The organism is Alcaligenes sp. RM2 (genome assembly GCF_052931795.1).
The window spans coordinates 1-115,343 of sequence record NZ_JBRFIO010000005.1; the positions used below are offsets into that span (position 1 = coordinate 1).

Annotated in this window: 100 protein-coding genes and 1 tRNA gene (1 of these 101 running past the window's edge); 50 read left to right on the forward strand and 51 right to left on the reverse strand. The window is 56.0% G+C overall.

Going from position 1 to position 115,343, the window contains the following annotated elements; all coding sequences use genetic code 11:
- Positions 1-77, forward strand: a 77-nt coding sequence (locus ACU6HM_RS15475; RefSeq protein WP_446764091.1) for an IS3 family transposase, incomplete at its 5' end; no start/stop codon positions are given.
- Positions 78-146: 69 nt separating this feature from the next.
- Here the strand turns inward: ACU6HM_RS15475 and ACU6HM_RS15480 are convergent.
- The 5 genes from ACU6HM_RS15480 to petA all read right to left on the reverse strand — a co-directional run bounded on the left by ACU6HM_RS15480 (position 147) and on the right by petA (position 4,271).
- Positions 147-572, reverse strand: coding sequence for a ClpXP protease specificity-enhancing factor (locus ACU6HM_RS15480; protein ID WP_009455465.1), 426 nt, complete (start codon positions 570-572; stop codon positions 147-149).
- Between the two features lie 6 nt (positions 573-578).
- The gene (locus ACU6HM_RS15485; RefSeq protein WP_009455466.1) at positions 579-1,187 is read right to left on the reverse strand and encodes a glutathione S-transferase N-terminal domain-containing protein; all 609 of its coding nucleotides are present in this window, start codon (positions 1,185-1,187) and stop codon (positions 579-581) included.
- Positions 1,188-1,313: 126 nt separating this feature from the next.
- Positions 1,314-2,168, reverse strand: a complete 855-nt coding sequence (locus ACU6HM_RS15490) for a cytochrome c1 (RefSeq protein ID WP_009455467.1) — start codon at positions 2,166-2,168, stop codon at positions 1,314-1,316.
- 19 nt (positions 2,169-2,187) lie between these two features.
- Complete coding sequence (locus tag ACU6HM_RS15495) at positions 2,188-3,576, reverse strand: cytochrome b (RefSeq protein WP_009455468.1); 1,389 nt, start codon at positions 3,574-3,576, stop codon at positions 2,188-2,190.
- Between the two features lie 50 nt (positions 3,577-3,626).
- Positions 3,627-4,271, reverse strand: a complete 645-nt coding sequence (petA, locus tag ACU6HM_RS15500; protein WP_009455469.1) for a ubiquinol-cytochrome c reductase iron-sulfur subunit — start codon at positions 4,269-4,271, stop codon at positions 3,627-3,629.
- Between the two features lie 126 nt (positions 4,272-4,397).
- On the opposite strand from petA, the gene mscL reads away from it, so the two are divergent.
- On the forward strand, positions 4,398-4,853 hold the full coding sequence (gene mscL / locus ACU6HM_RS15505; RefSeq protein WP_009455470.1) for a large conductance mechanosensitive channel protein MscL: 456 nt from the start codon (positions 4,398-4,400) through the stop codon (positions 4,851-4,853).
- 181 nt (positions 4,854-5,034) lie between these two features.
- Here mscL and ACU6HM_RS15510 read toward each other — a convergent pair whose 3' ends face one another.
- Entirely contained in the window at positions 5,035-5,811 is a 777-nt protein-coding gene (locus ACU6HM_RS15510) for a Nif3-like dinuclear metal center hexameric protein (protein WP_009455471.1), read from the reverse strand.
- Between the two features lie 25 nt (positions 5,812-5,836).
- Between ACU6HM_RS15510 and ACU6HM_RS15515 the strand changes: the two genes are divergently transcribed.
- Entirely contained in the window at positions 5,837-7,009 is a 1,173-nt protein-coding gene (locus ACU6HM_RS15515) for a S1C family serine protease (protein ID WP_009455472.1), read from the forward strand.
- Positions 7,010-7,288: 279 nt separating this feature from the next.
- Here ACU6HM_RS15515 and tatC read toward each other — a convergent pair whose 3' ends face one another.
- From tatC to ACU6HM_RS15630, 23 genes are all read right to left on the reverse strand, one after another.
- Positions 7,289-8,056: a twin-arginine translocase subunit TatC gene (tatC, locus tag ACU6HM_RS15520; RefSeq protein ID WP_009455473.1), complete on the reverse strand. Its 768-nt coding sequence runs from the start codon at positions 8,054-8,056 to the stop codon at positions 7,289-7,291.
- On the reverse strand, positions 8,053-8,547 hold the full coding sequence (tatB, locus tag ACU6HM_RS15525; RefSeq protein ID WP_247966298.1) for a Sec-independent protein translocase protein TatB: 495 nt from the start codon (positions 8,545-8,547) through the stop codon (positions 8,053-8,055). The genes tatC and tatB overlap by 4 nt, the downstream gene beginning before the upstream one ends.
- Before the next feature lie 22 nt (positions 8,548-8,569).
- The gene (tatA, locus tag ACU6HM_RS15530) at positions 8,570-8,803 is read right to left on the reverse strand and encodes a Sec-independent protein translocase subunit TatA (protein WP_021447245.1); all 234 of its coding nucleotides are present in this window, start codon (positions 8,801-8,803) and stop codon (positions 8,570-8,572) included.
- Between the two features lie 12 nt (positions 8,804-8,815).
- Positions 8,816-9,184: a histidine triad nucleotide-binding protein gene (locus ACU6HM_RS15535; protein WP_009455476.1), complete on the reverse strand. Its 369-nt coding sequence runs from the start codon at positions 9,182-9,184 to the stop codon at positions 8,816-8,818.
- Between the two features lie 83 nt (positions 9,185-9,267).
- Positions 9,268-9,621, reverse strand: a complete 354-nt coding sequence (locus ACU6HM_RS15540) for a phosphoribosyl-ATP diphosphatase (RefSeq protein WP_021447244.1) — start codon at positions 9,619-9,621, stop codon at positions 9,268-9,270.
- The gene (gene hisI / locus ACU6HM_RS15545) at positions 9,618-10,022 is read right to left on the reverse strand and encodes a phosphoribosyl-AMP cyclohydrolase (protein WP_009455478.1); all 405 of its coding nucleotides are present in this window, start codon (positions 10,020-10,022) and stop codon (positions 9,618-9,620) included. The genes ACU6HM_RS15540 and hisI overlap by 4 nt, the downstream gene beginning before the upstream one ends.
- Complete coding sequence (hisF, locus tag ACU6HM_RS15550) at positions 10,022-10,813, reverse strand: imidazole glycerol phosphate synthase subunit HisF (RefSeq protein WP_250756257.1); 792 nt, start codon at positions 10,811-10,813, stop codon at positions 10,022-10,024. Before hisF ends, hisI begins: the two co-directional genes overlap by 1 nt.
- The gene (gene hisA / locus ACU6HM_RS15555; protein ID WP_009455480.1) at positions 10,810-11,550 is read right to left on the reverse strand and encodes a 1-(5-phosphoribosyl)-5-[(5-phosphoribosylamino)methylideneamino]imidazole-4-carboxamide isomerase; all 741 of its coding nucleotides are present in this window, start codon (positions 11,548-11,550) and stop codon (positions 10,810-10,812) included. The genes hisF and hisA overlap by 4 nt, the downstream gene beginning before the upstream one ends.
- Before the next feature lie 77 nt (positions 11,551-11,627).
- The gene (gene hisH, locus ACU6HM_RS15560; RefSeq protein ID WP_254500219.1) at positions 11,628-12,275 is read right to left on the reverse strand and encodes an imidazole glycerol phosphate synthase subunit HisH; all 648 of its coding nucleotides are present in this window, start codon (positions 12,273-12,275) and stop codon (positions 11,628-11,630) included.
- Positions 12,276-12,295: 20 nt separating this feature from the next.
- Positions 12,296-12,883, reverse strand: coding sequence for an imidazoleglycerol-phosphate dehydratase HisB (gene hisB, locus ACU6HM_RS15565; protein WP_009455482.1), 588 nt, complete (start codon positions 12,881-12,883; stop codon positions 12,296-12,298).
- Between the two features lie 25 nt (positions 12,884-12,908).
- On the reverse strand, positions 12,909-14,213 hold the full coding sequence (gene hisD, locus ACU6HM_RS15570) for a histidinol dehydrogenase (RefSeq protein ID WP_009455483.1): 1,305 nt from the start codon (positions 14,211-14,213) through the stop codon (positions 12,909-12,911).
- A gap of 129 nt (positions 14,214-14,342) precedes the next feature.
- Positions 14,343-15,017 (reverse strand): ATP phosphoribosyltransferase, encoded by a 675-nt coding sequence (gene hisG / locus ACU6HM_RS15575; protein ID WP_009455485.1) that lies wholly within the window; start codon positions 15,015-15,017, stop codon positions 14,343-14,345.
- Entirely contained in the window at positions 15,017-16,276 is a 1,260-nt protein-coding gene (gene murA, locus ACU6HM_RS15580; RefSeq protein WP_009455486.1) for a UDP-N-acetylglucosamine 1-carboxyvinyltransferase, read from the reverse strand. The genes hisG and murA overlap by 1 nt, the downstream gene beginning before the upstream one ends.
- Positions 16,269-16,517, reverse strand: a complete 249-nt coding sequence (locus tag ACU6HM_RS15585; RefSeq protein ID WP_009455487.1) for a BolA family protein — start codon at positions 16,515-16,517, stop codon at positions 16,269-16,271. Before ACU6HM_RS15585 ends, murA begins: the two co-directional genes overlap by 8 nt.
- A 4-nt stretch (positions 16,518-16,521) precedes the next feature.
- Positions 16,522-17,280 (reverse strand): ABC transporter permease, encoded by a 759-nt coding sequence (locus ACU6HM_RS15590; RefSeq protein WP_254500295.1) that lies wholly within the window; start codon positions 17,278-17,280, stop codon positions 16,522-16,524.
- A 95-nt stretch (positions 17,281-17,375) separates the two neighbouring features.
- The gene (locus ACU6HM_RS15595) at positions 17,376-18,167 is read right to left on the reverse strand and encodes an ABC transporter ATP-binding protein (RefSeq protein WP_446764028.1); all 792 of its coding nucleotides are present in this window, start codon (positions 18,165-18,167) and stop codon (positions 17,376-17,378) included.
- Positions 18,168-18,353: 186 nt separating this feature from the next.
- Positions 18,354-19,025: an MlaC/ttg2D family ABC transporter substrate-binding protein gene (locus ACU6HM_RS15600; protein ID WP_009455492.1), complete on the reverse strand. Its 672-nt coding sequence runs from the start codon at positions 19,023-19,025 to the stop codon at positions 18,354-18,356.
- Positions 19,026-19,063: 38 nt separating this feature from the next.
- The gene (locus ACU6HM_RS15605) at positions 19,064-19,843 is read right to left on the reverse strand and encodes an MlaA family lipoprotein (protein ID WP_051359147.1); all 780 of its coding nucleotides are present in this window, start codon (positions 19,841-19,843) and stop codon (positions 19,064-19,066) included.
- Between the two features lie 40 nt (positions 19,844-19,883).
- On the reverse strand, positions 19,884-20,360 hold the full coding sequence (gene mlaD, locus ACU6HM_RS15610; RefSeq protein ID WP_009455494.1) for an outer membrane lipid asymmetry maintenance protein MlaD: 477 nt from the start codon (positions 20,358-20,360) through the stop codon (positions 19,884-19,886).
- 21 nt (positions 20,361-20,381) lie between these two features.
- A complete protein-coding gene (mlaE, locus tag ACU6HM_RS15615; protein WP_009455496.1) occupies positions 20,382-21,167 on the reverse strand; it encodes a lipid asymmetry maintenance ABC transporter permease subunit MlaE in 786 nt (261 codons plus the stop codon).
- The gene (locus ACU6HM_RS15620; protein WP_009455504.1) at positions 21,164-21,988 is read right to left on the reverse strand and encodes an ABC transporter ATP-binding protein; all 825 of its coding nucleotides are present in this window, start codon (positions 21,986-21,988) and stop codon (positions 21,164-21,166) included. The genes mlaE and ACU6HM_RS15620 overlap by 4 nt, the downstream gene beginning before the upstream one ends.
- Before the next feature lie 152 nt (positions 21,989-22,140).
- Positions 22,141-22,671: a chromate transporter gene (locus ACU6HM_RS15625; protein WP_021447240.1), complete on the reverse strand. Its 531-nt coding sequence runs from the start codon at positions 22,669-22,671 to the stop codon at positions 22,141-22,143.
- Positions 22,668-23,243 carry a chromate transporter gene (locus tag ACU6HM_RS15630; RefSeq protein WP_009455508.1) on the reverse strand — a complete coding sequence of 192 codons (576 nt, stop codon included), beginning with the start codon at positions 23,241-23,243 and terminating at the stop codon, positions 22,668-22,670. Before ACU6HM_RS15630 ends, ACU6HM_RS15625 begins: the two co-directional genes overlap by 4 nt.
- 645 nt (positions 23,244-23,888) lie before the next feature.
- Between ACU6HM_RS15630 and ACU6HM_RS15635 the strand changes: the two genes are divergently transcribed.
- From ACU6HM_RS15635 to tssG, 16 genes are all read left to right on the forward strand, one after another.
- Positions 23,889-26,321, forward strand: a complete 2,433-nt coding sequence (locus ACU6HM_RS15635; RefSeq protein WP_446764029.1) for a 3-hydroxyacyl-CoA dehydrogenase/enoyl-CoA hydratase family protein — start codon at positions 23,889-23,891, stop codon at positions 26,319-26,321.
- Positions 26,322-26,340: 19 nt separating this feature from the next.
- A complete protein-coding gene (locus ACU6HM_RS15640; protein WP_026483649.1) occupies positions 26,341-27,534 on the forward strand; it encodes an acetyl-CoA C-acyltransferase in 1,194 nt (397 codons plus the stop codon).
- 226 nt (positions 27,535-27,760) lie between these two features.
- The gene (locus ACU6HM_RS15645; protein WP_446764030.1) at positions 27,761-28,357 is read left to right on the forward strand and encodes a DUF3540 domain-containing protein; all 597 of its coding nucleotides are present in this window, start codon (positions 27,761-27,763) and stop codon (positions 28,355-28,357) included.
- Between the two features lie 2 nt (positions 28,358-28,359).
- Positions 28,360-30,711: a type VI secretion system Vgr family protein gene (locus tag ACU6HM_RS15650; protein WP_446764031.1), complete on the forward strand. Its 2,352-nt coding sequence runs from the start codon at positions 28,360-28,362 to the stop codon at positions 30,709-30,711.
- A 35-nt stretch (positions 30,712-30,746) separates the two neighbouring features.
- A complete protein-coding gene (locus ACU6HM_RS15655) occupies positions 30,747-31,214 on the forward strand; it encodes a hypothetical protein (protein ID WP_230940567.1) in 468 nt (155 codons plus the stop codon).
- A 119-nt stretch (positions 31,215-31,333) separates the two neighbouring features.
- Positions 31,334-33,856 carry a DUF2169 family type VI secretion system accessory protein gene (locus tag ACU6HM_RS15660; protein WP_446764032.1) on the forward strand — a complete coding sequence of 841 codons (2,523 nt, stop codon included), beginning with the start codon at positions 31,334-31,336 and terminating at the stop codon, positions 33,854-33,856.
- Positions 33,856-34,917 carry a pentapeptide repeat-containing protein gene (locus ACU6HM_RS15665; protein WP_369325964.1) on the forward strand — a complete coding sequence of 354 codons (1,062 nt, stop codon included), beginning with the start codon at positions 33,856-33,858 and terminating at the stop codon, positions 34,915-34,917. Before ACU6HM_RS15660 ends, ACU6HM_RS15665 begins: the two co-directional genes overlap by 1 nt.
- 9 nt (positions 34,918-34,926) lie before the next feature.
- Positions 34,927-35,736, forward strand: coding sequence for a DUF4150 domain-containing protein (locus ACU6HM_RS15670; protein WP_026483655.1), 810 nt, complete (start codon positions 34,927-34,929; stop codon positions 35,734-35,736).
- The gene (locus ACU6HM_RS15675; protein ID WP_009455524.1) at positions 35,733-36,185 is read left to right on the forward strand and encodes a DUF7832 domain-containing protein; all 453 of its coding nucleotides are present in this window, start codon (positions 35,733-35,735) and stop codon (positions 36,183-36,185) included. Before ACU6HM_RS15670 ends, ACU6HM_RS15675 begins: the two co-directional genes overlap by 4 nt.
- Positions 36,186-36,372: 187 nt before the next feature.
- A complete protein-coding gene (tssA, locus tag ACU6HM_RS15680; RefSeq protein WP_446764033.1) occupies positions 36,373-37,443 on the forward strand; it encodes a type VI secretion system protein TssA in 1,071 nt (356 codons plus the stop codon).
- A 27-nt stretch (positions 37,444-37,470) separates the two neighbouring features.
- Entirely contained in the window at positions 37,471-38,028 is a 558-nt protein-coding gene (tssB, locus tag ACU6HM_RS15685) for a type VI secretion system contractile sheath small subunit (RefSeq protein ID WP_086061191.1), read from the forward strand.
- Between the two features lie 12 nt (positions 38,029-38,040).
- Positions 38,041-39,534: a type VI secretion system contractile sheath large subunit gene (tssC, locus tag ACU6HM_RS15690; protein WP_009455530.1), complete on the forward strand. Its 1,494-nt coding sequence runs from the start codon at positions 38,041-38,043 to the stop codon at positions 39,532-39,534.
- A gap of 50 nt (positions 39,535-39,584) precedes the next feature.
- Entirely contained in the window at positions 39,585-40,067 is a 483-nt protein-coding gene (locus tag ACU6HM_RS15695) for an Hcp family type VI secretion system effector (protein WP_009455532.1), read from the forward strand.
- A 29-nt stretch (positions 40,068-40,096) separates the two neighbouring features.
- On the forward strand, positions 40,097-40,639 hold the full coding sequence (gene tssE / locus ACU6HM_RS15700) for a type VI secretion system baseplate subunit TssE (RefSeq protein ID WP_021447237.1): 543 nt from the start codon (positions 40,097-40,099) through the stop codon (positions 40,637-40,639).
- Complete coding sequence (tssF, locus tag ACU6HM_RS15705; RefSeq protein WP_446764034.1) at positions 40,636-42,522, forward strand: type VI secretion system baseplate subunit TssF; 1,887 nt, start codon at positions 40,636-40,638, stop codon at positions 42,520-42,522. The genes tssE and tssF overlap by 4 nt, the downstream gene beginning before the upstream one ends.
- Positions 42,519-43,562 carry a type VI secretion system baseplate subunit TssG gene (gene tssG, locus ACU6HM_RS15710; RefSeq protein WP_009455541.1) on the forward strand — a complete coding sequence of 348 codons (1,044 nt, stop codon included), beginning with the start codon at positions 42,519-42,521 and terminating at the stop codon, positions 43,560-43,562. Before tssF ends, tssG begins: the two co-directional genes overlap by 4 nt.
- A gap of 3 nt (positions 43,563-43,565) precedes the next feature.
- Here tssG and ACU6HM_RS15715 read toward each other — a convergent pair whose 3' ends face one another.
- Both ACU6HM_RS15715 and ACU6HM_RS15720 read right to left on the reverse strand, forming a co-directional pair.
- The gene (locus ACU6HM_RS15715) at positions 43,566-44,156 is read right to left on the reverse strand and encodes a hypothetical protein (protein ID WP_009455543.1); all 591 of its coding nucleotides are present in this window, start codon (positions 44,154-44,156) and stop codon (positions 43,566-43,568) included.
- Entirely contained in the window at positions 44,153-44,542 is a 390-nt protein-coding gene (locus tag ACU6HM_RS15720) for a TssQ family T6SS-associated lipoprotein (protein ID WP_026483661.1), read from the reverse strand. Before ACU6HM_RS15720 ends, ACU6HM_RS15715 begins: the two co-directional genes overlap by 4 nt.
- Before the next feature lie 186 nt (positions 44,543-44,728).
- Between ACU6HM_RS15720 and tssJ the strand changes: the two genes are divergently transcribed.
- Genes tssJ through ACU6HM_RS15750 form a run of 6 tightly spaced genes read left to right on the forward strand, consistent with a single transcriptional unit; the run spans position 44,729 to position 53,818 of the window.
- On the forward strand, positions 44,729-45,232 hold the full coding sequence (gene tssJ / locus ACU6HM_RS15725; protein WP_446764035.1) for a type VI secretion system lipoprotein TssJ: 504 nt from the start codon (positions 44,729-44,731) through the stop codon (positions 45,230-45,232).
- Positions 45,233-45,255: 23 nt separating this feature from the next.
- A complete protein-coding gene (tssK, locus tag ACU6HM_RS15730; RefSeq protein ID WP_446764036.1) occupies positions 45,256-46,578 on the forward strand; it encodes a type VI secretion system baseplate subunit TssK in 1,323 nt (440 codons plus the stop codon).
- Positions 46,579-46,592: 14 nt separating this feature from the next.
- Complete coding sequence (locus ACU6HM_RS15735; protein WP_446764037.1) at positions 46,593-47,849, forward strand: DotU family type VI secretion system protein; 1,257 nt, start codon at positions 46,593-46,595, stop codon at positions 47,847-47,849.
- Entirely contained in the window at positions 47,846-51,445 is a 3,600-nt protein-coding gene (tssM, locus tag ACU6HM_RS15740) for a type VI secretion system membrane subunit TssM (protein ID WP_021447236.1), read from the forward strand. Before ACU6HM_RS15735 ends, tssM begins: the two co-directional genes overlap by 4 nt.
- Before the next feature lies 1 nt (position 51,446).
- Positions 51,447-52,190 (forward strand): type VI secretion system-associated protein TagF, encoded by a 744-nt coding sequence (gene tagF / locus ACU6HM_RS15745; protein WP_250756243.1) that lies wholly within the window; start codon positions 51,447-51,449, stop codon positions 52,188-52,190.
- 8 nt (positions 52,191-52,198) lie between these two features.
- Entirely contained in the window at positions 52,199-53,818 is a 1,620-nt protein-coding gene (locus ACU6HM_RS15750; protein WP_446764038.1) for a PEGA domain-containing protein, read from the forward strand.
- Positions 53,819-53,899: 81 nt separating this feature from the next.
- Here ACU6HM_RS15750 and ACU6HM_RS15755 read toward each other — a convergent pair whose 3' ends face one another.
- Together ACU6HM_RS15755 and ACU6HM_RS15760 are read right to left on the reverse strand one after the other, a co-directional pair.
- Positions 53,900-54,814 (reverse strand): DMT family transporter, encoded by a 915-nt coding sequence (locus tag ACU6HM_RS15755; protein WP_009463539.1) that lies wholly within the window; start codon positions 54,812-54,814, stop codon positions 53,900-53,902.
- An 85-nt stretch (positions 54,815-54,899) separates the two neighbouring features.
- Entirely contained in the window at positions 54,900-56,291 is a 1,392-nt protein-coding gene (locus tag ACU6HM_RS15760) for an aminotransferase-like domain-containing protein (protein WP_446764039.1), read from the reverse strand.
- 128 nt (positions 56,292-56,419) lie between these two features.
- On the opposite strand from ACU6HM_RS15760, the gene ACU6HM_RS15765 reads away from it, so the two are divergent.
- Positions 56,420-57,283, forward strand: coding sequence for a DMT family transporter (locus ACU6HM_RS15765; protein ID WP_035270575.1), 864 nt, complete (start codon positions 56,420-56,422; stop codon positions 57,281-57,283).
- Between the two features lie 78 nt (positions 57,284-57,361).
- On the opposite strand, the gene ACU6HM_RS15770 is transcribed toward ACU6HM_RS15765, so the two are convergent.
- On the reverse strand, positions 57,362-58,852 hold the full coding sequence (locus ACU6HM_RS15770) for a nucleobase:cation symporter-2 family protein (RefSeq protein ID WP_446764040.1): 1,491 nt from the start codon (positions 58,850-58,852) through the stop codon (positions 57,362-57,364).
- Between the two features lie 1,002 nt (positions 58,853-59,854).
- On the opposite strand from ACU6HM_RS15770, the gene ACU6HM_RS15775 reads away from it, so the two are divergent.
- From ACU6HM_RS15775 to ACU6HM_RS15870, 20 genes are all read left to right on the forward strand, one after another.
- The gene (locus ACU6HM_RS15775) at positions 59,855-67,429 is read left to right on the forward strand and encodes an SDR family NAD(P)-dependent oxidoreductase (RefSeq protein ID WP_446764041.1); all 7,575 of its coding nucleotides are present in this window, start codon (positions 59,855-59,857) and stop codon (positions 67,427-67,429) included.
- Positions 67,422-68,762, forward strand: coding sequence for an aminotransferase class I/II-fold pyridoxal phosphate-dependent enzyme (locus ACU6HM_RS15780; protein WP_009463527.1), 1,341 nt, complete (start codon positions 67,422-67,424; stop codon positions 68,760-68,762). The genes ACU6HM_RS15775 and ACU6HM_RS15780 overlap by 8 nt, the downstream gene beginning before the upstream one ends.
- Before the next feature lie 2 nt (positions 68,763-68,764).
- Positions 68,765-69,964, forward strand: a complete 1,200-nt coding sequence (locus ACU6HM_RS15785; protein WP_240688315.1) for a polysaccharide biosynthesis/export family protein — start codon at positions 68,765-68,767, stop codon at positions 69,962-69,964.
- Positions 69,965-70,006: 42 nt separating this feature from the next.
- Positions 70,007-70,795, forward strand: a complete 789-nt coding sequence (locus ACU6HM_RS15790) for an ABC transporter permease (protein WP_446764042.1) — start codon at positions 70,007-70,009, stop codon at positions 70,793-70,795.
- Positions 70,792-71,454: an ABC transporter ATP-binding protein gene (locus ACU6HM_RS15795; protein ID WP_446764043.1), complete on the forward strand. Its 663-nt coding sequence runs from the start codon at positions 70,792-70,794 to the stop codon at positions 71,452-71,454. The genes ACU6HM_RS15790 and ACU6HM_RS15795 overlap by 4 nt, the downstream gene beginning before the upstream one ends.
- Entirely contained in the window at positions 71,451-72,641 is a 1,191-nt protein-coding gene (locus ACU6HM_RS15800) for a chain-length determining protein (protein WP_446764044.1), read from the forward strand. The genes ACU6HM_RS15795 and ACU6HM_RS15800 overlap by 4 nt, the downstream gene beginning before the upstream one ends.
- Positions 72,642-72,665: 24 nt before the next feature.
- Positions 72,666-73,904 (forward strand): hypothetical protein, encoded by a 1,239-nt coding sequence (locus ACU6HM_RS15805; protein ID WP_446764045.1) that lies wholly within the window; start codon positions 72,666-72,668, stop codon positions 73,902-73,904.
- Positions 73,905-74,068: 164 nt separating this feature from the next.
- Positions 74,069-75,190: a non-hydrolyzing UDP-N-acetylglucosamine 2-epimerase gene (wecB, locus tag ACU6HM_RS15810; RefSeq protein ID WP_446764046.1), complete on the forward strand. Its 1,122-nt coding sequence runs from the start codon at positions 74,069-74,071 to the stop codon at positions 75,188-75,190.
- A 14-nt stretch (positions 75,191-75,204) separates the two neighbouring features.
- Positions 75,205-76,467, forward strand: a complete 1,263-nt coding sequence (gene wecC, locus ACU6HM_RS15815; RefSeq protein ID WP_446764047.1) for a UDP-N-acetyl-D-mannosamine dehydrogenase — start codon at positions 75,205-75,207, stop codon at positions 76,465-76,467.
- Between the two features lie 94 nt (positions 76,468-76,561).
- Complete coding sequence (locus tag ACU6HM_RS15820) at positions 76,562-78,769, forward strand: CgeB family protein (protein ID WP_446764048.1); 2,208 nt, start codon at positions 76,562-76,564, stop codon at positions 78,767-78,769.
- 3 nt (positions 78,770-78,772) lie between these two features.
- Positions 78,773-80,908, forward strand: a complete 2,136-nt coding sequence (locus ACU6HM_RS15825; RefSeq protein WP_446764049.1) for a glycosyltransferase family protein — start codon at positions 78,773-78,775, stop codon at positions 80,906-80,908.
- 6 nt (positions 80,909-80,914) lie between these two features.
- Positions 80,915-82,381 (forward strand): heparinase II/III domain-containing protein, encoded by a 1,467-nt coding sequence (locus tag ACU6HM_RS15830; RefSeq protein ID WP_446764050.1) that lies wholly within the window; start codon positions 80,915-80,917, stop codon positions 82,379-82,381.
- A gap of 14 nt (positions 82,382-82,395) precedes the next feature.
- Positions 82,396-83,373, forward strand: coding sequence for a hypothetical protein (locus ACU6HM_RS15835; RefSeq protein WP_446764051.1), 978 nt, complete (start codon positions 82,396-82,398; stop codon positions 83,371-83,373).
- Positions 83,374-83,564: 191 nt separating this feature from the next.
- A complete protein-coding gene (locus ACU6HM_RS15840; protein ID WP_446764052.1) occupies positions 83,565-84,404 on the forward strand; it encodes a polysaccharide deacetylase in 840 nt (279 codons plus the stop codon).
- Positions 84,401-85,387 carry a polysaccharide deacetylase gene (locus tag ACU6HM_RS15845; RefSeq protein ID WP_446764053.1) on the forward strand — a complete coding sequence of 329 codons (987 nt, stop codon included), beginning with the start codon at positions 84,401-84,403 and terminating at the stop codon, positions 85,385-85,387. The genes ACU6HM_RS15840 and ACU6HM_RS15845 overlap by 4 nt, the downstream gene beginning before the upstream one ends.
- A 4-nt stretch (positions 85,388-85,391) precedes the next feature.
- A complete protein-coding gene (locus ACU6HM_RS15850; protein ID WP_446764054.1) occupies positions 85,392-86,708 on the forward strand; it encodes a glycosyltransferase family 4 protein in 1,317 nt (438 codons plus the stop codon).
- Positions 86,705-87,790 carry a CgeB family protein gene (locus tag ACU6HM_RS15855; RefSeq protein ID WP_021447224.1) on the forward strand — a complete coding sequence of 362 codons (1,086 nt, stop codon included), beginning with the start codon at positions 86,705-86,707 and terminating at the stop codon, positions 87,788-87,790. The genes ACU6HM_RS15850 and ACU6HM_RS15855 overlap by 4 nt, the downstream gene beginning before the upstream one ends.
- 15 nt (positions 87,791-87,805) lie before the next feature.
- On the forward strand, positions 87,806-89,284 hold the full coding sequence (locus ACU6HM_RS15860) for a glycosyltransferase (RefSeq protein ID WP_446764055.1): 1,479 nt from the start codon (positions 87,806-87,808) through the stop codon (positions 89,282-89,284).
- Positions 89,271-90,044 (forward strand): SDR family NAD(P)-dependent oxidoreductase, encoded by a 774-nt coding sequence (locus tag ACU6HM_RS15865; RefSeq protein WP_446764056.1) that lies wholly within the window; start codon positions 89,271-89,273, stop codon positions 90,042-90,044. The genes ACU6HM_RS15860 and ACU6HM_RS15865 overlap by 14 nt, the downstream gene beginning before the upstream one ends.
- Positions 90,034-91,581 carry an LTA synthase family protein gene (locus tag ACU6HM_RS15870; RefSeq protein ID WP_446764057.1) on the forward strand — a complete coding sequence of 516 codons (1,548 nt, stop codon included), beginning with the start codon at positions 90,034-90,036 and terminating at the stop codon, positions 91,579-91,581. Before ACU6HM_RS15865 ends, ACU6HM_RS15870 begins: the two co-directional genes overlap by 11 nt.
- A 20-nt stretch (positions 91,582-91,601) precedes the next feature.
- Here ACU6HM_RS15870 and ACU6HM_RS15875 read toward each other — a convergent pair whose 3' ends face one another.
- From ACU6HM_RS15875 to ACU6HM_RS15945, 15 genes are all read right to left on the reverse strand, one after another.
- Positions 91,602-91,982 carry a PIN domain-containing protein gene (locus ACU6HM_RS15875; protein WP_181900204.1) on the reverse strand — a complete coding sequence of 127 codons (381 nt, stop codon included), beginning with the start codon at positions 91,980-91,982 and terminating at the stop codon, positions 91,602-91,604.
- A 5-nt stretch (positions 91,983-91,987) separates the two neighbouring features.
- Complete coding sequence (locus ACU6HM_RS15880) at positions 91,988-92,299, reverse strand: antitoxin (protein WP_060185429.1); 312 nt, start codon at positions 92,297-92,299, stop codon at positions 91,988-91,990.
- Between the two features lie 118 nt (positions 92,300-92,417).
- Positions 92,418-93,989 (reverse strand): glucose-6-phosphate isomerase, encoded by a 1,572-nt coding sequence (pgi, locus tag ACU6HM_RS15885; RefSeq protein WP_446764058.1) that lies wholly within the window; start codon positions 93,987-93,989, stop codon positions 92,418-92,420.
- Positions 93,990-94,078: 89 nt separating this feature from the next.
- Positions 94,079-95,086 (reverse strand): FAD:protein FMN transferase, encoded by a 1,008-nt coding sequence (locus tag ACU6HM_RS15890; RefSeq protein ID WP_446764059.1) that lies wholly within the window; start codon positions 95,084-95,086, stop codon positions 94,079-94,081.
- A 32-nt stretch (positions 95,087-95,118) separates the two neighbouring features.
- The gene (locus ACU6HM_RS15895) at positions 95,119-95,634 is read right to left on the reverse strand and encodes a nitrous oxide reductase accessory protein NosL (RefSeq protein WP_009463487.1); all 516 of its coding nucleotides are present in this window, start codon (positions 95,632-95,634) and stop codon (positions 95,119-95,121) included.
- Positions 95,631-96,461: an ABC transporter permease gene (locus tag ACU6HM_RS15900; protein WP_088451903.1), complete on the reverse strand. Its 831-nt coding sequence runs from the start codon at positions 96,459-96,461 to the stop codon at positions 95,631-95,633. Before ACU6HM_RS15900 ends, ACU6HM_RS15895 begins: the two co-directional genes overlap by 4 nt.
- Positions 96,462-96,464: 3 nt before the next feature.
- Positions 96,465-97,376, reverse strand: a complete 912-nt coding sequence (locus ACU6HM_RS15905; protein WP_086061210.1) for an ABC transporter ATP-binding protein — start codon at positions 97,374-97,376, stop codon at positions 96,465-96,467.
- Entirely contained in the window at positions 97,360-98,700 is a 1,341-nt protein-coding gene (locus ACU6HM_RS15910; RefSeq protein ID WP_446764060.1) for a nitrous oxide reductase family maturation protein NosD, read from the reverse strand. The genes ACU6HM_RS15905 and ACU6HM_RS15910 overlap by 17 nt, the downstream gene beginning before the upstream one ends.
- A gap of 7 nt (positions 98,701-98,707) precedes the next feature.
- Positions 98,708-100,612, reverse strand: a complete 1,905-nt coding sequence (nosZ, locus tag ACU6HM_RS15915) for a TAT-dependent nitrous-oxide reductase (RefSeq protein ID WP_021447219.1) — start codon at positions 100,610-100,612, stop codon at positions 98,708-98,710.
- A gap of 62 nt (positions 100,613-100,674) precedes the next feature.
- A complete protein-coding gene (locus tag ACU6HM_RS15920) occupies positions 100,675-102,936 on the reverse strand; it encodes a 4Fe-4S binding protein (protein ID WP_446764061.1) in 2,262 nt (753 codons plus the stop codon).
- Positions 102,937-103,107: 171 nt separating this feature from the next.
- Positions 103,108-104,202, reverse strand: a complete 1,095-nt coding sequence (gene mnmH / locus ACU6HM_RS15925; RefSeq protein ID WP_250756220.1) for a tRNA 2-selenouridine(34) synthase MnmH — start codon at positions 104,200-104,202, stop codon at positions 103,108-103,110.
- Entirely contained in the window at positions 104,202-105,236 is a 1,035-nt protein-coding gene (selD, locus tag ACU6HM_RS15930) for a selenide, water dikinase SelD (RefSeq protein ID WP_035270166.1), read from the reverse strand. The genes mnmH and selD overlap by 1 nt, the downstream gene beginning before the upstream one ends.
- A gap of 69 nt (positions 105,237-105,305) precedes the next feature.
- On the reverse strand, positions 105,306-106,394 hold the full coding sequence (locus ACU6HM_RS15935) for a hypothetical protein (protein WP_250756219.1): 1,089 nt from the start codon (positions 106,392-106,394) through the stop codon (positions 105,306-105,308).
- Between the two features lie 175 nt (positions 106,395-106,569).
- Entirely contained in the window at positions 106,570-108,552 is a 1,983-nt protein-coding gene (locus ACU6HM_RS15940) for a ligand-gated channel protein (RefSeq protein ID WP_009463473.1), read from the reverse strand.
- A gap of 234 nt (positions 108,553-108,786) precedes the next feature.
- Positions 108,787-111,045, reverse strand: coding sequence for a FepA family TonB-dependent siderophore receptor (locus tag ACU6HM_RS15945; protein ID WP_446764062.1), 2,259 nt, complete (start codon positions 111,043-111,045; stop codon positions 108,787-108,789).
- Positions 111,046-111,404: 359 nt separating this feature from the next.
- On the opposite strand from ACU6HM_RS15945, the gene ACU6HM_RS15950 reads away from it, so the two are divergent.
- The 4 genes from ACU6HM_RS15950 (at position 111,405) to ACU6HM_RS15965 (ending at position 114,478) form a co-directional block, all read left to right on the forward strand.
- Positions 111,405-112,376: a Bug family tripartite tricarboxylate transporter substrate binding protein gene (locus ACU6HM_RS15950; RefSeq protein WP_446764063.1), complete on the forward strand. Its 972-nt coding sequence runs from the start codon at positions 111,405-111,407 to the stop codon at positions 112,374-112,376.
- Positions 112,377-112,386: 10 nt separating this feature from the next.
- Positions 112,387-112,998 (forward strand): glutathione S-transferase family protein, encoded by a 612-nt coding sequence (locus tag ACU6HM_RS15955; RefSeq protein ID WP_446764064.1) that lies wholly within the window; start codon positions 112,387-112,389, stop codon positions 112,996-112,998.
- A 30-nt stretch (positions 112,999-113,028) separates the two neighbouring features.
- Positions 113,029-113,811, forward strand: a complete 783-nt coding sequence (locus tag ACU6HM_RS15960; protein WP_045929518.1) for an aldolase — start codon at positions 113,029-113,031, stop codon at positions 113,809-113,811.
- 67 nt (positions 113,812-113,878) lie between these two features.
- Complete coding sequence (locus ACU6HM_RS15965) at positions 113,879-114,478, forward strand: helix-turn-helix domain-containing protein (RefSeq protein WP_009463463.1); 600 nt, start codon at positions 113,879-113,881, stop codon at positions 114,476-114,478.
- 53 nt (positions 114,479-114,531) lie between these two features.
- On the opposite strand, the gene ACU6HM_RS15970 is transcribed toward ACU6HM_RS15965, so the two are convergent.
- Positions 114,532-114,627: transfer RNA gene (locus tag ACU6HM_RS15970), tRNA-Sec, on the reverse strand.
- 87 nt (positions 114,628-114,714) lie between these two features.
- A protein-coding gene (gene selB / locus ACU6HM_RS15975) for a selenocysteine-specific translation elongation factor (RefSeq protein WP_009463461.1) crosses the window boundary here: on the reverse strand, positions 114,715-115,343 show its 3' portion. It continues 1,291 nt past the right edge of the window; the window shows 629 of its 1,920 coding nt (coding positions 1,292-1,920); its start codon lies beyond the right edge, outside the window; it ends in the stop codon at positions 114,715-114,717.

Below are 115,343 nucleotides of genomic sequence, written 5' to 3' on the forward strand. Positions count from 1 at the left end.
ACAACCACGACCGCATCAAGCTCAAACTAAAAGGCCTGAGCCCGGTGCAATACCGAACTCAGGCCTTCGAGCTCTAACTTCTGACCGTCCAACTTATGGGGGTCAGTTCAATGCGGGGCTCTATTTTTGTCTGCGTCGAACGCGCCTTATTTGACGATCTTCAGGTGCGAGACCTTGTCAGCGTCTTTCTTGGCAGCGGGAGCTTCCGGTGCAGCTTCAGGAGCGGCGTCCGGTGTGTCACCTTCTGCGTAAGGCTCGGACTCCACCACTTCAAAACCCATACCAGCGCCTGTTTCGCGTGCGTAGATGGCTGATACAGCTGCCACGGGTACGAAAATGTCTTCCGTGACGCCGCCAAAGCGGGCCTGGAATTCAATGTAGTCGTTGCCCAAGATCAGGCCATTGGTGGCCAGATGTCCGATATTCAGGGTGATTTGTCCATCCTGAATATGGCCGCGTGGAACAACCGTGTTGGCGTCTACCGTGACCACGATGTGTGGGGTGTATCCGTGGTCGGAACACCATTCATGTAGAGCGCGCAGCAGGTAAGGCTTGGTCGAGGTTTCTTGCATAGTGGATTAGCGACGCATGACTTTTTCGGAAGGAGTCAGTGCTTCAATGTAAGCAGGACGCGAGAACACGCGCTCGGCGTACTTTTGCACAGGAGCAGCGCTCTTGGGCAGTTCGATACCGTAGTGGTCCAGGCGCCAGAGCAGGGGAGCGATTGCCACGTCCAGCATGGAGAACTCTTCGCCCAGCATGTACTTGTTCTTCAGCAAGATGGGAGCCAGCTGCGATAAGTGGTTGCGGATTTGCTGACGGGCCAGTTCTTGTGCCTTGGCATCCGCGTTGCGGCGGTCTTCCAGGGCGGCCACGTGTACAAACAGTTCCTTTTCGAAGTTGTACAGGAACAGGCGTGTGCGGGCGCGCATGGTGGGGTCCGCAGGCATCAGCTGAGGATGCGGGAAACGCTCATCAATGTATTCATTGATGATGTTCGATTCGTACAAGATCAGGTCACGTTCTACCAGGATCGGCACCTGTCCGTAGGGGTTCATGACGGCGATATCTTCAGGCTTGTTGTACAAGTCGATGTCGCGGATCTCGAAATCCATGCCTTTTTCAAACAACACGAAACGGCAGCGCTGTGAGAATGGGCAAGTTGTTCCAGAGTAGAGCACCATCATGGTAGGAGATTCCAGTCGTAGAAATAAAAACAAGAGCCTCACGGCTCAGAATTTAAAACCCTGCAAGGGGTTTTAACAATAAAAAGCCGGGCAGGCTAGTTAGGCCTGCCCGTCTAGCATAGCGTTTTACTTGATGTCTTTCCAGAAAACGCTGTTCAGGCGCCATGCAACGGCAAAGAACAAGAGCAGGAACAGGATCACGCCCACGCCAATTTTCTTGCGCTCCAGCTGCACAGGCTCGGCCATCCAGTCCATGAAGTTGGCCAGGTCGGCCACGTCGCTGTCGTATTTGGCAGCAGCCTTGGCGTTAACAGGCTCAAGCTTGACGGTGTCAGTAGCGTGACCGGTGTAATCGGCCAATACTTCTTTCTTGACGTCGGAGAAACCGGCTGGATCGTAAGTAGCCGTGGTCTTGACCCATTCCTTGCTGCCATCGTCCTTGGCTTCCTGGGCCACGGTCGTGCGGTGCAAGGTGACGCCACCTTGGCGCTCCCACATGGCGTGAGGCATACCCACGCTTGGGAAGACCAGGTTATCCCAGCCGGTTGGGCGGGATGCGTCACGGTAGAAAGTGCGCAAGTAGGTGTAGATGTAGTCCGCGCCGCTAGGGCCCAGGTTGGTGGACTTGGCACGCGCAATCACGGACAGGTCCGGAGGAGCAGCGCCAAACCACTTCTTGCCCATTTCGGGGGTCATGGCGATCTTCATCAGATCACCCACCTTGTCCGAGGAGAACAGCAAGTTTTTCTTGATGTCCTCTTCGGTCAGGCCGATGTCTGTCAGCTTGTTGTAGCGCATGGAGTTGGCGCTATGACAGTTCAGACAGTAGTTCACAAACAGTTTTGCGCCATTTTGCAACGCCGCCATGTCATTCATGCGGTCGGGCGCGCGCTCCAGGGCATAGCCACCTTCGGCGGCACCAGCCACCGTGCAGGTAAGGGACAAGGCCAGAGCGCCAAGCAGTTTCTTAATCATGGTCATTCCGTTTCGTGTTGGGGGCCTAGTGAGGGCGGAAAGTCACGCGATCAGGTTCGGGTTTGAACGTACCCATGCGGCTCCATACTGGCATCAGCAGGAAGAAGGCCAGGTAGATCACCGTACCGATCTGGCTCAGCAGGTTGAACAAGTCGTTCGGAGCCTGTGTGCCCAGGTAACCCAAGATCAGGAAGTTGATGATGAAAATCGCGTACAGCACTTTGTGCCAGGTAGGACGGTAGCGAATCGACTTCACAGGCGATTTATCCAGCCAAGGCAGGAAGAACAGGATCACGACCGTACCACCCATGGCCACCACGCCCCAGAACTTGGCGTCGATAACACGCAGCAGCACAGCAACAGCGATCAGGACAGCGGGTACGACCAGGCGCCAGATACCGGGCAGCTTGCCTTTGACGAACAGCACCAGAGCACCCAGCACGGAAGCACCGGCCAGAACCCAGGTAAAGTCGGCAGTCGTGGCACGCAGCATGGAGTAGAACGGCGTGAAGTACCAGACAGGAGCAATGTGCGGAGGAGTCTTCAGTGCATCGGCAGGGCTGAAGTTGTTGAACTCCAGGAAGTAGCCGCCCATTTCAGGGGCAAAGAACACAATCGCGGCAAACACAATCAGGAAGCCCGCCACACCCAGGATGTCGTGCACGGTGTAGTAAGGGTGGAAGGGGATGCCATCCAAAGGACGACCTTGAGCGTCTTTGGGGCCTTTCTTTATTTCCACACCGTCGGGGTTGTTGGAACCCACTTCGTGCAGAGCGATCAGGTGAGCCACAACCAGACCCAGCAGGACCAGAGGCACCGCAATCACGTGCAGAGCAAAGAAGCGGTTCAGGGTGGCGTCGGACACCACGTAGTCACCACGGATGAAAATAGCCAGGTCAGGACCAATGAAAGGAATGGCCGAGAACAGGTTAACAATCACCTGGGCGCCCCAGTAGGACATCTGGCCCCATGGCAGCAGGTAGCCCATGAAGGCTTCAGCCATCAGACAGAGGAAAATGGCAACGCCAAAGATCCAGACCAGTTCACGTGGCTTGCGGTAAGAACCGTAGAACAAGCCGCGCAGCATGTGCAGGTACACCACCACGAAGAACATGGAAGCGCCTGTGGAGTGCATGTAGCGGATGATCCAGCCACCGGGCACTTCACGCATGATGTATTCAACCGACTCAAAGGCCAGCTTGGCATCTGGCTTGTAGTTCATGACCAGGAAAATACCAGTCACGATCTGGATAACCAGCACCAGCAGTGCCAGAGAGCCAAAGAAGTACCAGAAGTTGAAGTTCTTCGGCGCGTAATATTCTGACATGTGCTCTTTGTACATGGATGTCAGGGGGAAACGCCTGTCAATCCATCCCAAGAGTCCTGTCGTTTCGACGGTTTTCTCGCCAGCCATGAAACGGCTCCTTTATCTTTTTAAATAGTACGTATTGGGTTACAGCCGCCTTAGGCCTTGTTGTTTTCGTCTACGCCGATGGTAACCATCGTGCCGTCAGCCGAGAACTCGTAGGGCGGGATTTCCAGATTGTCTGGAGCAGGCTTGTTGCTGTAGACGCGGCCGGCCAGGTCGAACGTGGAGCCGTGGCAGGGGCACAGAAAGCCGCCTTCCCAACCACCGGGCAGACCAGCGCCAGCGCCAGCAGCCAGATGCGGGGTAGGGGAGCACCCCAGGTGGGTGCAGATACCGATACAGATAAAGATTTCAGGGCGACGCGAACGGTATTCGTTCTTGGCGTACGCAGGGGTGTAACCGGGGCGATCCGAGTCAGGGTCGGCCAGCTGGCTGTCCAGCTTGGGCAGTGCGTCCAGCTGCTCTTTGGTGCGGTGCAGAATCCAGACGGGTTTCCCGCGCCATTCCACGGTGCGCATCTGACCGGGGGCGATACTGGAAATATCGACCTCTACGGGAGCGCCGGCCGCTTTTGCTTTCTCGGAAGGAGCAAAGGAGCTGACAAAGGGAACAGCTGTCGCCACACCAGCGACACCACCTAATGCACAGGCGGTGGCGACCCAGGTGCGGCGCGAAGGATCGGGCGGAAGATTGAAATCAACCGCGCCTATGGCATCGGGCTGTGTCGTATTCTGACTCATTCTAGTATCCTTATTCCTGCCCGACTCGGGCAATACCACAATTTACGGATTTGGGCCTGGGTATATTATTCAACCGCACATTATACGCGTTACCCAGCGCAGCATAACTTGATCAAAGGTGAACATATGAACAAGGCTCGAGGTTTCCTGAACGAATTCCGGGAGTTCGCAGTTAAGGGCAACATGATGGACCTTGCGGTCGGTGTCATTATTGGCGCTGCTTTTGGCAAGATTATCGACTCGCTGGTAAAAGACATCGTCATGCCCGTCATCAGTTTCATCCTTGGCGGCGAAGTGGATTTTACCAACCAGTTCACGGTCTTGCGTACACCAGAGGGCTTTACCGGCCCAGAAACCCTGGAAGCTCTGAATGCGGCCGGTGCTGTTGTTTTGTCGTGGGGTAACTTCCTGACCATTTTCATCAACTTCATCTTGCTGGCCTTCGTGGTGTTTTGCATGGTCAAGATGATTAACCGTATGCGTGCCACCGTGGCCAAGGCTGAAGCTGCTGAGGCCGTACCCGAACCAACCCCTGAAGACGTCATCTTGCTGCGCGAGATCAGGGATTCGCTGAAAAAATAAAAGCCCGGACTTATCAAAGCTTTAAGGTGCCTTTCGGCACCTTTTTGTTTATGTAAACCCACCGGCAGGGTCAAGTTTGCCCGCGCCGGATGCCTGATTTTAGCCTTTCAGGGCCTGGGCTTGTCTAGCCTGTGGCGCTTTAAAGCTTGTTCAAGGTCATATGCGCGGGTTTTTGATGAAATCAGATCGGGTTATCCAGATCGATGAACTCCACTTCTATGCCAAACTGGCGAGCGATTTCTTCGCCCAAAGCCTTGGCCCCATAGCGTTCGGTTGCGTGATGGCCGGCTGCCATGAAGGCAATATTGTTTTCCTGCGCACTGTGAAATGTCTGTTCCGAAGCCTCGCCGCTGATGTAGAGATCGGCCTGCGCAGCGATGGCGCTATCAATAAAGCCCTGTGCCCCTCCTGTGCACCAAGCTATTCGGCGGATTTTCCGTTGTAAATCGCCAACAACCAGTGGCTGCCGTTGTAAATTATTGCAAACTGTCAGGCTGAATGTTTCCAGTGAAACTGGGGTTGGCAGTTCACCCAGCCAGACCAGTCCATCCGGACCACAGGTTTGTGCCACGCCGTCTGCGTCGCGCAGCACCTCGATGCCTAACTGGCGAGCCAACTGGGCGTTATTGCCCAGGACAGGGTGAGCGTCCAGGGGCAGGTGATAGCCCAGGAGGTTAAGCTGATGCGTCAGGACGCGTTCGATACGAGTTTTTCGGGCGCCTACAATGCACGGGTTTTCGTTTTTCCAGAACCAGCCGTGGTGCACCAAAATTGCGTCCGCCTGGCGGGCAATAGCGGCATCAATCAGTGCCAGCGAGGCCGTCACGCCGGTGACGAGTTTGCCAATATAGGGCTTGCCTTCGACCTGAAGCCCATTGGGACAATAGTCCTTGAAACGGGCGACATCCAAGGTGCTATTGAGCCAGCTGGCCAGTTCGGCTGTTGAAACCTGAGTCATGGAAATCCTTATCTGAAAGAGTGCTATGCGTCGATTGTGGCTAGTGTTTGCTCAAGCGGTGACAATTTGTCTGGCGGGCTTTTTTATTGTAGTGACGCTGCGACCGCAGTGGGTGGGCGCGCCCGAGGCTCCCGTCCGTTCTACGAATACGGTGGTTTTGCCTGCACCGGTTCCGCCCCTGGTCCCCGCGGCTGCTATGGAGCAGGATGGCCCGCTGTCGTATGCCTCGGCTGTCACTAGCGCCGCGCCGGCGGTCGTTAATGTGTACACCAGCAAGCATTTGGAAGGCAATTCCCCCTTGCTGGAAGATCCTGATCTGCAGCGCCTGTTTCGCGAACTGCCCGACTTGATGGGTCGCCGCTCCACAATCAACCTGGGTTCGGGCGTGATCGTACACGAGCAGGGTTATATCCTGACCAATTACCACGTGATTGAAGCGGCTGATGCCATCGAGGTGGCATTATCGGATGGACGTCAGGCCAAGGCGCGTCTGATTGGCTCGGACCCTGAAAGCGATCTGGCTGTGCTGAAAGTGGATCTGCCCAAGCTGGCTGTGATCCAGACCCAGGAACAGGATCAGTTGCAGGTGGGCGATGTGGTGCTGGCCATTGGCAATCCTTTCGGAGTGGGTCAGACCACGACGATGGGCATTGTCTCCGGCTTGGGACGCAATCGCCTGGGCATCAATATTTACGAAAACTTCATTCAGACCGATGCCGCCATTAATCCCGGCAACTCGGGTGGGGCCCTGGTGGATGCGGTTGGCCGTCTGGTGGGAATCAATACCGCTATTTATTCCGAAACGGGCGGTTCGCTGGGTATCGGTTTTGCCATTCCGTCCTCGACTGCGCTGGCCATCATGAACGAAATTATCCGTAATGGTGAAGTGACGCGCGGCTGGCTGGGCCTGGAGCCACAGGACATTACCCCGGACCTGATCAAGTCTTTCAAACTAAAGAGTGATGCAGGTGTGATTATTGCCAGTGTGCAACGTCACGGTCCGGCTGCCGAGGCGCATTTGCAGGTGGGCGATATTGTGTTGCGCTTGAATGGTCAGCAGGTGGCCGATTCAATTGGCCTGCTCAATCAGATTGGCCCAGTGCAACCCGGGCAGACCGTGACATTAAGCGTGTTGCGCGATGGCAAGGAGCTGGACGTTCCCGTCAAGGTCGGTATGCGACCTCAGGTGCGCAAATAGGGCCGGCAGCTTCTCCTCTTCGCTGGAGTTCACTGAAAGGGCGTAACGGTGCGTTCAAGGCCTTGCAGGCCGTACAGGCTCTTGGGTAGTGTGTGATGCTTGCGTGGTCAGGCGATTTGCATTTGGCTACGCTGTTTTGCAGATCGTAGTGGCGCGAAGGCTTGGCAAGGTATCTAAAAAAATGGCTCTCTGGGCTACTCCTTTTGGAGCAAGGCAAGAGAGCCATTTTTGGGTCTGCACGCCATGTGACGCGTACAAACAGGTGTTGCTTTGATCGTTTTACAGATCCAGCTCGCGGCCTTCGCTGTTTTCCGCTTCCCGTTTCTTGATCAGGCTGGCGGCCAGAATCCCTAATTCATAAAGCAGGCATAGCGGGGCGGCCAACAAGATCTGGCTGACCACATCGGGCGGAGTCACGATAGCGGCGATCACAAACGCGCCCACGATTACATAACCACGGATTTCGCGCAGCTTGGCTACCGTTACAACGCCTGTTTTCACCAGCAAAATCACGGCGATAGGCACTTCAAAGGTAATGCCAAAGGCCAGGAACATGGTCATGACAAAGCCCAGATAGGCTTCGATGTCCGGTGCTGGTGTAATCGATTGCGGGGCAAACGAGGCGATGAAGTGAAACACGGTGCGGAACACCACGAAATAACAAAACGCCATGCCGGCAATGAACAGCAAGGTGCTGGTCATGATCAGCGGCAGAGCCAGCTTCTTTTCGTGGTTGTACAAACCTGGCGCAATAAAGGCCCATGCTTGGTAGAGCACGATAGGCAAGGCCAATACGAACGATGCCATCAAGGTGACTTTGACCGGCACCATGAAAGGGGTAATCACCCCGGTGGCAATCATGCGCGTACCCTCGGGCAGAGAGCTCATCATGGGCTGGGCCAGCACATCATAAATGGCCGAAGCGCCAGGATACGTAAACAGCACGATAAAAATCCCGACCACGGCAATGACCGCGCGTAGCAGGCGTGTGCGCAGCTCGACCAGGTGGGAGATGAAGGTATCTTCTTGAGGCGCTTCGGTGCTCATGCCGTCGGTCCTTTAGAGGGTTGGGCGGGAGCATCCGTAGGACGGGGAGCGTCGTCACTGGCTGGCGCACTGGGCGCTGGCTGGGCGGCTGCATCCGTATCGGGCTGACTGGCAGCCGATTCTTTCGCGGGGATGGCGTCGGGGCTCGCCTTGACGTTCTCGGCGGTATCCGAGAAGGCCTTGCGTGCGGACTCCGACGCGTTTTGCAGGGTGTCGCGGGCTTCTGTCAGAGGCTGGCTGATGCTTTTGCCCGTGTCCTCGACCGAACTGCGCACCGAGCGCGCGGCGTCCTCCATCTGGTCTTTGAGCTTGTTCACCTCATCCAGATTGATTTCGCGTTGGATATCGGTCTTGACCTCGTTAACGTAGCGCTGCGCGCGGCCAAGCAAATGGCCGACGGTGCGCGCTACTTTAGGAAGACGTTCGGGACCGATGACGATCAGGGCAACCACTCCAATCAGGAGCAGTTCGCTAAAGCTGACATCAAACATTCAGACTCACACAAGAAGGGGATCAGGCGCGATCGGATTTTTCCTTGGCCTGCACGTCGATCGTTTGAGGATCGGCAGCGCGTTGGCTGACGGTTTCGGGTGTTTTTTCTTCTTCACCTACGTCTTTCATGCCTTCTTTGAAACCTTTGACTGCACCGCCCAGATCCGAGCCGATATTACGCAGTTTCTTGGTGCCGAAAACCAGGGCAACGATGACCAGAACGATCAGCCAGTGCCAAATGCTAAAGCTACCCATAATGTATCTCCCTTAAGCAGCCATGGCTGCGCGTTGTTGCCATGGGCGCTCACCGCCCAAGATGTGCATGTGTAAATGGTTGATTTCCTGCCCGCCATCCAAACCGTTGTTGATGACAATGCGGAAACCGCCTTCAGGGCCGGGGCGACAACCAGCCTGTGCGGCCAGGGAAGGTGCCAAAGCCATCATTTTACCCAACCATTCACTATCCTGGCCTGATACGTCCTGCATGGACACGACGTGTTTCTTGGGGATTACCAGGATATGGATAGGTGCAGCTGGGTTGATGTCGTGAAATGCCAGAAAGTCCTCGTCCTCGTACACTTTTTTGGACGGGATCTGATCGGCAGCAATTTTACAAAACAGACAGTTCTCGCTCATAGCAACCTCGGTAGCGAAGCACTTGCTGGGCAAGTGCCAAAAATCTAGGTATCAGGACAGTGTAGCGCGTCTAAATGACAGAATTACACCTGGTCCTTAGGGCGCGAAGCTTTTTCTTCCAGGCCTGATGTACCTTCGCGGCGCAGCAGTTCTGTCAGGACATCGCGGGGCTCCAGACCGTAGTAAGTCAGGGCCACCAGGCTATGAAACCACAGGTCTGCCGTTTCGTAGACGATGCGCTCGCGTTCTTCATCCTTGGCAGCCATGACCAGCTCGGTCGCTTCTTCCCCGATTTTCTTCAGGAATGCATCCGGTCCCTTGGCCAGCAGCTTGGCGGCGTAGGAAGAGGATGGGTCCCCGCCTTGTGCAGGCAGGCGGGACTTCAGGGTGCGGCCAAGATGATCAAGGATGGTCTCGACAGTAGGTTGTTCGCTCATCGGTAAATATGCTCCGGGTCTTTCAGGACGGGGTCAACCGCCACCCATTGTGCCTGATCGCTCTGGCCTTGCAGCTGGCGATAAAAGCAGCTTTCACGACCCGTATGACAGGCGATCTGGCCAACCTGCTCCACGCTAAGCAAAATAACGTCGCCATCACAGTCCAGGCGCAAGTCGCTGACGTGCTGCACGTGGCCGGACTCCTCGCCCTTGCGCCACAGGCGCTGGCGGGAACGCGACCAGTACACGGCGCGGCCGGTGCTGACGGTCTCTTGCAGGGACTCCTGGTTCATCCAGGCGACCATCAAGATTTTGCCCGTGGCCTGGTCCTGCGCAATCGCGGGGATCAAGCCTTGTTCATCAAAGCGGATTTCAGCCAGCCAGGCCGGTAAGTCAGCCATTAGCGTCGCACCTGAATACCTTGCGCAGCCATGAAATCCTTGGCTTCGGCAATAGTGTGTTGACCGTAGTGGAAGATGCTGGCGGCCAGTACGGCACTGGCGCCGCCCTTGATCACGCCATCGGCCAGGTCTTGCAGGCCGCCCACTCCACCAGAGGCGATAACGGGAATGGAGACCGCCTCGGACACGGCACGAGTCAGTTCCAGATCAAAGCCGGATTTGGTGCCGTCGCGGTCCATGCTGGTCAGCAGCAGTTCGCCGGCGCCGTATTCGGCCATGCGGGCTGCCCATTCCACCACGTCCAGGCCGGTTCCACGACGACCGCCGTGGGTAAAGACTTCCCAGCGTGGTGCTTCGTTTTCGGCGCTGACACGGCGTGCATCAATGGCGACGACCATGCATTGCTTGCCATGGTGATCGCTGGCGGCACGCACCAGGTCCGGGTTGCTGATGGCGGCGCTGTTAATGGACACTTTGTCCGCACCGGCATTGAGCAGGCGTTGGATGTCGGCTACTTCGCGCACACCACCGCCCACTGTCAGGGGGATGAAAATCTGGCTGGCCACCTGTTCGATGATGGGCAAGATCAGATCACGGTTGTCCGAGGTGGCCGTAATGTCCAGGAAGGTCAGTTCGTCGGCACCCTGGTCGTTGTACTTGCGGGCGATCTCGACCGGGTCTCCGGCATCGACCAGATCCACAAAGTTGATGCCTTTGACCACACGGCCAGCGGTCACGTCCAGACAAGGAATGATGCGGCAGGCTAATTCGTTGGTGACGTCCTGGCTCATGCCTGGTACTCGTCAGCGAAGGTTTGCGCCTCGGCAAAATTCAGGGTGCCTTCGTAAATGCTGCGACCCAAAATCACACCTTCGATGCCTTCGTGCTCTACGGCACACAGGTCTTCGATGTCTTTCAGGTTGGTAACACCGCCGGAGGCGATGACGGGAATCTTCACGTGCTGGGACAGCTTGACGGTGGCTTCGATGTTCACGCCAGTCAGCATGCCGTCGCGGCCAATATCGGTGTAGATAATGGACTCGCAGCCGTAGTCTTCAAATTTCTTGGCCAGATCCAGTACGTCGTGGCGGGTCAGCTTGCTCCAGCCGTCGGTGGCGATTTTGCCGTCACGGGCATCCAGGCCAACAATGATGTTGCCAGGAAAGGCGCTGCAGGCGTCTTGCAGGAAACCAGGGCTTTTGACAGCGGCAGTGCCAATAATGACATAGCTCATGCCAGCGTCCAGGTAGCGCTCGATGGTATCCAGGTCGCGGATACCACCGCCGATCTGTACGGGAATTTCACCGTCGATGGCAGCAATAATGGATTTGATGGCTTCGCTGTTCTTGGGCTTACCGGCAAAAGCGCCGTTCAGGTCCACCAGATGCAGGCGCCGGGCCCCTTGTTCCAGCCATTGTGTTGCTATTTTGGCCGGATCATCCGAGAAAATAGTGGCATCGTCCAGGTCACCCTGGCGAAGGCGCACACAACGCCCGTCTTTGAGGTCGATGGCGGGAATCAAAAGCATGGTCTTTAGCCGTAAAAAACGTAAGAAATACTGGGTCGGAAAAAGTCAGAACAACGCCGGGAAGCTTGCTTGAAAAATCATGGCTTCCAGTTGGCGAAATTCCGGAACAGTTGCAGGCCGTTGTCTGCGCTTTTCTCAGGATGGCATTGCAACGCAAAAATATTAGCGTTTGCTATCGCCGAGGTAAAGCGTTGGCCATAGTGCGTCGAACCACAAGTTTGATCTATATGCAGCGGATCGACAAAGTAGCTATGAACAAAGTAAAAGAACGCGCCATCCTCAATGCCAGCCCATAAGGGATGATCCTGAGTCTGGTGTACGCGGTTCCAGCCAATATGGGGCACTTTCAGCCCGGGGCCGGAGGCGTGGTCGCTGCTTTTGTAGTTCGGGCCCTCAAAACGGCGCACTTGGCCGGGAATCAGACCTAAACAGGGGACATTGCCTTCCTGACTGGAATCGAACAGCATTTGTTCGCCTACGCAAATGCCCAATAAGGGCTTGTTGCGGGCGGCTGTCAGCAAGGCATCACGCAAACCGGATTGGTCCAGGTGGGCCATGCAATCGGGCATGGCACCCTGGCCGGGTAAGACAACCCGGTCCGCATCCAGAATGGCTTGAGGGGTTTGAGCAAGAACGATGCGCGCATCAGCTGCGGCGGCATGCAGTGCTCGGGCAACCGAGAAGATGTTGCCCGAACCGTAATCGACAATAGCGATAGTGGTCACGATGTGTGTCCGAAGGACGTTTACAGAACCCCTTTGGTCGAAGGCACCACGCCTTCGCTACGTGGGTCCAGCTCCAGAGCCATACGCAATGCTCGGCCAAAGGCTTTGAACACGGTTTCGCACTGGTGGTGTGCGTTTTCGCCGCGCAGGTTATCGATGTGCATAGAAACCAGGGCGTGATTGACAAAACCCTGGAAAAACTCGCGTGCCAAGTCTACATCGAACTGGCCGATTCGTGCGCGGGTAAAGGGCACAAAATAAAACAGGCCGGGGCGACCGGAGAAGTCCACCACTACGCGCGACAGCGACTCGTCCAAGGGCACATAGGCATGGCCGTAGCGGCGCAGACCGGCTTTGCTGCCTACGGCCTTGGCAAAAGCCTGGCCCAGTGCAATGCCGATATCCTCGACAGTGTGGTGATCATCGATGTGGGTGTCGCCCTCACAGTGCACGTCCAGGTCAATCAGACCGTGGCGGGCGATCTGGTCCAGCATGTGGTCCAGAAAGGGCACGCCGCTGTTGAGCGAGTGACGGCCGGTGCCGTCCAGGTTAACGGCCACGCGGATGCGGGTTTCATTGGTATTGCGGGTAATCTCGGCGGTACGCATATCAGTGCCGGCGGCAAGGCCGGTATCAGGATTGGTTCAATCGGAATTGCGCGCTGGCAGCGTGGGCGTACAGGCCCTCGCCTTGTGCCAGCGTAGCGGCTATGGGTCCCAGTGTTTGGGCGCCTGATTCTGAAACCTGAATAATGCTGCTGCGTTTCTGGAAATCGTAGACGCCCAAAGGTGACGAGAAACGCGCAGTGCGTGCCGTCGGCAGGACATGGTTAGGCCCGGCACAGTAATCGCCCAGCGATTCGGAACTGTAAGGGCCCAGGAAAATGGCGCCAGCATGGCGGATTTTGCTCAACAAGTCCTGGGCGTTACGGGTAGAGACTTCCAGGTGTTCCGGTGCGATATGGTTGCTGATCTTACAGGCCTCGTCCAGATCGCGGACGTGGATCAGGGCACCGCGACCAGACAGGCTGCGACGGATGATGTCCGCGCGTGGCATGGTGGGGAGCAGACGTTCGATGGCCGCTTCAACCTGGTCCAGGAAGTCCGCATCGGGACACAGCAAGATGGCCTGGGCCAGCTCGTCGTGTTCCGCCTGGGAGAACAGGTCCATGGCCACCCAGTCAGCAGGAGCACTGCCGTCGCTGATGATCAGGATTTCGGACGGGCCGGCAATCATGTCGATGCCAACGACGCCAAAGACGCGGCGTTTGGCAGCGGCGACATAGGCGTTGCCGGGGCCGACAATCTTGTCTACCGGCGGGATGGTGTCCGTACCGTAAGCCAAAGCGCCTACAGCCTGCGCGCCACCAATAGTGAACACGCGATCGACACCGCCCAGGGCGGCAGCCGCCAGCACGATGGGGTTGCGCACGCCATCGGGTGTAGGCGTGACCATGATCAGCTCTGGAACACCCGCCACTTTGGCAGGAATGGCGTTCATCAGAACCGAGGAGGGGTAAGCGGCCTTGCCACCGGGGACATACAGTCCCACACGGTCCAAGGGGGTAACTTGCTGGCCCAGCACGGTGCCATCGGCTTCCGTGTAGGTCCAGGTTTCAGTGCGCTGATGCTCGTGGTAACGACGCACACGCTCGGCGGCCTGTTCCAGTGCCTTGCGCTGATCGGCAGGCAGGCTGTCCAGAGCCGCAAACAGTTCTTCTTTGGAGATTTCCAGTGCCGAGGCCTGTTCAACAGCCAGTCGGTCAAAGCGCTGGGTGTAATCCAGCAAGGCCGTGTCCCCCTCATGCTGGATACGATGCAGAATTTCGGCACAAGCGTGCTCGATAGACGCGTCTTCGGACGCTTCGTAAGCCAGTAGAGTGCGCAGTTCGGCATCGAACTGGGCGGATTGGGAGGTCAGGCGATGGATCAGTGACATGTCGCTATGGGAAAAAGCTAAGGTTCAAAGGCCAGTGTATAACATTTCGCTTAGGCAAAAGGCGGTCTGCGCCTTTTGCGCAAGCAGGATTGTCAGGCTGTTTATCCCCCGCCCGTGGCAGGGGAAGTTTTACTCGTCTACCGAAGCGCGAGAGAAAGCGTCGATCAGGGGTTGCAACTGGGCACCACGGTTCTTCATGGCAGCCTGATTGACGATCAAGCGCGAGGAAATGGGGGTGATGTCTTCCACTTCCACCAGCTTGTTGGCACGCAAGGTGCCGCCGCTGGAGACCAGGTCCACAATGGCGTCGGCCAGACCGACCAGCGGAGCCAGTTCCATGGAGCCATACAGCTTGATCAAGTCCACATATACGCCTTTGCTGGCGAAGTGCTCGCGGGCAGCGCGGGTGTATTTGGTGGCGATACGCAGGCGCGAACCTTGCTTGACGGCCGAATGGTAGTCAAAGCCTTCGGCCACGGCCACACACAGGCGGCAACGGGCAATGTTCAGGTCCACGGGCTGGTACAGGCCGCCGGGGTGCTGTTCCATGTGCTCGTACAGCACGTCCTTGCCGGCAATCCCGATATGGGCGGCACCGTATTGCACGTAAGTTGGCACGTCGGTGGCACGCACAATAATCAGACGCAGGTCCGGGTTATTGGTGGGCAGGATCAGTTTGCGCGACGTTTCGGGGCTTTCCAGCACCTTGATGCCTGCCTCTTCCAGCAAGGGCAGGGTTTCGTCAAAAATCCGGCCTTTGGACAAGGCCAGCGTCAGAGGTTGATTTAAACCGGCGGGACTCATTAGGTTTCCTTGCTGCTGATTCGCTCGATGTTGGCGCCTACGGCTTGAAGCTTGGCTTCCATGCGGTCGTAGCCACGGTCCAGATGGTAGATGCGTTCGACGGTAGTGTCACCCCGAGCCGCCAGGCCTGCAATGACCAGGCTGGCTGACGCACGCAGGTCGGTTGCCATGACGGTGGCGCCAGTCAGGTAAGGAACGCCGGTAACGACGGCCATATGGCCTTCGATATCGATCTGTGCACCCAGTCGGTTCAGTTCCTGTACGTGCATGTAGCGATTTTCAAAGATGGTTTCCACGACCGAGGCGGTGCCGTCGGCAATGGTGTTCAGTGCCATCAATTGAGCCTGCATGTCCGTGGGGAAGCCGGGGTATTCGCTGGTACGGAAGCTGACCGCCTTGGGGCGACCATTCATGCTGGCCTTGATCCAGTCCGAGCCGGTTTCAATCTGCAGTCCGGCTTCGCGCAGCTTGTCCAGCGTGGCGCCCATGGCGTCAGCATCGGTATTGCGCAAGGTCAGTTCGCCACCGGTAGCGGCAACGGCGCACAGGAACGTACCGGCTTCAATACGGTCGGGGCAGATGGTGTGTTTGGCACCGTGCAGGCGCTCGACACCGTCAATGACGATACGGTCGGTACCGTGGCCCTGGATCTTGGCACCCATTTTGATCAGCAGCTCGGCCAGATCAATAATTTCCGGTTCGCGGGCTGCGTTTTCCAGAATGGTTTGGCCTTCAGCCAGAACGGCGGCCATCATCAGGTTTTCGGTGCCGGTGACTGTCACCATATCCGTGCGCACCACGGCACCGCGCAAGCGTTTGGCGCGGGCATTCACAAAGCCGTGCTCGACATGGATTTCTGCACCCATGGCCGCCAGACCCTTGATGTGCTGATCCACAGGGCGTTGGCCAATGGCACAACCACCGGGCAGGCTGACGCGTGCCTCGCCAAAGCGCGCCAGCAGGGGGCCCAGCACCAGAATGGAGGCGCGCATGGTTTTCACCAGTTCGTAGGGCGCTTCCAGATTGGTGATGTTGCCTGCATTCAGCTCCAGCGTGCCATTGCGCTTCTGGGTGACACCCAACTGTCCCAACAGCTTCAGAGTAGTGTCGATGTCACGCAGACGCGGGACATTGTCCAGGTACACCGTGTCAGCAGCCAGCAGACTGGCGCACAGAATGGGCAGGGCGGCGTTTTTGGCGCCAGAGACGGTGATCTCGCCATTCAGGCGTTGTCCGCCTGTGATGCGTAATTTATCCATTCGGATTGGCCTTGTATTCGTCGGGGGTAAGCGTGCGCATGGACAGGGCGTGGATTTCGGCTTTCATCCGGTCGCCCAGGGCTTTGTAAACCAGTTGGTGACGCGCAATCAGGCGTTTGCCTTCAAAGGCGGTGCTGACGATCAGGGCCTCAAAGTGCGAACCATCGCCTTGCACTTGCAAGTGTTCACAGGGCAGGTTGTCGGCAATGTATTGGTGAACTTGTTCGGGGGTCGGCAACATGAAATCAATTCCGTAATTTATAGCCTGAGGCAAGCAGGCGTAGCGAAATCAGACACAGCGCAACAAAGACGCTGGCGACAACGGTCAGGCTGAACCAGGGAGAAATATCCGAGGCGGCAAAAAAACCGTAGCGGAACCCGTCAATGGTATAGAGCAACGGGTTCCAGTGTGAAACAGTTTGCCAGAAGGGTGGCAGGCTATGGATGGAATAGAACACACCCGACAGAAAGGTAGCAGGCATGATCAGGAAGTTCTGGAATGCCGCCAACTGGTCGAATTTTTCAGACCACAAGCCGGCGATCAGACCCAAGGCTCCCATGATGCCGCAAGACAGGACGGCAAAGGTCAACACCCATAAGGGTTTGGAGACAGGCAGAGAGACAAAGAACAGTGACACCAGCCAGACACAGAGGCCCACACAGACCCCGCGGGCGATGGACGCCAGCAGGTAGGCGGCGAAAATCTCGCGGTGCGAGAGCGGGGGCAGCAGGATAAAGACCAGATTGCCCGTGATGCGGCTTTGAATCAGTGATGAGGACGGGTTCGCAAAAGCGTTTTGCAACATGCTCATCATCATCAGGCCCGGAATCAGGAAGGCGGTGTAGGGCACGGAGTCGTATACCGTGACGCGGCCTTCAAGGACGTGGGCGAAAATCAGCAAATACATCAGCGCCGTCAAAACGGGCGCAGCAATGGTCTGAAAGCCCACTTTCCAGAAACGCATCAGCTCCTTGCGCAGCAGCGTAGGAAAGCCCGAGCCCATCTTGGGCTGAGGGGGCAGGCTCAGGGTGCCGATCTTGGCAGCGGGGGCGTCCGTGTTTTGAGGTACGCCCCAGTGTTTGGGAGAATTGTTCTGGTTCACAGTGCGACTCCCATTTTTCCTTCGTTGTGCATGATGCGCACAAATGCATCCTCCAGATCGTGGCCGCCTGCGCGCTCCATAATGGCTTGCGTGGTATCCAGGGCGACGATCTTGCCACTTTTAAGCATGGCCAGGCGACCACAGAGGGCCTGGGCTTCTTCCAGATAGTGGGTGGTCAGCAAGATGGTGTGGCCTTGTTGATTCAGGCGAATGATGAACTCCCACAGCGTGCGGCGCAGGTCCACGTCCACACCGGCAGTGGGCTCATCCAGAATAATGACAGGGGGGCGGTGCACCAGCGCCTGGGCGACCAGAACGCGGCGCTTCATGCCGCCGGACAAGGCGCGCATGTTCACATTGGCCTTGTCGCTCAGGGCCAGATTGGCCAGAATCTCGTCGATCCAGTCGTCATTGTTTTTCAGGCCAAAGTAGCCCGATTGCAGACGCAAGGTTTCACGGACGGTGAAAAAGGGATCGTAAACAATTTCCTGTGGCACCACGCCCAGCGATTGGCGGGCTTTTTGATACTGGGTGCGCACATCGTAACCACAGACACTGACCTGGCCGCTGGTGGGACGGGTCAGGCCGGCCAACATGGAAATCAGGGTTGTTTTGCCGGCGCCGTTAGGGCCGAGCAAGCCGAAAAATTCACCATGTTCGATAGTCAGGCTGACCTGATCGACGGCCAGAAAACCGGCATCGGAACGGGGAGGGGAAAACAGGCTTTTGAGTCCCCGGCTTTGGGGAGCGAAGCGTTTACTGACGTTATCGAGTTTGAAGGCGGACATGGCAGTTTGGGTTGGCCTGACGCGGGTGTGGCGGGGGAAGTCGTCGCTGTAGCGTCTTTGTTAACTAAACAGGCCTACGCATGGGCGTAGACCTGTTTGGGGGTGATCAGGCTCTTTATTATAGAGTACGACTCTGGTCTGCTTAAGAATGCCCGACCAAAGCGCCCGTGCTTGCCACGGCCTGCCTTAACTGTTTTGTTTGTTCAGCGCCTGAATCAGGCCATCAATACCACCTTGCTCAATTTGCTGGGCAAACTGGTTGCGGTAGTTTTGAATCAGCCAGATGCCTTCTACGTTCAAGTCGTAGATTTTCCAGCCTTCCGGTGTTTTTTCCAGGCGGTAATCCACACCGACCGGGCCACCGTTGGACTGAGTCAGCGAGGAGCGCACCACCACGTCGTCTGCATTGGAATCGCCACGGAAAGGCAGGATGGTCAGCTGTGTCTTGTCATCCACGCGGGACAAGGCGCCACTGTAGGTGCGAACCAAGGTGCCCTTGAACGCTTCGACCAGTTTCTGACGCTGTTCGGGGTTGGCTTGACGCCAGTAGCGGCCCGCGGACAGACGTGTCGTCTTTTCCAGGTTCACGTAGGGCATGATGTTTTCGTTCACGGCAGCCAGAATGGCAGCGCGGTCACCCTTGCGGATGGCGTCGCTTTCCTTGACCACTTGCAAGGCTTGATTGCCGACCGATTCAACAAACTTGTTGGGCTCCCCTTTGGGATCTGCAACTTGTGCCTGGGCTGCGATGGCGTGCAAACACAGAGCCAGGGCCGCACAGACGGTCAGGATCCAGGAAATCAGGCGAGAGGGGGAGGACTGCAAAGCAGTCCCGCCCAAGGCGGGACGGGAAATCATAAAAAACTCCAGAAGAATGTTCTGCGGGCAGCGCGTTTTTATTCGTCTGCGTCCGAGTAGTCAGGTAGGTCCTGGCTGGTGTCGCCACCGGTGCGGCGGGCTTGCACCATCGCATGGCGTCTTTGCAGGTAAGCGTCGCGTATGAAGCTGTAGCGGTCAAGGGCGATGTCGTTAACAAGTTTTTCTGCATCCAGCACGCCAGCACGGGCATCCAAGGCCCACAAACCCAGGATGCTGTTGCGTACCGGTACATCCTTGATCGCCATGATCGGACCCGTGGAGGAGAAGCCCTCCAGGAAGCTGGTGCCACGTGCCACACCGTCGCGAACGGTGCTGGGGCCAAAGAAGGGCAGAACCACGTAAGGGCCAGACTTGACGCCCCATACGCCCAGCGTCACACCAAAGTCGTTGGGGATGCGCTTGGAGCCATTCATGGTGGCAACGTCAATACAACCGCCCAGGCCCATGGTCGAGTTGAACAGGACTCGGCCCAGGGTGTTGAAGAAGTCAACGTGCTCGCCTTGCAGGAAGCTGTTGACGGCCGACCAGGCATCGCCCAGGTTGTTGAAAATGTTACTAATACATGTGCGTGCAGGCTGCGGCGTCAGGGCGTTGTAGCCTTCTGCAATCGGTTTGATCAGCGCGCCGTCCACGGTTTCGTTAAAGGCGTAGATGCCACGGTTCATGCCTTCCCAAGGGTCCTGGGGGTTGGGGTTGGGCACACTGGCGCAACCGGCCACAAGCGCAGCACTGGCACCGATCAGGCTCAAACGGACTCCACGAGGCAGGGAGTAAGAGCGGCGAGTTGTTGTATTCATGGTTGTGTCGTCTGTAATGAGCATGAACGGGCGGGTTTGCTTACTCCGATTTGGAGCCGCCGTCCTTGGAGGCCGTGTTGTAGAGGAACTTGCTGATCAGTTCTTCCAGCACAACCGCGCTTTGAGTATAGGTAATGGTGCTGCCACCTTGCAGGTCCTTGTCGTCGCCACCAGCAGTCAGGCCAATGTACTGTTCGCCCAGCAGGCCTGACGTCAGGATGGAGGCCGAGGTGTCGACAGGAAACTTGTAGTGCTCGTCCATATCCAGGGTGACCACGGCTTTGAAGTCCTGGTTGTCAAAACCAATGGAGCCTACCCGGCCAACGACCACACCGCTGGCCTTGATGGGAGCGCGTGGTTTCAGGCCACCCAGATTATCGAACTTGGCCGATACCTGGTAGGTTTTTGCAAAGGAAAAAGAACTGAGGTTACCCGCGCGCAGGGCCAGGAATGCCAGTGCGACCAGCCCCAGCAAAACAAACAGGCCAACCCAGAAATCGGTTTTCTCGCGATTCATAGTTGAGCAATTCCTAAATAGTTAACTGAACATAAGGGCGGTGAGCAGGAAGTCCGTGCCCAATACCGCCAAAGCGCCGCTGACGACCGTGCGTGTGGTCGCGCGAGAAACGCCTTCGGGCGTGGCCTTGGCATGCCAGCCCATATACAGCGCAATCAAGGTCACGATCAGGCCAAATACCAGGCTTTTGATCACTCCGTTGAGTACGTCATCAATCACATCGACACCGTTTTGCATTTGCGACCAGAAGGCGCCTGCATCAATGCCGATCATCTGCACACCGACGACATAGCCGCCCAGGATGCCGACCATGGAGAACACGGCGGCCAGAATGGGCATGGCAATGATGCCGCCCCAAAAGCGCGGTACCAGCAGGCGGCGCAAGGGGTCCACCGCCATGACTTCCATGGCGGCAATCTGTTCACCGGCCTTCATCAAGCCGATTTCAGCGGTTAACGATGTACCGGCCCGGCCTGCAAACAGCAGGGCGGTGACGACCGGTCCCAGTTCACGTACCAGAGACAGGGCGACCAGCAGGCCCAAGGCCTCTTCGGAACCATAGCGGTTCAGTGTGTAATAACCTTGCAAGCCCAGCACAAAACCCACGAACAGCCCGGAAACGGCAATGATCAGCAGCGAATAGTTGCCAATAAAGTGGATTTGCTGGGAAACCAGACGGGGGCGACGCCACAGCAGGGAAGACCGGGCCAGCAAGGCCACGAACAAACGGCTGAAGGCACCCAGGCCGTAGATGCTATTGCGTATCGCAGCGCCTAGCGCGCTAATCGGGGCGGTGATGAAATTCATGAGCGCGTCGTCCGATTCTGGAGCCAGGCTTCAAAAGCCGGGGTGACGGGATAGTTAAAGGCAATAGGGCCATCGGGTTCACCACGCAGGAACTGCTGCACGTAAGGATCCTTGGAAGCGCGCAGCTCGGTGGGCGTGCCCTGGGTCAGCAAACGTCCCTGGCCAACAATATAAACCTGGTCGGCAATCGCAAAGGATTCGGCCACATCGTGCGTAATCAGTACTGAAGCGCAGTTCAGGCGGTCGGTCAGGTCGCGAATCAGCTGCGCGGTAATGCCCATGGAAATAGGGTCCAGGCCGGCAAAGGGTTCGTCGTACAGAATCAGCTCGGGCTCCAGCACAATGGCACGGGCCAGGGCAACCCGGCGGGCCATACCGCCAGAAATTTCATTGATGCCCAAATGGGCAGCCGCGCGCAGGCCAACGGCGTCCAGCTTGTCCAGTACACGGTCCTGAATGGCGGCTTCGGAGTCGTTCGTCAGCTCCCGCAGGGGAAACGCCACGTTTTCAAACACGTTCAGGTCCGTAAACAGGGCACCCTGTTGAAACAGCACACCCATGCGTTGGCGCGTCTGGCGCAGAGCCTCGCCGTCCAGCTTGGCCAAGTCCTGGCCAAAAACCGTAACAGTCCCTTTCTGAGCACGAATTTGTCCGGTCGCAGCACGCAGAAGTGTTGTTTTTCCGGAACCTGACCCCCCCATCATGGCGACGACCTGACCTTTCTGAACGGTCATGGACACGTCCGCGAGCACGGTAAAGGCACCGTAGCCCAGCGAGGCGGAGTCCAGATTTAGTACGGCTCGGTCAGTATTTACAACCATGTCGCGGGCAAAAGGGGATAAAAGGACCTGCCATTGTACCGCTTGCAGCTCTGGCGTCTCAATGTCTTGCGTGCTATGGGGCGGGATTGTGGCTCTTGATACTTCAAACCGGCTTTGGTGGTGAAGTCGCCCTTTTTTGTGTCGAATTTGTTTTAGATAGCGGGTTGTATCAAGGCGAACAGCAATCCGCCGCCTGCCAGCAACCATAAAGGGTTGATGCGACTTAGCAGCAAAATGGCTGTACAGGCCAGAGCCGTACCCCAGGCCCACAGGCCGCCCTGGGCCGCTTTCAGAATTGTGCCGCTGGCGGCCAGGATCATGCCGGCGGCAATGGGCAGCAGACCAATTTCAATGGCGCGGATGATGCGTGTGCCCTCATAGCGCTTCCAGATTGTTGCCAGGTAATAGATCAGCAGGGCAGAGGGCAGGAAAATGGCGACGGATGCGGCCAGGGCACCGGCCCAGCCAGCCGCCTTCCAGCCCACCAGGGTGACAAGCAAGGATTTCGGGCCGGGTGTCAGGCGCGACAGGGCGAACAGATCCAGAAATTCCTGATTGCTGAGCCAGCCATGGATTTCTACCGATTGCCGGTGAATCTCCGGGATGATGCTTTGCCCGCCCCCTATAGTCAGAAAAGACAGGGGAGCAAAGACGCGCATGAGCTGGAGCAAAACCGTGATCATGGTTGCTCCACCGTTTTGTCTCCAAGTTGCAGCCAGGCGTACCAGACGGACAGCGGTGCACAGATCAGAATAACGGGGATCAGGCTCCATTCCATGACGAAAATGCCGGCAAAAACGGCCAACATGAGGGCAATGGGCACGATTCCGGTGGCTGCGCTGCGCGCCGAGCGTACGCCCATTTCAAGAGACAGGCCAATAGCGGCGGCGGCAATTCCGGCCATGACTTGAGGCACCAGGGTAGAGCCCGTCAGTTGTTCCAGACCAATCAGCATCAAAATGGCCAGCAGTAGCGGGGGAAGCACCATGCCCAGCGTGGCAACTAACGCCCCAGGCCCGGCCAGCAGACGATAACCAATCCATATAGAGAGGTTCACCACATTGATGCCGGGCAGTGCTTGGGACAGCGCCAGACCGCTAAGAAAATCTGCCTGGCTCATCAGGCGCCGCTGAACAACAAACTCACGCATTAACCAGCCACTCAAGCCCCCACCAAAGCTGGTCAGGCCAATGCGGGCAAAGATCAGAAATAGAGCGCTCAGGGATAAAGGGGCTGCTTCTTGAGACCGGGTCATAGAGCAATGAAGGCGGATAGGGCTCGTCAAAAGTGGAAGTTTGAACATTCTGGCATACAAATTAAGCCGTTCTTGCCCTCTTGTGCGCTCGGGTGGCGGCCTGATCCTTCTTGCTGGGGGTGCGGCGTGGCCTTTATTGGCAAGAAAACGGCTGTCGGGCAGCGGTCGTTCAAATTTTTTTCTACCCTCAAGCGCTGCTTTTTTGTTTGAAATATTTAAAGATAAAAATTAATTAAAATGGGTGCAAAAATTAAATAAAAAATGAATTGAAATAAATAAGAAAAGTATTAAAAAAATAACTTGAAACCATGTGTGATGCCCACTTGAGGGGACGGGTGCTTCCGGCGGCTAATGAAGGGTGTAATGAGCTTTTTATGGGTTCAATCTGTTGAAATAAAAGAGATTGAAACGATCGTTTGAATTTATGATGGCTTGCTGGAGCGGCTGAGCAGCCCGATCCGGATCCAAACATGGACAGTTTCATGAAGATGGATTTGATCTATACCCATCTTTGATTGAAAATAAAAAAGACTTTATGGTCGTAAAAGCGGTTGTGCGTGTACGATTATTCGATTGCCTCGCATCGTAGAGCGTCCGTTTGGGACCTTATGCTGCGTGGGGTTTCAGTTTCCTGGAGACAAACCTATGACATCTAGTTCAGCCAGTGCAGTGACGGGCAGTGCCCGTACCTTGCGTCGGGTCGCCGTGTGCGGTGCCGGCGTCATGGGCGCGCAAATTGCCGCCCATTGCGTGAATGCAGGCATACCAGTAGTTCTGTTTGATCTGCCCGCCCGCGAGGGGCCCAAAAATGGCATCGCCCTGCGTGCCATTGCCAATCTGCGCAAAATGAATCCAGCTCCTTTGGGTACGCCAGACCTGGCCGACCTGATCGAGCCCGCCAACTACGACGACAACCTGGACCGTCTGGCCGATTGCGATCTGGTAATCGAAGCCATTGCCGAGCGTCTGGACTGGAAACAGGATCTGTACCGCAAGATCGGGCCAGCACTGAACCCTAATGCCATCATCGCCAGCAACACGTCCGGCCTGTCCATCACTTCCCTGGCAGATGTTTTGCCGGAAGTGCTGCGTCCACGCTTTTGCGGCGTGCACTTTTTCAATCCGCCACGCTACATGAGCCTGGTGGAGCTGATCCCCACGAAATACACCCAGCCAGAGCTGCTGGATGTTCTGGAAACCTTCCTGGTATCGCAACTGGGCAAGGGTGTGGTTCGCGCCAAAGATACCCCCAATTTCATCGGTAACCGCATCGGTGTCTTTGGCATTCTGTCCGTGTTCGAGCAGGCTCGCCGTTTCTCCCTGACTTACGAGCAGGTTGATGAATTGACGGGTACACGTCTGGGTCGAGCCAAATCGGGTACTTACCGTACTGCTGACGTGGTTGGCCTGGACACTCTGGCACACGTGATCCGCACCATGCAGGATCAGCTGCCCGATGACAGTTTCAAAGCACACTTTGGCCTGCCACCAGAAGTGCAGGGCCTGATTGATGCAGGAGCTTTGGGTCAAAAGACCGGTGCCGGTTTCTTCCGCAAGAAGGGCCGTGAAATCCAGCGTTTCGATGCTCAACAGCGCGATTACGTGGCTGCTGACCAGAAAATCGATCCTGATGTCGCCGCCATTCTGGCTGTACGTGACCCGGCTGAGCGCCTGCGCCAGCTGCGCGAGTCCGACAAGCCTCAGGCTCAATTCGTGTGGGCCGTGCTGCGCGACACCTTCCACTACAGTGCCATTCATCTGCAAGACATTGCCGACAACGCCCGTCAGCTGGATCTGGCCTTGAAATGGGGCTTTGGTCACAAGCAAGGCCCGTTCGAGATCTGGCAGGCTGCCGGATGGCGGCAGGTGGCCGACTGGATCAATCAGGACATTCAGGACGGCAAGACACTGAGCAGCCAGCCGCTGCCAGACTGGGCGACTCGTGGTCCTGTGTGGGAAGCGCAAGGCGTGCATACCGCTGCCGGTTCCTGGAATCCGTCGCAAAGCCGCTTTGAAGGCCGTAGCGATCTGCCTGTTTACCTGCGCCACATTGGCACACCTTTGCTGGTGGGCGAGGTCGAGTCTCTGGAAACCACCACGGTTTTCGAAGATGAGTCGGTACGCTGCTGGACGCTGCCTGCACCGCACCCACAAGACGTGCTGATCGTGTCCTTCAAGACCAAGATGCACACGCTGAGCCCTGGTGTGGTCAATGGCATGTTCAAGGCGATTGAGCTGGCTGAAGCCTCGTATCAGGCTCTGGTGGTGGCCCAGGATGGCGATCCATTCTCCGCTGGCGCTGACCTGAAAGCCATTTTGCCCGTGTTCGAGAAAGAAGGCGTGGCCGGTGTTGAGCCGGTAGAGCGCGCCATGCAGGACATGGTTCTGCGTATCCGTTACGCCCAGGTGCCTGTGGTGGCTGCGGTTGCCGGTCTGGCTCTGGGTGGTGGTTGCGAACTGGCTGTGCATTGCGCGCACCGCGTCGCTCACTTCGAGTCCTACATTGGTCTGGTTGAAGTGGGTGTGGGTCTGGTTCCAGGCGCAGGTGGTCTGGCTTACTCGGCTCGTCGCTCGGCTGAACTGCAAGCCATGGGTGCACCTGATGCCCCGTTGCTGGCCTACCTGAAGCGTTTTGCTCTGGCTATCGCCAGCGCACAGGTGTCGCGCTCCGCTCTGGATGCGCGTCAGCTTGGCTTCCTGAAAGAGTCCGACACCATCGTCATGAATCGTCAGGAACTGGTTTATGTAGCCGTTCGTCAGGCACAGGCTCTGGCCAGCGCTGGTTGGCGTGCTCCATTGCCACGTCGCTTTCCGGTTGCCGGTCGCGATGGCATCGCCACGTTGAAAGCTCAACTGGTGAACATGAAAGAAGGTGGTTTCATCTCGGAATATGACTTCCATATTGCCGAGAAGGTCGTAACCGTGATCTGCGGGGGCGATGTGGATCCTGGCTCGCTGGTGGATGAAGCCTGGATGATGGCGCAAGAGCGGCAGGCCTTCCTGGAGCTGCTCAATTCCCCCAAGACCCAGGAACGTATTACTGGGATGCTGACCACTGGCAAGCCAGTGCGTAACTAGAGCGGATCAAGGAGTAGACATGACTGTACAACAAGCTTATATCGTCGCTGCCAAGCGTACGCCCATCGGAAAAGCGCCTCGCGGTGTGTTTTCGTCCTACCGTCCTGACGAGCTCTTGGCGGAAGCCATTCGCGGCATGCTGGCCGATGTGCCCAAACTGGACCCTGCCGCCATTGAAGAAGTGGTGGCCGGTTGCGCCCTGCCTGAAGGCCCGCAAGGTTTTAACGTTGCGCGTATTTCTGCCTTGCTGGCAGGCCTGCCGCATACCGTGGCCGGGATGACCGTCAACCGTTTCTGCGCCTCGGGTTTGAGCGCCATTGCGATTGCGGCCGACCGTATCCGTACGGGCCAGGCAGACATCATCGTGGCTTCGGGTGTGGAATCCATGAGTCAGGTGCCGGTGATGGGTGTGAATACCACGTTCAGCCCCGAGATTTTCGCTTCGGACGAGAACTACGGGATCGCTTACGGCATGGGTCTGACCGCTGAAGAAGTAGCGCGTCAGTGGAAAGTCTCCCGTGAAGATCAGGACGCGTTTGCCTTGGCCTCGCACCAGAAAGCCGTCAAGGCTTGGGAATCGGGCGAGTTCACGGGCGAAGTTCTGCCTGTGACGGTGACACGTCGTCAACCGAACCTGAGCACGCAGGAAATCTCCGTCAAAACTCAAGTGGTTGATCGCGATGAGGGACCACGCCCTGATACCAGCCTGGAAGTGCTGGGCAAGCTGCGCCCCGTATTTGCGGCGCGTGGCTCGGTCACGGCCGGCAACAGTTCGCAGACTTCGGACGGGGCAGGTGCCTTGCTGGTTGTTTCCGAACGCGCCTTGCGCGAGCACAATCTGACTCCGCTGGCCCGTTTCGTGACTTTCTCGGTCCGTGGTGTGCCACCAGCAATCATGGGTATCGGTCCTAAAGAAGCCGTGCCTCATGCGCTGGCCTTGGCTGGCCTGAAGCAAGACCAGATGGACTGGATCGAGCTGAACGAAGCCTTTGCTGCTCAATCTCTGGCGGTGATTCGTGATTTGGGCCTGGACCCCGAGCGCGTCAATCCGCTGGGTGGTGCTATTGCCATGGGTCACCCTCTGGGTGCGACTGGTGCCATGCGTGCCGCCACCGTGGTTCATGCCTTGCAGCGTCGTCAGCTGAAATACGGCATGCTCACCATGTGTATCGGTACAGGCATGGGAGCCGCCGGGATTTTCGAGCGGACATAATTTCCGATCTGCTGCTGTTTCTATCGTTGCTGGACAAAGCCGCCTTCGGGCGGCTTTTTTATTGGGGCGTCCCCCGCATCGGTGGGCAATAGCACAATACGTGTAAGCAAATTTGCTTAAAACCCGCTAAATGTCAAAAAAGTAAAGTTTTGTTGTTGTCATAGAGTAGACATGGGCTCGGGCCATAGTCCTTTTCATTGTGTTGAACAGCTCACACGGAGGATGTATGGGATTGCCCTTGCGCATGGTGTCCAGCCTGCATGTTCCCCCCATGTTCTGGCAGGGACGGGTCAAGGCTCGTCTGGAGTCGGGGCAGTTTGAAGTCGACTGCGGCGAGCGCTGCTGGATTGTGCCGCAGGCCGTCAGTTGCCTGGTGCAGCCGCAAGTGGGTGACAAGGTCTGGGTAGGCGGTGCCGATGGCGAGCAGGCCTATGTGTTCGCCGTGCTGGAGCGTCCCCAGGGCGGGGCTTTGCATCTGGTCGCCGACCAAGGCTTGCATGTGCAGGCGGCGCAGGGTGGGGTACATATCCAGTCCGAGGCGGACCTGACTTTGCAGGCAGGTGGCCATTTGCGCCAGTCTGGCCGGGAGATGAGCCTGACCGCAGGCACGCTGCGGATTTTGTCGCGCGTGCAGGAAACCGTGGCGGATCGCCTGTCCCAAGTGTGCAATCACGTATTTCGTCTGACTGAAAAAGAGGAGCGTTGGCGTGGGGGCCGCATGGACGTGCAGGCCCAGCATCAAATGCGTTTGCATGCCCGCCATACCTTGATGACTGCGCGCGAGCTGGTCAAAGTCGACGCTGACCAAATCCATATGGGGTAAGCATGCTGACAGAACGCCTTGTACAAGTGCATAGCCCGCTCGGGCCGGAGGTCTTGCTATTTCAGGCTCTGCAAGGTCGGGAAGCCTTGTCACAGCCTTTTGAATTGCAGGTGGATGTGGTCTGCAATACCCCCTTGCTGGATTTGCGCAGCTTGCTGGGCGAGTCCCTGAGCCTGGAAATCAAAACACCTTTTGCGGTGCCGCGCTTTCTGGATGGTCGTATCAGTGCATTTCGCCTGATGGGTAAAACCGGCCGCAGCGATCGCTTCTACACGTATCGGGCCACCTTGCGCCCCTGGCTCTGGTTCTTGAGCCAGAACATGGACAGCCGGATCTTTCAGGAAAAGACCGTGCCCGAGGTCTTGCAGGATGTGCTGGGCCGCTACCCCTTTGCCTGGGAGTCGCGCCTGACGCAGGACTATCCGCGTCAAACCTATTGCGTTCAGTATCAGGAAAGCGACTTTCAGTTTGTTAGCCGCTTGATGGAACGCGAGGGGATTTACTACTGGTTTGAGCACCGTAATGGCGCCCATACCCTGGTGATGGCCGACGATGTGGGTCAACATGCGGCTGCGCCCTGGCTTTCTGAGCTGCCCTTTGTTTCCCCCGATCGGGTAGCGCATCCCGATGTTGAGCATATCCATGCCTGGCACCCGTATGAGCAAGTCACTCCGGGCCGCTACGCGACCGCTGACTACGACTATTGCAAGCCGGGAGCCAGCCTGGACGCCACGCGCAGCAACCCGGCTGAACACGCCTTGGGTGATTTGGAAGTCTACGAATGGGCGGGTGGCTACACCGAGCCTCAACATGGTGAACATTACTCCCGCTTGCGGTTGGAAGCCTTGCAGGCGGTCCGCAGTCAGGCACAGGCCCAGACCAACGCGCGTGGTGTCGCGCCGGGTTATTTGCTGTCCGTACGCAATCATCCGCGCCCCGAGGACAACCGCGACTATCTGGTGACGCAGGTCGATTACGACTTTCTGGATGTAGGCCATACCGGCGAGAGCGGCATGGCCAGTCACTACTTCATTGATTTTCTGGTGATCCCGTCCAGCCAGCCGTATCGCCCTTTGCGACGCACACCTATTCCGCGTACCTACGGCCCGCAAACGGCCAAGGTGGTGGGCAAGAGCGGCGAGCAGCTGTGGACTGATCAATATGGTCGCATCAAGGTGCAGTTTTTGTGGGATCGCTACGGGCAGGCGAATGAAAACAGCTCCTGCTGGCTGCGTGTTTCCAGCCCGTGGGCAGGTGGTGGGTTTGGTGGCATTCAACTGCCCCGAGTGGGCGACGAAGTGATTGTGGATTTTCTGGGAGGCGACCCGGACCGGCCCATTGCTGTCGGTCGTGTGTATAACGCCAGCAATATGCCGCCCTGGAATCTGCCGGACAATGCCACACAAAGCGGCTTTTTAAGTCGTTCCAAAGACGGTGATCCCAGCAACGCCAACGCCTTCATGTTCGAGGACAGAGCCGGACAGGAGCGTATCTGGCTGCATGCCGAGCGCAATCTGGATACGGAAGTCGAGGGTGATGAAACCCATACCGTCGACGGTAACCGGACTACTGTGGTCACAGGCCACGATACCTTGAGTGTCACGGCAACCCGCACAACAACGGTGCAGGATCTGGAAACCGAGACATTCAATAGCGGCGTCGTACGTACGGTCATCGGGGATCTGGTTGAAACCATAGAAGGCGAGCAGACCCGAACTCATACCGGTGATGTGACGCGTACCGTGACGGGCAATGTCACCGACACCTTGACCGGCGATTTGACCCGAACCATCACCGGCGAGGTCACTCATACGGTCACGGGCGATGTCACGGATTCCATCACCGGCACTCGCAACTCCACCCAAACCGGCGATTACACCCGCACGATTACCGGCGCGGTGGATTACACCGTGACTGGCGATGTCAAAGAAACCATTACAGGTGATGTGGACCTGACCACCACCGGCAATATCACTGACACCCTGACTGGCAAACTGACCAAAAGCATTTCCGGTCCTGTGGACATTACCGCCGCAGCGGGCGTGAACATCACCACGCCTAGCTGGAAGGTGAATGTCACAGGTATTGAAAAATGGTGGATTCCGCATACCGAAAAAGTGACGGGGTTCCGCCGGAACGGCACGATTTCCTCGCTGGATGCCTGGGGTATTCGGGCGCAGGGCTATCTGGTCAATTTCCAGGCTGCCGTCATGAAGATGGACCACTCGGCCTTCAAGGACGAGAAAGCCTACGCCGCGATCAAGACCAGTGCGGTGTATCTGGGCAAGCAGGCGGTGCGCGTCGGCAGTTCGGCTCTGCGTTTGGCCAAGTCCGGCTTGCACATCTTTTTTTAAGGACGTCCGCGACGATGTTGGGACAGATTATATGGATGGCTTTCAGCGCTTTGATGGGAGCCATCATGATTTCGATTGGTATTGCTCTGGAGTGGCGGGATTGGCTGCCTTATCTGGTCATCTTGCCCATGTTGATCGCAGTGGGTGGTTTTGTGGCTGGGTATAGGGGTTTTACGCGCTATTGGCGTGCTCGTCCTGAGGAACGCTTGTATCAGCGCCTGCATCGTGCCGAGGTCGTACCGCAACAGGCCGTGATCGTATCTCAGGATGAACTGCTGCCAGAAGTCTTCAAATCTGCTTATCCGCTCGTGCGCCTGGGTCTGGACGTGGATGGCCAGAAAACCCATGTGGATGTACTGGTGCAGCCCGAACTGAGCAAGCGATTCAAGCCGGGTAATTGGGTCAGCGTGCTGTGCGATCCGACCAATCCCCAGTTGTGCGCCCTGAACCGTGAACAGGTGACCTTGCAGCTGAAACCCGCCGCTAACTCCTATGGGGATTGATTGATGGTGGCGCTGGCTTCGCAGTTGATCGGGGATGACGCACACGTGGGTCCGGAGCAGTCAGGCAGTGCTCCTGCTCCAAGTCAGTCCTGCTCGTGCTCTCCCAAAGGACAAGTCCCATGCGCATCGTAAAGCCCTTGCGCTTGGGTGTTTTGGCACGTCCCTGGAGCTGGCGTGGACAACACGCGCTAAGCGTGTCGGTACAGGCCTGGTGCTCCATGGATGCCCCGCATGTCTTGAGCACCGATGCACGTATGTGGCAAAGCGTATCCGGCCTGATGCAGGACGACGATGTGCTGGATCTGGCCTTGCCCAAACCTTGTGCAGAGTTTCTGGTCTCTGGCCATGCCTGCGCTCCTGGTGGTGAGCCGGTATCCCAACTGGCAGTACAGGCACGTGTCGGCCCGATAGAAAAGCAGCTGGCTGTATTTGGGCAACGTCAGTGGCGGCAAGGCAGACCGGGGGAGGCAGAGCCTTTTACCCGCGTGCCTTTGGACGGAAGCCGTAGCTGGGGCGGGCCGCAGTATCCCGATAATCCCGCCGGCATGGGAATGGAAGCAGCCAGTCCGGGCGAACCGCTTTGCTTGCCGCAGGTAGAGCCTTGGGAAGGGCGCTTGCACCGTTCTGGCCAGCAGGGCCGTCCAGCGGGTTTGGGGCCGGTATCGCCTTTGCGACCACGTCGCTTTCGTTTGGCGGGCCGTTATGACCCCGCCTGGCAGCAAGGCGATCCAGGCATGATGCTGGACAGCCTGGACCCACATTTTTTCAATGCTGCTGAACCGGACCAGTGGTGGCGTGAGCAAGGTCATTGGCCCGCAGACAGTTCTTGGGAACTACACCATCTGCACGCCCAGCGACCCCGGTGGAGTGGCAGCTTGCCGCAGTGGGAGGCGATCTGCTGGTATCAGGATCGTCGTCTACCTGGTCTGCAAAAGCTGGACCTGCGGCACACCACCGTCTGGTTCTTTCCTGATTTGGGCCACATGCTCTTGCTGTACCAAGGAAGCGTGCCGGTTCAGGACGCGCAGGCGCAAGATGTGAACTTATTAATGCCTGCCCTGGAGCCCTTGGGGCAGCCGCGTGGTCAGGACCATTACGAGCAAGTGCTGCGCTTGCGTAGCGAAGGCGATCAGGCCGGATTATTTGCCTTGCGCGACCAGGATTTGCTACCCGCTGACTGCTGCGCACCTTTGGATGATTTTCAGACTAGCGCAGACGACCCTTTGTCCTTGACCATGCGGATGCGCCTGGAGCGCTGGGCGCAGGACGCGGCACAGGAACACCCGGCTTGGCAGAACGAGCTGTTTTCCTTGGCGCAGGCTGGGCCTCCCAAACCTATGGATGTGGACCGAACGGATTGGGTGCAGGAAGTGCGCCAAGCCAATCGCCAGCAATGGGAGGCGCGTCAGCAGATGGAAGAGGGCATGGCGAAAGTGCAGGACTTGCAGCGTGAATCTCCATTTCAGGATCAGGCCGGCACCCGTGTTACGGCGCGCGATACGCAGCAGATGTTGTATGAGCTGGATGCAGCGGCCAGCGACCAGGCGCCTGTGTCCGGCTTGCTATCCAAACCCATGGAGCAGGCCAGACGTGCGATGCAAACTTATGCCCCTGCACCGCCTGTTGCCTCTGATCTGCGTCAGCAGCGTTTGCGCAGGCGAGTGGAGTTGATTCTGGCCGGAACTCGCAATCTGTCTGGCCTGGACTTGAGCGGTTTGCATTTGCAGGACTTCGATTTCTCCGGGGTGCGCTGTGTTGGCACCTGCTTTAACGATGCGGTTCTACGGCAAGGCACGTTTGCAGGAGCTGATTGCTCGGGAGCCACATTTGTGCGGGCGCGATTGGAGCAGGTTCAATTCAATCAATCCCAATTGGATGATGTGGATTTCAGCGCGGCAGTACTGCAATCCGTACAGTTTCGTCAGGTGCAGGCGGCCCGATGGCAGCCGCGCGAGTCCAGCTGGCAGGATGTCTTGTTCCAGCAGTCGAACCTTCAGGAGCAGGAGTGGCTGGATGTGGACTTGCTGCGCTGCACCTTCGAGACCTCGCAGTTAAGTGGCGTGCAATATTTGATGCGCTCGCGCTTGTCCGAATTGTCTTATCTGGATTGCCAGTTACAGCAATGCGCATGGCTGGACTGTGATCTGCGGGACCTGTCCTTGAGGGGCTCCAGCCTGGAGGACACGTCCTGGCTGCTGGGTCTGTTGGGCGGTGTGCTCGATTGCCGTAACAGCCGCTGGCGTCAAAGCGTGGTGTCCGGCGTGGACATGCCGGGGTCAGACTGGCGCGGTGCCCGCTTGGAAGAAAGCAATTTGCGTGGGCTGGATTTGTCGCAATCCTGTTTTGAACAGGCCCAACTGATTCGCTGTGATTTATCCGGTGCCAATCTCCAGGGGTCGCAATGGACGCAGGCCCGCCTGAGCGACTGCATTCTGATCGAGACTGACTTTGGCCAAGCCATCATGAACAAGGTGGATATGAGCAATAGCCTGGCCGGGGGCGCGAATGTTCAAGGCACGATGCTGGACACCGTGAACTTCTTCCGCGCTGATTTGACGGGCTTGCAAACGGATGCGCGTACCCGCAGCCGCAATCTGTATTTACGCACGGCACGTCGCGATCCTGCCGGGGGGCAAGTCTGATGGACGCACATGCTTTGCGTTTGCGCATTCGGCAAGGCGAGCCTTTGCTGGGGCTGGACATCAGCGATCTGTATTTGCCACCGGGCGATTATTCAGGAGCGGTGTTCATCGCTTGCCGTCTGCCGCGTGTGCAAGCCTTGGGCGTCAATCTGGCGGGTAGCCGCTTTCATCAATGTGACTTGAGCGGAGCAGTACTGGACGCCAGTGTGCTGGATGGCTGCGCCTTTATGGAATGCGTGTTGATCGGCTTGTCCTGCAAGCATGTCCAGGCCAGGGAGGTGATGTGGCAGGACTGTGATTTACAGGGCGCTATCTGGCAAGGCGGAGCCTGGAGCGACAGTCACTGGGCGCAATGCATTTTGCAAACGGGCAACTTCGACCAAGCTCTTTTGCAGCGTTGCTCTTGGACTGGCTGCCGCGCAGGGGGCTTGTCCTTGCAGTCGACCCGTCTGGAAGATGTGGTGGTCACCGAAATGGATTGGCGGGGCAGCACTCTGGCCGGTAGTCGCTGGCACAGGGTGACGGCCAAAACCTGCAATTTCCAGGGCATGGACCTGTCGGGGCTGGATTTCAGCGGCAGTGTCTTGATGGAGTCCGACTTTACTCAAGCGGATCTAAGCCACGCTCGTCTTTGCGGCACCAATTTCAAGTCTGCCATCTTGAATCAGGCCGTGCTGAACAAGGTCCAAGCCAAGCAGGCTTTATTTGTTCAGGCACAGGCCCAAGGACTGCAGATTCGGGAGGCGGATCTGACACAAAGTCTGTGGGCTCAAGCCCACGCTCCCGAGGCAGATTTTCGTGGCTCTTTTTTGCAGCAGGCCTACTTCGCGCAGGCAGTGTTGGAGCGGGCCCGTTTCGAGCATAGCCAACTGCGCTATGCGGATTTCTCGTATGCAGATTGCCGCCGTGCTCGCTGGGATGGCGCACATTTTGAGCGCACCCAGTTTCATCGTTGCTTGCTGGACAAGGCCGGGCAAGAACAGGCCGCAGGCTGCCTGCCCAATGACCCGGCCTTGCATGAGTCTGAGAGCTGGACCGCGCGTCATATGAATCTTGAATAAGGAGCCCTGATGTTTGCCAATTGCCAACGGGGCGGCATGGATATTGCCTTCCCCGACATCTGCAAGACACCACCGGCTCTGTTGCCGATTCCTTACCCGAATTTTGCGACGGGCCTGATGGGTATTCCCAATGCCTGGAACATCCTGTTGCAGGGTGGGCCTGCCCATAACTTGCTCACAACGATACCCTTGAGTAATGGTGACAATCCGGGTGTGGCTTTGGGCTTGATCTCGCAAACCGTGATGTCGCGTTCGCGCTCCATTACCTGTGTGCCTAATGTGCTGTGGAAGGGAATCCCGGCGACCCGTCTGACTAGCTTGAGCATGCAGAACACGGTGAATACGGTGGGCATGCGGGTAGTGCCCAGCCAGTTCAAAGTGCTGTTGCTAGGTGGCGGTGGTGCCGGGGGCGGCGCCGGTAAAGGCGGCAAGGGTGTGTCGGGCAGCGGGCCGGAGGCGGCGCGTAAAGCGGCAGCACGTGAAGCCAAGCGGGCGCAGCTTAAACGCAACCGGCGTCGGGGTGCGCAGCGAGAGCGCGAGGTCGAGGCCGAGCTGAAGCAGGAAGGCCACGAGGTCATGGGCACGCAGGTGTCTGCAAAAACCCCATTGACCCGCCGTGTGATCGATATACTGATCAAGGACAAGAACACGGGCAAAATCCGGGCGGTCGAAGTCAAGAGCGGGGGAGCGCGCCGCTCCGCAACCCAGAAGGCCAAGGACAAGGCAATGGAGAGCAAGGGCGCAGAGTTGATTGGCAAGAATGCACCCAAGCAGCCACTTCCCAAGAACATACGCATACCTACGGAGGTACGACATTGAAAACGCACACTGATCCCGTTAAATATGACGCTGTGGACTGGCATGTGGGCGGGGACTACCCCTCTGATCTGGGCCCGCAAGGTGGTCGCACGCACATCGGCATGTATCTGGCCTGGCTGGTGGAAAAAGGCCTGCTGGCCAATGCTTTTATGGACCGCTACCCCAACGAGGTGCGCCAGTGCCGTGATCACATGATCAAAGGCTCGCAACTGCTGCAAGAGTGTTGCGACGATGTGCTGGTCAGCGAAGACATGTCCGAGCAGGGCAAAGCCTTTAGCGATTTTTACTACGACGAGCTGTATCTGGATGATTACGTGGATACGCTGGACGACGAGGTTTTGCCATCCATCTATCACGTGCCTGACGATTGGGACAGCTACGAAACCTTGCGGCCGGTTCTGGAGCAGCGCTACCAGCACTGGCGACAGGAGCAGGGGCTGGACGACTAGCACCTAGCTGATCTCTATTTGCTTCCTTTGAAAAGCGCTGCCTGCGGGTGGCGCTTTTTCTTTATTTGCTTCAAAAAGAGCGTAAATACATCCATTTTGCAAAATAAGTAAGGAAAAATTTTCGTCAAAAAGGTGTCACCTTCAGTTCCTAGACTGGCTCCGTGATCAGTTATCCGAGACGACAGCTATGGTCGAAGGAATACAGGAGCAGTGGCAGCCAGCCTGGATTTTGGCTCCCGAAAACGCCCACTACGGCGAGAACCTGGAATACGAAGCCGACTTTCTGGCCTTGATGCAGGCTTTGCAAGTACAGGGCGAGCAGCAGTTTGGCCAAACTATTATCCCGGCTCAGGTTCCGGACTGGACGCGCATCGTGCGCCTGGTGCAGGACTTGCTGGACCGCTCGGCAGATATTCGCTTGCTGGTGGTACTGGCCCAGGCGAGATTGCAGACAGGTGGGTTGCCCGCCTTGGGGGAGGTGTGCGACTGGCTGTTGAGCGCCCTGCAACAAGGCTGGGAGCACGTTCATCCGCGTCTGCACGACGATGGCGAGCTGGACCCCTTGCCGCGCGTCAATGCGCTGGCCGGGCTGTCGGCTATTGATGGTCTGGGTCGCCTGATGCGTGAGGCTCCCGTGGTCAGCCTGGGGCATCGTCAACTGAATTTACGTGAAGTCGGCTATGTGCTGGATGGCAGTCAGAAAGATAGCGGCCTGCCGGGTCGTGACCGTCTGGTTGAAGAGCTGCGCCGTGCCTTTGCCGCCGGCCAAAGCCAGACCGTGGCCTTGAGTCGTCTACGTCAGTTCCGCCAGGAGCTGGAGGCCCTGGTGCATCGTCATCTGGATGCCGAGTGGTCCGTGCGTCTGGACGGAGCCTGGGACACCGTGGAAGCCGCCTGCGCAGTGCTGGACGCGGCAACCTCACTATCTGCTCCTTCCGCTCCCGAGCCTGTGCAGGCAAGCGACCCCACCATTCCTGTGCCCCCGCAACCTGCTCATCAGGTCGCTCCGGTGATGGGCTTGGCGAGTTGGCAAAACCTGCATGTTTCATCCCGCGAAGAGGTGGTGTTGTTGCTGGACAAGCTGGTGGCGTATTTCGAGCAGCATGAACCCAGCCATCCTGCCCCTTTGCTGCTGCGTCGTGCCCAGCAACTGGTGCCCATGGGTTTTCACGAGCTGATTCGTGACCTGGCTCCCGGTGCCTGGGATCAGATCCAGGTTTTCATGCCTCGATCCGAAGTGGCGACAGCCGCTTCTTAATTCCATAAATCAACTGGAGAAGACCTGATGTCTGTGAAATCCAATTCTGGCAGCGGCCAGAAATTCCTTGGGCGCAATCGGGCTCCGCGTGTGCAAATTGAGTACGACGTTGAACTGTACGGCGCCGAGCATCGTGTGCAACTGCCATTCGTGATGGGTGTGCTGGCGGATCTGGCCGGGCACAACACGGAGAGCCAGCCGGAGTTGGGCGAGCGCAAGTTTATGGAAATCGACGTGGACAACTTCGATGACCGCATGAAGTCCATCGCACCCAAGCTGAACATGCAGGTTCCCAACAGCCTGAAGGGCGATGGCGTGCTGGGAGTGGAAGTGTCTTTTGACTCCATGGACAGCTTCTCCCCGGCTGAACTGGCCCGTCAGATCGAACCTTTGGCTCGCCTGCTGGAAGCTCGTACCCAGCTGGCGAATTTGCTGACTTATATGGATGGCAAAAGCGGGGCGGAAGAACTCTTGTCCCGTCTCCTGCAGCAGCCCGAACTCTTGCGCGCCCTGGCTGGCCGCCCGCCCCAGGCCCTGACGATGGACGAGTCCCAGCCCGATCAGGACAACGAGCCCAAAGCATAAGGAGCCCACCCCATGACTTCCACCCAGACATTGACCGCCACTCGCGACACGGCCCAGCTGGATGAACTGTCCAGCCTGTTGCAGCAAGAGTTTCGTCCCAAAACCGAGCAGGCTCAGCAGGCGGTTGAGTTTGCCGTCACCACGCTGGCCGAACAGGCGTTGGACCAGTCCGTGACTTTGAGCGATGACGCCTATCAAACCATTCAGGCGGTGATTGCCCAGATCGATCAGAAGATGACCGAGCAGATCAATCACATCCTGCATCACCCCGAATTTCAGCGGCTGGAAGGGGCCTGGCGAGGTTTGCACCATCTGGTCAGCAACACCGAAACTGATGAGCTGCTGCGCATTCGGGTGATGCCCGCGACCAAGAAGGAATTGGCGCGCAACTTGAAGCGCTACAAAGGGGTGGCCTGGGATCAAAGCCCCTTGTTCAAGAAGGTGTATGAACAGGAATACGGCCAGTTTGGTGGCGAGCCCTTTGGCTGCCTGGTGGGGGATTATCACTTCGACCACAGTCCGCCGGATGTAGAGATGCTGGGGGAACTGGCCCGTATTGGCGCGGCGGCCCACAGCCCGTTCATCGCGGGAGCGGCGCCTTCCGTGATGCAGATGGAGTCCTGGCAGGAGCTGGCCAATCCGCGTGATCTGACCAAGATCTTCTCCAACACCGAGTACGCCGCCTGGCAAAGCCTGCGCGAATCCGACGATGCCCGTTATCTGGGCCTGGCCATGCCCCGCTTTCTGGCGCGTTTACCCTACGGTGCACGTACCAACCCGGTTGATGAGTTCGACTTCGAGGAAGACACCGACGGAGCCAGCCACGACCGCTACACCTGGGCTAACTCGGCCTATGCCATGGCGGTGAATATCAACCGATCCTTCAAGCATTTTGGCTGGTGCACGGCAATTCGCGGTGTGGAGTCGGGCGGTGCGGTCGAGAACCTGCCTTGCCATACCTTCCCCACGGACGATGGCGGTGTGGACATCAAATGCCCCACGGAAATTGCCATCAGTGATCGCCGCGAAGCCGAGCTGGCCAAGAACGGATTCATGCCCTTGGTACACCGCAAGAATTCCGATTTTGCGGCCTTTATCGGCGCCCAGTCCTTGCAGAAGCCCCAGGAATATTACGACGCAGACGCTACCGCCAATGCCCGTCTGGCCGCGCGCTTGCCCTATCTGTTTGCCTGCTGCCGTTTTGCGCATTACCTGAAATGCATTGTGCGCGACAAGATCGGTTCCTTTCGCGAGCGCGACGATATGGAGCGTTGGCTAAACAGCTGGATCATGAATTACGTGGACGGCGACCCGACCAACTCTTCGCAGGAAACCAAGGCACGCAAGCCGCTGGCCGCCGCCGAAGTCTCGGTGCAGGAAGTACCGGACAACCCCGGTTATTACGCTGCCAAGTTCTTCTTGCGCCCGCACTACCAGCTGGAAGGCCTGACGGTCTCCCTGCGCCTGGTGTCCCGTTTGCCTTCGCTTAAAGGCGAGCAGAACTGATTCCCACCCTGGCCTTTTGATGGCCTTATTCGACCTCCAAGGAGAAAAGCGTGTCTGTTGATATGTTCATGAAAATTGAAGGCGCCAATGGCGAGTCCAAAGACTCCAATCACAAGGATTGGACTGATATCCAGTCCTTTTCGTGGGGTGCCTCGCAACCGGGCAGCATGAGCTCGGGCGGTGGCGGTGGCCAGGGCAAGGCCAATTTCAACGATCTGCATGTGGTCGCTCGCATCGACAAGGCCGCGCCTGCCGTGATGAAGCACTGCGCCAGCGGCAAGCACCTGGGCAAGGTGGAGCTGTCGGTGTGCAAGGCCGGTGGCGAGCAGGTGGAATACACCAAAATCACCCTGGAAGAAGTGCTGGTGACTTCGGTTCAGCTCAATGCCGAGCGCGATGTGGAAAGCGTAATGGTCAATTACTCCTTCCAGGCCGCACGCGTCAAACAGCAGTACTGGGAACAGTCCGACCGCGGCAGCAAAGGTGCTGAAACGCTGGTGGCCTGGGACATCAAGCAAAACAAAGAAGCCTGATCGGGCTTGGGTTTTCAGGCAGGGCCGCTATGGACCGCTTTCGCTTACCGGGACGCCGCGGGGCCGCGCTGATGCGCGGTCAGGCGGATCGCTTGCAACCTTGTCTGCTGGACAGGCTGACCGACGAGCGGCCCGATCAAACCTGGGAACCTCCCCAGCCCATGAGCCAGTACCAGATGCGTCAGGCGGTATTGCGCGATCTGGGTCATTTGCTCAATACCCCCAATCAGGGCGCTACCCCCTTGATGCAGGCCTTGGCTCATGTGCGCCGCTCCTGCCTGAACTACGGCATGAGCCCGCTGGCGGGCAAGACCATGAGCGAAGTGGAATGGCTGGATGTGGAAGAAGCGCTGCGTACCGCCATCCTGCATTTCGAGCCGCGTATTCTGCCCGATACCTTGCAGGTGCATTGTCTGGATCACAGGGCTCAGCGCGATTTGCATAACGTCTTGAGCTTGCGTATTCAGGGCCATGTCTGGTGCGAGCCGTATCCGCAGGAATTCTTGCTGCGCACCAGTATTGATCTGGAAAGCGGGCAGTTGGACCTTGAAGAGAGTTACGCATCGGGATGAATCCGGAGCTGCTGCATTACTACAACCGTGAATTGGCTTACCTGCGCGAGCTGGGAGCCGAATTTGCGCAAGCCTACCCCAAAGTGGCGGCCCGTCTGGGTGTGCACGATACGGCGGTGGCGGACCCCTATGTCGAGCGTCTGCTGGAAGGATTCAGCTTTCTGACGGCTCGCATTCAGATGAAGATGGACGCGGAATTTCCCCGTCTAAGCCAGCAGTTGCTGGATGTGATTCAGCCTTCCTGGTTGATGCCCACCCCTAGCATGGGACTGGTGCAGTTTCGTCCCAGCATGAGCGAAGGTGCTCTGGCCAAAGGCTTTACCATGCCGCGCCACACCGCCTTGCGCTCCCGTATTCCAGCCGGAGAACAAACCGCCTGCGAGTTTTCTACTTGCCATGCCGTGGACTTGTGGCCCATGAGCTTGTCGCAGGTACGTTTAGGCGATGTGGCGGCTGATCTGCCCCTGGCGGCTTTAGGCAACCGACAGGCCGCACAAGCCCGTTCGGCTTTGAAACTGGACTTCACGGTGCATGGCGGTTTGACACTGGAAGAGCTGGCTCTGGATGAGCTTAGCCTGCATCTGGACGGCCCGGAATTTGACAGCAGCTTGCTGCTGGATGCCTTGCTGCGGCAGGCGTTGGGGGTGTTCATCCAAATGGAGGACGAGGCCCCACAATTTCTGGCTACGTCTGATTGTCTGACACACGATGGCCTGGAAGATGATCAAGCCATCTTGCCCATGATGTCTCACGAGTTCTCCGGCCATCGCTTGCTGCGGGAGTATTTCGCCTTGCCGGGCCGTTTTGCTTTTGTACGGCTGCGTGGTCTGCAAGCAGCTATCGCCAGAGGACGTGCGCAGGAGCGAAAAAGCCGCCGCTGGAGCCTGCATATTGTCCTTAAGCAGGCTTGGCCCGATCTGGCGGCACGCGTTGGCCCTGGCCATGTGCGTTTGTATTGCACGCCGGTCGTGAATTTATTTCGACGACGCAGTGAACGCATGGCCTTGCGCCCACAGGCAACAGATCATCATGTGGTCATGGACAGAACGCGTCCCATGGACTTTGAAGTTTGCCTGATGGAGCAAGTGCAAGGACATGGCCGACAGGGCACGGACGATGTGCTGTTTCGCCCCTTGTATGCCAGCACGGCGCAGGATGCAGGACGCTATGGTAGTTACTACACTGTGCGACGCGAACCGCGTGTCGTGTCTGATACTCAGAAACGCTGGGGTGGCCGCAGCAGTTATGGCGGTAGCGAAGTGTATTTATCTCTGGTGAATCAGCACGAGCAGTCCGAGTTTTTCGGCATGAATCAGATCAGTGTCACGGCCTGGTGCAGCAACCGTGATTTGCCCTTGCTGCTACCGCGCTCGCCCGAGTCTGACTTCAGCCTGCAAGTTTCGGCCCCTGTGGCCGGTGTCAGTTTATTGGGTGGTTTGACCCGTCCTCGACCTGCATCAACCGGCGGCCGTCAGGCCTGGGATTTGATTTCACAGATGAGTCTGGCCCAGTTGGGTGTGGCCCAGTCCGACCCTAAGCAGGCTGCAGGTCGCTGGCGTGCCTTGCTGGCCCCGCATGTGGACAGCGCTGATGCCGGTGCCTTGCGTCAGTTGGCTTCCATTGTGGCGGTGCAGGCACGGCCTGTGCAGAGGGCCATGCCGGTGCCAGGACCCTTGGTGATGGCGCGTGGCGTGCATTTTGAGGTCACGCTGGACCAAAGTGGTTTTCCCGGTGGCCGTCCCTTTGTTCTGGCCGCCGTGCTCAGTCGTTATCTGGCCCGTCATGTCAGCCTGAACAGTTTTGTCTCTACCCAGTTTCGTTCCGAGACAGGGGTGGAACTGGGAGCGTGGGGGCCGCAAGCAGGTACGCGGGCGGTGCTGTGAACCGGGCCGAGCAGGAACAGCTAAAGCCCCAGGCTTCTTTGGAAGAGCTGGGCCGTATCATTCAGCAATGGCCTTATGGCCATGATCTGTTTCGGGTTTTGCGGGCCGTCGATGCCTTGCAAGCCGCCCAAGGCCAGCCTCGTTTGGGAACCGCGCCTACGCCTCGCCAAGAAGATGTGCGGGTAGGTCAGCCGCCTAGTTTGGCTTTTGCGGCCTCCAGTGTGCAAACCGCTCGTTGGGACGATGAACAACTGCATCTGGATGTGCAGGGTTTTGGTTTGTGGGGGCCCAACGGCCCTTTGCCGCTGCACATGACGGAGTACTTTTTTCAGCGTAGTCGCAACTTTGGTGACCGCGCTGGTGTGGCCTTTCTGGACCAGTTTCACCACCGTCTGTTTTTACTGTTTTTCAGAGCCTGGGCACAAGCGCAGGCAGTCTGTGACCTGGAACATGATCAGGATGGTTTTACACGCTGGCTGGCCAGCCTGGCCGGAGTCGGGAGCCAGAGCGAATCGGCTCCCATGAGCGACCATGCGGTCCATTTTCAGGCACCCGCGCTGGCGTCTCAAACCCGTAGCGCGCCTGCTCTGCAATCGCTTCTGGCCAGCTATTTCCAACTGCCCGTCAGCATTCAGCAGAACGTGCCGGCTTGGGTGCCGCTGGATGATCAAACTCAGGTCAGCCTGGGCCGCAGTTGTTCGGGGCTTGGGAAAAATACCGTTCTTGGCGCACGTATTCTGGATGTGCAGCAAACCATACGAATACGGATTGGCCCTTTGAGTCGGCAGGACTATGGACGCTTCTTGCCAGGTCGTCCGGCCTGGCGACAATTGCGCTATTGCCTGGCTTTGTATCTGGGCTTGGAGTGGTCGGTTCAGTTGCAACTGGTGTTACAAGCCAGCGAGCAGCCTGATCTGGGTTTGGGGGCGGGCTTGGGTCTGGGCCAGGAGACCTGGCTAGGTCAGCCCGGCACACAGGACAGAGCGGATCTGTGCCTGTTTCTGGACAGCCGTCCAGATTGGCAAGATCCGCGCAGCTAAGGCTTAGGCCTGACGCATTCCCTGCAAAAGATCGAACTCGTTTTCCTTGTCGGACAAGGTGCTGACCCACTCCGGGGCGCGACCCAAATCTGGCTGCCAACTGGCTGCCGGAATGGTGCTGTCGGTGCTGGGTGAACTGGCTGGTTTGGCTGCTGTATCGAAGGGGTGCTTGTCCGAGGGCGCAGGCATGGGACCACCGACCGGGACCATGCCGGGAACATGCAGATCTGCGAAAGGATCGGCCGCCGGCGCAGCTGCCAAAGGCGTTTCATCCTGTGTGACGGGGCTGACTCCCGATTCCACCCGGTAGTGCATTTCCCCCAAGGTCAGGCGATCCCCATTCTGCAAGGTCTTGACCTGTGCCAGTGCCAATTCGATGCCATTCACGGCGACCTGACCGTCTGCGCTAGCTCGTTGAATCGTCAGCACATCGTGCTGGCGACGCAGGTAAGACAGCACGGGCGGCGTTTGATTATTATCGGGCAAAACCAGATCAGCCTGAGTCCAGGAACCGCAGACCAGACCGGGTTCAGGAACAGGGCGCGGGGCTCCACCGGACTCTGCTTGCAAACGCCAATCTACAGCTGTGCTCATGGCTGTGCTCCTGCCACTTTTTCATAAACCGGGCCCCAGGTGGGGTGACCGCGCTCGGCCTGGGCCAGGGTAAAGCCAGGGTCTACAGCCCGTGCCTGCTTGAAACGCTCTTCACACAAAAAAGTGTAGTCGCGCACGCAAAAGCTGAAGGCCTGCAGTTTCAAGGCTTCGCTGTATTGATTGGGTGCGGCAGCAGGCAGGGTGCTGGAGCGGCCCACTTGCCGGATCACGGTGCTGTAGTCACCTTCATTAAAGGCAGAGCGTATTTGCTCCAGTTCAGCTTCGGCAGCCGGGCTGAAAACAGCCACTGGCTTGTTCTGAGTTTGGGCGCAGGCTGTCAGTAAAAGGGCCAGAGCCGGAACGATCAGGCGGGCAGGTAAATACATGGCAGGAAAAAGAAAAGTTGTACTTGCCCTCAAGACTAGGAAAGGAAAAAGACAGCCACATGACATGACGCGGACGGTTTTGTAAGAGTTGTTGCGCAAGGGTAAGCACCGAAACACCCCGTGTCCTTAACAAAGTTGTCGCATTCATGCTTTTAGATGGGGCGCATTGCCATTCAAGGAGACATCGTGACCGTTCGCCGATTGCTTCGTTTGTGTTCGCTGCTGATGCTGGGGTTGCTGGCCTCGTGTGCGTCCACCTCCAGTCGCATGGCCGTGCCCTACGAGATTGTTCTGACTGCGGATGAACAGCTCAACCCGGATGCCACGGGTCGGCCTTCCCCGGTACAGGTGTTTGTGTTCGAGCTGCGCTCGGGCAGCACCTTTGAATCCAGGGACTTCTTCGCCCTGCAGTCCGACCCGCAACAAGCCTTGCAGGCGGATCTGCTCAATGTGGAGCAGATCGTGCTGCGCCCCGGCCAGACCTATACCTTCAAACGGCCGGGCGATTTGCAAGCCACCGCTGTTGGCGTGGTCGTAGGGTATCGCGAGCTGGATGCCAGTGTGTGGCGTGTCCTCTTGCCGCTGCCCGAGTCGCGCACCACCAATATCTACAAGTTCTGGCAGTCGGCCCCGGACGCCGTCCAGGTCAGTCTGCAATTACGCAAGAACGCCATTCATGTCGTTGATTGATGGGCGTGGAACGGATTATTTCAATGGATAAAGTCATTTGGACCGAAGGGCTGTTTTTACGGCCTCAGCATTTTCAGCAGATGGAGCGCTATCTGGAGCACTATGCCCACGCCGGAAGGCGGGCTGCGCAGCCGTTTTGCTGGGGCTTTGAAACCTTGAGTCTGGACGAACAGGCCCTGAGTATGGGCAGTGTCGCATTGCGCGAAGCGCGCGGCTTGTTGCCGGATGGCACGCCTTTTGATTGCAGGCCGGGAGCGATGCAGATTGTGGCCTGGACAGCCCCTGAAGTGGTGCGTCCCGAGCGTCTGATGCTGGTGCTGCCTCGTCGTCAGGCCGGGCGGGCAGAGGTTCAGTTTGATGGGCACAGCTCGCGTCGTTCGCGTTATGTGGTCAGCGAGCAGGATTTGTATGACAGCAGTGGTTTGTCACCTGAACCGTGCCTGTCGCAACTGGGGCGTTTGCAGCCTGTTTTGCTGCCCGAATCCGAGGTGTATGAAGACAGTGTTGCCATGCCCGTGGCCCGCATTCTGGAGCGCAGACCTGACCGCTCGCTGGTGTTGGACCCGGATTTCATTCCCCCTATCTTGTCCATTCAGGCCCATGCCCGGCTAAGTGCTCTAAGCGCGGATGTACAGGCGTTATTGCAGACCCGTGCCCAAGCTTTGGCAGAACGCCTGGGGCCGGGAGGGCGCGGGCAGGGCGATGTGGCCGACTTCATGATGCTGGAGCTGGTCAATCGCTATCGGGCTGCCTTGTGGGCCATGGAGCAGCGCGTACACGTACATCCTGGCGAGCTGTATCAGGCCTGGATGGAATTACATGGTGCTTTGGCTACCTACACCCAGGACGGGCGTCAGCCGCTGATCTGGCCTTCCTATCAGCATGACGATCTGGCCCAGTCCTTCTTGCCGCTGGTGCTGGAGTTGCGCCGTGCCTTGTCCGTGGTCCTGGAACAGCAGGCCGTGTCGATTGCACTGGAGGACAAGGGGCAGGGCGTACGTCTGGCCCAGATTGCGGATCGTGCGCTCTTGCGGCAGGCGGGTTTTGTGTTGGCCGTGCAGGCCGATTTGCCCGCCCAAACCGTGCGGCAGCATTTTGCGGCACAGGTGAAATTGGGGCCGGTAGAACGCATCCGCGATCTGGTGCATCTGCAATTGCCGGGCATCGGTTTGCAGCCTTTGTCTGTCGCGCCACGAGCCTTGCCGTATCACGCAGGATTCACCTACTTCGAGCTGGAAAAAGGCGGCGAGCTGTGGCGTCAGCTGGAGCAGAACGGCGCATTGGCCCTGCATTTGGCCGGAGACTTTCCTGGCCTGCAACTTGAGTTTTGGGCGATACGCCGCTGATCCGGAGCATGGCTATGAATGAGACAGTTTCCTGGAGTAACGGCCCGGTCCCGGACGAGCGCCGATCGCGGGCGGATGCGCCGCGCTTTGTTCCGCAGGGGGCCAATCCCCTGTTGGAGGCCGCCAACCCTTTGCTGGTGATGGTGTCCGATATACGCCGCAGCGCCCGACATGCAGACCCGGCAGGTCTGCGTGCCAAGCTGGTGGCTGAAATCCGTCAATTTGAGTTGCGCGCCCAGGCCGTGCCCGTGGCCAATGAAACCATTCTGGCCGCTCGTTATTGCCTGTGCACGACCTTGGATGAGGCGGCCGCGCTAACCCCTTGGGGGCAAGCCGGAGTCTGGTCCTCGCACACCTTGCTGGTCACTTTTCATAATGAAACCTGGGGCGGCGAGAAGTTCTTTCAGCTTCTGGATAAATTGATGCAAAGCCCGGCGGCGCATTTACAGCTGTTGGAGCTGATGTATTTCTGCCTGGCTTTGGGTTTTCAAGGCCGCTATCGCGTGCATGAGCAGGGCGCCAGCCAGCTGGAAACCGTGCGCCAACGGCTGTACATGAGCTTGCGCCAGTATGGGCAGACGGTACCAGCCGCTCTGTCCCCGCATTGGCGCGACAACCCGGCGCAGAAAGTTGGCAAGCCTTTGCCTGTGCCTATCTGGGTGGCCGTTTGTGTGGCCTTGCTGCTGTGCTTGTTGATGTATCTGGGTACCAGTCTGTTGCTGAACCGGCAGTCTGATCGGGCTTTCGAGGACATTGTGGCTTTGCGCCTGCCGGCCTTGCAGACACAGGGCCAACCACCGTCTAGTGGCGTCGCACCGCCAGCACCTTTGGCCTTGGCAGAGCTGCTGGCCCCCGAGGTGGCCGAGGGTCTGCTGACCGTGCGAGATCAGGCCGATCGCAGCGTCATTATCCTGCGCGGCGACGGCCTGTTCGATTCAGGAGCTGACCAGATCCGTGCGCCGTTGCTTCCCGTTATTGCACGTATCGCAGATGCATTGGAAGCCGCGCCGGGCTTGGTGCTGGTAGATGGCTATACCGATAACGTCCCCATACGCAGTGTGCGCTTTCCTTCCAATTTTCATCTCTCGCAGGCTCGTGCCGATTCGGTCAAGGCCGTCTTGCAGGAGCGCTTGAGTCAGCCAGAACGTGTACGCGCACAAGGCCGGGCCGATGCTGCGCCTGTGGCAGACAATGGCACCGCTCAAGGTCGGGCACAGAACCGACGGGTGGAGATCACGATCGTGCCCTTGAGCAAGGAGGCCGGGCAATGACACGTCTTTTGAGTCTGGTCTTTAGCCGTAGCGTCTGGACCTTTGTGGGTGTGCTGATTCTGCTGGTGCTGATCTGGTTGCTGGGGCCTTTATTGGCGATTGGCCAAACCCGGCCATTGGAAACCGAGCCGTCGCGCTGGATTGCGATGGCTGTGGTGGTGGTGTTCTGGTTGCTGCGCTTGTTGTGGCGCAGCTGGCGTGAAGGCCGCTTGAACGCGCAGTTGCTAGGCCAATTAAGCCGCCCGGCGCAGAAGGCATCAGCATCGAGCAATACGGCTACGCCGCATCCTTTGCAAAGCCAGTTTGATGAGGCCATCGAACTGCTCAAGCGGATTCGCTTCGGTTCGCATATGGGCGGACGCTTGCGCTCCTTGCTGTCGCGTCAGTACGTGTATCAGTTGCCCTGGTATGTGTTCATCGGTGCACCCGGAGCAGGTAAAACCACAGCGCTGGTCAATTCCGGCTTGCAGTTTCCCTTGTCGGAGCGCTACGGAAAAACGTCTCTGCGAGGTGTGGGGGGCACGCGCAATTGTGACTGGTGGTTTACCGACGAAGCCGTCCTGTTGGATACGGCAGGACGCTACACCACGCATGAAAGTGATCCGGTAGGAGATGAGCAGGAATGGCGTGGTTTCCTGGGCCTGCTCAAGCGCTATCGCCGCAGGCAGCCGATAAATGGCACTTTGCTGACTATCAGCGTGCCAGATTTGTTGTCCAGCACGGCCGCGCAACGTCACGATCATGCGCAGGTCTTGCGCCAGCGCTTGGCTGAATTGCGCGAGCGTTTGGGGATTCAGTTTCCTATCTATGTGCTGGTCACCAAAATGGATTTGCTCCAGGGCTTTCAGGAGTATTTCGACCATTGTGATCGTCAGGAACTGGAGCAGGTCTGGGGCTTCACCTTGCCTTATGAAAGCTCGCGCGAAGCGGGATTTTCCTTGTCGCATACCTATGGGCGCGAGTACGAAGCCTTGCATCAACGCCTGGAGCGTGGTCTGGCGGCCGTGATGGCCGAGCAGCCCAACGAAAGCGTGCGTGCCGAAGCCTATCTGCTGCCACAACAGTTTGCTCGCCTGGGGCCGGTGCTGGAGGAGTTTCTGGAACAGGTGTTTAGCCAGTCCCGCTTCGAGGCACCCCTGTTGCTGCGCGGCGTGTACTTCACCAGTGGTCGGCAAGGAGGTGTGCGTCTGGATCAGGTGCGGGACTCCATGCGCGAGTATCTGGAAGTGGATGTGCAGGCGGATCAAGCGCAGCCGGTGGCCGGTCAGGGCCGCAGCTATTTTCTGACCCAGCTGCTGAAAGAGCTGATCTTTCAGGAGGCCGGTGTTGCAGGCCGCGACGAGCGCTGGGAGCGCCGCGTGCGCTTGCGTCATTTTCTGGTCTACGGTCTGGTGGCGGTGGGTGTGTTGCTACTGGGGCTGGCCTGGAGTCGCAGCTTTCTGTTGAACCGCAGCTATGTGGAGCAGGTTGAAGGACGTGTTCCGCAGGCTCAGCAACAGGCGGACCAAACACAGGTGCTGGATACCACCCCGGCGGTCGGCTTGCTGCCTTTGCTGGATATGTTGTCGTTGCTGCCGCAAAGCGATCAGTTTCCCTTGAATGCGCCCGGTTTGGAGCGGCGCATGGGCCTGTATCAGGGTGACAAGATGAAGGCCGCTGCCGATACCGTCTACCAACGCGCTTTGGAGAAATTGCTGGCCCCCTTGCTGGCGCGTCGTATCGAAACCGTGTTGCGTAGCGAGCAGGCGCAGGACCTGGAGTACGGCTACGAGGCCCTGCGCGCCTATTTGATGCTATACGACACGCGGCGCTATGACGCTGCCCATTTGCAGACCTGGTTGCTGGGCAGTTTGAAGCAGGACTTGCCGGCTGGCTTTACCCAGTCGCAATACGACAGGCTGGAGAGCCATGTCCGTGCAGTGACGCAGGCGGGCTTGCTCTTGAATCCCTTCCCGCGCAATGAAGCCTTGATTGAACAAAGCCGGGAACGTCTGGCGCGTATCAGTCTGGAGCAGCGCACTTATAGCCGCATGCGCCGTATTCTGGCCGCCACACCCGGTTTGATACCTATGTCGGTCTCAGGCATGGCCGGGCCATACGCGGCCTCTGTATTCAAGCGCGAAAGTGGCAAACCGTTAACCGAAGGGATAGACGGTCTGTACACCTACGAGGGGTACTGGACCGTGGTTGAACCACGTATCGACAGCGAATTGCAGCAGATGCGCGAGGATGACCGCTGGATTCTGGGGCTGGATACGGGCGCAGGGCAGTCCGAGGCGGCGCGTCGTGCGGCAAGCCAGGAGCTGCGTCGTCTGTATCTGCTGGATTATGTGCGTGTGTGGGATGAGTATCTGGCTGATTTGCGCCTGCTGCAAGGCGGCAGCTTGCTGGAAAACATTCAGTTGGCTCGGACCTTGTCCATGGCCGATTCGCCCCTGAAGCAGTTGGTCCAGCAGGTGGCTTTGCAAACTCGTCTGTTGCGAGAGGATGCGCAGCAGGGGGCCTCCTTGGGGGCACAAGCCAAAGTGCGGCTGGACGATACCCGGCAGGCGTTGGAGCAGATGTTTGGCCCGGTCGGCTTGGAGGGTAGTCGTCGTAATGAGCCCCAGGCCAAGCAGGTAGAGGCGATTGTGGATCAGCACTTCGAGCCTTATCACCGTCTGGCCTCCAGTAGTGGCGGGGCACCAGCGCCTATTGATGGCACCCTGGAGTTGCTGGATGAGTTCTATGCTTTCTTGACCTCCTCGGATGCTGCTCTGCGCAGCGCGGGTACACCGCCGCAGTCCAATGTCTTGACCAAGTTGCAGGCAGAGGCAGGTCGGTTGCCTGGGCCTTTGCGTGATGCGCTGGATCAGTTTTCGGTAGGTGCTTCTGCCGAGATCGCGTCGCGGACTCAAGCCAGTTTGGGGCAGTTGGTAAATGCCACTATTGGTCAGTTTTGCCGTAGTGCGATTGCCGGTCGATATCCCTTCGCCGCTCAATCCAGGCAGGATGTCGCACCTAATGATTTTGCCCGCATGTTTGCGCCGGGTGGCTTGATGGATGCCTTTTTTCAAGAGCATCTGATGCATCAGGTGGATATGTCAGGTGGACGCTGGCGTTTCAAACCGGGCATAGATGGGCAGGCAGCGGCCAACTTCCGTTATCTGGATGCGTTTCAGCGTGCGGCTGTGATTCGGGACGTGTTCTTCCCGGCAGGCAGTAATCAACCGCGTATTGATATGGCGTTCACTCCGGTTCAGCTGGATGCAGAACTGTCGCAAGTGCTGCTGGATGTGGATGGCCAGGTGCTGCGTTATGCCCATGGCCCACAGGTTGCCATGGGGGTACAGTGGCCGGGGCCGCGCGGGGGCCGTCAGGTCAGTCTGGAGGCACAGCCACAATCCGAAGGGTCAGGGATGAGGGCGACAGGTGCCTGGGCGTTGTTGCGATTGCTGGACAAGGCACAGCCTGTATCGGGTGCGTCTGCCGGGGCACAGCGCTTGTCTTTTGCTTTGGGGAGTCGTCAGTTTGTGGTGGATGTGGTGGCCAATAGCTCCAGGAATCCGTGGCGTTTGGCGGAGATGAGAGGGTTTAGCTGCCCGGGGAGCCATTGAGATGCGCCAGGATGATTTCGACTCCAGCCCGGAGGTGATGTGGTACGGCAAGATTCCGGCCATGGGGGACTTTGTACGTCGACGTATGCCCGAGCCGATTTTGTTGCCGTGGGAGCGCTGGTTCAGCAGTGGTGTCAGCCAGATTCGTTCGCCCAGCAAGACTGCTGGAGCCAATATGCCCAGCTCGCCTGTCCATGCCTGGGGATTTCTGATGTCCTTGCCGCAAGGGGGCGTGCAAGCAGGAGCGGTCATGCCCAGTCAGGACCGGGTTGGGCGCGAGTATCTGGTGTGCGCTTTGGTGCCTTTGAATGCCGAGCAATGTCAGCGTGTCCGTCTGCCTGTACTGGCCAATATGGTTGAGCAATTGGGCCTGTCCTTGCAGCAAGGGGTGCGGTTTTGCTGGGCGGCAACCCAGTTGGATCAAACTTTGTGTAGTGCCGTGCCTTATGCCGGTTTGCTGGCGGAGAGTGTTGCCGCCCAGTCCGAGCAGCGTGATGCCGGGCAGGACATTCTGGATGTTTTGTACGGCTCTCGTGCGCCGTCTGTGCCACAAGACCCGTGGGCTGTCCTGCAGCCTTGTCTGGAGCCCGGCTCCCACCGTAGTTACTGGTGGTGCCTGGGCATGAACAATCCTGGCTGGCGCAGCGTGACGCACAGCGGCGAGCTAAGTCTGGCCCTGTTTCGGCGCTTGTTCGTGTCAGCAACAGCGGCAGATGCAGCAAGCCGCGCCTATCAACCATGGTGAGACCTTTCATGAAACGTACAAACTCTGCCAAGGATGTCCAGGGTCGCCCTTTGGGGCAGATTCTGGACTCTTTGCTGCTGGACCAACGGCTGGTGATTCTGGATCAATTGGCCTTGCAACTGGCCGAGCTGCATGAGCACCAGGAATGGTATGGCGTGCTGGGGCTGGATACGGTGGTTTTGAGTGATGAAGGTCTGGTTCAGTTATTGCCGCTGGAGCAGAACATGCACAAGCGCAGTCTGGCACAGGCGCGTGCTCAGGGTATGGCCTTTGATGAGCCTTGCGCGGCCCCCGAGCAATATGTGGATGATCCTGTGCGGCCTGCTGGCCCCTGGACGGATGTTTACGCTTATGCGGCCTTGCGCTGGCAACTGACGACGGGCTTTCCTCTGATGGCCGCCCCTTGGCGGCAGTTGAAAGATCCTGTGGTGATGGACGAGGACGCGGACGGTCCGACGCAGGCCATGTTGCAGGGTCTGGCCCTTGACTGGGTGCAGCGGCCTCAGTCCATGGCTTCTTACCGAAGGCTGGAACGATTGGGGCAAGTGCCAGAGCCTGTGCCCGCACATGCTCCCGCTGCGCAAACTGTGCTGCCGATTACGCCTGAACGGCGGCCTTCCTTGCCATTGTGGCTGGCGGGCTTGGCAGTAATCGTTCTGGCAGGGCTGGGGGCGGCGTATTGGAGCGGCGATGGCGATACTTCCGGGCCCGCTGTTGCTTCGTCTGATGCCAATCGTCCGGCGGTGGTGGGCGACACGCCTGAGGAGTCCACATCAAGGCCGGGACCGGGATCAATCACGTCGGAGTTGCAGGGCGGGCTGGTAGCGGATGGAGAGTCCAAGCCGAATGATGTGGCTGCTTTGGGTGCAGGGGTGGGGTCTGCCTCCCAATCGGGGCAGCCTTCGGTGGCAGGATCAGATCAGCTTGGGTCGCAGTCGACAGGTGCACAAAATGACTCGGTGACAGGGCAGCAATTAGCCCAGGCTTCGGGCTCGCAAGCCGCGACAACAACGGAGTTGAAACTGCTGGCCGAGTCGGGAGCTTTGCAGCCTGCTTTGCCAGTTCAAACACAAAACACATCGGATGATGCAGCTCGCCTGGTTTTGGCCGATCATGCTGCCGGAACAGCCGGAACAGCCGGAACAGCCGGAACAGCCGGAACAGCCGGAACAGCCGGAACAGCCGGAGCCGCTGGAGTTACAGGAGCTACTGGAGGGGGAGCAGCAATAACAGGCGCCCCCGGAGTTAATGAAACTACCGGGGCAGCGGGAAGTGTCGGAGCAATGGGAATTACCGGGACTGCTACGGCCACTGCATCAGGGGTGGCCGCAAGCACGCAAACCGACTCCTCTGAGCCTTCCGCGCAAGTCGATCATGTGGAACAACTGGATCCTGTCGCTGCCAAGCCTGCGCCACCTGCCAAGGGCACAATCGCCCTGGATATACGGCCTTGGGGGGAGGTCTATGTGAATGGCCGAAAGCAAGGTGTCAGCCCGCCTTTGAAGTCCTTGTCACTGGCTCCAGGCTCGCACCGCATTGTTGTCAAGAATGCGGGATTGCCAGAGTTCAGCACAACAATTCGAGTGCGCTCAGGAAAGACGGCCAGCGTCAGTCACGAGTTCAAATAGGCTGCGAGAACCGAGAACCGAGAACCGAGAACCGAGAACCGAGAACCGAGAACGAAGACGCTTGAAGGCGGCGTAGCTGACTTACGTCGTCTTGCGCTTGCCGATCAGCCCTGTAGCCAGCAATGTCCCGAACAGAACGGTACTCATACCGATCAGCATCTGTGCGGTCAGGGCCTCGTCCAGCAGCAAGGCACCCCACAACACCCCAAAAGGTGGCACCAAAAAGGTCACCGTAATGGTTTTGGAGGGGCCGACATTGGACAGAAGGCGGTAAAAAATCAGATAGGCGACGGCCGTGCACAGCAGGGATAAGGACAGCGCAGCCCCCCAGGCATGCAGGCCCGGAAACTGTGCGGGCCACCAGTAAATGGCTGCGGGCAATAGAACCAATGTTGCGCTGACCATGCTGCCTGCTGCTACTGCCTGTGGCTGCACGCCGCGCAGATAGCGGGCGGTAAAGTTGGCGGCAATACCGTAAAACACTGTGGCCAGCAAAGATGCCAGCACAGCCCAGCCTTCGGCGCCTTTATTGAAGCTGAGCTTGTCGTACACCAGAATCAGAATGCCCAGGAAGCCCAGACACAGGCCCAGAATCCGGCTGGGTGTCAGGCGCTCTTTCAACCAGACTCGTGCCACCAGTGCGCCGAACAAGGGAGCCATGGCATTCAAGACGGCCAGCAAGCCAGACTCCAGTCGCAAGGCTGCGAAGGCGTATAAGGAGAAGGGCACGGCGGCATTCAGAATGCCCAGCGCAAAGATGGGTTTCCAGTTCGCCAGAAAGATGGGCAAGCGTCCGGTGACGGTGATGTAGCTCATCAAGGCCAGGGCGCTGACACCGACCCGTATGGCGGTCAGGGGAAAGGGGCCAAAGTCGGGGACCGCTTGCAGCGTAAATAAAAACGAGCCGCCCCAGATGGCGGCCAGCAGGAATAAATCGCGTAAGTCTTTGGGGGACATGGGAGTCAGATTGGTGGCGGCGGTCCGCATGGGCCGCATAACAGAGCCGATTGTAATCCTCTGGCCGCGACCAGGACATCGATGCGGAACGTTCAAGTGGAAGGATCTGAAATCCCTTGATGCTTTAAACAGACAGCTCGTTGTTCAGAGCCCGTTTCAGGACGTTGAAGACGCGTTTGTCCCCGCATTGAGCGACGTTGAAACGCAGAAACTGGGCAGCATCAGGAGCTTGGCTGAAAACAGGGCCAGGGGCCAGCACGATGCCATGGGGCAGGCAGGCGCGTGTCAGGCTCAAGGCATCATTTCCGGCCGGCAGACGGACCCAGAGAAACATGCCCTCGCGGGGGCGCAGCCATGGCGTCAGGCCAAGTTGCTCCAGCTGTGCCACGGCATGATCCATGGCTTTGGAGAGCCGGTATCGAACTCGTTCCAGATGTTTGCGATAGCCGCTGTCGCCAAGCGCGCTGTTCAGAATATGTGAGGCCAGGCGGTTGCTGCTGAAACTGGTGGCGGTACGCAAGTCGACCAGGCTCTCGATCCATGGAGTCTGGGCCGCGATATAACCGCAGCGCAAGGCGGCCGACAGTGTTTTGGAAAAACTGCCTATCTGTACTACGCGGGACAGCCCATCCAGTGCCGCCAGTCGGGTAGCGGGTCGGGTCTCCAGATCCCCGAAAATATCGTCCTCAATAATGTAGAGGTCGGCGCGTTGCGCCATGGCCAGCACGCTATGGGCCGTCATGGCCGAAAGACGTGCGCCGGTTGGATTGTGTATGCCTGAATTGGTGATGTACAGGCGGGGTTTGTGTTCTTTAAGGGCAGCCTCAAAGGCCGCCAGATCAGGGCCCTGATGGGTATAGGGCACGCTGGCGATTTTGGCCCGATGCGCTCGCAGCAGCGCATGGAAATTGAAGTAGCAGGGGTCGTCCACCAGGACCGTATCGCCTGGCTCCAGAAAGAAGCGACAAAGCAGGTCAATAGCTTGAGTGCCCGAGTCGGTCAGCATGATGTGATGCGGGGCAGCATCTATTTCGGACTGCACGAGACGACGGGCCAGCATTTGTCGCAAGGGCTCTAGGCCCAGAGGCGAGCCGTAGTCCGTCAAGTCCGCGCTGGGGCTACGGGCGGCCTTACGTAAACCGCGGCGCACTCCTTGGTCATACATCCAGTCCGAGGGCAGCCACCCGCAGCCGGGCATCAGGACATCGGCCTCGGCTTCCAGAGATTGGCGCGAGATCCATAAAGGATCGATATCCTTTTCCAGAGCTGGTTCCAGGGCGGCCAAGCTGAGTGGAGCCAAAGGAGCCGTCACATAAAAGCCGGAACCCGCGCGAGCCTCGATCAGACCTTCAGCGGCCAGCCTGCCATAGGCTTCGACAATCGTGGATACCGACACGCCTGCCGATTTTGCTTGTGCGCGTACGGATGGCAGGCGGGTACCGGGCGGGTAGGTCCGTGCCGCGATGCGATCACGTACGGATTGCATGATGTAGTCGATACGGGTCAAAGCAGACATGAGGCTGGCTCGGGTACGGTGTATGGGTCCGGTGAGCAGTACGGTTTTTTAAAACTGTACTGGACTGTGCCTGTGTATGCTGGCATAGCTGTGTTGTACTGACAAGCATCTTTGTTGGAGAGTGAATGATGGATAGCAAGGCAGTCAGCTGGCTAAATGGCTTTATAGGCGTAGCAATCTTTGCCGGATCTCTGCCGGCCACACGTGTTGCTGTGCTGGGTATGGATCCTTTTTTCCTGACTGGCGCGCGAGCGGTAGTCGCCGCCTTGTTGGCAGCGGTCTGGTTGCTGATCGGGCGTGTGGCACGGCCAAAGCGATCAGACTTGTTACCCCTGGCCGTGGTTGGTTTTGGTGTCGTGCTGGGGTTTCCCTTGTTGACGGCGCTGGCCTTGCAGTACATCACTTCGGCGCATTCTATTGTGTATGTCGCCTTGTTGCCTTTGTGCACAGCCCTCTTCGGGGTAGTCTTGGCCGGAGAGCGGCATAAGCCCGTGTTCTGGCTGTGCTCTGTTTTGGGCTGCTTGCTGGTGATGGCCTATGCTGCGCGAGAAGGTCTGGATGCGGCCTGGCAAGGGGACCTGTATATGCTGGCCGCCGTGGTGGTGTGTGGCTTGGGTTATGCCGAAGGTGGACGCCTGTCGCGTCGTTTGGGTGGCTGGCAAGTTATTTGCTGGGCCCTGGTGCTCTCCTCGCCTTTCATGTTCGTCATGATGCTGTGGTTCTGGCCGCAAACATTCAGCAATGTGAATACAGCAGCCTGGTTAGGTTTCGGCTATGTGTCAGTGTTCAGCATGTTCCTGGGATTTGTGTTCTGGTATCGGGGGTTGGCGCAGGGAGGGATTGCCGCAGTGGGGCAACTGCAGTTGTTGCAGCCTTTTATGGGCCTGGGACTGGCTGCCGCCTTGCTGGGTGAGTCCGTCAATGCCAGCATGATCTGGGTGACTTTAGGCGCTGCCTTGTGCGTGGCGGGGGCGAGGCGCTTTGCTTCGTGATGGCAGAAGCCGGACGATAAAAAACCGGCCTGTCCCATTCATGGACAGGCCGGTTTCAAGACAAGCTGAGCAAGCGTTTTAGGCTTCCGCGTGCTTGGCTGCTTCTACCGCTGCATGCGTATCTTCTTTAGCACCATTAAAGAACAAGTTCAGCAGAACGGCAGCAATCGAGGTCAGCAGGATGCCCGATTCGATCAGCGGGTGAATGGCGTGAGGCATCCACTGCATGTAGTTGGGCGCAACCAGAGGAATCATGCCCACGCCAATGGAGATAGCCACAATCATGGAGTTGTTGCGGTTGGTCTTGTAATCCACGCCGGACAGAATGCGGATACCAGTAGCCGTCACCATACCGAACATCACAATCCCGGCACCGCCCAGAACCACGGTGGGCAGGGACTCAACCAGGGCAGCCATTTTGGGCAGCAGGCCCAGAATGATCAAAATCACACCCCCGGCCACGCAGACAAAGCGGCTGCGCACGCCTGTCACGGCAACCAGGCCCACGTTTTGCGAAAAGCTGGAGTAGGGGAAGGTGTTGAAGATACCGCCCAGCAAGGTGCCCAGACCGTCGGTGCGCAGGCCGCGTGCCAGATCTTTCTGATCCACTTTCTTGCCTGTCATGTCGCTAAGAGCCAGGAACATGCCGGTAGACTCAATCAGCACCACAATCATGACCAGTGTCATGGTCGCAATGTGCAGGATATTGAACTTGGGCATCCCGAAGTGGAAGGGCAGAACCAGATCAACCCAAGCTGCATTGGCGACTTTCTCGTAGGTCATGATGCCCATGGCCGAGGCCACAACGGCGCCAATAACAATACCCAGCAAGACGGCCACGTTAGCCAGAAAGCCTTTGGCAAATTTGGCGATCAGCAGAATCGAGGTCAGCACGATGGCGGCAATACCCAGGCCAGTCAGGTTGGCGTAGCGCGGGTTCGGTACCGTTGCTTTCAGGGCCAGACCTTCTGGAGGTGGGAGCAAGGCCGAGCCGGGCATGGCCGCGGCCGATTGTGCGTGCTGAATCCAGGCCAGGTGGTCGGGGTTGATGACCGTGGGGGCGGTAGGGCCAACAGGGTTACCGAAAATCCAGTTGATCCCCACTCGCATCAGCGTAATGCCGATCATGGCAATAATGGTGCCGGTGACCACAGGCGGGAAAAAGCGCAGCATGCGGCTGACGGCAGGGGCGATGATCATGGTGATGATCCCTGCCCCGATGACCGTGCCAAAGAGCAACTGGGCTCCTTCCTGGCCGGGGTTGGCCTGTGCCATGGAGACCATGGGGCCGACAGCGGCAAAGGTCACACCCATCATGACGGGCAGCTTGATACCAAAATACTGCGTAAAGCCCATCGATTGGATGATGGACACGATGCCGCAGACAAACAGGTCAGCAGCAATCAGGATCGATACTTCTTCAGACGTCAGGTTTAATGCCCGGCCCACAATTAGTGGAACCGCGACGGCACCGGCGTACATTACCAGAACGTGCTGCAAGCCCAGTGCAGCCAGCCTGCCGTTCGGTAATCGTTCGTCGACGGGTGCGGTGGTCGCGTTCGTACCCATGAAATGTCTCCAGAGTGGATTAATTATTAGATGAAGCCATTTCAATGTAACGGCGTGCGACAGCCCTGTCATAAGACAATTCGTATAGAGCCTAGGTGGACCTAGCTATAGATGAGGGATAACCCCCAAAAAAAACGCCCTGATTTGGGCGTTTTTGATGCGGCTAAGGGAAAACACTGCTTTGGTGACACATGGTCAGGTCATGGGGGAAGGTCGTTGTATACCGGCACCAGTAACGGGTTCGCGCTCGTCGCGCGTATGTCGTGTTTGTATCAAAAATGAGTTTTTCACTACGACTTGATGGTTGTGTCAGGCCTATTGGAACGTCAGCAAGTGTCAGTTATGACTGCCTTGTAAGCTGCCTGATAGTCCTGAAAAAGCTCGTCTTGCGGCTTTAGCACAGCATCGGATTGTTACAGTGCGGCCCTGCTCGATTTCAATTCTTTATAGATTAGAACAACTGCGTAATGGTAACATTCGCAGCTGCTAATCTTTTTGCAGTGCAGCAGGCTACCGCCAAGTAGGCAGGATTTTTTGGCGAGGAGCAGTCTTTGCTTAATGTCGAATTGAAGTTTTTATTTCGCTAAAGGTGGCGACGAAATAAAAAAATCTTTGATATTTTGCCTAGTGTCTTGATTAGACAGCCTTGGTAAATATACCCAAGGCTTTGTTATTTTTCAAACACTCGTTTTTTTTGGTTAACAATAAATAGAATAATATCGTCAGGGAATATTTTATTTGAATATTTTATTTTTAGCATTATTGCCTAAATAAAATTCGAAAATAAATATCATCGAATTGCATGGAGTTTATATATATACCATGTAATTGGGGTTTGTAAATCATAGTAACGGGATGTAAGTTTCGCCATTGTTTACTGGTGTGCTGCCTGCGACACGGCTATGTCAGAAGTCGTTGTCCGAAATAGCGTTTTATCAAATATGACTATTCCGTGCTCCGCGGTGACAGGGCAAGTCAGTAAAGATCGAAAGGGTAGGGTGCGTGTCTCAAAATACAGGCAAGGGTGCTAAGGAGTTAGAAGCATCCCGTACGGATATTAATAAAAGCAATACTGCGTCTGGAGCAATCGCCATTATTGGTATGGCGTTTCGCTTTCCGGGTGACCTGTCGCAGCCCGACCAGTTCTGGAATGCCTTAATTGAAAAACGCGACCTGGTTACGGAAATCCCGGCGGATCGCTGGGCGACGGCCGAGTTGCAACACGATAAAAGGTCCGAGCCGGGGCGTAGCATTACTTTTTCGGCTGGTGTCTTGTCGCGCATCGACGAGTTCGATGCGGACTTTTTCGGCATTTCCCCTCGCGAAGCCGCCTGGCTGGACCCCCAACAACGCTTGTTACTGGAGCTGTCCTGGGAAGCCATGGAGAATGCGGGCGTCTTGCCCTCCAGCATGGCCGGTAGTGACTGTGCGGTTTATGTTGGTATTTCCGGCCTGGATTACGGCATGCGCGGTCTGGACGATTTAGCCAGCCTGACAGCACATATGATGACCGGCAATACCATGAGTATCGCCGCCAACCGTCTGTCCTATATCTACGACCTGCACGGTCCGTCCATGGCGGTGGATACCGCCTGCTCGTCTTCTTTGGTCGCTTTGCATCAAGCCTGCTCAAGTTTGCGCAATGGCGAGGCTTCGACAGCCTTGGTCGGTGGCGTCAATCTGTTGCTGCACCCTTATCCCTTTGTTGGCTTTACCAAAGCGTCGATGCTATCGGCAGATGGCCGTTGCAAGGCGTTTGATGAGGCTGGTAATGGTTACGTGCGGTCCGAAGGTGGCGCGGTACTGATGCTCAAGCCCCTGGAGCAGGCGCTGGCCGATGGCGACCAGATACAGGCCGTCATTTTGGCAACAGGCGTGAATGCCGATGGGGCTCGCAAGACCGGCATTACTATTCCTAGCTGCCAGGGACAAATTGAGTTGATGCGCTCCGTGCTGGAGCGCAGTGGCCTGACAGCGGCTGATGTTGACTTTGTAGAAGCCCACGGTACCGGTACAGCCGTAGGCGATCCTGTTGAAACCACCGCCATCAGCGCGGTGTATGGCAAATCGCGTGAACAGCGTTTGCCTATTGGTTCAGTCAAAGCGAACTTGGGCCATATGGAGTCGGCCTCCGGCATGGCTGGCCTGGTCAAGACAGTGCTGGCATTGCAGCACCAAGCCTTGCCGCCTGCTTTGCATTTGAATACCCCCAATCCCGCCATTGATTTTGATGGTTTGAATCTGGAGCTGCTGCCCCAGGGCCGCGAATTGCAGCGCACCGATGGCAAGCCTTTGGTCGCAGGACTTAACTCGTTTGGCTTTGGTGGTGCCAACGCCCACGTCTTGTTGCAGGCTCCTGTAGCGACAATGGCCCAATCGGCAACGGTGCCGAACTCGGGTTTGCCGCCTTTGGTTTTGTCGGCCAAGACAGAAGCCGCTCTGCGTGAGCAAGCGGGTAATTATGCGGACTTGCTGGACGGCAAGACGGCGCAAGATTTTTACGATGTCAGCTACGCGGTCACTCACCGTCGTCAGACTTTGGCTCGTTGTTTGATCATTCAGCCCGAAACGGTTGAAGAAGGCGTGGCGCAATTGCGTGCTTACGCGCAAGGCCAAGCCCCACAAGGTTTGCAAACCGTAGACGCCCTGAGCAAAGAAGGCCAATTGGCCTTTGTCTACGCCGGTAACGGAGCGCAGTGGCTGGGCATGGGCGTGACCTTGTTGCGCGAGTCCCCTCGTTTTGCGGCTTTGCTGTCCGAACTGGACGCCATGATGCAGCCCTTGGCGGGCTTTTCGCTGCTGGAGCAATTGCAGGCCGAACCTGCCGCTTCCCGCATGGACGACACGACAGTCGCCCAGCCTTTGTTGTTTGCTGTACAGGTTATTGTGACGCGCATGCTGCGCGAAGATGGCATTGAACCTGATGCCGTGGCTGGCCACAGTGTGGGCGAAATCGCTGCTGCCTGGGCCGCTGGTGCCTTGGATCTGGAACAAGCCATACGCGTTATTTGTGCCCGTAGTCAGGCTCAAGGTCTGACTCGTGGCCAAGGCCGGATGGCCGTTATCGGTCTGTCCCAGGAAGCGGTGAACACCTTGCTGGAAGGCTTGGGTGCGGACTTGGGCGTGAATGTGGCGGGGGTAAACAGCCCTTCCAATATCACTCTGTCCGGCAGTCTGGACGGCTTGCTGCGCATTCAATCTGCCTTGGAAGGCCAAAGCGTTTTCTTCCGCCTGCTGGATTTGGATTACGCCTTTCACAGTCCCTATATGGATGGCTTGCTGCCGCATCTGGAAAAGAGCCTGGGCGATTTGCAGCCCGGTCAGCAGGCTCCACAAGCCCGTTTTGTCTCGACCGTTACGGGCGACGAACTGTCCCCGCAAGAGCTGGGCGTGGATTACTGGTGGCGCAATATTCGCGAACCCGTGCAGTTTGAGCAGGCTATTGCCTGTCTGGCGAACCAGGGCTGCCGCGTATTTCTGGAAATTGGCCCGCACGCCATTTTGCAGCGCTACATTCGTGAAACCCTGACTCAGTGTGAGGTTCAGGGTGTGGTGTTGTCCAGCTTGCGCAAGCATGACGATGGCCCGCAGCGGCTGACTGATACGGCCTTGCATACCCTGGCTTTATTGCCGACCCAGTTGAAAGCCCGTTTTCCCGTTGCTGGCAATCCAGTGGAGCTGCCCGTTTACCCATGGCAGCGCGAGCGTCATTGGTACAAGAGCAGCACAGAAGGGATGCGCTCCATCGAGCGTCGTCGTGTGCATGATTTGCTGGGTTGGCGTTTGCCGGATAGCGATATCAGCTGGGAAAACGTGCTGGACCCGGTGATTTTGCCTTGGCTGGCGGATCACAAAGTGGGTGGTGCCATGGTGTACCCAGGTGCCGCTTACCTGGAAATGGCTTTGGCTGCAGCCCGCGAGTGGCTGGGCGAAGCACTGATCCTGGTGGACGAGCTGGATATTCTGGCTCCGCTGGTTTTTGATGGTGAACATGCCCGCAGCCTGCGTTTTGTGCTGAGCCCGCGTGATGGCAGCTTCCATATCAAGAGTCGCCAACGCTTGAGCCAGGACGAGTGGGTGGTACACGCCAGCGGTCGTATTCTGGCTTCGGATGAACGCATGCCCGTGGCGGAGCTCTCGCCCCTGGCCTCGGCTGAACTGCAGATTGATCGCGATCGACACTATCGCTTGGCGCATTCCCTGGGTCTGGATTACGGTCCGGCCTTCCAGGGTTTGAAAGCCTCGCAGGTTCAAGGTACTTACCTGAATGCCGAACTGGAGATGCCCGTCAGCCTGGAGCAAAACGGCTATCTGCTGCACCCGGCCTTGATGGACGTGTGCTACCAGTCCCTGGTGGATTTCTTCGCACAAGATATTGAAGCAGGCCAAGGTGTGGCCTTGCTGCCTGTGAAAGTAGGCCGTTTCACCCTGTCTACGAAAGGGCAGGTAACGCATTTTCGTGCACACCTGCGTCGTAGCAGTGCCCGTTCGGTACTGGCGGATTTCGAGTTGTATGGTGCTGATGGCCGTTTGTTGGCCAGCGCCCAGGCCTGCCGTTTCCGTGCTGCGTATTTCTTGCGCCAGGATCGTCACGCGGTGTCCAACTGGCAAATTACCCCTTATCTGCGTCCTCATCCTCGCGATGAGCGAGTTGCCGTTACGCTCTCGCCTGAGCAACTGGCCCAAAGCGGCTGGGCAGCACTGGCTGACCAGCAGCAAGAGCGAGAAACCTGGTTCCAGCAGACTTTGCCTTTGCTGGATGCCTTGAGCCTGTCCTTTATTTATGAAGCCTTCCAGAACGTAAAGCCTTCCGAACTCAGCACCGAAGTATTGAATAGCCCGTATGGCCGCTGGCTAAGCGAGCTGTTGCGCGCTGAAGAGCTGCTGCAAGATGACGAAGGCTATCGTGTGGTGGAGCAGGCCGATATGCCTGCCGCCCAGGACTTGTGGCGCACAATTTTGCAGGATTCGCCTAGCAGCTTGCCGCAACTGACCCAGATTGGTTCGGTCGGACGCCAATTGCCGGCCTTGTTGCGTGGCGATATTTCAGGCGAAAAACTGCTGGCTTCCTTGCGCCGTTCCCCCGTGGTTGAAGTGCTGTATGACGATGACCCCATGTATCTGGGTGTGCGTCTGGCACTGGAAACCCAGTTGCGAGAACTGGCTGCGAACTTGCCCGCCTCCCAGCGGCTGCGCGTACTGGAAGTCGCCGTAGGCCCAAGCGATTTGCCCAAGACTCTGGCTGCTTGCCTGTCCGAAGACCAGTTTGAATACGTATTGGCTTTGCCAGATGCTGATTTGCAGGCTCGTCAGGCAACGCAGCACCATGCTTTGGCCAACGTGCAGGTGCTCGGTTTTGATCTGCAAGACTGGCAACTGGAGCAGGTCGATAAGCCCCAGTTCGATGTCGTGATTTTGCGCCACAGCCTGCACCGTACCGTGCATGTGCCTCCCGCCCTGATGCGGAGCAAGCAATGGCTGGCGACGGGTGGGGTCTTGCTGGTGGCCGAGTGTCACCCTGACTGGCATGCAGACTTCTTGTCCGGTCTGGACCAAAGCTGGTGGCACGCCGCCGGTGAGTCGCAATCCTCCTCCTTGTTGTCGCCCGAAGGCTGGCACACGGCGTTGGAGCAAGCAGGTTTTGAGCAGGTGCAAACTGCGCAAGAGCCTGCCGCACAGGAATTGAGTGAAGGTGCCTATTTGTTGCTGGCCAAGGCCGCCACAACGCAGGCGATTCCAAACCAGGAAGCCGTCGCTGCAGCGAAATGGGTCTTGTTGTTTGATGAGGCTTCTCAAGTTCAAGCCCATTCGTTGCAAGCCCGTTTGGAAGCAGCTGGCCAAACAGTTAACGCTCAAATCTGGCCGCTCAGTGCAGACATTCTGGCTGATGAGAGTCCTCTGAATGTAGTGCAGATGCTGGGTTGGGCCGATACTGCTGCTGCGGTCAGCCAGACCAGCGCGCAACTGCTGAGCCTGACGCAGGACTTGTCCGCCCGTACCGTTGCAAGTCGCCTGTTCCTGGTGACGCAAGGCGGCGCCTTGCCGGCGATGGCAGAGGAATTGGATTGGACGGTGAATCCCGCCCAGTCGGCCTTGTGGGGCTTTGGTCGCGTCGTGATGAACGAGCTGCCCGCCTTGTCCTGCACATTGATTGATCTGGCCGGTGATGTGAATGCCAGCGATGTCGCTCAGCGTCTGGAACTGGAGTTGCTGTGGCCGGATGAAGCAACAGAAATTGTCTTGTCTCAAGACGCACGCCATACCTTGGTACTGGAAGAGGCTACTGCGGCAGCGACCGCCCAGCTAAGCCAGGATGCCCATTTCAAGCTGGACTTTCAGGTGCCCGGACAACTGCGCAATCTGGAATGGCAAGCTGTTCAAGCGCCGAGCCTGGCTGCAGATCAGGTTGAAGTCCGTACCATGGCCGCGGGCCTGAACTTCCGTGACGTGATGTATTTGATGGGCTTGTTGCCGGACGAAGCCGTCGAAAACGGTTTTGCCGGTGCCAGCCTGGGTCTGGAGTTCTCGGGTGTGGTTACACGCGTTGGTGCTGATGTCACCAATTTGATGGTAGGCCAGCCGGTGATGGGCTTTGGTTCCTCCTGCTTTGCCAGCCATGTGGTGACACGTGCGGATGCTATCGCTCCCATGCCTGAAGGCTGGGATTTTGAAGCTGCCGCCACCGTTCCAACGGTGTTCTTCACGGTCTACTACGCCCTGACGCATCTGGCTCATATCCAGCCCGGTGAAAAAGTGTTGATACACGGTGCCGCAGGTGGTGTGGGGATTGCTGCAATCCAGCTGGCCCGTCATTTGGGCGCAGAGATTTATGCCACTGCTGGCACGGACGAGAAACGCGTATTCGCCTCCTTGCTGGGCGCTGACCATGTGTTCGATTCGCGCAGCCTGAGCTTTGCTCAGGACGTGATGGACGCCACTGGCGGTGAAGGTGTGGACGTAGTGCTGAACTCGCTGGCGGGTGAGGCCATGCGCCGCAGTTTGGACGTCCTGAGTCCTTTTGGCCGTTTCCTGGAGTTGGGCAAGCGTGACTTCTTCGAGAACACGCCGATTGGTCTACGTCCCTTCAAGAGCAATATCAGCTACTTCGGTATTGATGCCGACCAACTGCTGACGGGACGCCCAGCTTTGGCGGGACGTTTGTTCAAGGAAGTCATGGAGCTTTTCCATGATGGCGCGCTGTTCCCACTGCCTTACCGCAGCTTCGGTGCCGAGCATGTGGTTGATGCATTCCGCGCCATGCAGCAGGCTCGTCACATCGGCAAGCTGGTGGTCTCCCTGAAGGATGCCCAACCCCGTTTGCCTGCAAAACAAATCGCTGCTCCTCTCGACTTGTCCGAACAGGGCACGTGGTTGGTTACGGGTGGCTTGTCTGGCTTCGGTTTGGCTTCCGCCCAATGGCTGGTCAAGCGTGGCGTGCGCTCTCTGGTCCTGGCTGGTCGCCGCGGTGCCGAGACCCCTGGTGCACAAGAGCTGCTGAAGCAGTTCCAGGCACAAGGCTGTCGCGTGCAATTCGTGGCGTGTGACGTTACGGATTCCGCAGCAGTACAAGCTGTTGTCGCGCAGATTCAGACGGGTGATAGCCCACTGACTGGCGTGCTGCATGCTGCCGCCGTGTTTGATGATCGCCTGATCGCCAATATGGATCAGGATAGCTTGAACAAGGTACTGCAAACCAAGTTGGTGGGTGCATGGAATCTGCACCTGGCTACTCAGGATTTGAAGCTGTCCCACTTCGTGCTGTATTCGTCTGTGACGACCTCTATTGGTAACCCCGGACAGGCGAACTATGTGGCCGCCAACGCGGGCCTGGAAGGTTTGACGCGCTTGCGCCAGAACCTGGGTCTGGCGGCGTCCTGCATTGCCTGGGGACCGATTGGCGACGCAGGTTACCTGACCCGCAATGAAACTGTGAAGGACAGCTTGGGCAAACGTCTGGGCAAGGCACCGTTGCAGTCGGATCAGGCACTGGATCAACTGGATCGCGTCCTGGCCGTCAATGGCGAAGTGTCCATTGTGGCCAACTTCGACTGGAATGCCTTGGCACGCTTGTTGGCCTCGGCCCAAAGTGAACGCTTTGCTATCTTGAACCGTGCCCGCAAGGATCACGACTCAGGCAGCGATGGCCAGGATATTCACACCTTGATCGCGGGTAAAACGCCCGAGCAAATTCACGCTTTGGTGGCCGAGTGGGTGGCGCAGGAAGTTGCCAACATTCTGCGCACCGAAGTAGACCGTATTGAAACCCAGCGCTCCTTGCATGATCTGGGCATGGACTCCTTGATGGCTGTGGAACTGGCCCTGGGGTTGGAGCAACGCTTTGGCGTGCAGTTGCCCGCCATGGTGCTGAATGATTCTCCCACCGTCTGGAACGTTGCGGCCCGCATTGTGGACAAGCTGACGGCCGGTGGCGAGGACTCGGCAGAGCAGGACGCTGGGCACTTGGTAGCCGATGTCGTACGTCAGCACGGGGACGATATGTCCGAGGCTGACTTGCAAGGCTTGGCAAAAGATGTACAGCGATTGGCAGAAACAGGAACATCACTGATCAATGAGTAAGAACGATCTGGCGCCAGGCAGTAAAGCACAACTGATACAGCGCATTCTGGGACGTAAAACCGGGCAAGCGGCCAGCAATGGCCGCATGGCCGAGCAGTCCGCCACCCATCAGGGGGCGGCCAGCCATATCCCGGAGTCCTACACCCGCTTTGACCGTCATCCCGGTTACGAAAAAATGCTGGTGCCCAAGGCCATGGCTGATCGTATGGGCGTGCGTAACCCCTTTTTCCGCAGCCACGATGGTGTGGCCGCTGCGCGCACCCGTATCGACGGGCGCGACTATCTGAACTTTGCCAATTACAACTATCTGGGTCTTTCTGCACACCCGGAAGTGAATGCGGCCGCCAAAGCTGCGATGGACCAGTACGGCACATCGGCTTCGGCCAGCCGTTTGGTAGCAGGCGAGCGCCGCGTCCAGCGTGAATTGGAAGAAGAGCTGGCGCAGAACTATGAGGTGGATGATTGCGTGGTTTTTGTCAGTGGACATGCCACCAACGTCAGCACCATTGGTTACTTGTTCGGTCCCAAGGATCTGGTGATTCACGATAGCCTGATCCACAACAGTATTTTGCAAGGCATCCAGTTATCGGGTGCCGCCCGCCGTTCCTTCCCTCACAACGACAGCGCCGCTCTGGAGCGCATTCTGGCCGAGATTCGTGGCCAGTTTGAACGTGTGCTGATTGTGATCGAAGGCTTGTACAGCATGGATGGCGACATTCCGAACCTGCCTGCATTTATTGACATAAAGCGGCGGTATAAAGCGTTTTTGATGGTCGATGAAGCGCACGCCCTGGGCGTGCTGGGCAAGACAGGCCGCGGCTCGCATGAGCATTTTGGTGTGGCAGGCCGCGATGTCGATATCTGGATGGGCACCTTGAGCAAGACCCTGGCAAGCTGCGGCGGCTATATCGCTGGCGACCGCGCGCTGGTGGAACTGCTCAAATACGCCGCCTCCGGCTTTGTGTACAGCGTGGGGATTTCCCCCGTGCTGGCGGCTGCTTCGCTTAAAGCCTTGCAGATCATGCGCCGGGAACCCGAGCGTGTGCATACCCTGCAAGAGCGTGGCAGCCAGTTTCTGAATTCGATGCGCTCGATGGGAATCAATACCGGCTTTGCCGAAGGCTACGCCGTGATTCCCGCGATTACAGGCAGTTCTCTTAAAGCAGTCAAACTGTCCGGCCAGTTATTTGATGCCGGTCTGAATGTGCAACCCATTATCCATCCTGCGGTGGAAGAAAAAGCAGCGCGTTTGCGCTTTTTCCTGTCTTCCACGCATAGCCAGGATGACATAGACCTGGCGTGTGAAACCGTTCACACGCTCATGAAGAAATAAGCATGGCTCAATTACTACACACAGCAGTAAGCAAGATTGCAGCAATGGGGCGACCCGTACTGGCCAGCACCTTGGTCGCCGTACTAGCCGGATGTGCCACGATGCCTGATTGGATGCCTGCAGACGGCCCCAGTCGCCAGCAAGTACAGGAACGACGTGAAGGCCGTATCGAAGGCATCACCCTGGTCAACGTGACAGATGAGTTGACCAAGAAGTTGGCCGCTAAAAAGCGCATGGGTGACTTTGCCGCCCAGTTCCCCAGCACAGGTTCGAACAACTACCTGATTGGCCCCGGCGATGTGCTGGAAGTGTCGGTTTGGGAAGCACCGCCTGCCATGCTGTTTGGCAGCATTTCCCTGGATCCCAAGGCAACGGCAGCAACCACCAATGCCGTCGCTTTCCCCCAGCAAATGGTCACGCCCGACGGCATGATCAGCATGCCTTTCGCTGGCCGTATTGCCGTCAAAGGCCGCAACACCCAACAGATCGAAGAAAGCATTGCCAAGCGTTTGCAAGGCAAGGCCAATAATCCGCAGGTTCTGGTGCGTGTCATTCAGAACAACACCTCGAACGTGACGGTCGTGGGGGAGGTCAATCAAAGCGTCTTGATGCCCTTGACGCCTAAAGGTGAGCGTTTGCTGGATGCCCTGGCCGCAGGCGGTGGCGTCAAGCAAGCAGTCAACCGCATTGCCATTCAGCTCTCGCGAGAGCTGAACACATCCACCATGGCGCTGGATACGATTATTCGTAATCCGAACCAGAACATCATGCTGAAACCGGGTGATGTGATCACGGCGCTGTACCAGAACCAGAGCTTCTCCATTTTGGGTGCCACCGGTAAGAACGAAGAAATTCCATTTGAAGCTCAGGGCATTTCCCTGGTACAGGCCCTGGCCCGTTCGGGTGGCCTTGATACGTCACGAGCTGATGCCCGCGGTGTGTTTGTCTTCCGCTTTGAGGATGCTGCGCTGGTGGACGGTGCGCCTGAATCAACACTGCTGGACAAGAAGGGCGTCGTGCCCGTGGTGTACGAGATCGACCTGCGTGACCCGGCTTCTTTCTTTGTGACGCAGAACTTCCCGGTGCAGGATAAGGACGTGATCTATGTCTCGAACTCGCCAGCGGCGGAGTTCCAGAAGTTCCTGCGTCTAGTGGTGTCGGTGGCTGTGCCTAGTACGACCTTGAACAACATGATGAAGTGATCGTGCACATGTTTAAGAACAACTCCTTCAACAGAGGCCGAGATGAGTAAGCAGGTGCGCAGCCCCATGGCCGTCACTTGGTCGGTTTGGCGGGCGTTAGTTTTGCGAGAGTCCCTGGATCGCTTGTTTGATATGCGGGCTGCCTGGTTCTGGTTGTTGATGGAGCCAGTGCTGCATATCAGTTTCATCACGTTCATCTTCACTGTGATTCGTTTGCGTACAGTCGGTGGCATTGATGTCACTGTCTGGATTGTGGTGGGCATGTTGGCGTTTTTCATGTTTCGCCGTACAGCGATGCAGGTGATGTACGCGGTCGATAGCAATAAGCCTTTATTTGCATACAGACAGGTGCAACCTTTTGATACCTCTATAGCTCGTGGAGTCTTGGAAGCATTTCTAATGACCTTAGTGTCCGCAATTATTTTGACGGGCGCGGCACTGCTCGGGCATGACGTGCGGCCTGACGATCCTTTGCAGGTTGTGGTGACGATGTTCGGGTTATGGCTCTTTGGCGTGGGCTATGGCTTGGTTGCCTCTGTATTGATGGCCTTGGTGCGCGAAACTGAGCACATACTGAAAATCATGATGATGCCTTTGTATTTGATTTCAGGGGTCATCATGCCTATTTCTGCTGTTCCTCAACCTTATCGGGATCTGCTCTTGTTCAATCCTTTAGTGCATGGATTGGAGTTGGTGCGCAAAGGCTTTTCGAATTACTACCACATGGTGCCGGGCATCAGCATGGGGTACCTGTATCTGTGGGGGATAGTCAGTCTGTTTTTAGGCCTGATTTTGTATAGACGCTTTACACAGCAGTTGGTGATGAAATGATTGTCGTCAAGGATGTGTATAAGCGCTACAAAACCGCCCATGGTGTGGGCCGTTGGGTGTTGGAAGGTGTGAATCTGACTATTCCTCCCAAGGTTAATGTGGGGCTTATTGGTTCCAACGGAGCAGGGAAATCAACGTTGTTACGTTTGATTGGAGGGGTTGATCATCCGAATAAGGGAACTATCCAGCGTTTGTGCCGGGTGTCCTGGCCTATGGGCAATGGTGGTTTGGAGGGGACCTTGTCTGGTCGTCAAAACGCCAAGTTTGTTTGCCGAGTTCATGGCCACCAAGAGGATTTGGCAGATCGTTTGGCCTTTATTAAAGATTTTTCCGAGCTGGGTCGAGCTTTTGAGGAGCCTGTTTATACCTACTCCTCTGGCATGCGGTCCCGTCTTCAGTTCGCTTTGTCCTTTGCTTTTAATTTTGATGTTTACATTTCGGATGAAGTAACGGCGGCAGGTGACGCAGCATTCCGAAAAAAAGCCGCGGATGCTTTTAAAACCATGACTGATCGTGCGGGCCTGATCATGGTAGCCCATGACAATAAAACCTTACGACAATTTTGCCAGGCCGGCGTCTGGCTGCATCAAGGACAAGCGCACTGGTTTGACCAGATTGACGATGCGCTTAATGCCTACAAGGATTCGCTTCCAAAATGACAGATACACCTCAAGTCACGACGCAGGATGCTAGCGTTGCATCCAATACAACCGTTTCAAAGAAATCTACCTTTGGAGCTCGTCTCCGCTCGTGGTTTTCATTGCGCTTATTTGATCATGCCGTTAGCGCAATCCTAATTTTGGCGGTTCTGACAACAGCGTATTGGTTGGTGTTTGCATCCAACCGCTATGTATCTGAAGCCAATGTCATTATTCGGAAAACAGACTCGGTAGGCGCACCCTCTTTTGATTTAGGGATGTTGGTATCCGGTGTGGCTACAGTAGATCGCGCGAACCAGCTGTTACTACGTGATTATTTGTTGTCGGTGGACATGCTTAAGAAACTAGATCAGTCCTTGGATTTACGTACGCACTACAGCTCCTCTGATCATGATTTGGTGTCGCGAATGTGGTTTCAAGACGCATCACTAGAGTGGTTTCATCGGCATTATCTGCGTCGGGTAGAAGTGGAGTTTGATGACTTCTCTGGTGTGTTGCGTATCAAGGTTCAGGCTTACAACCCGGAAATGGCCCAGGCTATTACTCAACAGCTGGTTGAGGAAGGCGAGCGGTATATGAATGTGCTCGGCCACGAAATGGCCCAAGTTCAGGTCGACTTCTTGGTCACCCAAGTTGACCAAGCCCAAGAGCGTTTTCAAAAGGCTAGCCAAGATCTGCTGAACTATCAGAATGAGGCTGGCCTACTGTCTCCCCAGGCGACAGCAGAAAGTATTAATGCAATTGTTGCTGCGTTGGAAGGGCAACGAGCCCAGTTACAGACCCAGTTGGCTTCTTTGCCTAAATCTTTGGATCGGGATCATCCGAATATCTTGATGCTCAAGCAGTCACTGAAAGCAGTGGACCAACAGATCAAGCAGGAAAAACTCAAGTTGGCGACGCCTTCAGGCGGAACTCTAAACGCATATGTCGAAGAGTTCTATCGCCTGGACATGAATGTGAAGTTCACACAAGAGCTTTACAAGTCATCTTTGACTGCTTTGGAGAAGGGCAGGATTGACGCCACTCGTATGTTGGAGAAGGTGTCCGTGTTGCAGTCCGCTACTTTGCCTGAATATCCCATGGAACCACGCCGCCTCTACAACACGTTAGTGACGCTGTTAGTGGCCTTGATGCTGGCAGGGATTTTGAAGCTGCTCAAGAGCATTGTGCTGGACCATGTGGATTAAGAATACTTTCAGGGGAAGTAAATAATGGCCGTTTCGCCAGTTCAGGCAGATCAGCCTGGCGATGTGCCTGCTGATAGATATGTGCAGGCACTACAGGACGAAAATCAGTTGCTGTATAGCCAACTGCATCTTGTCCAAGCCGAGTTGGAGCGTTTGTTTTATGAGGGGCAGGCTCAAGCTGTGCCTTCTACGATTATTCACATCGCCCCAGTTCACAACTCTTTGGTGGAGAAGCAGGCAGAAATTCTGCGCTGTGAGGCTTTAATTAAAGCCCAAGATGAAGTTCATATTTTGCAGACGCGTTATGCCTTGGCCAGTCAGCTAGGTGAGATTCTGATTCAAGGGACTCACTCCGTGGGCTCTATGTTGTCCACGCCTACTCGTTTGCTGAAGGCCTGGAAACAGAACCGACGTGAGGTTCCCCCCAAGGTGTTAGGAGGGAAGCAATTTGGCAGAGTGTTGGAGGCATTTAAAGAGGGCGGGGAGGAGGCAGTGGAGGCCCTTCTAGCGCGGGCTTCAGTGTCTACAGCAATTCAGGCCAGTGCTTGGACTGCTGTAGCTCGCGGGCAAATGCAGACCCATGCGACTTTGGCAGCCAAGCTTGCGTATCGAGCTTTTTCCTTGGAGCCACGTGCTTTTAGACAGAAATGGTTAGCTTTCCGTTTACATGAGGCTGGCGAGTTAGCGCAGGCAGAGGCTCTTGTTACTTTGCTCCCGGATGAGGTGAGCTTTAGTGAGTCGGAGGGGCGTCAGCTCACTAGATTGAAGGACGAGGCAAGGCAAGATCGTTTTAATCAAGCTCGCAAGATCCTCGGGCATGCGGATCGTGAAAACAGATTACGTCAGCAATGGCAAGATCTGGCTGCATCGCGTGATCAGCTTGCGATGCAAGGCGTACTTCAATCAAAGCAGTTGATCGCAACACAGCAGATGGTCAACAAACTGCAACAAGAAAAGGCTGCAATGGAATTGTCCGCTCAAGAAGAGCGGCAGGCCTTGATGCGAGCCCAAGATTTGGTTTCATCCCTGCAGAAAGAAGCCGAGGAGCAGAAAACTTTGGCTAAACAGTGGTTTGAGCAATGCACCACGTTGCAGTACGGAGTGGCTGAGTTGACACAGACTCGTAACGAGCAGGCCAGTCAGGCTAAAGAACAGCTTGCTGAGCTAGAGGCCCTGAAGAGGGAGCTGTCTGAGTTAGTTGCAAAACAGAGCGTGCGTGTTGCACCTAGAAGTAAAAAGCGCAGCCAAGATAGAAAGCGGTGAAATTGCTGTGGTTAGAGCATAAAAAAAGCGGTAAAGCACCTAACAGTTTTGCTCTTCTCAGCAACGTGCTGGGTTTGCAGTTGGGGCTCTAAATGTAATTTTGGTCAGACAACGTTTTTATGTTTGATCGTTGATTTCTCTCAGGACAAGAAGAAGGTTTATTGATGAAGATTTTGACCGTATTTGGCACACGACCTGAAGCCATCAAAATGGCACCGGTTGTTAAGGCCTTGGCTACCGACCCTGCATTTGAAGCGCGCGTTTGCGTCACTGGTCAGCACCGCCAGATGCTGGATCAGGTTCTGGATATTTTTTCCATCAAACCTGATTTTGACTTGAACCTGATGAAGCCAGGCCAGGACCTGTATGACATCACCAGCAACGTGCTGTTGGGTATGCGTGATGTGTACAAACAATGGCAACCAGACATGATCCTGGTGCATGGTGATACGACTACCACCATGGCCGCAGCTTTGTCGGCCTATTACGCCAAGATCAAGGTTGGGCACGTAGAGGCTGGCTTGCGTACTCATAATAAGTACTCGCCGTGGCCAGAGGAAATGAACCGCCGCCAAGCAGGCGTACTGGCTGATGTGCACTTTGCTCCAACCGAGCAATCACAATCGCATTTGTTGCGTGAAGGTGTAGATCCCAAGACGGTACACATTACGGGCAATACCGTCATCGATGCGCTGCTGGATGTGGCAGCACGCGTACGTCAGGACTCGGAACTGCGCAGCCGTTTTGAGGCTCAGTTCTCTTTTATCAATCCAGCCAAGCGCTTGGTTTTAGTGACGGGGCATCGTCGCGAAAACTTTGGTTCCGGCTTTGAAAACATCTGCCTGGCCTTGCGCCAGATTGCCTCCCGTGGCGATGTGCAGGTGGTGTATCCAGTGCACTTGAATCCAAATGTTCAGGAACCAGTACGTCGTATCTTATCCGACGTTTCCGATGTTCATTTGATCGAACCACTGGATTATTTGCCCTTTGTTTACCTGATGGATCGTTGTGACCTTTTGGTCACTGACTCCGGGGGCATTCAGGAAGAAGCGCCTTCTTTGGGCAAACCGGTATTGGTGATGCGTGACACGACCGAGCGCCCTGAAGCCGTGGATGCAGGAACTGTGCGTTTGGTGGGAACAGAAACACAAGCCATTGTCAGCGCTGCCACGCAGCTGATGGATGACGCTGCTGAATATGAGCGTATGGCACGGGCGCACAACCCTTATGGGGACGGCAAGGCCGCTACCCGCATTAGTGAAATTTTAAAAACCTTGATCTCTTGATTCGGAAGACCAGCATGTTTGAAACTCTCTCCATGATCGGCTTGGGCTATATTGGCCTGCCTACTGCAACATTATTTGCCTCACGCCGCAAGAAGGTCATTGGCGTTGATGTGAACGCTTACGCGGTCGACACGATCAATCAAGGCCGGATTCATATTGTTGAACCTGAACTGGATATGCTGGTGCAGGCCGCCGTGCACGGTGGCTACTTGCGCGCTACGCTGACCCCGGAACCTGCTGACGCGTTTCTGATCGCCGTCCCGACCCCCTTTCTGGAAGGCAACAAGCCTGACCTGAGCTATATCGCCGACGCCGCTAAAACCATTGCGCCAGTGCTGGCCAAAGGCAATCTGGTTATTCTGGAGTCGACGTCTCCTGTTGGTACGACCGAGCAATTGGCGCAGTGGCTGGCTGAAGCTCGTCCTGATCTGAGCTTTCCTCAGCAAGCAGGCGAGGAGGCTGATATTCAGGTGGCCTACTGCCCAGAGCGTGTTTTGCCCGGTCGCGTAGTGCATGAGCTGGTTAGCAATGACCGTGTTATTGGTGGCATGACTCAAAAAGCTACCGAGATGGCAATTGAGCTGTACCGAATTTTTGTGGAAGGTGCTTTGGTGCCAACCAATGCCCGCACCGCTGAAATGTGCAAACTGACAGAGAACAGCTTCCGTGACGTCAACATCGCGTTTGCCAACGAGCTGTCTCTGATCTGCGATCGCTTGAATATTAATGTGTGGGAACTGATCAGCCTGGCTAACCGTCACCCACGCGTTAATATTTTGCAGCCTGGTGCCGGGGTGGGTGGTCACTGCATCGCCGTGGATCCTTGGTTCATCGTGGACAAGACGCCTGAACAAGCTCGCATTGTGCGCTTGGCTCGTGAGATTAACGACTACAAACCTGAATGGGTTGTAGAGAAAGTTAAAGCCGCTATTGCAGGTGTTTTGTCGTTGCGTCCTGATGCGCGTATGGCTGACATCAAAGTGGCTTGCCTGGGCCTGGCGTTCAAACCCGATATCGATGACTTGCGTGAAAGCCCTGCTGTTGGTGTTTCCAAGAAGATTGCCAGTCTGGGTTGCAAGGTGCAAGCCGTAGAACCCAATATCAGCGAATTGCCAGCCAAGCTACAAGGTACGGGTATTGAGTTGTCTGCTTTGGGTAGCGCTATGGCTGATGCCGATGTTGTCTGCGTTCTAGTTAAGCACCGTCCATTCATTGAGCAAATGACTGAGATTCGAAAGCATACCCAATGTATTGACGTTGTTGGGCTGTTTGATTAATTGTTAGTGGGTTTTTTGTTTTGAGATTAATTAAATCGGCCTTTATGGGCCGATTTAATTTGTGGTATTAATTGAATTGGGGTAATGGATCATCATGAATCCAGCAAATGTTCAAAAAGCCTTAGACGCCTTTTTGCGAGCGGATTATGCCGCCGCTATTAAAATTTATCATGAGCTGGGTGCATTGCTTGGTGAGCAGTACTTTAAAGCAAATATTGAGATTTGTCGTGCTCGTCTGGGTTTGAAAGAGGTTGGGGTTGCCTTAACTGCTATTGCTGATAAAAGTACTGATAGTAGAGATGCAACTGAAAAGAAAAAAAAGAAAGAAAATCCTGGATCGCTAGATTGGCGAGGCCATATGGAGCTGTCAAGGAAAGATCCAGTTTGGTATGTTTTGTCTGCGCAGGAAGGAGCTGAATTACGGATAGAAGTATCAGTTGATTACTTCGAGACAGATGAAAAAAATAGAAAAGCGGTATTTCTATTAAAAGGCTTTGATAAAGATGGTAGTGAGGTAGATGAAAGCTTTGGGAAAATGGCTAAATCCAGTCATTTACAGGCTAGGTTCAAATATCTACCAGCGACATTTGGCAAAAAGCAGCAAGTGCATACCTTTATTGTTCCAGATGGAGTTGTGGAGATACATTTAGGTCTGTGCGGGTTTAATCTTCAAAAAAATGAGAAGGTTTTTGTAGATAGTGTTAGGGTAAAAGAAAAAAAAATAAAATATAAACAAGAGGATTTTATTGCGCCTAGCGCCTTGGCTGCAGAGATTAGTATCTTGGGGTGGCCGGATTATCCCGAAAATGGTAAGCCATATGTAATGGGGGTAATGGATGAGTTTACGGCTGGGTGTTTTGAGCAGGATTTGAATCTTATTCAACCAAGACCGGATAATTGGTATGCTCTTTTGGAGAAATATAAACCAGAGTTGGTTTTTATTGAAAGTGCATGGAAGGGTAATTTTGGGAGTTGGCAATATAGAGTTGCAGAGTATTCCAATAAACCTGGTCAAGAGGTTGCGCAGCTTTGTAAATATGCTCGTGAAAAAGGTATTCCAACCGTATTTTGGAACAAAGAAGATCCTGTGCATCACGATAAATTCATGTGCAGTGCCAAGCTTGTGGATGGAATATTCACTACTGACGCAAATATGAAAGAATCATATTTCCGGAAAACAGGTAACCCCAATATTCATGCGCTCCCATTTGCAGCACAACCTGCGTTGCATCGCCCAGCTCCGTTAACCGGGCGCAAGCAAAAACTGTGCTTTGCGGGAAGTTGGTATGGAAACCGTCATGCAGAGCGGGGCCAGTCGATGCGGTGGCTGTTAGAGACGGCTAATCAATACGATTTAGACATTTATGACCGAAATCATGGGACAGGCGTTTTCCCTTTTCCTGATGAGTTCCAGAAAGGAATTAAAGGAAGCTTGCCCTACAAAGAGCTTTGTGAGGAATACAACCGCTATCGTGTATTTCTGAATGTCAACTCGGTAGTTGATTCGCCCACGATGTTCTCTCGTCGTGTTTTTGAGCTGATGGCTTGCGGTACTCCTATTGTGAGTACTTACGCCAAGGGCATTGAGAATCTGTTTGAGTCCGATGCAGTTTGGTTAGTGCGTAGTCGTGAGGAAGCGCAAGAAGCGATTCATACATTGATGACGGATGATGTTGAGTGGCGTCGACGGAGCTTGGCTGGAATTAGAGAGGTATTTGCTAAACACACCTATGCTCATCGTTTGAACACTATTTTTACTCACTTGAATGTTGCGACGCGTTTACCTACGGACCCATCCGTGATGCTATTTGCAAAAGCCAATAATGCCGACGAAATGGCGGCTTTGGTGGGATTTGCAAAAGATCAGGAGTATCGCCAGTTCCTTCTTGGTATCGAGTGTTCGCCAGGTATCGCACTTAACTTCAGTGATATTGATGAAAATATTAAGATCTTGAAGCCTGGAGAACATGAGCCTTGGCTAAAGCAGCAAGGTTCGGCTTATCCCATCATGGGGTGGATTGGCAGTAAACACGGATACGGCTCCCATTATCTGCGTGACTTAGCTAATGCCAGCCTTTACGAACCTGGGCTGGCCGGATGGGCCAAGGCGAGTGGAGAAGATCGTTTTAGCGCTGGTGGTGACGCCAACTTGTGCTCAGTCTTGTGGCGCGCCTCGGAATTCGCGGCCGCCTATGTGTGTGCGCAGCCGGATGCCAGAGTAGAGCGGGATGATCTGTATTTTGTAGATAGCGATCAGTTTGTATTAGATGGTGCAGCCTCGCAGGCAACGGTTGGAGTGTAAATAATGAGTAAACGCGTATTGGTCTGCGGTAGCCCAGACTTGAACTTTATCGATGGGTCGTCTATCTGGGCTCAGACTATTGCTTTGGCCCTGGCAGCGACATGTCAGGCAGAGGTAGATTTCCTTGCCAAGAGTAAGCCGGAAAGAGAAGAGCTATTTGCACCATTAAGAAACGCTGACCACCTTACTATTGTGGACGGGACAGTACCAAGCTATTGGAATGGAAAAGGTTTTAAGCGATTGTCTTTGCCAATGATGGCGGAATTAGCTGTCAAATTGGACCAGACTAACACCTACGATGTAGTGGTGGTGCGTGGTTTTGATATTGCTGCGACATTGCTGGAGCATCCTGCGGTTCTGAAAAAATGCTGGCTTTATTTAACAGATATACCGCAGCAGTTGGATGAGTACACTGCAGAGTTACGTGAAAAGATGAGTCGTCTGGCAATGGGTTGCCAGCGCCTTTTGTGTCAAACACAAGGTTTTGTAAGGCTGTGGCAAGAGCTTGTTCCAAATGTTGGCCTTGATAAGTTCAGCCTGTATACGCCCGTTATTCCTGACTTGCCAGTTAACTTGGTTCCATTGAACCAGAGGTCGATGAGAGCGGTCTACGCAGGTAAGTTTAAAGCTGATTGGATGACACTTGAGATGGCGGAGCAGTGGCCTGAGATTCATCAGCAAGTCCCTGGTAGTGAGTTGATCATGATTGGAGACAAAATCCATCATGAGGCAGGTTGGCCAGAATATAAGGCTCGCATGCAGCAAGCGTTAGAGAGTACTGCTGGTTTGCAATGGCTAGGAGCTCAGTCTCGTGAGTCGGTGCAGGCCCAATTGCAGTCCGCCAGAGTGGGGCTCTCGTGGCGTGCGGAGAGTATGAACGATACAGTCGAGTACTCAACTAAGATTCTTGAATATGGTGGCGCGGGTTGCGCGGCAATTTTGAACCGGAATACTTTGCATGAGCACCTATTAGGTGTGGATTATCCCTTGTTTGCTAATAGTGCAGAGGAGTTTTCGCGTCAGTTACGTAGAGCATTCCAAGAGCCGGCTGTTGCGGAAGCCGCTGCTAATGCTTTGACTAAGTTAGCTCGTCGTCACACTTTTTCGCAAAGGGTGAAGGAGATTCAAACTTGGCTACAAGGAGCGCCTGAGATAAAAGCTGTTAATGGTAAGCTGCGTGTGCTGGTGGCTGGACACGATTTGAAGTTCTTTGCTTTGTTGCAAGATGCGCTGGAGTCAACGGGTCAGTTTGAATTCTTGGTGGATACTTGGGCGGGCCACGATAAGCATGATGAGCGAAGGAGTTTTGAGCTTTTAGAACAAGCTGACATTATCTTTTGTGAGTGGTGCCTAGGTAATTTGAAATGGTACTCAAATAATAAAAAGCCACATCAGCGTCTAGTAGCCAGGTTTCATGCTCAAGAACGAACGCTTCCGTATGTGGCAGAATCAAATTGGGATAATATTGATCATATTAGTTACGTAAGTGAATTTATACGGAAAGAGGGGCAAAGTGTATTTGGTTTTCCCGATGAAAAAACATCGGTTATTCCAAATTTATTGGATAAGAATAAATTTACTCCATTGAGAAAGACTGGGGATGCGCTCTTTACATTAGGGATGATTGGGGTTTCTCCTTCGTTGAAAAGACTGGATCGTGCAATTGATTTGCTTGAGGCTTTATTGAAAGAGGATAGTAGATATTGCCTTAGGGTTAAAGGCAGAAATCCCTTGGAATATGATTGGCTTCTAAAGCGTGATGAAGAGCTTCAGTATTATAAGAAAATTTACTCTCGAATTAATAGTAATCCCCAACTTCAATATAAATTGATTTTTGATCCGCCAGGTGATGATGTTAACGATTGGCTTAGCTTGGTTGGGTATATCATATCTGCTTCTGATTTTGAGTCATTTCATATGGCTATCGGAGAAGCGATGTTGACGGGCTCAATGCCAATTATTTGGAACTGGGAGGGGGCGGCAGAAATATGGGGAAGGGAATTTATTGTTGATAGCGTGGATGAGGCTAAAAATCGAGTTTTAAGCTCTAATGAGTACTCGGCGTTAGAGTTAATAGAGAAATTAGAAAAATATAGTTCTGTAAACGTCTCGCGTAGTTGGGGGCAGTTGTTAGGGTAGAGAGAAATGAGCTTTGTAAGGGATGTGGAGTTATTCGAGGAGCAGGGGTTTTCTCCTATTCAAAGGCCTGATTTGGATTTTTATAAAATGGAGATACCATTCGATTGGGGGGTTAATCCATATAAAGATTCCAATTGGTGTTTTCAGCTGCATACCTTAAGGTATTTGATGGTTTATTTGTCTGCGTATAGGGAAAGTCGAGACAGTAAATACCTTTTGAAATTAATTGATTGGTTTCAAGATTGGTGGGGTTGGGCAAAGAAAAATAATTCAGAATTTCTATGGCATGACATGGCTACAGGGATTAGATCGGAAAAGTTATTTCAGCTAGCTAAAGAGTTGAGTGATCAGGGTATGCGGCTTCCGGATTGGATGCGCGAGATGATACTGCAGCATGTAAAGACCTTGAGGGGGCCCGGTTTTATTAGACTTAACCATAATCATGGCCTTTATGCCATTCATGGGCTGAGATGTTTAGCAGAAACTCTTGGCCCTGGAATGAAGGCTAATGTTGTTTCTTTATGCTATGAAAATTTCGGGAAAATAATAAAAAATCAATTTGATGGTAATTATGTGCATAAAGAGCATTCTCCGCATTATCATCACTTGGTTCTTGATTCCCTAAAAAGATATAAAAAAACAAAGCTGTATGACGGCATGCCTGAGCTTGATCAGTATATAGATGGAGCGGAGTGTGTGGCTGTGAACCTCTGTTTACCTGATGGCCGAGAAATTCCCTTCGGAGATACTGATTATGAAAATCCAAGAGAGTTAAAAGAATGTATTGACTCCGAAGTTAGTTTATGGAGTAAGTCGGGCTATGTGATAGTTAAAGAAGGGTTGAGTTATTTATGTGTGATTAATAATTTTAATAGTGGTATACATAAGCATTGGGATAATCTTTCTTTGGTTTATGGGGTAAATGGTACTGACATACTGGTGGACCCCGGAAAGTATAAATATACGAGTGACGATTTACGGGAATTTGTGGTGTCCTCGGTTGCACACAACACTATAAATATAGAAGGGTTGTCTTGGGGGGCAAAAGAGTTGGTGAGGAGGTCTTTGTTTATCAGTGGTCAAAAAATAGAGACTGGAGTGGTTGTGGAAGGAGGGATGGCTATAAGATGTAATAACGATATTATAAGTTTTGAAAGGCAGATTGAGTACAAAAAAAATCAGTTGATAATAAAGGATAAAGTGTTGGGTAAGAATGAGGGTAGGGCTTACTCTAGATTTAATTTTCATAAGGATTTTTGCATTCAGTCTCAGACTGATGAGAAAATTGTTTTAAGTAAAGGTGATTTTTTTGTGGAAGTACTTTTGGATGGAGGTGATTTACTCTTAAAAGAGCCAAAATATGCTTTGGATTGGGTTCCTGTTTCCTATAAATACGGTAGCTGTGAGCAATCGATTTCTTTGAAGGTTTATAATCCCGGGTTATTAGAGACCAAATTTAATGTTTTGTTGTGATTTTTGGGTGGCGTATGAGGTCTGGGTTCGATTCATGTATAACTGTTGGTACTAGAGAAATAAAATATAATTTTAAAAAGGCAAAAGTTAAAAATAAACCAATATTATTTGTTTTGCATGGTCATGGCCATCACGATAAACCTGCTTCTTTTCGTAGTGATGATTGGAATATTGTTTGTCCGCTGGATTGTTATGGTGTGGAAGGTAAGGGTACTTGGTACTTAGGAGAGTTAGGTGATTTCTTCTGGATCTCTGCTATGAGGTTAATAATAGATGAGGTGCGGAAAGAGTGTGGCGACGGTCGACTGTATTTCTGGGGGTCATCGATGGGAGGATACGGCGCCTTATTGCATGGCTATTTAAATAATGCGGCTGCCGTTTATGCAAATATCCCACAAACGTTCCTTCTAGGGAGTCGGTATTCTGATGGCGGGGCCTCCAGGTATTTTGATGGAATTCTTGATCGTGGTAGTTTGTATAATGATTTGAAAAATATTTTTTTAGAATCGACTGAAACATTATTTTTTCTATGTTTTAATCAGCTTGAGCGGGATAAATATTTTTCTGAGCAAGGTTTAAGTTTTATATCTCATCTCGAATCTATTAACCAGAAAATGTATGTCGAGGTTCGTCCGTTATCGACGCATGGAGTGAATCATAAAATCTGGGAAACAGTAGAGCTTTTTAAGAGTTATGATTCAACTATAGATCCCGACTCATGGCTGTTAAAGGTCGATGCTCACAGAGAGGGGAGCACCGTGGTAGCGCGTAGTGTTATCAATGAAAAACATTTTGAAAATGGAGTTGATTACGCATTCTATTTGATGGTCAATGGGGTAAGAGTTGATGTTCGTTGGTATACGGATGATCCATGTGCAACTTTAATAGTTCCTGATGATTTAAGCTGTGAATCAATTAGGGTGCAAGGTTACGTACGTGATAAAAATGATGAGAAGAGAAAATTTCTAGAGATAGCAAGAATAAAACTTTAAAAAAAATTGACATCAACCTGAAGTGAGTCTTCTGATTGAGAAAGTAGTTATGGGAATAATGGGTTGCTTGTTTGAGTAGAAATAACTATGCGATATTAACCGTTGACACAGAGGCCTTGCCGAGGCGGGCGAAGGATAGTCACGTTCAACGTTTAGTATGGGGGCGGCACGAGACTGGTACTGCAGGCGTTATGGAAATTTCAGCTCTCGGTCTTGAGTGTGGTGTAAGACATGTTTTTTTTTCGGATTTCTGTGGCTGCTATTCATCTTTGCAGCAGATGCGGGACGTCGTGGGCTGGCTAGATGCTAATGGCCAAGATGTGCAGCTTCATACTCATCCGGAGACGTTGCCTAGATCATTTTGGAAAGATCATGACTTATTACCTTCTCCGCGCTATATGGATGAGTATGACAATCAGGCTCGGGCAGGCTTCGTGCTGCGCTATTTCAGCAAATTAATTACCGACATCACTGGTAAACCAATTCTTGCCCACCGCGCAGGCTCATTCCGCTGGAATGCCTTAACGATTCGGGCATTGCAAGAACTCAATATTCCCTTGTCATTCAACCAATCTATGCGAGCCTTGGAAAGTGGTCGAGGCGTACATGGTGAGCCTGACTGTCTTCCTTACACCTGGTCCAACGGCGTAATCGAAGTCCCTGTCACTGAGCGCTGGGTCCCCGGAGTGCCCGGCTTCCGTCCGGATCGTTGGGTCAGCCTGACTTACCCCGAGTCTCCATACTTCAAATTCGGCTCGCGCCCTATTCCTGCTTGGAAACATCCTTTTGCACCTAAGCCAGCACCAGTCACGGTGGTGCTCTTACACTCATGGTCTTTGCTTGAGCGCGATGAAGCAGGACACGCGGTATATCGAGATGATCGATTGCTGGAGGGTTACCGCAAATTTCTGCGCCGCCTTGTCAAGGATTGTGAGGTCATCACGACCGCAGAATTCTTGGAGCTACATGCGCAGGGTAAAATAGACATTTCACGAACAGTTAATTTAGAGCAGGTAGAAGCACAGGTATGAGGGATCGCTACGCAATGATTACGGTGGATACGGAGGCGCTGCCCAAGCGCGCGTCTGCGGACCACGTCAATCGTCTGATCTGGGGGCGATTTCCGAAGGGCACAGCTGGTGTTGCCGAGATGTGCAAGATCGGTGATGAGTTCGGTGCCAAGCATGTCTTTTTTACAGACTTGTGTGGGGCCTATTCCTACCTGGACGAGCTGAAGGACGTCGTACGATGGCTGGATGAGCAGGGCCAGGATGTGCAGCTGCATACGCATCCTGAGTATTTGCCTGACAGCTTCTGGGAAGAGCATGGCCTGTCCAACCGTCCGCAGTACATGAACCAGTACACGGACCGGGCTCGGGCCGAGTTTGTTTTTCGGCACTTTGCAGATTTGTTGACTGAGCAGACGGGGAAACCGGTTCTGGCGCATCGTGCAGGTTCCTTTCGCTGGAATGCCGATACGATCCGGGCATTGAAAGAGGTGGGAATTCCACTATCTTTTAATAATTCGATATGTGCTGTGCACAATGGCCAATGCGTATACAGCGAGGCCACCAATGACCCTTATGTTTGGTCCAATGGCGTCATTGAGGTTCCCACGACCGAGAAGCGGATTCTGGGTAAGTTAGGTAAGCCAGATTGGTGGGTTCGCCTGACTTACCCAGAGTCCCGCTATTTCCGGTTCCGGCCATGGTGGGGAAATTTGTTGCTAAATGCTGTTAGCGGTAGCCCGTCTTTTGCCGTGTTCTTGTTGCACTCTTGGTCTCTTTTGTATTGGGACGAGAACGGTTTGGGCGAGTACCGGGACGATCGTCGCCTGGAAGGGTATCGCAAGATGTTGTCGCGCCTGACCAAGGATTACGATGTGATAACGACAGCAGAGTTTTTGGATTTACATGCTCGAGGCAAGATATCCACGCCGCAGTCCGTGGATTTATCGTTAGCGCAGTACACGCCTCCACCGAAAAAAAACAAGAAGGCGAAGGCAAAGGCTTAAGGCGATGGCGCTGAAATTCTTACAAAGGCTGCTGGGTGAACCCTGGTTAGCCTTTAATCGGTTTTTGACCGTACGTATGTTGCGTCGCAGGACGCAGCAGTGTGGCTCGGTGCAAACCCCTTATGAACCGATACAAGGTCGCATGCTGTACGTGGCGGCCAGTGCCTTGCCGTATCACATTAGCGGCTATACCACTCGTACGCATGCTATTGCTCAGGCTTTGCAGGAGGCCGGTGGCGATGTGTGTGTCTTGACTCGCCCTGGCTATCCGTGGGATCGCAAGGATAGATTGGCTGATGCGTCGGCGCAGACAACGGTGGTGGATCAGGTCCAGTACGTTCATGTACAACGTCCGGCCAATAATCGCCCCGTCATGCAGTTCGCCATAGAAGCCGCCACCTCCATCGCCCAGGAAGCCATCAAGCAGCGCGTCGCCGTCATCCATGCCGCGTCCAACCACGTCAATGCCTTGCCGGCCTTGATTGCAGCGCGCCAGTTAGGCATTCCGTTCCAATATGAAATGCGTGGCTTGTGGGAGTTGAGCCGGGCCTCCCGTATGCCAGAGTTCCGTGATTCTCAAGGTTTCAAGCAAGGCCTGGAGTTGGAAGGTCTGGTTGCCAGCCAGGCAGACCGTTTGTTTGTGATTTCCGAGCAATTGGGGCAATACGCGCGCGAGCACTGGAATGTTGATCCTGCACGTATGGGCCTGATGCCCAATTGTGTCGACCCCTCGCGCTTTACCCCTGGCGCTGCCCAGGATGTGCAGCCCAACACGATTGTTTATGCTGGCTCCCTGATTGTTTATGAAGGTCTGGATGTCTTGATCGACGCCGTGGCGGATCTGGTTGGCCGTGGTAAGGATGTGACCCTGACCATTATTGGAGATGGGGAGGCGCGCGCTCAGTTGCAGGCTCAGGTGCAAAGTCTGGGTATGGAAAAGCATGTACTGTTTGCTGGTCGGGTCTCGCCTGAGGAGGCTCGCGCCTTGCAGGCCAAGGCTGCGCTGGTATGTATTCCTCGTCGTCCCTTTGAGGTGTGTCGTATTGTGCCTCCCATCAAGCTGGTTGAGGCGATGGCGATGGGCAAACCTGTTCTGGTGCCGGATCTGCCGGTGTTTCAAGACGAAGTTGGGCCATGTCGTTCGGTGCGTTTTTTTAAAGCAGGGGATGTGCAGGACTTGGCTCGTGTGCTGGATGAAACCTTTCAGGCAGGTCCAGAAGTGTTGGCCCAGGATGGTGCCTTGGCACGTGAAGAGGCCACGCAGCGTCGCAGTTGGGCTGACTTTGTGGTGCATGCTTTGCCGGCCGGGGCTAATTCATGATTGGTCGCGCAATCCGGGCTTTGGGGGCGCGCATCTATACGCACCCAACCGTCAGCGAAGACGGCAAGCCCGCGGGGCAGTTTGGGCAATTGAAAGTAGCCTTGGTGTCGGACTATTTCACGGCAGACTGCCTGTCAGCCGAATGCTCTATCCGTATTCTGAACCCGCGCAATTACGAGGAGGTCATCTCCTCCTGGAAGCCTGATCTGCTTTTTGTGGAGTCCGTGTTCCATGGGCTGGGTGGCGCGTGGCGCTACGAGCTGGCCAAGCAGTCGCGACTGATCCGTTTGCGTACGCCTCGCACGATTTACAAGCTGGTGCAGTTCGCTAAGGATCAGGGTGTGCCCACGGTGTTCTGGAACAAGGACGACGGGGCGTATTTCGAGCACTTCATTGATGTGGCCAAGGCCTTTGATTATGTGTTCACCACGGACAGTGATTGCCTGCCGCGCTATCGTGCTCGCTTGAATCCTGATGTGCCTGTGAACACCCTGAGCATGCCGTATCAGCCTGCGTTTCATAACTTCACGGGCTTTGATTTCACACGCAAGGAAGGGTGCTTTACGGGCAGTTATTACCGCCGCATCCTGAGTGAACGTAGGCGCTTTCTGGACATGATTTTCGGGGCCTGTGAAGATGCGCAGATGCAGCTTAATGCCTACGACAGAAATCACGACAGATTGTCCCGGCATATCGAATTCCGCTTTCCGCGCTCGACGCATGTGCAGGTTCATGGTCAGGTTCCGCACCGCGAGACGGGGCGTATCTACAAAGAACATGTGATGTGCCTGAACGTGAACTCGGTCACGGATTCTGACACCATGTGCTCGCGCCGTTTGCTGGAGATTCTGGCCAGTGGGGGCATTGCGGTGACTAATCCCGGTCGTGCGGTGGATCGTTATTTCCGCGATTTCTGCCACGTGGTGCATTCCCGTGAGCAGGCCACTGAGTTGTTTGCACGTCTGCGCCAGGGCCCCACCGCGCAGGATTGCGAGCGTGCGGCAGCGGGGGCGGCGTATGTGCGTCAGTTCCACACCTGGGAGCATCGCCTCCAGGAGCTGGCTGATGTGGTCGGCTTCTAGGGTGCGCTTGTTTCCATGATTGTGAGCATTTTTGCGTACCTGATTCAGGCGCTGTTCTTGTTGGTTGTTGGGGCCTTTGCCCTGTACGTGGTTCTGGAACTGCGGGTACTGCTGATCTCGCGACGGGTGGAGCGTCGTAAGCTAAGCGAGCTGGTGCAGACGTCCGCCTCCTTGCAGCAGGATTGGTGTCCCAAGGTCAGCGTTTTATTACCGATTTATAACGAGGCCGCTGTTGTCGAGCGTTTGATCGATGCGGCTTGTCGTCTGGATTATCCGGTGTCCGCGCTGGAAATTCTGGTGCTGGACGACTCAACAGACAAGACTGCGCTGTTGGCCCAGAACAAGGTGGATCAGTGTGCTCGGCAAGGTGTGCCCATTCGCCGCATTCAGCGTGCTGACCGTGCAGGCTACAAGGCCGGGAATCTGGTGCATGGCATTCAGCATTCCCAGGGCGAGTTTTTTGCGATCTTTGATGCGGACTTTTTACCGCCAGCCGACTTCCTGCAGAAAACCATTCCGCCTTTCAAGGACGAGAAGCTGGGTTTTTTGCAAACGGGTATTGGCTATGAGAACCGCGACCATTCTTTTCTGACCCGTTTTCAGGCCATGGAGATGGGCCACCAGCAGTATGTGACGGTGGGGCTGAGTGAAGATGGGGACATGGCCTCGCTAAGTGGCAGTTCCTGTGTCTGGCGACGCGCTTGCGTGGAAGCCTTGGGGGGCTGGAATGCCTCTACCATTACCGAGGACGTGGACCTGGGCTATCGAGCTCAGTTTGGTGACTGGAAATACGCTTATTTGCGCGATGTCGTATCCATGTCCACCTTGCCCGAGAACATCAGTGCGTTCCGTGTGCAGCGGGAGCGCTGGGGGCGGGGTCTGATTCATAGTGCCTTCAAGCATCTCGGGCAGATGTGGCAGCAGGACATGCCCTTGATGAAGCGCATGCATGCGTTTTCCATGATGTTTTCATCGGTCATGCTGGCGTCGATTTATGCCCTGATCTTGCTAAGCCTGCCGCTGAATTATTTGCTGAATTTTGATCATGTCGTCTTGCAGTGGGGCGCGCCGCTATTCTTTTTGCTGGTCGCTGTCTGGGCGTTGAATAATGCTTTCGGTGCCCGCAAGGGAGCACGTTTTGATGACAGGCCGGGCGTGTTGGGCACCTTGTGGCATACCTACTTGTATGTCGCCATGTTCCCGCCCATGGCTTGGTATTATTTTGTCGGTGGTGTGCGAGCCGCCTTCAAGGTCTACGGGGAATTTAACCGTACGCCAAAAGGTGAGGGCGAGAAGGTGGCAAGACAGCCCCGCATCAATCTTTATTTGCTGATTGGTGAAGTGTTCACTTTCCTGTATTCGGCATTGGCCTTGTATGTGGCCATACGCATGGGCAATTACTTGTTGATTCCTTTGAATGCGACGGTTTGTGTCGGCTTTGGCATGGTTTTGTACTGGTCCTTCCAAGAAAGGAGAGCGCGTGGGCGTCGCTGAACCAGCAGAGCAGGAACGGATTCTGATTACCGGTGCCACCAGTGCCATTGGTGGCGAGCTGGCGCTTTACTACGCCAAGCCCGGTACAGAGCTGACTTTGCATGGTCGCAATGCTGCGATTCTGGAGCCTTTGGCCGAGCGCTGCCGACAGGCGGGTGCGCAGGTACAGACGCATCAGATGGATTTGTGTGATCTGGATGCCTTGCATGACTGGTTGTCGCAATGCGCAGCCTTTGATTTGGTCATCGTGAATGCGGGTATGAATATCCATATAGGTCCCAATGGCGAGCCCGAGGTCTGGGAAGATACCGAGCTGCTGCTGGATATCAATGTGAAGGCCTCGCTGCGAGTCGTGCAATCTGTGCTGCCCGCCATGCGGGCGAAAGGGCGCGGTCAGATCGTCTTGATGAGCTCCTTGGCCGCTTACTTTGGTCTGCCCACCACGCCGTCCTATAGCGCCAGCAAGGCGGCGGTCAAAGCTTATGGTGAAGGTTTGCGCGGCTGGTTGGCCCCGGAGGGGATCAAGGTCAATGTGGTGATGCCAGGCTACGTTAGCTCGCCCATGTGTGATGCCATGCCAGGCCCCAAACCATTCCTGTGGACCCCGCAAAGAGCAGCCAAGCGTATTGCCCGTGGCCTGAAAGCCAACAAAGCGCGTATCAGCTTTCCGTTTCCTTTGAACCTGGGTTGCTGGTTTCTGGCAGTGCTACCCGCCCGGGTGTCCGTTTTTATTCTGAGCAAGATCGGTTATGACGCTTGAGCCGGGATTCTGGACTGCTATCCTGGCGGCCTTGTCGGGGCTGGCCCTGACAGTCGGGCTGGAGCGTTTCCTGCAAACAGCAGCCAGCTTGAGTCGTCCTGCAGCGGCCTGGGCCTTGCACATAGGCCTGTACGGTTTGGCATATGTCGCCCTGGTTTTTTTGCTGGGACGGCCTGTCTTTGCCACGGCCTTGCTGTGCGCTTTTTTCCTGTTGCTGGTCGTGGTCAGCAATGCCAAGTTCAAGGCTTTGCGTGAAGCTTTTGTATTTCAGGACTACGAGTATTTTACGGATGCGATTCGTCACCCTCGGCTCTACATTCCTTTTCTGGGGTGGGGGAAGTTCTTTCTGGCAGCAGCGGGTTTTATTGCCGCATTGACGATTGGCTTGTGGCTGGAAGCCGTGCCTGCCTTGCGGGCTGCCTGGACAGCGCAATGGGGAGCCTTGGCGCTGCTGGCTGTGCTGAGTCTGGGCTTGCTGCTTTGGGGCAATAGTGCGCGTTTGATGGTGCAGATTGCACCTGAGCAGGACGTGCAGGCCTTGGGGCTGTTAGCCAGCTTCTGGCGTTATTGGCAGCAAGGGCGGGAGCGCCCCAGCTTGTCCTCCCCTTTTGAAAGTGTTGCTCCAACGTCTGCACCTGTTTTGTCCGGTGCGGATTCTTCGGGGGATCTGCCGCATCTGGTTTCCGTACAAAGCGAGTCTTTCTTTGATGCCCGGCGAATGTCTGACGGGATTCGACCAGAAATTCTGGCGGAGTTTGACCGCTTCAAAGCCGAAGCGGTTGCCAGCGGATACTTGCAGGTCCCCGCTTGGGGCGCGAATACCGTGCGCTCGGAGTTTTCCTTCTTAAGCGGTATTGAAAACAGCACTTTGGGCGTGCACCGCTTCAACCCCTATCGTGCAGTATGTGCGGGATGGTCTGTGGCGACTTTGGCTTCCTGGTTGAAGCAGCAGGGTTACCACACGATTTGTATCCACCCTTATCCCGCCAGTTTTTACCAGCGCAACCGTGTATTTCCGCTGTTTGGGTTTGACGAGTTTCTGGACATCAAGGCCTTTGCGGATGTGGAACGTACAGGCCCTTATATTGGCGATCTGGCGGTGGCGGATAAAGTCGCCAGTGTGCTGGAGCAGGCTACAGGGCCGGTATTCATTCATGTGATTACGATGGAGAATCACGGGCCTTTGCACCTGGAAAAGGTTGCAGCGGGTGATATCGAGGCCTTGTACCATCAGCCTCCTCCGCAAGGCTGCGAGGATCTGACGATCTACTTGCGTCACATCCGCAATGCCGATGCCATGCTGACACGTCTGCGCGGAGCTTTGATCTCGTCGGACAGGCCTGCCAGCCTGTGCTGGTATGGCGACCACGTTCCCATCATGCCCTCGGTCTACGCGGCGCTAGGTACTCCTTGTGGGGATGTGGATTACTTTATCTGGAACTCTACTCAGGGGCAGGCAAGAGCGCCGCGTCGGGATGCGGCGATTCATGATCTGGCACGGGAGTGGATGGGCGCGAGTGGATTGATGAGCCAGTAGACGCTTTGTCTACTGTAGTCCTAGTACCAATCAACAACATTGCTTGCCAGGGCGTTATGCATTCCCGCATCGCTGGACACCAAGATGGCCCCTATTGAATGGGCATGGGCTGCAATCAACATGTCCATATACGAGAGCGAGCGACCTTTGGCTTCTATGGCTACACGGAAAGCCGGATAAACATCGGAAACGGAATCATCCCAATCCAGCACAGTCATCGTGCTTAGCAGGGCTTCTGTTGTCGCCTGCAAGGTAGGTCTGGACTTTTTGGCAAACCCATACATCAGCTCAGCGAGCACAATATTAGATACAAAAATATTGCTGGGACTGTGTCCCAGCATAGTTTCTCTTACTTTGCCCCTGTTCATGGCAGCATTGGAAACAGCATTGGTATCTAGCATGTAGATCATTCTTCCCACCCTGCGAAATGATCTTTCTCGGGGGCGGGGTCTTGATCTCTGTTCAGATCTTCCAGGAAACCTTCGAATTCAGCAGGGTCATTATTAGCGGCAACATTAAGGAAGTGATCCCAGCCTCTTGGCTTTGAGGACAGAATGACATCACCAGACTCTTGGTCTCGTCGTATGAAGACTCTTTTCCCTTCGAATCGAAAACCTTCAGGTAGACGAACCGCTTGACTATTTCCACTCATGAACACGCTTGTTGTCTTGCTGGTGGGGTGAACTTTCTTGGCGGGTAGTTTTACGTTTGTACGCATAGTTACCTCCATGGGTTTGGTATATACGGATAGTATACACGTGGAGGCTGATGAGAAAATAGTGCCCTAGGTCTTTGATAGATAATGAGATTGGGCAGGGGCAGCTAAGTGGACAGCCTTAGTTCTTGAAAGCCTCTATCCAATGCCGAGTAGACGCATCATGCTCAGCAGAGGCTTTTTTCTCTCCCGACAGCTCCTGCAAAATCCCGTTCGCCAATACTTTCCCGTACTCCACACCCCATTGGTCAAAGGGGTTGATCCCCCAGATCAAGGCCTGTACAAATATCTTGTGCTCGTACAAGGCCAGCAAGGCGCCTAGCGAGAAGGGGTTCAGGCGAGGTAACACAATCAGGGTGTTAGGGCGGCCGCCCGAGTGCACGCGATGGTGGGCCAGTTCGGCAGCCTGCTCGCCCAGACCTTGTTGTTCGCACTCGGCCAGGGCCTGCTCGTAGGTTTTGCCGCGCATCAAGGCTTCGCGCTGTGCCAGGCAGTTCGCCAGCAGCAGATTATGGTGCTCGGCCTGATTGTGATCTGCCTGCTGGCACACAATAAAGTCCACAGGAGCGCCATCGCTGCCCTGGTGTAGCCACTGATAGAAGGTGTGTTGTGCGTCTGTTCCGGCCAGTCCCCAGACAGCTGCGCCGGTAGCGATTCCAACCGGTTCACCGCTGGTGGTGACCGACTTGCCCAGCGACTCCATATCCAGTTGCTGAATGTAGGGCACCAGATTGCCCAGGCGGAAGTCGTAGGGGGAAATGTTCAGTGAGCCATAACCCAGCACACTGCGGTTGACCACGCCAGCCAGTGCCATTTGCACGGGCACGTTGGAGGCGATGGGGGCTTCCTGAAAATGCTGGTCCATGGCTGCAGCGCCTGACAACATCCCGGCCACCACGTCACTGCTAACCGCTAAAGCCGTGGTTAAGCTGACTGCCGACCACAGGGAGAAGCGGCCACCTACCCAATCCCAGAACTGGAAGACATTTTTTTGTGGAATCCCCCAGTTGGAGGCGGTTTCAGGGCGGGCGGTGACCGCAACGATTTGTTCGTAGGGGTTGGCAACGCCAGCGGCTTGCAGCCATTCCAGGGCCCGCTGTCCGTTCTTGAGAGTCTCGGTCGTGGTGAAGGATTTGGAGGCGATCACGATCAGAGTGTCGTGAGGGTCCATGCCCGACAAGGCATGTTCCAGCGCATGGCCGTCGATATTGGCCAGAAAGCGTACGTTGCGCCAGCTGTGGCGATAGCCAAAGGCCGCCAGGGACAGGCGCACGCCCCAGTCGCTGCCACCAATACCAATATGGATTATGTTGCGCCAGCGGCGCTCGGAGTCGGCGACGCGCACGAATTCGTTCATACGCTCGCGTTCCTTGGCAACTTCCGCCGTGGGGGCGGGGGCGCGCAGGGCGCTGTGCCAGGCGGCGCGTTGTTCGGTGCCGTTGACGATGCCGCCGTTTAGCAACTGCTTGCGTGCCGTGTTGAAATGGCGGGCTGCTAAAAGAGCGGCTCCGGCTGCCTGAAGTTCTGGCGAATGCCGCTGTCCACTCAAGTCCACTTGCAAGCCTGCGGCTTTCAGGCAATGCAGGTCCAACGCGTATCGATCAGACTGGTGTGCTGCCTCGCAAAACCCGGTCCATTCTGGCAGACCGGGTAAAGGGGCGGCAGAGGGAAGGATTTCAGCGTTCAGGGGCATGGGGTTTTGGCCTGCAGTAGACGAAACCGCCATTGTACGAGGCTTTATCGGGCTTGAGCGTCTGCCGGTAAGCGGGTTTGTCTTGGTGTTTACGAGTGCATCCGTACTAGCTGATCACCATCGTAGGGCAGCACCCATGCCTGCAAACCAGGATCGCCAGCCAGTACCCGAGCTATCTCTGGTGGCGACATCCAGGAAAAGGCTGTGGACAGGGCGTCGGCAATGGTGGCATTTCCGGCCACGACAGAGACACTGCGATACAAAGGACGGGCCTGACCATTGGCGGGGTTGAACAGATGGGTGACGGAGCCATCCCGGCTAAGTGCTGTGCCTGCTCCTGACGAGGTGCTGACTGCCTGATTGTGTATATCCAGATTCAACAAGCTGGCTGGCTCTGCTTGATCGCCTGCCAGACCGACGCGCCAGGGACGATTTCCCGGAGCCGTGCCCAGGCTGCGTATCTCGCCCATATCGACCAAAGCGTGCTCCAGGCCTGCCTGTTTCAGCTGTTCAGTGATGCGATCGGTGATGTAACCCTGAGCAATCCCGTTCAGGGTCAGGGCCATGCCGGGGTGTTGTAGCAGGACTGTGTCACCTTGAATGTGGATGGCTTGATAGCCGACTTGCTGCAGCGTTTGGCTAATCTCGGCGGCATCAGGAATGGATGTTTGAGTGTTGCGTTGAGCCGCTTGGCTATACAGCTCCCAGAGTACCTGCACGGTTGGATCAAAGGCCCCGTTCGTTAATTCACTCAGGCGCTGTGATTCCAGCAGCAGCCGCGTCAGATCGCCGGGGGCTTGCTTCAGATAGCCATCGCGATTCAGGCGGCGCAAGGCGCTGTCTTGTTCATACAGACTGAATATTCGCTCCAGCCGTCGCACTTCGGATAGGGCCCGATCAATCAGGGTTTGTGCGAAAACCGGGTCGGGATGGTGGATATGCAGTTGTGCGTCCGCACCTAAAGCCACCCCTTGCCAGGAGCTGAGCGGGGTAGTGGCTGCTTGCATCGCTTTGACGGCCCAGGGCACGCAAGTCAGGGCGCTGGTCGCGGCCACGATACCGATAAAACGACGGCGGGAAACAGGAGTAGAAGTCATGGCAAATACCTGGGATCAGGAAGATAAGCGTTTCAAGGCAGCGCGACCGCACCAAAGATGTAGTTCTCCGGCATCTCGGCAAAGCGAACCACCTGGCCGCCATGCTGCTGCTGGAAGTCCTTGGCGGCCTGCTCCTGGCTAAAGGGCAGGGCATCGATGGTGCCCATGCCACCGGTGTAGCGGCTGTAGATCAGATACCAGGCATCTTGTGCCGGTATCCAGGCTTGGTCGGGGAACTGGCCGTCCTGATTGCGTTGGGCCATGTCTTGCACATAGGTGGCGGCAATGGCCTTGGATTCTTCAGGCAGCATGGTGTAGGCAAAGACCTCGCGTATGGTGGTGAACCAGAGCGGCGCTTCGCGTTCGCGCAGAAGGATTTGCCCTTTGGGGCCTTGATGCTCGAACAGGTACATGCCGCAGTAGTGGCCTACAGCCGTTTGCGGGATCTGGACGACGGGAGGCGGCGGGGCTTGCACCTGTTCCGGTTGGCCGCAGGCAGCCAGTATCAGACCCAGGCACAGCAACAGAAAAGTGCGCAGTTTTTTCATAGTGCTTTTCTTTTGAATACCAGGCTTGCCAGACCAAAAGGCACGGCGATCCACAGCAGCAGAACGCTCATCAACACACTGGCGGGCAGACGAGCCTGTTCGCTTAAACCGGCCATACCAGCAAACATGGCGACATTCTCGTAGCCGGTCAGATTCAGCAGGCGGTACACGTCGGTGGGGTTGAACAGCAGGATGATGTTCAGCCAGGAAGCGGTGATCATGGCACCTTGGTCAGCGACTAGAATACCCAGCAGAGCCATGTCATAAATCACCACGAAAAACAGCCAGATACCGATGGCCAGTCCGGCCGCAGTGGCACGCTCTCTGACCAGGGTGCTGATGAAATAGCCCATGGACAGGAAGCTGGCACCGAGCAAAACGCTGGCACCCATCATGGCCAGAAAGGGCGTCCAGACGCTGAAGTCCAGGCCGCCATGAGCCATTTGCAAGGTGACACCTGCCAAGCCGTAGCCCACCACCGTAGACAGGCTCAGGATCAGGGCATGGCCCAGGAATTTACCGACCAGAACCTGCCAGCGATGGACGGGGTAGCTCAGCAGCAAGGACATGGTGCCGCGCTCGATCTCGCCCACAATGGCGTCGTAGGACAGCAGCATGGCAATCAGCGGGATCAGGAAAATAGACAGGCTGGACAGGCTGACAACCGTGACTGTCAAAGGATCTACCTTGACGCTGCCGGTGGGGGCGCTGCCCAGAAAACCCAAGGACAAAGCCAGTGCGGCCAGCAAGAGGGTGACGGCCAGTACCCAACGATTGCGCAATCCGTCGCGCACTTCCTTTTGGATGATGATCAGGACAGGGTTCATGGCTTAGTAATCCTCGCGCTTCAAAAAGTGCGCATACAACTCGTCCAGACCGGGGGATTCCAGCTCCAGGTCGGTCAATCCGGGGATGGCATGCGCTTCGCGCAGAATCTGGATTTTTTCGGCTTCGGTGCAATGACGTTCCAGACGATTGGTGCCGATGACATTCCAGTGCTGCGGAACAGAATCGGGGATCTGCTCCACGGTCAGGCGAATACGTACCGGCAAGCCAGCGTGTTGGCGCAGTTCGGACAAGGTGCCGTCGGCAATCTTGCGCCCTTGCTGCATCACGATGATGCGGTCCGCCAGACGTTCCATCTCCGCCAGAGCGTGGGTACTGAGCAGGATGGTGGCCCCGGCATCGCGCAGTTCTTGGACGATTTCGTAGAACAGCAGACGGGAGGCTGGGTCCAGTCCAGTGGTGGGCTCATCCAGTAACAGCACACGAGGTTTGCCCAATAGGGTTTGAGCCAGTGCCAAGCGTTGGCGCATGCCTTTGGAATAGGTACCCACGCGCTTGTGAGCCGCTTGTGCAATGCCGACACGTGCCAGCAAGGCCTGGTTGTCACTGGTCGGCAGCCCTTTCAGACGAGCGTAAAAAGCCAGTGTTTCGGTGCCGGTCAAGGCGGGGTGCAGGGCGACGGTTTCGGGCAAGTAACCGATATGGGCCCGTAGTCGGGCAGCCTGGGATGAACCAGCGTCATGATCCAGCAACGTGACCTTGCCTTCGTCGGCGCGGATCAGGCCCAGAATCAGTTTGATGACAGTACTTTTGCCTGCGCCATTGTGGCCAGCCAGTACCGTGCATTGACCAGGGTAAAGCTCGAAGTTCACCGCGTTGGCGGCACGCTGCTGGCCATACAGCTTGCTGACATTGGCCAGCGCGACAGGGGCCGTGCAGTTATTGGATGGAGTCATGGTTGGCCTTGTAGCGCTCCCAGACGGGATTGTCGGGCGCACGCATCAGCGGTGCGCTATCGATGATGCCGCCGGGCAAAATGGCAGGAAATTGGGTTTGCGCCCAGCGCACAATGGAAACGGCGGGGCTGTTCAATAACACGCGGGCCGAAGGGGCTCGCCACACCAGTTGTTCAATCAGGCCATTGGGGCGATAAGCGGTGTCACCAATGCCGTCACCGTTCAGGTCAAAGGCGCTGTGATCGCTCCAGTAATTGCCCCGGTCCTTGCTGGACCACTCCAGGTAGCGGGTACCCACATACTTCACCTGATTCTGGTTCTGGATGAAGGCGTTTTCCGTGATCTCATTGCCTTCGGAACCGGCGGTGTAATGCACCCCGATCTGGGTGTTCTGAATCAGGTTGCCGGAGATCGTGTTGAAGTTGGCGTTGTAGAGAAAAACGCCTTTCTCGGCCCCGTCCACGATGTTGTCAGTAATGGTCGATTGCTGAGCGGCATTGAGCATCAAGCCTTGATGCGTGCTGTTGATGCTGATGTTTTCACGTACTGTCAGGAACTGCGAAAACATCAGGGCATAGGCAATGTCATTGCCTATGGAAACATTGCTGCTGACCTCGCTGTTATTGGTGTACATGTAGTGCACCGCATAGCGCAGCTGGGTAAAGCGGTTGTGGCTGAAAACATTGTCGCGGCTGGTATTGGAAAAAATCCCGTCGCGACCCCAAGAAATATCGTTGTACAAGATGCGTGAGCCGGGGGAGTTCCAGACGGTCACGCCATTGCCGCGCTCATTCAGACGCAGCTCTTTATTGCCTACGATGGTGTTGTGTTGCACCAGCGCGTTATGGGGCCCCCAGACATACACCCCCACCAGATTGTCGAGGATGTCGTTGTTTTCAATCAGGGCGTTATGGGCGGGTTTATCCAGGAATATGCCTGCATCCATGTCGGGCAGGCTCAAGCCGGAATTACGCACGGTAATCTGACGTATCTGCACATCTTCCGCCTGCACCCACACCGTGCGGCCTTCACGTTCGCCCAGCAACACGGCTTGCCGGTTGCTGGGGCCTTGAAGCGTCAAGGGCTTGTTCACGATGATGTTGCCCTGATACGTGCCGGGAGCCAGCATCAGGATGTCGCCAGCTTGGGCGGCATCGATGACGGCTTGTAGCGGGGTATCGGCAGGCACCTCAATGGTGGCCGCTTGAGCCATCAGGCCACTGGCCGCCAGGGCCAGGACAGTAAGCGGCTTGAAGGCCAGCCTCAGCACCAGGGTTGGGCTGAGGGATCGTGCACGGATAGGGAGCAGGCAGAAAGGCTTCATGTCACCGTCAGGCTTTGGGTTTCACGTTCATCTGACCGGACATTTCCATGTGCAAGGCGTGGCAGAACCACTGGCAGTAGTACCAATGCACACCGGGGCGCGAAGCCGTGAAGGTGACCGAGCTGGTTTGTTGCGGACCAATTTCCATGGCCACGCCGTAGCCGGACAAGGTAAAGCCGTGGGTCAAGTCCTCGATCATCTCCATATTGGTGACGACGACGGTGACCTCATCGCCCTGGTTGACCTCGAAGCTGGGCACGGAGAACACGGGTGCCACAGCGGTCATGTAGACCCGCACCTTGTTGCCATCCCGAATGACTTTGGACGCACCCTCCAGGGTGACGCCGTCTTTTTCAGCCATTTTCCGTGCGCCGTCCCACCATGGGTCGTCGCGAGTCCAGACGCGCTTGGGTCGTACTTTGTCAGCTGCAACCAGCAGCATGTCGTGTGGTTCGGCAAAGCTTGGGCCATCGTGAACCAGCTTCATGACGTCGCCCGAAATGTCGATCAGCTGATCGTTTTCTGGCTTGAGCGGGCCTACGTTCAGGAAGCGGTCTTTGGAGAACTTGTTCAGCGACACCAGCCATTTACCATCGGCCTCTTTGGTCTCGCCCATGGTGGTGTGATTGTGGCCGGGCTGGTAGTGCACGTCCAGTTTCTGGATGATGGGGTCTACGTCCTTGCCCTGGTAAGCCTCAATGGCTTTGGCCATGTTCCACTTCACGATCTGGCTGTCGATAAACAGCGTGGTGTAGGCATTGCCGCGGCCGTCATAGGCCGTGTGCAGTGGGCCCAGACCCAGTTGAGGCTCTGCCACTACGCAGTCGCGCGGTTTGATCTTATCGGCGAACAAGTCGTCCAGGCGGCGCACGTCAATCATGGTGACGGTGGGCGAGAGCTTGCCGTTAAACACCACGTGGATGCCATCGGGGCTGGCATTGCAACCGTGCGGGGAGTTGGGCACAGGAATGTAGCGGGTATAGCGCGAACCTTTGCGGCCATCCAGCACTTTGACGCCCTGCATCTCTTTGAAGTCGCCTTTCTTGACGCCGTCTTCAATGGCCTTCAGGTTGAACACCACGGCCCAGTCCTGCTCGTTGGCGCTCATCTCGCCGACGTCCAGCCCCTTTTCGGAGTTGTAGCAGGTGGAGAAGGCGTACTTGCCCTGGTAGTCGGCGTCGCAGTTGTCCAGGTTGCCATCCACGATCACCTGCCAGGCGATTTCCATGGTGTCGCCATCAATGGCGGTAAAGACAGAGAAGTAGTTCTCTTTGGGGTTGCCGAAGATGGTGCCGTTATTGGGAAGGGGAACGATGTGTTCGCCGTTGCAGAACACATAGCCGGTGCGGGGGTAGCGTTGGGGGCGCAGGCCGTGGATGCCGTCGGCATTGGGGATCTCGATGATCTTGTCGCACTTCATGACATCGCAGCGCACGCGAGCCACGCGGTTATTAGCCTTGTCGTTGATGTAGATGAAGCGCCCGTCGTAAGTCCCGTCGGTAAAGGACATATGGGGGTGGTGAGCATCGCCGTTAGGCAGGATGCCGCCCAAGGAGTCAGCAAAGGCCAGGGTTTCAGGCGTCAGGTTGGCGCGCATGATCTGGCGACTTTCGTTGGTAATGCCCCAGCCCGTCGCGCTGCAAATGTTGAAAATCGGGATGCGCATCAGCTCGCGCATGGAGGGCAGGCCCATGATGCGGATTTCGCCGGACTGACCGCCGGAGTTGAAGGCGTAGTACTGGTCCAGTTCACCCGGCTCAATGTGGGCATTTTGCCCGTCCGGTGCTTTTTTCGTATCGGCCAGAGCATTGCCAATATGGGTGGCGCTGACGACTGCGGCACCTGACAAGGCGGCGGTGCCCAGAAAGGCGCGGCGACTCAAGCCGTGTTTATCCTGTGTGTTCTCGGACATGGTGTGATCTTCCTTTTGTGTGATGACGTGACCGACTTGGCGCTGGGGCGCGCCCAGCCGTCTCACGGCGTGGCTGGCGTGGAATCGGTACTGTCTACGCTGCGTGGACGCACGGTAGGGCGGGCAGCAGCATCGTCTTGCAGCGAGCTGGCAACGGCAACGGGGGCCGGTTTATCTCGCTTGCGCTTGGCGATCTTTTGAATCAGGTGCGGGCATTTTTTCTCGTGGTGATACAGCATCTGGCAGTTCAGGCACTGGATGCACTCGTTGGGGTTGATCGGGCCTTCTGGCTCGATGGCTTGGACGGGGCAGTCGCTTGCACAGCGCTGACAGGGGTTGCCACACATGGGGTAGCGACGCAGCCAGTCAAAGATGCGCAAGCGGGCGGGGATAGCCAGGGCAGCGCCCAGGGCACAGAGGTAGCGGCAGTAAAAGCGCTCGATAAACAGGCTGGCAATCAGCAGCAAGACGGCAAAGATGGTGAAGGGCCAGTCGCGGATGAATTTCAGAATAATGGCGGTCTTGAAGGGTTCGACTTCCGCCATCTTTTCCGCCACGGCCATGTCGTACAGGGCAAAGCCAAACAGCAGAATGAAGATCACGTATTTGATGGACACCAGGCGCTTATGGGCGCTGTAGGCTACCTTGATTTGCGGAATGCGCAGGAAGCGGGCCAGTTTGTTGGCCAGCTCTTGCAGCGCCCCAAAGGGACAGAGCCAGCCACAGAAGGCACCCCGGTTCCAGAAGATCAGGGAGATGGCGGTGGCGATCCACAGAATGAAGACCAGCGGATCCATCAGGAAGTATTCCCAGCGGAAATCGGTGCGCAGTGCGTGCGAGAAAGTCAGTACGTTCACCACGGACAACTGGGCCGAGGCGTACCAGCCAATCCAGACCAGGGAGAACAGCAGAAAGCCGATGCGAAAGCGCTGGTAGAACACTTCGTGCTTGGTTAGCGTGTCCTGAAAGAAGAAGACTCCACCCAAGATCAGCAAGGACAGCAGCAGCACGGCAATCTGCACTTTCTTGCCCGCCCAGATTTGCTTGTACAAAGGCTCGCCGGCGGTGTCCAGGTCATCGTGCTCTGCGGTATCGGGGGCCGCTGCAACGGCTGCTGAAGGGGGCGCTGTCAAATAGGCATCAGGAAGCTGGTAATTCAGGTTCAGCGTGACAAAGGCTTTATCCTTGACGCTCAGCACGCGCTGAACCAGCAGTTGCAGCCGCCAGGGTTGGACCGGATCAAAGGTGGCGGTAGCCGGAATCTTGAACAGGGCGGCTTCTTTGAAGTCAGGGGCATTGGCGGCTTTCACGCCGGGCAGACGCTGGTGGTCCAGATCGGTGAAGTGAAAGCTGTCCAGATCCTGGACGATCTCGATACGGTCAAAAATCCCGCCGCGTACATAGCCTGATCCTTTGAAGGAATACAGCCCGTTCCCGACGACCAGCATGGCTTGCTGACCGGGTTTCAGCTCTTGTTGCAGGTACGTGTAGTCAGATTCGCCCAGCAGGCTTTTTCCAATGCTGGGCACGCTGACCAGGGCGGCGTACAGATCAATAAAAGTGTCTTGTGGGTCGCCTTCCTGCGGATGGGCGGCGGCTTCCGTGCGACCACTGTCGATGAAAGCCTGGTTGATGTCGGCCACGCTGACGTGCAGGCGTTGGATGGCACCGCTTTGGAGCAACTCATCCCAGCTGGCAATGGTTTGATTGCTGCTGTCTATGCTGCGTTTGACTGCCGCCGGTGCTGTGGCGGGGGCGGCAGGCTGGCCTATGCCTTCTTGCCGGGCCACCAGTTGGGAAGAGCGCATGATGCTGTCACCGACCACCATCAAGGTCACGGTGGCACCACTGATAATGTCGACAGGTGGTGGTGCGCCGGGTTTGGGACGGTTCTTGATGTAATTCTGGCCCACATAGCCCTGAATGAAGGCTTCTACCCGCGATTCGGGGATGCCGATCAAGACAATGGGTTCATGGTGTTCCAGCAGCTTGGCAGCGACGATGCTGCCATCCATGCTCATGGCGACCAGGGTGTCGATGGGGAAGCTGGAGTAACCACGGGTGTTAACGATGTCGGTCGTCACATACACATATCCTAGCTGTTCCTGATCCTTAAAGACCTTGGCAACAGGTAAGGTGCCCGCGGGCTCGCTGGTGTGGGTGGCGGTGGGAAAGATCTCGTTAAGGGCAATGTCCGGCAAGAAATGGGCAATGCGCGAACTGGAGTGTGCCGTAGGACTGCTCAGACAGGCTGCCAGTACAAAAAGCAGGAGCCAGATAATACGGAACTGAACATGCCGGGCAACGCGATTGAGGGACGTCATTTCTTACCACCTGCAACAAGATTCTTGCGAGATGGTAGGGGTTACCCTTTGTTTACTCTTTGTGTCAGAGCAAGGACAGATTCTGACAAGAGTGGATATGGGTCGGCGTCAGTCAGCCCTTGATCTGTGAGGAACGATGGCAGGCTTTGCTGGCCGGGCTTTAGATGAGGGTCAGCCTTGCTGATGCAAATAATTCAGGACCGCGTCGGCATCACCCTGAAAAATGATCCGTTCCGCTTTTTGTTCGCGTTGATAGGCGTACATGGGGTCGTAGTATTGCGTCAGCAAACCACCGATCCAGTCCCGGTGACCCTCCAGCGCGCCGCTGCGCTCCTGCTCCTGCAAGGCCTCATCCATGATGGCGGCCAACTGCTGGTAGCGTTGATGGCCCAGGCGCTTGGTAATGCGGGCCAGGCTTTGACGCAGTTGTTCGGCAAAGAGCGCAAAGCCTGTTTGCGGCTCGTATTGGGCTGTGTATTCCGCGTGCAGGTTCTGGACGTAATCGCGCACGATGCGCGTAATGCGGTTTTCCAGGCTATCTTCCAGCCAGATGATGGACCACTGCTGCATCCCCCGGTACAGGCCCAGTGGCAGGCTGCAACGGCCTATGGTTTGGCTTTCATCTTCCAGGACGAAGCGCTGGTGCCCTTGGGCCGTTTTTTTGAGCATGGCGATCGATAGCCTGTGCTCGAAGTCGATCTGGCTGGGTTGGCTGGTGGCGTGTTTGCCAAAGCTGGAACCACGATGATGTGCGTAGCCTTCCAGGTCCAGACTGTTATCAAGCTGCTGCAGGACATCGGTTTTGCCCGTGCCTGTCATGCCGCCCAGAACCTGAAAACGGGCGCTGCCGACGGTTTGTTCCAGATTATTCAGCAAAAAGCCACGCATAGCCTTGTAGCCGCCCACTACGCGGGGATAGGGAATGCCTGCCTCTTCGCGCAGCCAGGTTTGTGTGATCTGGCTGCGCAGGCCACCTCGAAAGCAATACAGGTAGCCGTCGGGATGGTCTTGCGTAAATTGTGCCCAGGCCTGCAGGCGAGCTTGCTTGAGTTGGCCACTGACCAGCTTGTTACCCAAGGCAATGGCGGCATCCTGGCCATGTTGCTTGTAGCAGATCCCCACCAGGTGACGCTCCTCGTCGTTCATCAGTGGCAGGTTCAATGCGCCGGGAAAGGCGCCTTTACTGAATTCGATGGGAGCGCGAGCGTCCATCAAAGGCACATCGTTCAGGAACAGCTCGCGGTAGTGGTGGGTATCAGGACGCATCAAGCGATTTCGACGGCGTGGGTTTTGGCGGGGATGAATTCCCCGATGGCTTCCAGGGTAAGGCCCAATTCCTGTGCTGTTGCCAGAAACTCGGCAGTGGCAGCAGGCTCTACGGCGATCAGCAAACCGCCGCTGGTTTGTGGGTCGCACAGAATGTTGATCTGATCCTGGCTGATAGGAGCGATGCGATGGCCGTAGCTGTCGAAGTTGCGTTGCGTGCCGCCGGGTACACAGCCTTCTTGCAGGTAGTATTCAATGCCGGGCAGCAGGGGCACACGGTCCAGATTCAGACGGGCGGTCAGGCCGCTGCCATCAGCCATTTCGATCAGGTGTCCCAGCAGACCAAAGCCGGTCACATCGGTCATGGCTTTAACACCGGGCAGCTGTGCAAAGCGGCTGCCGGGTTTGTTTAGCGTGCACATCCAGTCGCGGGCCAGGTTTTGATCTTCAGGACGAAGCTTGGCTTTTTTCTCGGCCGTGGTCAGCACGCCAATACCCAGAGGTTTGGTCAGATAGAGCTGGCAGCCTTCAGTTGCGGTGTCGTTGCGTTTTAACTGGCCTTTATCAACTACGCCAGTTACAGCCAGACCAAAAATAGGCTCGGGGGCATCAATGGAGTGACCACCGGCCAGGGTGATGCCAGCAGCATCGCAAGCAGCACGCCCACCACGCACGACCTCGCGGGCAACTTCAGGGGACAGGACATTGATGGGCCAGCCCAAAATGGCGATGGCCATGATCGGTTTACCACCCATGGCGTAGATGTCGCTGATGGCGTTGGTCGCAGCAATGCGCCCAAAGTCATACGGATCGTCCACGATGGGCATGAAAAAGTCGGTGGTCGAGACGACGCCCGTTTCCTCATTCAAACCGTACACAGCCGCATCATCACGTGATGTATTGCCTACCCACAGGTTCGGGTCCACGTTTTGGGCTCCGCTTCCCGCCAAGATAATGTCCAATACTTTGGGGGAAATCTTGCAGCCGCAACCGGCTCCATGACTGTATTGGGTCAGACGAATGGGAGTATCCATGAGCGCGTACCAAGAAAGAGGTTGAAGATGAAATGATACTAAATTGCCCCTATGCCCTGCAGGCTTTTGCTACGGAAAGGGCAGGGGTTGAACACGCTGGGCCAACTGGTCGGTGGCCACCCACTGTGCAAATTGCTCGCCCAGTCGCTGGCTTTGTTCGACGGAGTTTTGCCAGGCAATACGCCGGTCTGCGTCAGGTAGACGCTTGTAGTCGGAGCGATCGGGGATTTTGCGGTCTTTTAGCCGCTGATAAAAACGTTCGGTCGGGCACAGCAAAATCAGATTGTCCAGGCTGTGACGGCGGCGAGCCTTTTGCCAACGGGGCAGGTATTTGTCGAACCAGCTGGCGCTGATCTTTTGAGTGAAATGCGGAAACAAGGTCAAGCCTGGGCTATCCAGATCCAGAGCGCAGAAGTTGTAGTCGACTAGGCCTCCATCCCGGTATAGACCGGCAGGCCAGTTATGGGCGGCATTCACACCGTCAATCACGAGTGGAATAGCGGTGCTGGCGGCCAGGGTCTCGAACAAATTGTGCTGATCCAGTGCGGCGTAGCGAGCCAGGTCTTGATGTCTGCCGTGAATGGGCAAGGGGCTGCGGGTGTCGTGCACAATAACCCGTTCGAAGAACCAATGCGGGATAGCAGGGTGCACATAATTGCCGACCATGCAGCTGAGCAGGGCTGCACCAAGCTGTTTGGGGTTGCGGGAACCCGCCCAGCCCTTGCTGCGTGCCACGGTAATGGCGAAGCGATAGCGTGGATGGTTCAGGATCGCAGCCTGTGAGTCGGCGTCCCCCAGCAAGGTTTTCAGCATGGTCTGGGTAGACCGGGTAATGTCAGCTACCGTGGATTTGGGAAGAAAGGGGCTGTGTATATAAAGCTGCGCAAAGTCCGCAAAGGCTTTGTGCGGATCGCTCTGGGCCGCACAGGCAAAGCGCCAGGAAGCGATGGAGCTGCCAAACAACCATAACGGCTCGTCATGCGTGTTGAGCCAGTCGCCAAACAAATACTGATCCAGCCCGGTTAGCGCCAAAGCCTTGGGCCCACCCGCGCTGCCAATCAGCGTGCTGATGTCCTTGGCATGCAAGCCATTGCTTTGAATATGACGATAAGCACGAGGCCCGGCATAGATCGCGAGATCAGACTCGGTGGACGACAAGATCAGCTCCCGAATGAGGTGATTCTGTAGCCAGAAAGCTGGCTAACCAGGCTTTAGTCTAGCGCTGTTATGGCTGAAGGAAGAGCTTATCGGTCAGGTGAGGTAGACGAATGCAGTGGAGAAATAAAAATGGCCGGCTCTAGATGCGCCGGCCATTTGAAGGGACTATAGGTGTTTAGAAACGCAAACCTACACCCAGCCAGTAGCGACGACCATCTTCGACGTAGCCGTAATCATCGTAGCGGATTTGCTTATCCAAAATATTGTAGATACCCGCGTACAGGTCTACGTTTTTGTTCAGTTTGTAGGTGCCACCCAGATCTACAAAGGTGTAGGACGGAGCTCGTGTTGTCGAGGAAGAGGCAGAGGTGACTGGTTCACTTTCTTTGCCACGGTAGTTCACGCGAGCCCATGTGTTGATTTTTTCTGTAGGGTGCCAATCCAGACTGACATTTGCCATGTGCTTGGGCATTTGATTCAGAGGCTGACCCTCGTTAGGACCGCTCTTTTGCTTGGAATGGGTGTAGGTGTAATTGGCCTTCAAGGTCCAGTCTTGAGCCAGATCCCAGCTGAAGTTGGTTTCAATACCACGGGTTACCGCCTTGTCCACGTTCTCGTAAGTAGTGGGGTCGGAACCAAACTGGTTAGGGCCGTCGGTACATTTGCTGGCCGGACATGCAACGCGAGTGATCTTGTCCTTGAAGTCGTTATTAAACAAAGTCACGCCAGCGGAGAAGCCCTCCAGACTGTCATACATGACGCCGAGTTCTTGCGACAGCGATTTTTCTGGCTTCAGGTCAGGGTTACCGTACATATTGCCACCACGGCTGACTTGGCCCCAACCAGGGATGGTTTGACGCAGGTCAGGTGCACGGAAGCCGGTGGATACACCGCCTTTGATAGTCCAGTTGTCTGTGGCAGACCACACGCCATAGATACGTGGACTGAAGTGTTTGCCGAAGTTCTCGTCGTGGTCGTAGCGCAGGCCGCCGGTCAGGGCGAAGCTGTTGGTCAGGCTCCACTCGTCTTCCATGAATAGCGACCATTGGGTGCGTTTGATACGGTTGATTCCAGTTGTGAGCTGGTTACCAGTTTCGTCGTTCAGTTTTTGATGCTGGTAGGAGGCACCCAGCGTCAGCAGATGATCGCCCAAGGGGGCAACCCATGCAGTACGTGCATCGGTATTTTTGATACGCATGTCACGCGACTTGTTGTTGAAGTCTTCCTGTTGCACGTAGGTGTCAGAGGTTGCAAATCCCCAGTTGCCACTGTGAGTCAAAGAGACCTTTTCACCGCGGTAATCTGTCTCGGAACTGGCAGGGCAACCGGAGCGTCCGCAAGCAGTGCCGGGAGCAATTGGCTCAACGGTCTTGCCCAAGGTGGAATTGTATTTTTGACGCTTTGTGCTGCCTTCGAGCACAAAGCTGTGGTTTTCCGAAGGGGTCAGGCTCAGCTTGGCACCGACTTCAAAGGACTCACGCTTGCGATAACCGTTGTAGATATCGTCTTCTTTGCGATTGGTTTGTTGTCCATAGACTTGCAAGCCCAGCACGCCATCCTTGATCGGGCCACCCAGCATGAAATTGCCCTGGAAAATATCGCCCGAGCGGCTGTGCGATTGCAAGGTGCTATCCAGGCGAATGGAACCGCCCCATTCCTTGGGCACTTTGCGGGTAATGATGTTGATCACACCGCCCATGGCGTCGGAGCCATACAGCGAGGACATGGGGCCGCGCACCACTTCGATACGTTCAATTTCGGACAGGGGAGGGGTCCAGCCGCCTTCCACACCGGAGGAGTCCGAGTTGGTGCGGGTTTCTGTCGAGCTTTGGCGTTTGCCGTCGATCAGGATCAGTGTGTATTTGGAGCTCATGCCGCGAATGGTGATGTCGCGACGGTCACCACCGCCAGTCACAATGACGCCAGGCACATCTTGCAGAGCGTCGTAGGCATCACGGTAGAACTTGTTTTCCAGGTCTTCGCGGGTAATGACGGTAATCGACGCAGGAGCTTCTTTAATGTCTTGCTCAAAGCCCGAGGCGGTAACAACCACTGGGCTGAGTTGGACGGGTGTGCTTTCTTGAGCAACGGCACCACTAGCAGCAAAAGCGCCTGCCAGAACGAGCGGCAAGCGCTTTACGGTAAATAGAGATTTCATTGACGACTTCCAATTTGTGTCTGTTTTTAGCGTGTGCTGCGGTTGCGTTGCTCTTGGCGGCAGTATTTTCCTTACAGCGGAAATAATGATACCGATTCTCATTATCGGTTCAAGCGTGAAACCTTATAACTCGAATAGAAATGAGAGTAATTATTATGTTGGTTGTGAAAAAGCGACGTTATGGCGTGCCAGACCTCCAGACTTCGGAGCAAGCCCGGAGGTCGGCAAGATGCATTAGAAGCTGGCAGTCAACGTTGCGTAGTATTGGCGACCAGGTTCGTTATAGGTGTTGGCACCTTGGCCGCTACCCGAGTCTTCACGGTACAAGCGTTTGTCGAACAGGTTGTTCACGCCAAGACGGATGTTGGTGGACTTGGTGACCTGGTAAGCGCCGCTCAGACCGAAGATGGCATATGAACCACGTTCACGCAGACCATCACCTTTCACTTCCGAGTTATTGGACAGGTTGTGCGAGCGTGGCTTTTGTTTGCCATACAGCGTGGCGGTAGCCAGCAAGGACAGCTTGTCGTTGACGCGCCAGTCCAGCGTACTGTTCAGGGTGTAGCGGGGGATGACAGTCAAAGGCTGATTGGTTTCCTTGGACTTGTTGGTGATCATGTAAGTCAGGTTGTTGCTCAGGCTCAGCGTGTCACCGTTCTCGCCCAGAATCGGGATAGTCAGGTTGCCTTCCAGACCACGGATCACTGCCTTGCCGGAGTTCACCCACTGGAATGGGCGGACCAGGGAGCCGCCAATGTACACCGCATCCGGAATGGTCTGGTCGCCCATATCGGCCACAATCTTGTTGCTGTAATCGTTCTGGAAGTAAGTCAGACCGGCTGCCCAGCCCGCATTGTCGTAAGCCAGACCAATTTCCTTGTTGATACTGCGTTCGGGCGACAGATTGTCGTTACCGAAGATGTAGCAAGGACCGCTTACGCGTTGACCAGTTACCGGGTCGTACGGGCAACCGTTGCCGCGTGTCTGATACAGGTAGTTGGGGTTGGATTGATACAGGTTAGGTGCTTTGAAAGCGCGGGCGATACCGCCTTTCAGGGTGATGCTGTCGGTGATGAAGTAGGAGGCGTTCAGGCTGGGGCTCCAGTTGTCACCGAACTTGCTGTGATGGTCGAACCGCACTCCTGGTGTCACGGTCAAGGCGTCGGTGAGCTCGATATTGCCTTCCACATAGGCGGCTGTTGTACGGGCCTTGCTTTTGGAATCCGTGTTTTTGTTGATGGTTTGGCCAGAGCGAGTGGCGTAGTCATCATCCAGGCTTTGATCGCGGTGCTCGAACCCGACCGTCATCAAGACGTGCTTGCTGGCGATCTGCAGGGGTGTGTTGTATTCGCCCGAGATGTTCAGGGAACGCAGTTCGGAAACCGAGCCAGCACCGGGGTTGGAGATGCTGCCCTCAACGGCACCGGCCAGGCCCTCATTCAAACGTGAGTTGGTCGTGCCTTCATATGCAAAGGTCAGGCGGGAGCGGCGGCCCTGGCCATAATCTCCATAGTGGCTGAGCGAGCCGGCGCGACGATACATGATGTTCGTTTCAGCCCCATCTTCGGCAAGTGATGCAATGGTTTGCGTGCTGCGGCTAAACAGACGCTCTCCTGAGTAGATATTGCCTTGGCGGCTGAATGAGCCTTCCAGCTCCAGACGGTGGTCCCGGTTGATATCCAGGCGCAGCAAGCCGTTAACGTCTTTATTGCGTACTCCCTCGCGGCCCGCGGGTGGCACGGTGGTCTCGTTCACCTCCATGCCGGAAGCCTTGGCGTTCAACGCTGGTTTGTCGGCATCTGTCTTGGCGATATTGCCGTAGACGCGGAAAGACAGCTTGTCGGCAATGGGGCCGGACAGGTTAAAGCCGGTACGACGTGTGGAGCCGTAGTCGCTGTCCTCAGGAATCAGACCGTAGGCGGTTACCGAGCCGGAGAAAGTATCGGTAGGCGCTTTTGTGATGATGTTCACGACACCACCGGCAGCACCGGAGCCATAGCGCGCAGCAGCCGGGCCACGCAGCACTTCAATGCGTTCGATGGCGTTGACGGGCACCCAGTTGCTGTCACCACGGGTATTACGTTCACCGTCGCGCCCCATGCGAATGGAGTCGCGCGAGCTGACAGGTTTGCCGTCAATCAGGATCAAGGTGTTTTCAGGGCCCATGCCGCGCAAGTCGATCTGGCGGCTATTGCCGTAGGAACCGGACGGGCTGTTACCGGTCAGGTTCACGCCGGGCATGGTGCGGATCAGTTCGGACAGATCGTTGGCGGGAGGGCGTTTTTCAATATCCTCGGCAGTAATCGTGGACACGCCTGGAGCCTGTTTGACGGCTTCTTCTGCCGAAGGCAAGACACGAATTTCTTCCAGCGAGGTGACCCCACCACGGACGTTGGAAGTTTGTGCCTGAGCACTGAAACTGGCTGCCAAAGCCGTGGCGAGCAGGCCCAATGCAAAGATCGGGCGGCGAGCCGGAGGCGCCAATAAGTTCATAATCACTTTCCTAATAAACGATAAACATAATGAGAATTGTTCGCAGTCAGGATTGTGTTTAAAAATGTGACGCCTGTCGAGAAAGCTGACGAATGTGTGGTTTTTGAAACACGGGCAGAGAAGAGGGGCATTGAAAATGATCTGGACAGGATTTGTTCTATAGGAAAAGTTATTGAGTTCTCCTATGAAAATCAGAGGAGAAAAATAGTCTGAACCTTGTAGATGGTCGTCTTGATGTATTCATTCAGCGCCGCAAATAAAACTTTTAGGACAATAATTTCTTTATTTGACACGATGGGTCATTTTTGATGAGAATGTGTCCTGAACAATTCAAACTTAAAAAGTTCAGGAGACATCCAGTGAAAAAGACGCTTGGTTTGATGATGGCCGGGTGGGCGGCCTTGACGATGATGGCGGGTCCGGTACAGGCAACAACGTTCCCGGCACAGCCCGTACGTTTGATCGTGCCCTTTGGTGCAGGGGGGATTACCGATCTGGTGGCGCGCCTCCTTGCCCAGCAGTTGGGCAAGGAGTTGGGCCAGACTGTCATTGTTGAAAACAAGGCAGGAGCCGGGGGCATGATCGCCGCTCAGGCTGCACAAAATGCGAAAGCGGACGGTTACACCGTGTTCATGGGGACAGTAGGCACACAGGTGGTCAACCCGCTGATTCTTTCCAAAATCAACTACGACCCGCAGGCCTTTGTGCCCATCGGCATGGTGACGGGGTCTCCGTATGTTCTGGCGGTTCGTTCGGATTTGGGTACGGAGAACTATGCCCAACTGGTTGCCCATGCCCGTCAGGAGCCAGGGCTCCTTAACTTCGGATCGGCAGGGATAGGGAGTGCTCCGCACGTGGGGGTAGAGCTTTTCAAGTTGACCGAGAAACTTGATGTGCGACATATCCCTTTCAAGAGTGGAGGGGAGGCTGTCAGTGCCGTTGTGGGCCGTCATGCCGACATGGTGATGGATGCCATTCCCGTGATCATGCCGCAGGTGAAGGCAGGCAAGCTTCAGGCCCTGGTTCTGGCTGATAGCCAACGCTCCCCAGCTGCTCCCGACGTGCCTTCCAGCGCAGAGCTGGGGGCTGCTGAGCTACGCATCAGTTCCTGGAACGTGCTGTTGGCCCCGCCGGGCACTCCACAGGTGGTGACTGCGGTATTGGAGACGGCATTGCAAAAGACACTGGCCAACCCGGAGTTCAAAACCCATCTGGAGCAGCAGGGCAGCCAGGTCTACACCGGCACCCAAGATGAATATCAAACCTTCATCGCGGCTGAGCGCAGCAAGTGGCAGCGTATTGTTCAGACCGCAGAAATCAGCCTTGAGTGAGGTAACGATAATGAACCACGCCGCTCTGGAGCTTATCGACACGGTGCATACCGGCAATGGCTGGAAGGTACGATTGTTGTGCGGTTATTTGGGTATAGCGCTACAGCGGCGCAGCCTGTCTATTGTGGAGGGGGATCTGGATACCGAGGTGTTCCGGCAAATCAACCCCTGGGGACAGGTTCCGGTATTGCGAACCCGGGAAGGGCCCTGGCTGGCAGAGTCGGCCGCTATTTTGTGGTACCTGGCGCAGGGCACAGACTTTCTGCCCGCGGACCCGCTTGCGCAGGCTCAAGTGCTGCAGTGGCTGTCTTTTGAGCAGACTCAGCATATGACCAATCTTGCGCAGCCCAGACTGTGGGTGGCGTTGCGGGGGACGATGACGGTGGATGATCCTGCGGTGCTGGCGTGGCGCGAACAGGGCGATCAAGCTCTGGCCCAGATGGAGGTGCATTTGCAGTTGCATCGCTATTTCGTTGGGGGCAGACCCAGCATCGCCGATGTGGCCTTGTTTCCCTATACCTGCATGGCAGAGCAGGGAGGGTACGACCTGCGCCCCTATCCATCAGTACGACATTGGCTCGAGTGTATGCAGGCCCTGGCGGGCTATGTCCCGCTGTTGTGAGCAGGATATTAATTTACAAAAGGAGTTGTTATGAGTGACACCATGAGCTTGTCCAAGTCCGTGCTGATTGAACAGGCGCAAAGCCAGATGCAGGCCCTCTTCGAAATCCCTGAGCGCAGTGTTCCCGAGAAGCTCGCACTGACTTGCCGTATTCTTTTTGATGGCGGCCATGACTCTGGTTTGGCTGGCCAGATCACAGCACGCGGCGAACAGGAAGGCACGTATTTTACGCAGCAGCTGGGGCTTGGGTTTGATGAAATTACGTCGACCAACGTCTTGCTGGTAGATGAAGATTTAACGGTTTTGAAGGGATATGGGATGCCTAATCCAGCAAACCGTTTTCATTCCTGGGTGTATCGTGCCCGGCCGGATGTGAACTGCATCATTCATACACATCCCTTGCACGTGGCCGCCCTGTCCATGCTGGAGGTGCCCTTGATCGTATCCCATATGGACAACTGCCCCTTGTATGAGGACTGCGCGTTCCTGAAGGATTGGCCGGGTGTCCCTGTGGGCAATGAAGAGGGACAGATCATTTCTGAGGCCTTGGGTGACAAGCGCGCTATTCTTTTATCGCACCATGGAATGTTGGTGGCGGCGGCCTCAGTAGAAGAAGCCTGCGTATTGGCGTTGCAATTTGAGCGCACAGCGCGCATGCAATTGTTGGCGATGTCAGCCGGAACGATCAAGCCTATTGCGCCGGAACTGGGCCGGGAGGCACATGACTGGATTCTGAGACCTCGCCGCTCCCAGATCGGCTTTGAATACTATGCCCGCAAAGCGCTGAAACGCCATACGGATGTTTTTGAGTAGAATAAGAGGCCGCTTTTTTATATGCGCTCCGAGGCTGACCTCGGGCGCTACACCTCTTGTTTAACCCATGACCCATCTTCCCTTTCGCTTGCGCGCCCTGCGTCGCCAACATGGCTTGTCGCTGGAGCAGTTGGCCCAGCGCACCGGTCTGACTAAAAGTTATCTGTCCAAGCTGGAGCGGGCAGTCAGTGCGCCGTCCATCTCTACCGTGGTCAAGCTGGCCCAGGCTTATGGCATGGGGGTGTCGCAGTTGATTGGAGAGGGGGAACTGGATCAAGACGAAAGTGTGTGTGTCGTGCGTCGACACGAACGCATGCCCTTGCCCAGTGTGGCAGGTCATAGCGCCTACCGTTACGAGAGCATGGCCGGGCGGCGGCGCTTTCGTTTGATGGACCCCTTTGTTATCTACCCTCCACACGAACAACAGCAGCCAGCGCCAACTTTCCCGCATGGGGGAGAAGAGTTCTTGTTTGTGATCCAAGGGCAAGTGCAAGTCACCATTGCAGAGCACAGCATGACCTTGGAGACGGGTGATTCCGTGTATTTTGATTCGGAGCTACCCCACAGCGTGCTTAGCCTGGGGGATCAACAGGCGCAGGTATTGGCGGTGACTTGCTCTGACTCGGGGCCAACAGCAGGGCGTCCAACGTCCGATACGCCGGTTTAGTCAGTGAATACGTGCCTCTGGCATGTGTGTGGGGAGATTTTCTGCCAGCAAAGTGGCGGAAAGCAGCAGGAGTCGAACCTACCTGGGAACGTCTGACGCCCCCAACCGGGTTTGAAGCCCGGCCGTGCCACCGGGCACGGATGCTTTCCTTCAAGAGGCCCTATCATACGTTAGGGCCGGTGACGCTTCAACGATCAGGGCGTTGCCTGTTCTGGTTCCCGCATGAAGCTCCGGGTTCAATCCGCCGCTGCCCAGGCTTCACCTCGTAATACATGGCGATCACGCACACGTCGTGTATAGCCGACGCGATCAAAGAACTCCAGAATCTGAATGGCCCGTTTGCGGCCCAGTCCCGTTGCGTCCCGGAACTGCGCGGCGCTGACGCCTTGGCCGCTGTGCAGCTCCTTGACGATATTGGCTAGCACCGCGATTTGGCGGCGGTGATAGAACAGGTCATGCACGATCTGAAACAGCTCGCCCTGGCGCACCAGTCTGCGCAGTACGTTGCGGGTCTGCTCTTCCGGGGCTTCGGTTTCTTTGGCCAGATCACGTGTCCATGGAGGATCGAAGCGGCCTGCCTCGATCAGGGGCAGCAGGGCGGTGGCCAGAGCTTGGTCTTCGGGGCTCAGGGTAACGCGGTGGCCTGGCGTATGCAGCCAGGCTCCTTGTTGGGCCAGGCGCTGTTCTGACAGCAGATATTCGGTCAGGAGCTGCCAGATTGCGTCGGGCATGGTGGGGGCGGCCATGCGTCGCAAGCGGCTGATGGACAGGCCCGGCTCGTCCGGATTGCGCTCGTGGAACTGCAGCATCACGCTTTCTATGTGCTGACACAGCGCTTCCAGGCGTGCATCGCTCAACAAGATAG

Bases quoted from the DNA above. Each gene is read 5' to 3' on its own strand.
- ACU6HM_RS15480 (WP_009455465.1), bottom strand. From the start codon at position 572: ATGCAAGAAACCTCGACCAAGCCTTACCTGCTGCGCGCTCTACATGAA.
- ACU6HM_RS15485 (WP_009455466.1), bottom strand. From the start codon at position 1,187: ATGATGGTGCTCTACTCTGGAACAACTTGCCCATTCTCACAGCGCTGC.
- ACU6HM_RS15490 (WP_009455467.1), bottom strand. From the start codon at position 2,168: ATGACCATGATTAAGAAACTGCTTGGCGCTCTGGCCTTGTCCCTTACC.
- ACU6HM_RS15495 (WP_009455468.1), bottom strand. From the start codon at position 3,576: ATGGCTGGCGAGAAAACCGTCGAAACGACAGGACTCTTGGGATGGATT.
- petA (WP_009455469.1), bottom strand. From the start codon at position 4,271: ATGAGTCAGAATACGACACAGCCCGATGCCATAGGCGCGGTTGATTTC.
- mscL (WP_009455470.1), top strand. From the start codon at position 4,398: ATGAACAAGGCTCGAGGTTTCCTGAACGAATTCCGGGAGTTCGCAGTT.
- ACU6HM_RS15510 (WP_009455471.1), bottom strand. From the start codon at position 5,811: ATGACTCAGGTTTCAACAGCCGAACTGGCCAGCTGGCTCAATAGCACC.
- ACU6HM_RS15515 (WP_009455472.1), top strand. From the start codon at position 5,837: ATGCGTCGATTGTGGCTAGTGTTTGCTCAAGCGGTGACAATTTGTCTG.
- tatC (WP_009455473.1), bottom strand. From the start codon at position 8,056: ATGAGCACCGAAGCGCCTCAAGAAGATACCTTCATCTCCCACCTGGTC.
- tatB (WP_247966298.1), bottom strand. From the start codon at position 8,547: ATGTTTGATGTCAGCTTTAGCGAACTGCTCCTGATTGGAGTGGTTGCC.
- tatA (WP_021447245.1), bottom strand. From the start codon at position 8,803: ATGGGTAGCTTTAGCATTTGGCACTGGCTGATCGTTCTGGTCATCGTT.
- ACU6HM_RS15535 (WP_009455476.1), bottom strand. From the start codon at position 9,184: ATGAGCGAGAACTGTCTGTTTTGTAAAATTGCTGCCGATCAGATCCCG.
- ACU6HM_RS15540 (WP_021447244.1), bottom strand. From the start codon at position 9,621: ATGAGCGAACAACCTACTGTCGAGACCATCCTTGATCATCTTGGCCGC.
- hisI (WP_009455478.1), bottom strand. From the start codon at position 10,022: ATGGCTGACTTACCGGCCTGGCTGGCTGAAATCCGCTTTGATGAACAA.
- hisF (WP_250756257.1), bottom strand. From the start codon at position 10,813: ATGAGCCAGGACGTCACCAACGAATTAGCCTGCCGCATCATTCCTTGT.
- hisA (WP_009455480.1), bottom strand. From the start codon at position 11,550: ATGCTTTTGATTCCCGCCATCGACCTCAAAGACGGGCGTTGTGTGCGC.
- hisB (WP_009455482.1), bottom strand. From the start codon at position 12,883: ATGCGTACCGCCGAGATTACCCGCAATACCAATGAAACCCGCATCCGC.
- hisD (WP_009455483.1), bottom strand. From the start codon at position 14,213: ATGTCACTGATCCATCGCCTGACCTCCCAATCCGCCCAGTTCGATGCC.
- hisG (WP_009455485.1), bottom strand. From the start codon at position 15,017: ATGAGTCCCGCCGGTTTAAATCAACCTCTGACGCTGGCCTTGTCCAAA.
- murA (WP_009455486.1), bottom strand. From the start codon at position 16,276: ATGGATAAATTACGCATCACAGGCGGACAACGCCTGAATGGCGAGATC.
- ACU6HM_RS15585 (WP_009455487.1), bottom strand. From the start codon at position 16,517: ATGTTGCCGACCCCCGAACAAGTTCACCAATACATTGCCGACAACCTG.
- ACU6HM_RS15590 (WP_254500295.1), bottom strand. From the start codon at position 17,280: ATGGGCTCGGGCTTTCCTACGCTGCTGCGCAAGGAGCTGATGCGTTTC.
- ACU6HM_RS15595 (WP_446764028.1), bottom strand. From the start codon at position 18,167: ATGTCCGCCTTCAAACTCGATAACGTCAGTAAACGCTTCGCTCCCCAA.
- ACU6HM_RS15600 (WP_009455492.1), bottom strand. From the start codon at position 19,025: ATGATTTCCCGTCCCGCCTTGGGCGGGACTGCTTTGCAGTCCTCCCCC.
- ACU6HM_RS15605 (WP_051359147.1), bottom strand. From the start codon at position 19,843: ATGAATACAACAACTCGCCGCTCTTACTCCCTGCCTCGTGGAGTCCGT.
- mlaD (WP_009455494.1), bottom strand. From the start codon at position 20,360: ATGAATCGCGAGAAAACCGATTTCTGGGTTGGCCTGTTTGTTTTGCTG.
- mlaE (WP_009455496.1), bottom strand. From the start codon at position 21,167: ATGAATTTCATCACCGCCCCGATTAGCGCGCTAGGCGCTGCGATACGC.
- ACU6HM_RS15620 (WP_009455504.1), bottom strand. From the start codon at position 21,988: ATGGTTGTAAATACTGACCGAGCCGTACTAAATCTGGACTCCGCCTCG.
- ACU6HM_RS15625 (WP_021447240.1), bottom strand. From the start codon at position 22,671: ATGATCACGGTTTTGCTCCAGCTCATGCGCGTCTTTGCTCCCCTGTCT.
- ACU6HM_RS15630 (WP_009455508.1), bottom strand. From the start codon at position 23,243: ATGACCCGGTCTCAAGAAGCAGCCCCTTTATCCCTGAGCGCTCTATTT.
- ACU6HM_RS15635 (WP_446764029.1), top strand. From the start codon at position 23,889: ATGACATCTAGTTCAGCCAGTGCAGTGACGGGCAGTGCCCGTACCTTG.
- ACU6HM_RS15640 (WP_026483649.1), top strand. From the start codon at position 26,341: ATGACTGTACAACAAGCTTATATCGTCGCTGCCAAGCGTACGCCCATC.
- ACU6HM_RS15645 (WP_446764030.1), top strand. From the start codon at position 27,761: ATGGGATTGCCCTTGCGCATGGTGTCCAGCCTGCATGTTCCCCCCATG.
- ACU6HM_RS15650 (WP_446764031.1), top strand. From the start codon at position 28,360: ATGCTGACAGAACGCCTTGTACAAGTGCATAGCCCGCTCGGGCCGGAG.
- ACU6HM_RS15655 (WP_230940567.1), top strand. From the start codon at position 30,747: ATGGCTTTCAGCGCTTTGATGGGAGCCATCATGATTTCGATTGGTATT.
- ACU6HM_RS15660 (WP_446764032.1), top strand. From the start codon at position 31,334: ATGCGCATCGTAAAGCCCTTGCGCTTGGGTGTTTTGGCACGTCCCTGG.
- ACU6HM_RS15665 (WP_369325964.1), top strand. From the start codon at position 33,856: ATGGACGCACATGCTTTGCGTTTGCGCATTCGGCAAGGCGAGCCTTTG.
- ACU6HM_RS15670 (WP_026483655.1), top strand. From the start codon at position 34,927: ATGTTTGCCAATTGCCAACGGGGCGGCATGGATATTGCCTTCCCCGAC.
- tssA (WP_446764033.1), top strand. From the start codon at position 36,373: ATGGTCGAAGGAATACAGGAGCAGTGGCAGCCAGCCTGGATTTTGGCT.
- tssB (WP_086061191.1), top strand. From the start codon at position 37,471: ATGTCTGTGAAATCCAATTCTGGCAGCGGCCAGAAATTCCTTGGGCGC.
- tssC (WP_009455530.1), top strand. From the start codon at position 38,041: ATGACTTCCACCCAGACATTGACCGCCACTCGCGACACGGCCCAGCTG.
- tssE (WP_021447237.1), top strand. From the start codon at position 40,097: ATGGACCGCTTTCGCTTACCGGGACGCCGCGGGGCCGCGCTGATGCGC.
- tssF (WP_446764034.1), top strand. From the start codon at position 40,636: ATGAATCCGGAGCTGCTGCATTACTACAACCGTGAATTGGCTTACCTG.
- ACU6HM_RS15715 (WP_009455543.1), bottom strand. From the start codon at position 44,156: ATGAGCACAGCTGTAGATTGGCGTTTGCAAGCAGAGTCCGGTGGAGCC.
- ACU6HM_RS15720 (WP_026483661.1), bottom strand. From the start codon at position 44,542: ATGTATTTACCTGCCCGCCTGATCGTTCCGGCTCTGGCCCTTTTACTG.
- tssK (WP_446764036.1), top strand. From the start codon at position 45,256: ATGGATAAAGTCATTTGGACCGAAGGGCTGTTTTTACGGCCTCAGCAT.
- ACU6HM_RS15735 (WP_446764037.1), top strand. From the start codon at position 46,593: ATGAATGAGACAGTTTCCTGGAGTAACGGCCCGGTCCCGGACGAGCGC.
- tssM (WP_021447236.1), top strand. From the start codon at position 47,846: ATGACACGTCTTTTGAGTCTGGTCTTTAGCCGTAGCGTCTGGACCTTT.
- tagF (WP_250756243.1), top strand. From the start codon at position 51,447: ATGCGCCAGGATGATTTCGACTCCAGCCCGGAGGTGATGTGGTACGGC.
- ACU6HM_RS15750 (WP_446764038.1), top strand. From the start codon at position 52,199: ATGAAACGTACAAACTCTGCCAAGGATGTCCAGGGTCGCCCTTTGGGG.
- ACU6HM_RS15755 (WP_009463539.1), bottom strand. From the start codon at position 54,814: ATGCGGCCCATGCGGACCGCCGCCACCAATCTGACTCCCATGTCCCCC.
- ACU6HM_RS15760 (WP_446764039.1), bottom strand. From the start codon at position 56,291: ATGTCTGCTTTGACCCGTATCGACTACATCATGCAATCCGTACGTGAT.
- ACU6HM_RS15765 (WP_035270575.1), top strand. From the start codon at position 56,420: ATGGATAGCAAGGCAGTCAGCTGGCTAAATGGCTTTATAGGCGTAGCA.
- ACU6HM_RS15770 (WP_446764040.1), bottom strand. From the start codon at position 58,852: ATGGGTACGAACGCGACCACCGCACCCGTCGACGAACGATTACCGAAC.
- ACU6HM_RS15780 (WP_009463527.1), top strand. From the start codon at position 67,422: ATGAGTAAGAACGATCTGGCGCCAGGCAGTAAAGCACAACTGATACAG.
- ACU6HM_RS15785 (WP_240688315.1), top strand. From the start codon at position 68,765: ATGGCTCAATTACTACACACAGCAGTAAGCAAGATTGCAGCAATGGGG.
- ACU6HM_RS15790 (WP_446764042.1), top strand. From the start codon at position 70,007: ATGAGTAAGCAGGTGCGCAGCCCCATGGCCGTCACTTGGTCGGTTTGG.
- ACU6HM_RS15795 (WP_446764043.1), top strand. From the start codon at position 70,792: ATGATTGTCGTCAAGGATGTGTATAAGCGCTACAAAACCGCCCATGGT.
- ACU6HM_RS15800 (WP_446764044.1), top strand. From the start codon at position 71,451: ATGACAGATACACCTCAAGTCACGACGCAGGATGCTAGCGTTGCATCC.
- ACU6HM_RS15805 (WP_446764045.1), top strand. From the start codon at position 72,666: ATGGCCGTTTCGCCAGTTCAGGCAGATCAGCCTGGCGATGTGCCTGCT.
- wecB (WP_446764046.1), top strand. From the start codon at position 74,069: ATGAAGATTTTGACCGTATTTGGCACACGACCTGAAGCCATCAAAATG.
- wecC (WP_446764047.1), top strand. From the start codon at position 75,205: ATGTTTGAAACTCTCTCCATGATCGGCTTGGGCTATATTGGCCTGCCT.
- ACU6HM_RS15820 (WP_446764048.1), top strand. From the start codon at position 76,562: ATGAATCCAGCAAATGTTCAAAAAGCCTTAGACGCCTTTTTGCGAGCG.
- ACU6HM_RS15825 (WP_446764049.1), top strand. From the start codon at position 78,773: ATGAGTAAACGCGTATTGGTCTGCGGTAGCCCAGACTTGAACTTTATC.
- ACU6HM_RS15830 (WP_446764050.1), top strand. From the start codon at position 80,915: ATGAGCTTTGTAAGGGATGTGGAGTTATTCGAGGAGCAGGGGTTTTCT.
- ACU6HM_RS15835 (WP_446764051.1), top strand. From the start codon at position 82,396: ATGAGGTCTGGGTTCGATTCATGTATAACTGTTGGTACTAGAGAAATA.
- ACU6HM_RS15840 (WP_446764052.1), top strand. From the start codon at position 83,565: ATGGAAATTTCAGCTCTCGGTCTTGAGTGTGGTGTAAGACATGTTTTT.
- ACU6HM_RS15845 (WP_446764053.1), top strand. From the start codon at position 84,401: ATGAGGGATCGCTACGCAATGATTACGGTGGATACGGAGGCGCTGCCC.
- ACU6HM_RS15850 (WP_446764054.1), top strand. From the start codon at position 85,392: ATGGCGCTGAAATTCTTACAAAGGCTGCTGGGTGAACCCTGGTTAGCC.
- ACU6HM_RS15855 (WP_021447224.1), top strand. From the start codon at position 86,705: ATGATTGGTCGCGCAATCCGGGCTTTGGGGGCGCGCATCTATACGCAC.
- ACU6HM_RS15860 (WP_446764055.1), top strand. From the start codon at position 87,806: ATGATTGTGAGCATTTTTGCGTACCTGATTCAGGCGCTGTTCTTGTTG.
- ACU6HM_RS15870 (WP_446764057.1), top strand. From the start codon at position 90,034: ATGACGCTTGAGCCGGGATTCTGGACTGCTATCCTGGCGGCCTTGTCG.
- ACU6HM_RS15875 (WP_181900204.1), bottom strand. From the start codon at position 91,982: ATGCTAGATACCAATGCTGTTTCCAATGCTGCCATGAACAGGGGCAAA.
- ACU6HM_RS15880 (WP_060185429.1), bottom strand. From the start codon at position 92,299: ATGCGTACAAACGTAAAACTACCCGCCAAGAAAGTTCACCCCACCAGC.
- pgi (WP_446764058.1), bottom strand. From the start codon at position 93,989: ATGCCCCTGAACGCTGAAATCCTTCCCTCTGCCGCCCCTTTACCCGGT.
- ACU6HM_RS15890 (WP_446764059.1), bottom strand. From the start codon at position 95,086: ATGACTTCTACTCCTGTTTCCCGCCGTCGTTTTATCGGTATCGTGGCC.
- ACU6HM_RS15895 (WP_009463487.1), bottom strand. From the start codon at position 95,634: ATGAAAAAACTGCGCACTTTTCTGTTGCTGTGCCTGGGTCTGATACTG.
- ACU6HM_RS15900 (WP_088451903.1), bottom strand. From the start codon at position 96,461: ATGAACCCTGTCCTGATCATCATCCAAAAGGAAGTGCGCGACGGATTG.
- ACU6HM_RS15905 (WP_086061210.1), bottom strand. From the start codon at position 97,376: ATGACTCCATCCAATAACTGCACGGCCCCTGTCGCGCTGGCCAATGTC.
- ACU6HM_RS15910 (WP_446764060.1), bottom strand. From the start codon at position 98,700: ATGAAGCCTTTCTGCCTGCTCCCTATCCGTGCACGATCCCTCAGCCCA.
- nosZ (WP_021447219.1), bottom strand. From the start codon at position 100,612: ATGTCCGAGAACACACAGGATAAACACGGCTTGAGTCGCCGCGCCTTT.
- ACU6HM_RS15920 (WP_446764061.1), bottom strand. From the start codon at position 102,936: ATGACGTCCCTCAATCGCGTTGCCCGGCATGTTCAGTTCCGTATTATC.
- mnmH (WP_250756220.1), bottom strand. From the start codon at position 104,202: ATGCGTCCTGATACCCACCACTACCGCGAGCTGTTCCTGAACGATGTG.
- selD (WP_035270166.1), bottom strand. From the start codon at position 105,236: ATGGATACTCCCATTCGTCTGACCCAATACAGTCATGGAGCCGGTTGC.
- ACU6HM_RS15940 (WP_009463473.1), bottom strand. From the start codon at position 108,552: ATGAAATCTCTATTTACCGTAAAGCGCTTGCCGCTCGTTCTGGCAGGC.
- ACU6HM_RS15945 (WP_446764062.1), bottom strand. From the start codon at position 111,045: ATGAACTTATTGGCGCCTCCGGCTCGCCGCCCGATCTTTGCATTGGGC.
- ACU6HM_RS15955 (WP_446764064.1), top strand. From the start codon at position 112,387: ATGAACCACGCCGCTCTGGAGCTTATCGACACGGTGCATACCGGCAAT.
- ACU6HM_RS15960 (WP_045929518.1), top strand. From the start codon at position 113,029: ATGAGTGACACCATGAGCTTGTCCAAGTCCGTGCTGATTGAACAGGCG.
- ACU6HM_RS15965 (WP_009463463.1), top strand. From the start codon at position 113,879: ATGACCCATCTTCCCTTTCGCTTGCGCGCCCTGCGTCGCCAACATGGC.